Raw genomic sequence first — 115,343 nt, forward strand, 5'->3', positions numbered from 1 at the left:
AGCATCGACATAGAGACCTTCTGGCGACACCTTGCCGATCGAGCGAATGGCCTCATCGGGCATGATACCCACCATGGCACGGCGCGCGATTCTCTTGGGCTCCAGCACGGTTCCGACAAGATGCTGCGGGCACGCCAGGATGAAGTCGGCCACTCGCCGGTCGCTCCAGGGGTCGGCCAGGCCCACTCCGTGCCTGGCGGTCATTCGCTCTGCATAGCCAACCCCCCGAACCACCAGCGGCGACGCGATATGAATATAGCGGTCACGAGCCGCTTGGCGAGGCCAGGCCCGGGACGCCAGGTAGTGCGGCTCGACCGCCGGCAACCCTTTCCTGTCAAGAAAGCCCAGAGTCACGTGCCTCTCGGCATGCCGTGACGGAGATGCCTGCAGTCTCTTCAAGCTCGCTTCGCTGTCTTTCTCGCCTCGTAGAGAGTCCAGCCAGGTGGCGGGATGATGACCTTTCAGCAGGTCAAGGATCATCGGTCGCAGCAGGTAGCGTGTCACTGCCTCTTGGCGCCCAAGGGATTGGATTCTGGCCAGCCGGGCGAGATTTCGGCGTACCTCGCCGAAGTGACCGCCCAGCAGGATCCCGGGCACATCGTCGACGCTGCCGCCGCAGATCACATCGCCGCGGAACCCGTAGAACATGGTGCTCACACCGTCCCTGGCCGCCGCCGTGAGGGACCTTTCCATGAACGGCTGAAACATGGAAAAGAACGGGTCATCTTCGTGGGGTCGATTGAGATGATCATCTACCAGGGGGGAAGTCTGCTCGGCCGGGATCTCCGTGACCGGCATCCGGAAGTGGTCGGCAATGCGATAGATGGTTTCGCTTTCATCGCACTCGGCAAAGGCTTCAGGGAATACCCAGCTGTAGGCGCGCATCGACGGAAGGTCCTCGCCTTGCTGGCGAAGCCAACCGGCCAGAGACGCCACACAGGTAGAGTCGACCCCACCGCTCAGGCTGATGCCCACGGGATCACGCGCCCGCATGCGGGCGCGTACCGATGTCGTTAGAATCTCTCGCAGATGCGCCGCATAGTCGCGTTCGTCTCGATAGCGGATTCGCGACTCCGGGTCCGGCTGCCAGAAGATTCTGCTGCGTTTGACGGCCGATGCGTCGATGACCACCTCCTCGGCGGGGCGGACTTCATCGATGCCCGAATAGAACACTTCGCCCGGAGGCGTCTGCATGCAGCAGAGGTGCCAGGCGACGGCACGCTCGTTGAGGCGACGGGGCACCCCGGGCACGGCAAGGATCTGCTGGATCTCACTGGCAAAGAGGATGCGATTCTCTTCGAGGCGAAAGTAGAGTGGGCGAAGCCCCATGGCATCTCTGGCCAGGTGAAGTCGTCGGTGCCGGCCATCCCAGAGTGCGTAGGCAAAGTCACCCAGGAGCCGGGAGGGCCCCTCTTCTCCTGCCTGCGCCAGCGTGCCGAGCATCAGTTCGACGTCCGTTGCCCCCTTGCCAACTGACTGGGCAGAGGCCGCAGCGCATTCATCACGATTGTCAAGCCGGGCATCCGCCAGGAACAGCAGCCCGTGGCGGTCTTCACGCGCCAGATGACAGGCACCCGTACCATCCGGTGTGACATCAAGGGAGAGAGAGGCCAACCCCACCGGGCCATCGAGATGGAACTCGACGCTGCTGGGGCCTCGGTATGCTGCCCGCCTTGCCATCTGCTCGAGTTGGACTCTGTCGACCGGCCTTCCGTCGAGGTGGATGATTCCGCATATGCCACTCATGACAACTCGCCCCTCACACCAAACCTTCTACCGGAAAACCCACGACGCTGGTTCTGCCCAACTTGGTCGATGACCAATAGGCATCGCCCACTCCCGGGCTCCGAGGGGTGCTCTCGCCGCCCTAGCGCTACTTACGGAATGTAGCAGAAAACGAACATAGACTTACGTTGACGTGCCAAAGAGATCACTACCGACTGACAAAAACTACCTCACTGCCGACGTAACTTCTGCCACCGAGCAACCACGCCGAAACTCGACCATCGGGCACTCGGGCAGCGTGCGTTCGCCGGTCCATTCGCCCAGGAAGGCCAGCAGGTTGGGGCCCAGCGGTTCGCGGGGCAGCCCCCACTGCTCGTCATAGAGCGAGTCGACGAAGTGCAGGCCGCAGGCCGGGGCGGTGACGTCGGCGAGCCGCCGGTCCTTCAGGGCCATCAGCTCGATCAGGTAGTCATCGCCGCGCTCGCCGCGCCCCACCGTGACCAGGGCACCGACGATATTGCGGATCATGTGGTGCAGGAAGGCGTTGCCCTGGACGTCGATGACCACCAGCGGGCCATGGCGGTGCACCTCGATGAAGTGCAGGTGGCGCCAGGGGGTCTTCGACTGGCAACCGGCGGCACGGAAGCTCGAGAAGTCATGCTCGCCCACCAGCGCCTGGGCGGCCCGATGCATGGCCTCGGCATCCAGGGGGTCGCGACACCAGGTGGCGTTGGCCCGCTCCAGCACCGGGCGGCTCGGCTGGTTGAGGATCACGTATCGGTAGCGCCGAGCCAGGGCCTTGAAGCGGGAGTGGAAGCTGTCGGGGACCGGCTTCACCCAGCGCACCGCGACATCCCGGGGCAGGTTGGCATTGACGCCGAACACCCAGGCCTTCTGCGAGCGAGGCACCGGGGCATCGAAATGGATGATCTGGCGGGTGGCATGCACACCGGAGTCGGTGCGGCCGCTGGCATGCACGGTGATCGACTGGTTCGCCACCTTGGCCAGCGCCGCCTCCAGCGCCGCCTGCACCGAGGGGGCGTGCTTGAGTCGCTGCCAGCCGCAGTAGGCGCTGCCGTCGTACTCCACCCCCATGGCCAGGCGGCCAGTCAGGGGGTGGCGGTCATCGAGGGATCGGAAAAGGGTCATTCGGCCTCATTGCACGGATTGATCCAGCAATTCACGGGCCTCCTGCCTAGCCTCCGGGTCGTCGGACTCGTCGATCAGGCTCTCGAGCAGTGCACGGGCCTGCCCGGCCTCGCCGGCGTCCAGCAGGCGCCGCGCCTCGGCTAGGGTCGACGTGGAGGAAGCCGCCGCGGAAAAGTGGGCATTATCCCGCGACAGCGGCGGGAAGGCCACCTCCTCGACGTCCCACTCCTCGGGCATGTCGCGCTCGGCCCTGATGCCGGGCATGGCATTCGGTGACTCGTCGTCTCCGTCAGCGGACGAAGTGAACTCAACGCTGGGCTGCATGGGCGTCTCCTCCCGGGGCGCCGGGCGCTCCTCCAGCGTCGGGGGACGATAGTCGATGATCTCTCGCCCGTCATCCGCCTGGCGGCTGGCCAGGGGTACGCTCGGAAGCTCGTCAGCCGGTTCAGGCTCCTGCTCGCCCGACACCTCGTGGGGCTGCTCGACCTCTCCGGACGCCTCGCCGTCCAGGTCGGACGACGCCTCAGCATCCTGCCGCGGGGCGTCATCCTCCTGCGGCTCCACTTGGGGGCCCGGCTCCAGCTCCGGAGGACGATAGCGCGCCAGCGGATCGGCCTGCTCGCCGACCGGGGCTGCTTCGTCGGGCATCGCCTGGCTGGTCGAAGCCCCCTTCGGCGCCTCGGCGGAGGGGGTGTCACGAGAAGGAGTGTCGCGAGAGGGGGCCTCGCGGGACGGCACGTCGTCCGTCGCGGGCTCGTCATGGGCATCTGCGTCACCCGGCGCATCATGTTCATCGAAGCGGCGCGGGGGAAGCTCGTCGGCCTCGGGGAAGACCGCACGATCGGCCGTCGTTTCCGCCACGGGCGCTGCTGCCGGGGCGGATGGTGCACTGCGGACATGGCGCTCCATCAGCCTGGCAACCTCGGCCTGCACATCCGGGTCCCCGCCGGCGCGCAGCTGCTCGGCCTGGCGCGCCGCCGCCGCATGTTCGCCCTGCTCGAGCTGCACCCGCAGCAGCTTGAGCCTCAGGTCATCACGGCCGGGCTCCCGTGCCAGGCTGGACTCCAACAGTTCGCGCGCCTGGTCGTAGCGCCCGTAGGCGATGAAGATGTCGGCCTCGTTGATCGCCTCGGCCTCGGGCATGGAGGCGCGCACCGGCGCTTCCCTCTCCTCGCCGCGCACCTCGGCCTCACGCGCCTGAGCCTGGGGGCTGCCCGGCACCACCACGCCACTGGCCGCGGGATCCACCGCGCGTGCCTCGTTGAACACCGGCGCCGGCTCGCTCTCCTCGCGGCGGCGCCGGCGCACCAGGGCCCACAGCGCCAGCAGTGCGGCCAGCCCGGCGCCCCCCAGCATCAGGTTGCGGTCGGTACCGCCCTGGTAGAGCGCACCCCACCAGGGCGCCTGCTGGGAAGAAGCCTGCTCGCTGCCGGGGGCCACCACCCCACCGCTGCCCGGGGCATCGGCGCCCTGCCCCCCGGCAGTGATCGTGGCCAGCTGGTCTCGCATGGCCTCGAGCTCCTCGCGCAGGTCACCGAGCTGGGACTGCAGCTCGTCGCGCTCGCTGCGAACCACCTCCAGGGCCTGGCGGTTCTCGAGCCAACGCGCCTCGAGGCGCAGCAGCCGCTGGTCCTCGGTGAGCTCGCCGCCACCCTGGATCAGCGCCAGCACTTCGGGGTCGATGAACGGCCCCTCCCCTTCACTCCCCGCCGGCATGGCCAGGGAGTCGGCAGCCGCTTCCTCCTCTTCTTCTTCCTCCTGCGTTGCACCAGCAGACGATTCGCCTTCCTGCTGGTCCGAGACGCCCTCGACCGGCACCACACCCTCGGCGGCCACCTCGGCATCGCTGAGCAGCGTCAGCCGCTGCCCCTCCTCGCTGGTCGCGTCCTCGCCATCGATGGCGGCATCGCTGGAGGCCGTCTCGACCGCCTCGGGCTGCACCTCGTCGGCGGGCTCGGTCGATGTCCCCTCCTGCGACGGGGCGCTGGCCACGGCCGACGCCGGCGCATCAGAGGGACCGCCCAGTGCCACTCGCGCCGGCGCACCGCTGCCGCGATTGGCCCAGGCCTGATTCATGGCCTGGACCACACGGCCTGCCTCGGCGGAGGAGCGCGCCGCGATGGCCTCGCGAGACGGCACCACCAGCGTAAAGCCGGCCCGCATGGCATTGATGTTGCCGGAGGGAAAGACCTCCGGGTTGGCCTCCACCAGGGCGACCATCATCTGGTTCATGCTGATGCCGCTGTCCGGGCGCAGCCGGCCGGCCACGGCCCATAGCGTATCGCCATTGCGCACCCAGGCGGGATCGCCCGAGCCGGCGCCGGACGTGCGCGCCACCGGGCGGGAGGAAGACTCTGCCGCCGGGGCGGACGAGCGCGGCGTGGAAGCGGCCTCCCGCGGCGCGGTCGAGGACGCCGCGACCAGCGCCGGAAGCTGGTCATAGTCGGGGGGGTCGAGGAGCAGGGTCACTTCCCGCAGCTGCTGGCCGCCTGGCCAGTCGAAGCGCAGCAGCAGGTCGACCCAGGGTTCACGTACGGCCCGCTCGGTAGTCAGGTCGACCACCAGGCGCCCCTGCCGTTGCGTCACGTCCATCTTCACGCTGGCCGCCAGCGGAGTCCGCGGCAGACCCGCCGCCGAGAAGGCGCGAGCATCGGCCACCGAGACATTGAGCAGCTCGGCCTGCAGGCCGCTACTGTCGGTCAAGGGGATGCTCGCCCGCAGCGGCGCATTGAGCGTCGAGTTCACCTCGGCCTCCCCCAGGCCGAGGGCCAGCGCCAGCGGGCTGGCGGCGGAGAGCGAAAGCAGCATGGCGAGTGTCAGCTTGCGTTTCATCGGGTTCCCTTGCGTCGTTCCACTGCGCCCCGCCGACCCGGCGGTGCCTGGTAGTATATTCTTAGTGATTATGGTGACTATGTATCATATTCGCTGCGCCGGCGCGCTCCCGGATCACCATCGGTCATCATACTTTCAACATAAGCCATTGATCGCATGGCACGCGAATCTCCCTCGCTAACGACCAACGAAAGCGGGACGCCACCAGGGCGTCCCGCTTTCGTTCACGCGGTCATGGGCAAGTGCACGAGAGTTACTGCTCCCGCAGGATCTTCAGCATCCGCTTGAGCGGCTCGGCGGCGCCCCACAGCAGCTGGTCACCGACGCTGAAGGCGGAGAGATACTCGCCCCCCATGGCCAGCTTGCGCAGGCGGCCGACCGGGACGCTCATCGTGCCGGTGACGGCGGCGGGCGTGAGGCCGTCGATGGTGGCCTCCTTGTCGTTGGCAATTACCTTGACCCAGTCGTTGTGACGGGCCAGGCAATCCTCGATCTCGTCGATCGGGACGTCCTTCTTGAGCTTGATGGTGAAGGCCTGGCTGTGGGAACGCATGGCACCGATGCGCACGCAGAGCCCATCGATGGGAATCGGGTTGTCCTGGAGGCCGAGGATCTTGTTGCTCTCCACGGAGCCCTTCCACTCCTCCTTGCTCTGGCCATTGTCGCGCTTGACGTCGATCCAGGGCAGCAGGCTGCCGGCCAGCGGTGCACCGAAGTTGTCGGTGGGGAAGTCACCGCTGCGCATGGCCGCCGTGACCTTGCGGTCGATGTCGAGGATGGCGCTGGCCGGATCGGTGAGCTCATCGGCCACGCTGTCACGCAGGCTGCCCATCTGGTTGAGCAGCTCGCGCATGTGCTTGGCGCCGGAGCCGGAGGCCGCCTGATAGGTCATGGAGGTCATCCACTCGATCAGGTCCGCCTCGAAGAGACCGCCGAGGCCCATCAACATCAGGCTAACGGTGCAGTTGCCGCCAACGAAGGTCTTGGCGCCCTTCGCCAGCTGGGCATCGATGACGTGCCGATTGACCGGGTCCAGGACGATGGTCGCCTCGTCGGCCATGCGCAGGGTGCTGGCGGCATCGATCCAGTAGCCCTTCCAGCCACCCTGGCGCAGGTCGGCATAGACCTTCTCGGTGTACTCACCGCCCTGGCAGGTAACGACCACGTCCAGTGACTTGAGGGCTTCCAGGTCGAAAGCGTCCTTGAGCGGAGGCACATCGACGCCGACATCGGGACCGTCCTGGCCGACCTGGGAGGTCGTGAAGAAGATCGGCTCGATGCCCTTGAAATCGCCATCCTCAAGCATCCGTTGCATCAGCACGGAACCGACCATGCCACGCCAACCGACAAAACCGACTTTCAACATGTGAAGCCCTCTAGATAAGCAAGTGTGGGGAGCATTATACACCAGCCTCCTCGCTCAGACAGCCGGAGGCCGGGACTACCCCAGCCACTATCCCAGGACTGACAGTTTTCATGCTTGGCATGGCGAGCCCAGCGTTTACAATTTATTTACAAAAAAGGTGCAGCCGAGGCGCAGAACGATCATGCCACGTATCAGAATTCTCCCTGCACAGCACCTCGCGCCATCACCATCCCCGCCGGACAGGCGCCAAAGCCTTCCTGCTGCCATTTCCTACCGGTACTACACCACCTATGGACTGAAAATCGGTTCACAGCTTGATCTTCCCGAACTGGAATCATTGCCGCAGGAAACGAAACCCGACATTCGGATTCAGGTCGGCGAACTGGCAGACCGCTTGGAAGGGGCCGAGGTCAGCACGCCATGGCTCCAGTGCAGCAGCAACCGCTGCCAGTTTCTCCTTGATCACATCGCACGCTATCGCGTCGAGCAAGGCAGCAGCATCCGGGTTGATCGCCGCCTGAAACTCGCCTGCGGTTCGACTACTGAAGAGAGTGATCTGCGGGTCTACCTACTCGGAAGTGCTCTGGGCGCACTGCTCCACCAGAGACACTGGCTGCCCCTCCATATCAGCGCGGTACAAACCCCTGCCGGCGTCTGGGGCTTCACGGGAGACTCCGGTGCAGGCAAATCAACGCTGGCCGCCTGGCTGCATTATCGATACGGCTGGAAGATTGTCAGCGACGATGTCGGGGTCATCAAGCCCCAGGAGGCGCGCCCAACCCTATATCCAGGGCCACCACGTCTCAAGCTATGGAAGGACACCCTGAAATGCCTGGGTATCGATTGCCAGGGGCTGGATCGAGACCTGACCCGCACGGAAAAATTTCATCTGAATCACCATAAGGGCTTCACGCGCCAGACCGAGCCACTGAAAGCCCTCGTTATGCTGGAGAGAGTGCCCCCCGGTGAAAAGGCCTCCATCGAGGAAGCCGAGGGAGTCGAGGCATTCAGAATCGTGATGTCTGCCCTGTACCTGCCGGAATGGGGACAACGCTTCGATGGTCCCGCCAGACTGATGCGCTATGGTTCCGATCTGGCACAGCGAATTCAGGTTTATCGCTACCGGAGGCCATGGTCGCTGGAAAGGGTTGATGAGAGCCTGACGCCACTGATTCAACACATACATGATGGTGTGGGACATGCCAGCCGAACCCACCTCACCTGACGCCACTCTTCGATTACTGCTACTGCTTGCCAGGCTGGAGCTGTCCGAAGATCAGCGGAGGGATGCCATGGCCCTGTGCAATAGCATCCGGGAATGGCCTGAGGTCGCAAGACGTGCCGAACGGCTGTTTGTGCTCCCACTGGTCTATCGCCACCTTCATGAACTGGCGCCGCCAACACTGTCACTGACCGATGCATGTTTCATGCAAAAGCAAACCTTGCGTCTTGTTCAGGGTAACCTGCTCGTTGCCGGCGAACAGCAGCGTCTGGTTCGCGAGTTACTCGATCCACTGGAAATGCCCTACCTCTTCTTCAAGGGGCCGGCTCTAGCGGCGCGGTACTATGATGACCCAGGCATGAGGTCCTGTCGGGATATCGACCTGCTGGTGCCGCGCCACCGCTGTGTCGAGCTGCTGGAGTCTGCCTTACAACATGGCTATCGGCCACTCGCCCCGGAGAGCTTGACATCCGACAGGCAGAGTCTCGCGTTTGCCATCCGCACTCAGCCCGTGGTGTCAATTGCCTCCCCCTTGGGAGTGAGAATCGAAGTCCACCATGATATCGACCGAGGCGCCGGGATCTACCGAACGGACGCACTACTCGACAGTCGCATCGCCCACCGAGTCGGCGATGCCATGTTATATTCCATGCCGGCCAGCGAGCTTTTCGTCTACATCTGCCTGCATAACACGCTCCACTATTGGTCACACCTTCACTGGCTGGTCGACCTGGATGCCATCCAGCGCCATTCTGACTTCAATGAAGCATCTGCCTACGCTTGTGCCAAGCGTCGAGGCCTAGTGAGCACATTCAACTCTTGCATGGAATTCTACCGGGCACTCGCCGCCCCCGAGCCCGAACATTCAGTACATCTCAGCCAGCGAAGCCGCGACATGCTCGAGGCTTCCTTTACCACGTTGCAGGGCGGTTTCGAGGCCGAAATGGCACTACGCCGCAAGCGCCCCACACCCGAGTTCGGTTTCGCCTGGCAGACGTCACTGACCTATCGATGGTCAAGTCCGATCAGGGAATGGACCGACCGCTTCCGGCCAACCTACATCGATTACCAGTTCCTCCCCTTGCCACCCAACTGGCAATGGCTCTATTACGCCATTAGACCCTACCGAGCCCTTGCGAAACGAAGCCAATCCAAGTGGCCCGCAACATGATTCCATCTCCGCGAGCCATTCGGAGATCACTCAGCACCCTTCTTCGGGTCCTGCCGCTGCTATGGGCAAGAAGTAGAGTGTACCCTTCTCAGCACATACATCATGGCGCTTGAGGTCGGCTTCGTTCTGACGGCACTCTATCTACTCAAGCAGTTGGTCGATATAGTCACTATCCAGCTGAGCGATCACACCACCGCGGTCCAGATCCTGCGACACCTTGCCCTCAAGGGGTATCATGGTGGCTCGCGTCCCGTCGAATCTGGCCGTGGAAGCCCACGCCCTGCTGGTGGCTGAGCACATCAATGGCAGGTTACATGAGTGCGCCGCAGGTGCTGAACTGGCCTTCTATGAGAACCCTCGCTATTCGCCATGACATCAGTAACAGTAACCCAATCTACCTAGAGGTAATAAGCGAGACCCTTCACAAATGCATCCACTTCGAAAGGTGGGGTTCCAATACACGGGATCGCATGAGCCGGCCCTTGGCGACATCGAATTGAGCGTATGCACCGTCCATGTCGACGCACTCGTGAGGAACACCTAAGGGGAGAGCACACGCTGATCCAGCTGCTATGCCAATTCTAAGCCTTCACCGACGGCCGGACCACCCACAGTCTTACGGCGGGCGACACTAGATCATGACGGCAGCCATCAATGCCGGCGTTGATGATTTCAACAGCAGATTATCCTACGGCTATCGACGGTCAGGATGGCCGACCATATCTATGTGATGGATCACGTAAGGACCTGTGAAAGCGAAACGCTTGAGGATCAAATCCGAAAGAGATATCTACCTCGGGCTATCCATAATCATGCATTCCAATACAGATACAGAGATACCGATGCATAGAAAAGCGGTGACATGGCATAGCCGAAAGAATCCTGAAAACGGGCGGCACAGCTAAACACCAGGCCCCACCTCCAGAATCCTCTATCTAAAGCCTCACCACCAACTCTTCGGCTTCCAGTTCGCCGAGAAAACTGAGCACTTCATTTTCGCAGGTAGTACGATCCACTGAATACTCCTTCATAAGCTGATCGCAGATCGTCGAAATAGTGACCTGATTTTCCATCAAATCCCAGATTCTCCTTCCGACGACAGGAATTCCATAGTACATTCCTCTATTATTGCTGAAGAGAACGAGATCATCTCCAACCCTAGAGGAGAGGGGCGACGGAGATCGCTGCACGCGGCTTTCGATATCCAACAGATTCTGCATGGCATGGCTCCTTTTCATGAGTCATGACGATGATGCCCCCTGTCCATGAGTCGAAAGCCCGTGTCAGGAACCATTGAAGCCAGGAACATTGGGATGTCCCGACATCGTTTCTGCTCGTGCGTTACGATGTCCGGATAGCGTCTGATCAACGCTCATGCGTAATAGTTCAGGCGTCATCCACTCGCCTTTCCCGGTGGTCTCTTGAATCACTTCCGAAGAATCTTTCATATCTGCCACTCCATCGTTGCCCTTCAAGCCTGAACTCTCCTGGCCATTCCGCTAGCCACCCGACCACTCAAACAATCGATCACAGCCTTTCAAGGGAATGCGAAAGACTATGTTAACTATCGTAAGACAGGGACAGGCGGTCAACACCTTTCGACTAGTGCTTAGGTCATGGTAACAAAGCATGTAAAAAATGGTTATCGGCCAGATGACATATATCGCCGCCACAGGTGCCAGGACTGAACCGCCGAACAAAGCGAAATGAAATCAGTTAACTCATCGTATTTCATGCCGCCATCGGGCACCTGTACCAGGAGGTCACGAAACGCCGCCATGTCCAGCCACTCGCAGGGCATCTGAAACGCCTGGCGTTCGGTGGCCAACGACAGGAGCCCCCAGCACTCTTCACGAATCGCCATGCGCTTCCTCTCGTTGGCGCTGTCGTTCTTGGCAAGGCCGGGTGGCAGGCGCTGGCCGATGGCATCACGATAAAGCCGCCGAGGCTGGCCCTCCTCCCAGAGAAGCTCCGGGGGAAGTCCCAAGGTAAAGTCAAGCAGGCGGCGGTCAGTGAGGGGATAGCGATAAATCAAGCCATGCTCAGCCGACCAATGCGCCCAGGTCGACATGCGGCTGCCCAGGTGCCCATGATGCATCAGCAAGCACTGCATGCGTCCGGGGTCGGGATAAATTCGCCAGGCCGCCCCGCGCCGGGCCGCGGCTTCCGGAAAGCGCTCGATCAGCGCCTGGCGATACAGCGGCGGCAGCCGCTCTGGATCGGCATAGGGTGAAAAGCGATTGAAGAGGCTGTCGGGGAGGCAGGGCAAGACGCCCTGGTGCCAGAGGAAGCGTGCCATATTGCGCGGACGCTTGGTGCCCCCCGCCGCCTCACGGGTGAGCGTCAGCAATTTCCACCACCGCCCGTGTGTCAGTAGGTAGGCTGGATAGCCACGGATACCGAAGGTGGCCGACTCGTCGCCCCCCCACCCCGACAGCATTACACGCGTGCCGCGTTCCGCGGCCACGCGCATCACGTCGAGTTCCTCGAAGACATCAACGGTGCCGTCCACCGCCATGTCTCGCTCCAGATACGCAAGGAAGTCGGCACCGCTGGTGGTGCCGTAGTGGCACTCCAGCGCCTCCTGGCGACAGATTCTCGCAATGACCTCACGCTCGTCGCGTCGCCCGGCGCCTAGAAGGGGGTAACGGGAAGAAACGGGTGGGGACCAAGTATAACAATTGTCGAGGCGGCGGCCGCGGTCCTGGATCAGCCGGCTGGCCAGGACCGTAACACCACTCGAGTCTAGGCCACCGCTGAGGTGCGAGCCCACCCCTGCTGTCACGTCCAGGCGGTCGTCCACCGCCTGCAACAGCAGCTCACGAAAGTGCTCGACGTAGTCCTCGCGCCGAGTGTAGCGCACAGGGGCGGCCTCCTCGGGAGTCCAGTGAGCGTCAAGGGTCAGGCCCTGCTGATCGACGCGCAACACATGCCCGGGAGTCAGCGGAAAGGCGTCACGAAAGAAGCTGAGGACATGGCAATCCCCTGGGGAGAGCAGGAAGGCGGCCACGCTTGACTCGTCGATCTCCAGGTTGAGGCCAGGCCAGGCCCTGAAGGCACGTTGATCGGTGGCGAAGCAGAAGCGGTCGCGCTGCCTGAGGCAGTAGAGCGGACGCGCGCCGATATGGTCCCGAGCGCAGAGCAGCGAGCAGTTGCGGGCATCCCACAGCGCGAAGGCAAAGTCACCGACCAGCCGGCGGACACAGTCGCCCCCCCAGCGGCGATAGGCCAGCAGGATCAGCCGGCTGTCCGGTAGCGTGCCGCGAAAGCGCCGCTCGATGCCCAACTGGTCACACAGTGTCTCGCGGTTGTCTAGGATCGCATCGGCGACGAGAACAAGCCCGTCTTCCTCAAGCGGCTGGCTCTCGAAGGCGGCGGCAGGGGTGATATCCAGATGTTGATAGCCGAAGGCACATCCTTCTAGTAACGCCAAGGACCGCCCATGATTGCCATAGTGATCCAGCGCAGAGAACGCCGCATGGAACTCCTGCAGATTGACCGGCGCCCCATCGAAGCGCACACAACCAACAATCGCACTCACCGGGCTTGACCTCGGGCTGCGGGAGGCGCGTGGACGAAACTGGAGATCGGGAAATACTCTTCCCCAGTGTTGCCACCCAGCACGACGCCAGCTCCGTGGTTAACCCAGGCGTGTGCCTTGAGCTTGAGGCTCTGATCAGGCATCCGCTCGGCCAGCGTACCCAGCACCAGGCTGCTGGCAATATTCCTCCTGCGCAGCATCCAGTGGACCGCCATGGCAAGCATCAGGCAGGTAAGTCGCCCCCCCAGCCTGGCATTGATGGACTCAATGCAGCGACAGATAGGCACAACGCGAGGATCTTTGCTCTCCTCCGCCATGGACTCGGAGTCAGCCGACCGCTGCTCACCCAACCAAGAGGACCATAAGCGGAAGGGCAACCCCCTGACCAATCCCCAGGAAAGCAGGAGCCAGAGAGTGGCTTCCAGATACAGACGCTTTCTGGACCAGGGTAACCCAATGAAACGCTGAAGGATCTTCATGGTGAGCCTGCCGTCTCCGAGGAGTCCTCAGGCAACAGCATGGCCCAAGCCGGCGCAGCTGGCTATAGAGTCTCGAAGGCGGCCAGTACGGCGTCCCCCATCTCGGCGGTGGAGACGGTGCGCGTGCCTTCGGAGGCAATATCGGCCGTTCTCAGACCGTCGTCCAGCACCTTGCCCACGGCGTCCTCGATGCGTTGGGCCAGCGCCGCCTCATCCAAGGAGTAGCGCAGCATCATGGCCACCGAGAGGATGGTCGCCAGCGGGTTGGCGATGCCCTGGCCGGCGATGTCCGGCGCGCTGCCGTGGCAGGGCTCGTACATGCCCTGACCACTCTCGTTGAGGGAGGCCGAGGGCAGCATGCCGATGGAGCCGGTGAGCATGGCGGCGGCATCCGAGAGGATGTCGCCGAACATGTTGCCGGTGACCACGACGTCGAACTGCTTGGGCGCGCGCACCAGCTGCATGGCGGCGTTGTCGACGTACATGTGGGAGAGCTCGACGTCCGGGTACTCCAGCGAAAGGCGCTCCATCACCTCGCGCCACAGGATGGTGACCTCCAGGACGTTGGCCTTGTCGACGCTGCACAGCTTCTTGTTGCGCTTCTGCGCCATCTCGAAGGCCACGCGACCGATGCGCTCGATCTCGCTCTCGGAATAGACGTAGGTGTTGAACCCCACCCGCTCGCCGTCACGCTCCTCGATGCCGCGGGGCTGACCGAAGTAGATGCCGCCGGTGAGCTCGCGCACGATCATGATATCGAGACCGGCCACAAGGTCGGGCTTGAGGCTCGAGGCGGAGGCCAGCTGGGGATAGGTGATCGCCGGGCGCAGGTTCCCGAACAGCCCCAGGCTCTTGCGAACGCCGAGCAGGCCCTTCTCGGGGCGCATGGCGAGATCCTCGATCTTGTCCCACTTGGGGCCACCCACGGCACCCAGCAGGATGGCACGGGCCGCCTTGGCCTTCTCCAGGGTCTCGGCGGGCAGCGGCTCGCCATGCACGTCATAGGCGGCGCCGCCCAGCAGCCCCTCCTCCACCTCGACGTCGAGGCCACGGGCCTGACAGGCGGCCAGGATGCGGCTGGCCTGGGCGGTGATCTCGGGGCCGATGCCGTCACCCGGCAGTACCAGAATCTTCTGCGTCATCATTGCTTCCTTGTGGGGTCACCGCCGGAGCGGGGCTTGACCGGCGACAAGCCTGCGAGGAGGCGCTGTGAACCCATCCCTGGGCGCTACCGATGCCATCCCTGGCATAGGACCTCCTCTTCGGCTTGTCCCCGGCGCCCCGGCACCGGCAAGAGCAGCCTGATTACGCCATCAGGCCTGAGCGGTATCGCGGAACAACCAGGGGCGCGCAGCGCGTTGCTTTGCCTCGAAGGCGCGGATGGCGTCCTCATCCTTCAGCGTGAGCCCGATGTCGTCCAGGCCTTCCAGCAGGCAGTGCTTGCGGAACTCGTCCACCTCGAACTCAAGGATCTCGCCAGAGGGCGTGATCACCCGCTGGTTCTCCAGATCCACGTCGAGCCGGTACCCCTCATTCGCCTCCACCTCGGCGAACAGGCGGTCCACGGTCTCCTCAGGCAGGGTCACCAGCAGCAGGCCATTCTTGAAGGCGTTGTTGTAGAAGATGTCGGCAAAGCTCGGGGCGATCACCACGCGGAAGCCGAAGTCCTCCAGGGCCCAGGGCGCGTGCTCGCGCGAGCTGCCGCAACCGAAGTTGCGACGCGTCAGCAGCACGCTCGCCCCCTGATAGCGCGGCTGGTTGAGCACGAAATCGGGATTCTTCGGGCGCTGGGAGCAGTCCTGTCCGGGCTGACCCTCATCGAGGTAACGCAGCTCGTCGAAGAGGTTGACGCCGAAGCCGGTGCGCTTGATCGACTTGAGGAACTGCTTGGGAATGATCAGGTCGGTGTCGACGTTGGCCCGGTCGAGCGGCGCGACGAGGCCTTCGGTGCGTTCGAATTTCTTCATCGTTCAGGCCTCCTGACTCTGGACGTCGTCATTTGCGGCAAGCTGCCTCACATCCACGAAGTGGCCGGCGATGGCCGCGGCCGCCGCCATGGCCGGGCTGACCAGGTGGGTGCGCCCGCCGAACCCCTGGCGACCCTCGAAGTTGCGGTTGGAGGTGGAGGCGCAGTGCTCGCCGGCACCCAGCTTGTCGGCATTCATGGCCAGGCACATCGAACACCCCGGCTCGCGCCATTCGAAGCCCGCCTCGATGAACACCTTGTCGAGGCCCTCCGCTTCGGCCTGGCGCTTCACCAGGCCGGAGCCCGGCACCACCATGGCCAGCTTGATCGAGTCGGCCACCTTCTTGCCCCGCGCCACCTTGGCCGCCTCGCGCAAATCCTCGATGCGCGAGTTGGTGCAGGAACCGATGAACACCTTGTCGAGGCGGATATCGGTGATCTTCTGACGAGGCGAGAGCCCCATGTACTCGAGTGCCCGGGTGTAGCCACGCTGCATGGTCTCGTCGCCTGCCTCGGCCGGGTCCGGGACCTCGCCGGAGATGCCGGTGACCATCTCGGGGCTCGTGCCCCAGGAAACCTGCGGCTCGATCTCGGCGGCATCCAGGGTCACCACCTTGTCAAAGGCCGCGTCGGGATCGGAGACCAGGCTGCGCCAGTCGGCCACCGCGGCGTCCCACTGCTCGCCCGTCGGGGCGTAGTGGCGGTCGCGCAGATAGTCGATGGTGGTGTCGTCGACGGCGATCAGGCCGACCCGAGCCCCCGCCTCGATGGCCATGTTGCAGACGGTCATCCGGCCTTCCATGGAAAGCTCGCGGATGGCGCTGCCGGCGAACTCGATGGCATAGCCGGTACCGCCAGCGGTGCCGATCTTGCCGATGATGGCCAGCACGATGTCCTTGGCGGTGACGCCGGTGCCGAGCTCGCCCTCGACGCGCACCTGCATGTTCTTCATCTTCTGGGCCAGCAGGCACTGGGTGGCGAGCACGTGCTCCACCTCGGAGGTGCCGATGCCGTGAGCCAGGGCGGCAAAGGCGCCGTGGGTAGCGGTATGGGAATCACCGCAGACCACGGTCATGCCCGGCAGGGTCGCGCCCTGCTCAGGGCCCACCACGTGGACGATGCCCTGGCGGGGGTCGTTGATCTTGAACTCCTCGATGCCGAACTCGACGCAGTTGTCGTCGAGGGTCTGCACCTGGATCAATGATACCGGGTCCTTGATGCCGGCGTTACCCTCGGCGCGCTCCTTGAGCGTGGTGGGCACGTTGTGGTCCGGGGTGGCCAGGTTGGCATCGATCCGCCACGGCTTGCGTCCCGCCAGGCGCAGGCCCTCGAAGGCCTGGGGCGAGGTCACCTCGTGGAGCAGTTGACGGTCGATGTAGATCAGCGCGGTGCCGTCATCGCGCTCCTTGACGAGGTGCTGTGTCCACAGCTTGTCGTAGAGTGTCTGGCCTGCCATGTCGTTTCTCCCGGGCCCTGGGCCCTATCGTGTCCGGTCTCGGAATTGCACCACCACCGCGGCTTTACCGGGGGCAGACCTCCAAGGAGGCGCTGTAAATACTTCCCGGTACGCTACCGATGCCATCCCTGGCATAGGACCTCCTTTCCGGTCTGCCCCCGGCGCCGCTTTTATGCTCGGCGGTCGACGCTATGAGAACAGTTTCCCGCCCCTCGCCCATAAAATCAATTCATGTTATTTATGGATTGGATTCCTTGAAGGAATCCGAAAACCTCGCCACGGAGCCGCCCATGGATACGCAGAGCCTACAGGCCTTTCTCGCCGTGGCCGACAGCGGGAGCTTTTCCCGCGCCGCCGAGCAACTGCACCTGACCCAGCCGGCGGTCAGCAAGCGCATCGCCGTGCTGGAGGGCCAGATCGATGCCCGGCTGTTCGACCGTATCGGTCGGCGCGTGAGCCTCACCGAAGCCGGTCGGGTACTGCTGCCCCGGGCGCGACAGATCCTGGTGATGGTCGACGACAGCCGCCGGGCGCTGGGCAACCTCGAGGGTAGCGTGGCTGGCAGCCTGACGCTGGCCACCAGCCACCATATCGGTCTGCACCGGCTTCCGCCGTTGCTCAAGGCCTATACCCGCGAACACACGGATGTGCGGCTCGACCTGCACTTCCTGGATTCCGAGCTCGCCTATCAGGGGGTGCTGGACGGCGAGCTCGAGATGGCCGTGGTCACCCTGGCACCGCATCCCGATTCGCAACTCCAGGTGGTACCGGTGTGGATCGACCGACTGTGCTTCGTCTGTGCTTCCGACCACCCCCTCGCCGGCCGGGGACATCTGGCCCTTCAGGAGTTGTGTGCCTTCGACGCGGTACTGCCCGGCCCGATGACCTTCACCCGCGGCCTGATCGAGTCACGCTTCGCCTCCGCCGGACTGGACCTGCCGGTGGCGCTTTCCACCAACTACCTGGAGACACTGAAGATGATGACCGCCATCGGCCTGGGGTGGAGCCTGCTGCCGGAGCGATTGGTGGCCGGCGAACTGCACGAGTTGGACGTCGACCATCCCCCCATCCACCGCCCCCTGGGCTATCTCGTGCATCGCAGCCGCACCCTCTCCAACCCCGCCCGGGCCATGCTCGCCCAGCTCGATGCCGCACGCGAGCCGGCGGCCAGGGAGTGGGGCTGAACACGACTGACCTGGTTCATCGCAACGCCAGGCGGGGCATCGAACCGTTCGCTCCTGCCGCCAGCAAAGATACAACCTCCCAGTAGATTATTTAGACTGCTCATCATTTTCGTCAGGAACTCAGTTCAGTGCCCGACAACGCTGCATCGCCGATCACACCTCGCCACGCCCTGGCCGGCGGGCTGGTCCTTGCCGGGCTGGTCCTCCAGGTGGCGCAGTTCACGAACCTGCTCCCGCTGGCACATGCGGTGAGCTACTGCCTGTGGCTGGCCACGGCCCTGCTGTGGATCGATATCCCCCGGCGCACACGGCGCCAAGCGGGCATACTCGCCGCCCTTGGCCTGGGGCTGCTTATCCTGGCTCGCACCTGGCACGGTGCCAAAATCGACTGGCCAGGCATCCTCGACGGCAACACCTACGTGGTCGCCATGCTGGTCGGGGTCAGCTTCATTGGCCTGATCGGCAACCTGCGCGGGCGGTCACGCCCCCCCGGCAAGGCGCTGACCGGGGCCCGCGGCATGCTAGGCACCTGGCTGGGCGTCCACCTGCTCGGCTCGATCCTCAATCTCTCCACGGTGTTCATGGTCGGCGATCGCCTGGAACGCCGCGCACCGCTCTCCACGCCCCAGCTACTGGGCCTCAACCGCGGCCTTTCCAGTGCCGCGCTCTGGTCGCCCTTCTTCGCCTCCATGGGGGTGGTCATGACCCTGGCACCAGCGATGCACTACGCCACGATCCTCACCTTCGGCCTGCCCCTGGCCATGGTGTCGGGCATGCTGACGGTCGGGGAGCTCTCGCGCCGTTTCGAGCTCACCGAAACCGCCGGCTTCTCGCTGTCGCCGCGCAGCCTGCTGATGCCGGTGAGCATGGCGGCGCTGGTGATGCTGTTCCATTACGTCATCACGCCCAGGCTCTCCATCGTCAGCATCATCACCTTCCTGTTGCCGGGCGTGGCGCTGCTCGCCAACCTGCCCCGCGGGCCGCACTGGACACTTCACCGGGTCCATCAGCACACCCTCACTCGACTGCCGGCCATGAGAGGCGAGATCTCGCTGTTCCTCTGCGCAGGGCTGCTGACCCTGGGACTCTCGACGTTCATTACTGCCGCCACCGGCAGCACCTGGACGCTCTTCGGCCAGTTCGGCCCGCTGGAGGCCATCGCCAGCTTCCTGGCCATCGTCGTCAGTGCCGTGGCCGGGCTCCACCCCATCATCGGCGTGTCGGTACTCGCCTCGATGCTCGATCTGGACGCCGGCCGGCAGACCCTTTTCGCCTTCGTGGCCCTGGCCTCCTGGGCGGTGGGGACCAGCGTCGGCCCCCTTTCCGGCATCAACCTCTCGCTGCAGGGGCGCTACGGCGTCAGCGGGACGACGATGATGCGCCATAACCTTGGCTATGCCGCCATCATGACGCTGCTGGTGGTGGGTGCCATCCTGGTAATGGAGGCAAGCCTTTAAGGTAGTGAAGAGGCCGCCCAGTAGGAGCGAACGGTTCGACGCCTCGACTTGCGTCGCGATCCGCCGCGCAGCGGCGGTGGGGTTATCCTGGGCGCCTACCGGCGCCATCGCGATCTGAAGTTGCGATGGGATTGCCTCTGTCGGGAGAGAATCTACTTCGGTGCACGCACGAAGTAGCGATGGCCACACTGGTGACAGGGCTCGATCCGCGTCACCCCTTCCAGCTCCACGATGGCTTCACAGTGCACGCAGGCCATGCGCCCTGGGACGGCCATCTCGCCGGCGACATAGTCGGCGCGTGACGCCTCCAGGTCATCCTCGAGCTGTTCCCGCTCGATCACGCTGCGATCGGCGATGGAAAGCAGTGACTCCACCACCTTGCGTGACAGCATGGAGAGGTCGATCCCCAGCCAGGTGGCCACGCTATCGCCGCCAGCATTGAGGTAGCGACGCATCTCCTTCAGATCGCGCTCGACCCAGGCGCGCAGCAGCGACAGTTCGTCCTTGGTGAACTCCTCCAGCTCGGCCTCGAACTCCACCGCCTCGTCGAGCTCCTGCTGCAGGTTCTCCCAGGTCAGCTCGTCGGCCCCCTCGCGCAGCCGGTCGAGCATGCGCTCGTAGCCCTCGCGAAGGCGGTGTTCCTGGTGCGGGTCCTTGTGCTCGCTCATGCTGATCTCCTCGAATCGCGATTGGGGCGTCCGGCCAGGCGGCGCTGCCCCGTAGCCGCCGGCCGCCATGCTGGGGTATCCTAGCGGCCAGCCAGTAATGCCATTTAGACGACATCCCGCCGGAAATTCAATGGTTTCGCGCCGCCACGGCGCCAGATCTTGACGCCGGACAAGGGCCGCTGACATGCGCAGCGCCACGCCGCTGCGCTCGACTTTCAAGGTACCCGAAGAGAGCGATGGACGCACAGTACAAGCCCCACGAGACCGAACGCGACGCCCAGCAGTTCTGGGACAAGAACCAGTGCTTCAAGGCGGTAGAAGACGCCAGCCGCGAGAAGTTCTACTGCCTGTCGATGTTCCCCTACCCCAGCGGCAAGCTGCACATGGGGCATGTGCGCAACTACACCATCGGCGACGTGGTCTCCCGCTACCAGCGCATGCAGGGCAAGAACGTCATGCAGCCCATGGGCTGGGACGCCTTCGGCATGCCGGCGGAGAACGCCGCGATCCAGAACCGGGTACCGCCGGCCAAGTGGACCTACGACAACATCGACTACATGCGCCGCCAGCTCAAGGCGCTGGGCTTCGCCTACGACTGGAGCCGCGAGTTCGCCACCTGCGATGTCGACTACTACCGCTGGGAGCAGTGGTTCTTCACCAAGCTGGTGGAGAAGGGGCTGGTCTACAAGAAGATGTCCACCGTCAACTGGGACCCGGTCGACCAGACGGTGCTGGCCAACGAGCAGGTGATCGAGGGCCGCGGCTGGCGCTCCGGCGCCCAGGTGGAGCGCAAGGAGATCCCGCTGTGGTTCCTCAAGATCACCGACTATGCCGAGGAACTGCTGGCCGACCTGGAGCGCATCGACTGGCCCGAGCAGGTCAAGACCATGCAGCGCAACTGGATCGGCAAGTCGCGCGGCGTGGAGCTCACCTTCGATATCAAGCCCGCCGAGGGCTCCGGCCTCGAGGCCGTCGAGGGTCCGCTCGCGGTCTATACCACGCGTCCCGACACCCTGATGGGCGTCACCTACATGGCCGTGGCCGCCGACCATCCGCTGGCCAAGCAGGCCGCCGAGAGCAATGCGGCGCTGGTCGACTTCTGCGCCGAGTGCGCCCGCGGCGGCACCTCGGAAGCCGAGCTGGCCACCCGCGAGAAGAAGGGCATGCCCACCGGCCACCTGGCCGTCCATCCCCTCACCGGCCGCGAGGTCCCGGTCTACGTGGCCAACTTCGTGCTGATGGAGTTCGGCACCGGGGCCGTCATGGCCGTGCCCGGCCACGACCAGCGGGACTGGGAGTTCGCCACCAAGTACGGGCTGCCCATCGAGGCGGTGATCGCCGACGAGAACGGCCAGGCGCCGGACCTCTCCCAGGGCGCCCATGACGACTACGGCGTGCTGATCAATTCCGGCGAGTTCGACGACCTGGCCTTCGAGGCGGCCTTCGAGGCCATCGCCAAGCGCCTCGAGGAACTCGGCCGCGGTGTGGTGAAGACCAACTTCCGCCTGCGCGACTGGGGCGTGGCCCGCCAGCGCTACTGGGGGGCGCCGATCCCGGTCAAGTACGGCCCGGAGGGCCAGACCGTGCCGCTTACCGACGAGGAACTGCCGGTGGCCCTGCCCATGGAGGTCACCGTTGACGCCACCGGGTCGCCACTCAAGCGCATGCCGGAATTCTATGATCTCGGCGACGGCTGGACCCGCGAGACCGACACCTTCGACACCTTCATGGAGTCCTCCTGGTACTTCGCGCGCTTCTGCTGCGCCGACAACATGGAGGCGATGCTCGACGAGCGGGTCGACTACTGGCTGCCGGTGGACCTCTACATCGGCGGCATCGAGCACGCCATCCTGCACCTGCTCTACGCCCGCTTCTTCACCAAGCTGATGCGCGACCTGGGGCTGGTGAAGAGCGACGAGCCCTTCCAGCGCCTGCTCACCCAGGGCATGGTGATCGCTGAGACCTACTACCGCCCCACCGCCAACGGCGGCAAGGCGTGGTTCAACCCCGCCGACGTCGAGGTCAAGCGCGACGAGAAGGGACGTCCGGTCAGCGCCATGCTGGCTAGTGACGGCCAGCCGGTGGAAATGGGCGGCATCGAGAAGATGTCCAAGTCCAAGAACAATGGCGTCGACCCGCAATCCATGATCGACCGCTTCGGCGCCGACACCGTACGCCTGTTCATGATGTTCGCCGCGCCGCCGGAGCAGTCCCTGGAATGGTCCGACGCCGGCGTCGAGGGGGCCCATCGCTTCCTCAAGCGCCTGTGGCGCCTGGTCAGCGAACACCTCGCGGCCGGCGAGCCCGGCACGCTCGACCTCGATGCCCTCGACGACGCGCAGCGCGAACTGCGTCGCAAGACCCACGAGACGATCAAGAAGGCCGGCGACGACATCGGCCGGCGCACCACCTTCAATACCGCCATCGCCGCTGTGATGGAACTGACCAACGCCCTCTCGAAGTTTGGGGACACCTCGCCCCAGGGGCTGGCCGTGGCCCGCGAGGCGGTGGAAGCCTGCGTGCTGCTGCTCGCACCGATTACCCCCCACGCCTGTCACACGCTGTGGCAGGAACTGGGGCACAGTGAACCGGCGATCGATGCCCGCTGGCCGGAGGTCGACGAATCGGCCCTGAAGCGCGACAGCATCGAGCTGGTGGTGCAGGTCAACGGCAAGCTGCGTGCCCGCATCGAAGTCGAGGCCTCCGCCACCAAGGAGACCATCGAGGCCCAGGCACTGGCGGCGGAGAACGTAAAGCGCCATACCAAGGACAAGACGGTCCGCAAGGTGATCGTGGTGCCCGGCAAGCTGGTCAATATCGTGGTGGGCTGAACGCCGCACCCTGACGGGGAGAGACCCATGCAGCGCCGAACCCTACTACAACTCGGCCTCGCCGCCGGCGCCTCCCTGGCGCTGGCCGGCTGCGGCTTTCGCCTGCGCGGCCTCGACCAGCCGCTGGTGACCATCGAGTCCCTGGCCCTGGAGGGCGAGGACAGCGAGCTGGCCCGGCAGGTCACCCGCCGACTGGAGCGGGCCGGCACCCGGATCGATGGGCAGGCGGAGAGGGTGCTCAACCTGGGCGCGGAGCGCTTCCGTGAGCGGCGCCTGAGCGTGCTCGACAGCGGGCCGCGTGAACTGGAGATGAGCCTGGAGGTGCCCTTCTCGGTGCAGCGCCGCGCCGACGGCGCCTACCTGCTCGACCAGCAGCGCCTCGAGGTCAGCGAGCGCCTCACGGTCAACGATGACGCGCTGTTGGCCCAGGATGACCTGCGCGAGGCCACGCGCGAGCGGCTACGCGACCAGGCCGTACGCCAGCTGATGGACCGCCTGCGGGCGTTAACCGAACTGTAAGGCTTCATGACACCGACTCGGTGAACCTGCATGTTTCAAGGGGCGCCGGGGACAGGTCGAAGAGGAGGTCCTACGCCAGGGATGGCGTCGGTAGCGCCCAGGGAGGGGTTCACAGCGCCTCCTCGCAGACCTGTCGACGGGTAAAGCCCCGCATGGCAAGCCCATATAAAGAGGCATCGATGAAGGTCTTTCCCGACAAGCTTCAAGACGCGCTGGCCAGGAAGCTGCCTCCGGTGGTGATGGTATCCGGCGAGGAACCGCTGCAGCACATGGAGGCCTGCGACGCCGTTCGCGCCGCCGCTCGCCAGGCGGGGGTCGATGAGCGCGAGGTCCTGCACGTGGAGGCCAACTTCGCCTGGGGACGCCTCACCGAGGCCGCCGCCAGCCTCTCGCTGTTCGCCACGCGGCGGCTCATAGAGGTGCGGCTGAGCAGTGGCAAGCCCGGTCAGGAAGGCGCCAAGGCACTGCGCGACTACGCCGAGTCCCTCAAGGGCAGCGACGACGTCCTGCTGCTCTCCACCGGCAAGCTCGACTACCGCGAGCAGAAGAGCGCCTGGTTCAAGGCCCTGGACAAGGTCGGGCTCTTCGTGCCGGTCTGGCCGGTGGATCCCTCGCGGCTGGGCTTCTGGCTGCGCGACCGAGCCTCCCGCCACGGCCTCTCCCTGGACCTCGATGCCGCAAGACTGCTCGGCGAGCGCACCGAGGGCAACCTGCTCGCCGCCGACCAGGAGTTGCAGAAGCTGGCCCTGATGATGCCGGCAGGCGCTCGGGTCGGTCCCCGGGAAGTCGCCGGTGGCGTGGAGGACAGTGCCCGCTATGATGTCTTCACCCTGATGGACGCCTGTCTCAAGGGCGAGCGAGCCCGGGTCACGCGGATCATGGCCGGCCTGCGCGGCGAGGGGGTCGAGGCGCCCATCGTGCTCTGGGCGCTGTCCCGGGAGCTGCGCCTGTTGCTCTCGATCCAGCAGCACCTCGACCAGGGCCAGAGCCTGGAGCATGCCTGCAAGGCCCAGAAGCCGCCGATCTTCGAGAAGCGCCGCCCGGCCTACCAGCAGGCCATCACCCGGCTGCCCCTGAAGCGACTGCACAAGCTACTGCTCTTCGCCCAGCGCCTGGACCTGGCGATCAAGGGGGGCAGCAGCGTGCCGCTGTGGGATGGCCTCCATGACCTGGCCCTGACGCTGGCCGGCGGCCGCGGCCTTCTCGCCGAGCTGCCCTCTTCCTACCGGATCGGCTGAAGTTGGGGAAGCGCCATTGAGAGCGCCACTTTTTGTGGGAGCGATGCTTGCATCGCGATGGTGGACGCACTGATCGCGATTCAAGGCGAGTCCTCGATCCGATCGCTCCTACAAGGTCGGGACTCAATGGCAGAGCCAACTCAACTTCCACAAGGGCATGAAATTTCAGATCATTCCGTCCTATACTGGAGGAGCATCGTTGCTCCGTCGGCCTGCAAGGAGGCAGGTACGCCGAAGCCTGGAGCCGGAAGCCCAACCCAAGAAGAAGGAACACCGACATGATGAAGAAGATCTGCCGTTACCTCAGCCCGCTGCTGATCGCCGCCCTGGTACTGGGCAGCCTGCCGGTGGCCGCCGCGCCGGCCAGCCCGGGAAGTAGCCTGGTCACGACTCAGGATGCCCTGAACGTCGAACGCACTCAGGGAGATCGGGAGCGGATCCACGAGATCCTCGCCCGCGACGATGTCCAGGAGCAGCTCGTCGCTCAGGGCGTCGACCCCGCCGAAGTGGAAGCCCGCGTGGCCGCCCTCTCCGATGCGGAAGCCGCCCAGATGGCCGACCGGCTCGAGCAGCTGCCGGCCGGTGCCAGCGTGGTCGGCGCCCTGTTCGCCGTCTTCGTGATCCTGCTGGTCACCGATATCCTCGGCCTGACCAACGTCTTTCCCTTCACCCGCTGAGCACGATCCCCATGATGCACTGCCGTGATAGGCAGCCGCATACCAGGAACGCCCGCGCCGCGGGCGTTCTTGCGTTAGCGCTGCTGCTCCTGACACTGGCCGGATGCGCCAGCACCCCGCAACTGGCCGACACCACCGAACGCGAATTGCCCCGCCGCACCCTGCTCGCTGACACCCCCTTCCACGGCCAGCGCGACTACCAGTGCGGCCCCGCCTCGCTGGCCATGGTGCTCAACGCCTCCGGCGTGCCGGCGAAGGTCGATACCCTGATACCCCAGGTCTTCCTGCCCGGGCGCGAAGGCAGCGTCCAGCCCGAGATGCTGGGCACCGTGCGTCGCTACGGCCGCATCCCGTTCCGGATCGACGGCAACCTCGACGCCCTGCTGACCGAGATCGACGCCGGCCATCCGGTGGTGGTGATGCAGAACCTCTCCCTACCGGCCTGGCCGGTCTGGCACTACGCCGTAGCCATCGGCTTCGACCTGGACGAGGAAACGCTGATCCTGCATAGCGGCATGGAGCCAGAGCGCATCGAATCCTTCAAGCGCTTCGATGCCACCTGGGCCCGCAGCGACCGCTGGGCATTCGTCGCCCTGCCCCCGGGCGAGATGCCAGCCACGGGTGATGGCAAGGCAGCCTTGGACGCCATAGCCGACTTCGAGCGCGTCCAGGGGGCGAAGGCCGCCCTGCCCGCCTGGGAAGCCTTCACGGAACGGCATCCGGAAACGGCCATGGGTCATTTCGCGCTGGGCAATACCCGCCACGCCACCGGCGACAGCCAAGGGGCCATCGACGCCTTCGAGCAGGCCGTTGCGCAGGAGCCTGACCTCGCCGTGGCCTGGCTCAATCTGGCGCTGCTGCATCGCGAGTTGGGGGAGCCAGATGAGGCCCGCAAGGCCCTGCAGCGAGCGGTCGCCATCCCCGGTGCCTGGCAGGAGCAGGCCCGGCAAGTGCTTAATGACCTGAAGGCGGGAGGCTAACGATGGCCTATGAGATCGAGTTCAAGCGAATTTACCAGCCGGTGCATGCCGAGGATGGGGCCAGAGTGCTGGTCGATCGCCTCTGGCCACGCGGCAAGCGCCGCGAGAGCCTTGCTCTTACCGACTGGTACCGAGACGCGTCCCCCTCACCCGCGCTGCGCCGTCAATACCACCTTGGCGAGATCAGCGAGGAGGTGTTCTGTACTCGCTACCGAGGAGAACTGCGGGATGCGCCCGAGAACCTGATCCCGCTGATGCGACACGCCCGGCAGGGCCGGCTGACGCTGCTATCGGCGGCCCGTGACCTGGAAGGGTCACATCTTCCGATCCTCGGTGAGGCCATTCTACAAGCGCTATATCAGGAAGACGCAGCCGATAGTGAGCTGGCGTCACCGCCCTGCTTCGTCGATCAGCTCAAGCCGGAATGACGATCGACTCGCTCGAAGCAGGGCAAGCTGGCAAGCATCACGCCTGCTGGCTGGCACGCAGCGTCACCCAGCAGGCAAGGCACAGTCCCAGATAGCCGCTCAATCCCAGGGGGTCACGCAGCATCGACTGACTCAGGCCGAAACTGATATAGGCGACGCAGACCATCATGCCGGCCCCGGCCATCAGCTGGATCTCGGCACTTCCCGCCGAGCGCAAGCGTCGCCAGAACAGCCACAGCGGGACCCCGTAAAGCATCAGCAGCGCCGTCACACCCAACAAACCGCGCCGAGCAGCCGTATCGATGAGATCGCTATGCATCTGGTTGAAGCTCTCAATCCGAGGGCTGAGCTGGTCATCGGCGATGAGGGCGCGGACACGCTGCACGACACCACCCTCGCCCCAGCCCAGCAGCGGCTTCTCGCTCCAGAGCATCAAGCCACTGCGCCACATTTCCAGGCGCAGTCCGAGTGAGCCGCGCACCTCCCCGGCCCCGAGCTGCTGCGCCTCACTCACCGCCGCCACCAGGCGCGGGGTCACGTTGCTGCTGGGCAGAAGCACCGCCCCGGCGATGACAAAGGCCACCAGTCCAACCGAGATATATCGCCAGACGCCCGGCAACAGGTCCCTCGAGGAGCGGAACCACAGCACCAGAAGGAAGGGCAGCGCCAGCCAGCCACCGCGAGTTCCCGAGAGTAGCGAACCCAGGATGCCAAAGAGCGCCGCCAGCAGGGCCATGGACGCCAGCACCGGCGAACGCGCATGACCGCGGCGAAGACACCACAGAAGGGCCAGCAGCGAGAGTCCTCCGAGCAGTAAGGACAGGTTACCGAAAGGAATCGCGTTCAGGTCGTTGCTGGCCCGACCCTCGCCCAGCACCAGTCGCTCGTAAAGGGCCACCGAACCGGCGCCAAGTGCACCTCCACACACCGCCACCCAGAATACACGCACCCCGGGCGGATAACGCAGCAACCATATGAAAAGCACCACTGCCAGCAGCGGCCAGAGCGGCAGTGGAATCGCCCATCCGATGGAATCCGACGGCCAGCGCCCAGTGCGTGCAACATCCAGCAACCAGAACCCGCCAAAGGCCAGCAGTACCAGGATCCACAGCCAGTCATCGCGCTCGAGGTGGATCGGCATCGCGCCAGCAACTCGCTTTAAGCCCAACAGCCCGATGGCGACCGTGCAGGGCATCAGCAGGACCAACCCCAGCAAGGGCACCCCCCAATGCGCCCAGGGCCTCACCACCAGCAAGGTGATGAAAAGCAGCAGCAGGAGGGCACGCAGCCCTACTTGCGGCTCCTGCCAGAGCCACCTCATGCCGCCGCGCCACGGGCTTGCGGTACCGGGTCGTGCCGCGCCAGCAGCCCCTCCGCTCGCACCTTCTCAACTAATACGTTCATGTCGGCCTCAAGCCTCTCGCGAGCTACCAGGTACCGGATCAGCGGCATCTGAAATGTTCGCTGCTCTAACCATTAACCATGCCGCATCAACAGCTGCCAGAACGCTGCGCTGATACCGTCCAGGCTATGGGTCCTGGCTAGCATTGTCAGCTCATTGGGAATCATAGCCAAGATCATGCCGTCACCCCGGCAGCACATGGCAGGTTTCCTCGGCCCGATAACGGCCCCGGAAAGGGGCATATCCTGGGGCGTCACCATCGGGTTAGCTGTCCGTCACTTCCGAACCTCCAGGTCCCGCTCGATGGCCGCATGCACGTCAACCAGATGACGGAGGCCGTCGGGATACCTCAGGCGCTTGACAGGAACGGTGCGGACCACACGCACGAGGTGGGCGAAGCGGTCACGCACCATGGGGGTAACTTCGAGTATATGACCGAGGAAAGATTGCCTGGCCAGTTCCACCACCGCCCTGGCAGGCGGCAGAGTCTCGATAAGCAGGCTCTCGTCACTGCCCCTTTCTAGCAGGTAAATCGCTCCCACCGGGCAAGGCCCGGGATCGAAAGCACCCAGGTCGGCCACCGGCACGCTCAGCTTGGTAAAGCCCGGGTGAAAGCGCGGATATGACCTGCTTTCCCCCTTCGCGAAGCGTTCAAGCTGCTCGGGCGTCAGCTTGACCTGGGGAAAGGCCGAGCGACAGAGCACCGTCCCCCTGACTTCCTCCACGGCGGCGATATCGTCTGCCATCAAGGAGTACCCCGCTGCGACCATGGAGGTCACCATGGTGCTCTTGCCCGCCCCCTTGTCTCCGGCGAGCAGCACGGCCTGGTTGCCGACTGCGAGTGCGCCCGCATGCAGGGCCAGAATGCCCTGACGCTCCAGGTAGCAGGCCATGACGTGCCCCAGCAGCAGAACATCGACCATGTAAACCAGCGCCGGATCGACCAGCCGGCACTCGATTTCTCCCGGCCGAAGATAGAAGTCGGCAATCTCCGGAAAGCGCATCAACCAGGACGATCCACTCACCTCGAACAGTTGAACGGAAGGATCCCCCGATGCGTTGAGGCTTTTACTGAGGTACAGGGCATCGCCAGTAACACGTTGCGCTTCAGCCGAGTGGCAGCTGAACGACAGTTCAGCCCCCTGAGCTGACACGGCTTTCGCCATGGGCGTGGCCAGGTCCATATCGGCCAGGGTTTCGAAGCCGAACAAGCGGAAGCGTGGCATGATCTCCTCCATGCTGAGAAACGTGATGCGAGAACGGCGAAGGCATCAATTCCTGGCGACCCGAAGAACAGAAAAGGCGCGGCCTTGAGGCCGCGCCTCGGGCCTTCTCGCGGTAAAGACCCACTTTCACTCGAGAAATACTTCGACGAAGCCCTCAGCCCTGCCGTCCAGGGAGATATTGCGGGATAGCAGGCTAACCCCATGCCACCCTGGTAGAAAGAGAAGCCCTCCTCGACCAGCTGATGCCGGCACTTAAGCGCCATGGCTTCCAGCAGCGTGGGCGAGGCTGGACGCGCACCGAGACACACGATGCCACTTGGTGCGCCCGTTCACGCCTCGACCTCGCGGTAGTGGTATGCCTGCTGGCTGAACAATTTGCAGTAAATGCCGTCCTGACGTATCAGCTCGTCATGGGTGCCAGCTTCACGAATTTCCCCTTCGTCCAGTACGTAGATGTAATCCGCCATTCGCACCGTGGAAAGGCGGTGGCTGATCACCAGAGCGGCACGATGGTCGATCCGCTCTCGGAAGTTGGCGAACAGATCGAACTCGGCCCCAGGATCGAGGGCGCTGGTGGGCTCATCGAGGATGATCACTTCGGATTGGTGCATGAAGGCGCGGGCCAGGGCCACCTTCTGCCACTGGCCGATGCTGAGTTCCTGGCCATCATCGAACATGCGGGTCAGCGGCGTGTCGTAGCCGCTATGCAAGGAGGTAATGAAGGGGTCTGCCCCCGACTTCTCTCCCGCGGCCTCGACCAGCGGCGTATCCTCGGGCTGACGGATATCACCGTAGCGAATGTTGCTGCGCACGGTATCGGCATATTTGCCGTAGTCCTGGAAGATCACGCTGAATTTGCGCCGGTAGTCGTCGAGGGAGTACTCCCGGGCGTCTACCCCATCCAGAGAGATACGCCCCGAACTGGGATCGTAGAGGCGACAGAGCAGCTTGATCAGTGACGTCTTGCCGGATCCATTGGCCCCCACCAGCGCCACGACCTGCCCTGGCCGAATAGTAAGATTGATGTTGTGAAGCACCTCCCGGGAGGTGCCAGGATAGCAAAAGCTGACATTCTCGAAGCTCACCCCCTGGCTCATGCGCGAGGGTAACGGCCTGGGATCGGCGGGCTCCGATATGACCGGGCGCACGTCGAGAAATTCGAACAGCAGACCGATATACAGATGATCTTCATAAAGCCTGGAGAGTTGTCCTACGAGTTCCTGTCCCATGGACTGGGCACGCTGGAACACCAGCAGGAAAAGCACCAGGTCACCAACACTGTTGCGACCTTCGGAGGTTTCCCATGCCAGGTATCCCAGTGCCGAGAAGAAGGCCAACGTGGCTACCGCCGACACACCCACCTCGACAATGGTACGCTGGCGACTGATCGCCAGCCTTTCCCGGCGAATCAAGGCTCTCAGCTCGGCATAGCGTTCGCGAAGAAAGTCACCCAACTGATTGAGACGAAGTTCCTTGGCGTTGATATCCGAGGTCAACAGCCAGTCCAGATAGCCCGCCCGGCGCTCCATCTGGGTCCGCTTGCGCTGCCAATCGTAGAGTCGGCGCGTGAAACGCAACCTGACCAACAGCGCCGGCACGATGGCTACGATCAGCAACGGCAGCAGCATCCAGTTGATGGTGGCCAACAGCACCACGATAGCGCCCAGCATCAGCGTATTCTTTACCAGCAGCATCAGGTTGTTGACGACTTGCACAGGGCGCTGGTTGCCTGACTCCCGGGCGCGCTGCAGAGTGTCGAAATAGCGCGGGCTTTCGTAGAAGGCGAGATCTGCGCCCACGGCACGCTCGTGGATGTACTGGTCGATACGCTCCGCCACGAGCAATCCCTGGGTTTCCCTGGCAAGTGCGGAGAAGCCCCGGGCAGCCAGATACCCCAGCGAGCAGAAGCCGGTTGCCGCCACTGCCCAGAGTACGTACTGAATGCCTTGCGCAGGCGCATCGCTGCCCAGCATCGTCGTCACCACGTCGACAAGTTGCTTCAGCAGAAACAGCACCCCCAGCCCGAAGAGAATCTCCAGCACCATGAGACCGGTGGAAATCAGCGTCCATTTACGGCTGCTGGCCCAGAGGATGGGGAAGATTCGCCGCAGGGTGCTCAGCGGCTCAATCAACTTGGCAATCGAAGGCATGACTGTTCCTGGGGGCTCGTCAGTGTCGGGATTGGGGCCAACGGCGTCGGCACTCTCGCAAGGGGCGTAAGGGACGGTACAGCCACTGCCAGCGTGACGACAACGGCCACTCGAGATAGTCGGCATAGCTCGGGCGAAAGATCCGCAGCCAGCCGAGCAGCTTCCAGCGAAGCCGGTGGCCGCTATCCGTCTGCCAGTGAAAGGCAAAGTCAGGGGTCGGCTTCTGGCTGGCCAGTCGATACTCGACCTCCAGGTCACCCTGCATGGCCTCCAGTGAAAGTTTCAACAGCTCATCGAGTCGCTCGTCATGATGGCCGTCAGGGTCGAAGTCGGGCGAGCCCAAGAGCTCAGCCATTTTCAGGCAAATCTCGACCGTGGCGCTCAGCCCGTGACGATCGGCACAGGCAAGGACGCTCTGGCGATCGAAACTCGGGTGGCGTTGCATCGCGTCAAGATCGACCAACCAGTGCAGTCGTGACCAGAAGTGCTTGGTATGGTGCCAGCAGACATAGACGAAGAGCTCATCGGTCGGCAGAACCGCCACCTCAGCGTTACCAACGCGAATCGGCTCCGCCTCGTCGATCAGCGCTCGTGAATCGTATACCGTGCCGATATTGTCGATACGCGAGTGGAACTCGACCTTGACACCGCGCGGCGAAAGGAGCGTGATCACTTTCTGGTAACGCGCAACGAACGTCAGGCTGACGGGATCGGCCGCCAGCTCGTGCGGATCCAGCGGCCGATAACCCTCTGCCAGGGCATGGGCCAGCAACGCCGGCATCCGCTCCCTGGGCACCAGGATGTCGATATCGCGACAGAAGCGCATAGCCGGCTCGTCGTAATAGCGAACAGCTAGCGATGGACCCTTGAAGGTCACGTAGGGAATATCCAGCGGTGCCAGCAGCTGCTGGTGGATCTCTCCCACGCTGGTAATCCCGCTCAGGCCGTGTCGATAGTGCAACATTACCTGTTGCTTCATCAGGGCGAGCAGTTCGGCTGGCAGCGTAGGAGGCTGAAGGCGACGAAGATGGCGGTACGCCATGGGAAGGATGAAGCGATGGGTCGCCATATGGCGAAACGCCTCCCAGTCCCCTACCTCGTCGCAGAGCAACTGTGCTGCCCTGGCCTGGGCGTCGTCAAGCTCCAGTCTGGAAAACAGCAGCAACAAGCGAAACTCCTTGCTCAGCGCTGGTGCTCGAGATGAGAAAGCTGCCATGTCATATCCTTGCGTACGATGCTGCCAGCCGCTTTATGTTGCGAGAGCCTCGCCATGAAAGGATCTCTTGTCTGCCCTGCAGGTTAACATAAGAACACAAAAAGATGCATATTGTTGCTTGTCCGCCGAGCGATCTGCTAGCGTGGAAGATGGGGACGTGGACGATGGCACCGCCTTGCCCTGGTACGCCCACGGCCCAATGACCGATACGGAACGCCTCCCCCGTCGATGGGCAGCATGCCTGACCCGATGAAAGGACCTTGTAACCTCCTCATGAACGATTCTAGCCAGCTGAGCCCTGAGGCCATCTGTGATACTCGGCAGGCCTTCCAGCTCGAGGTACCTTGGACGGTACCCGCCTTTCGTGAAGCTGACCCTCACGTGCCCGAGCAGGACCGCGCCTTTCGCTTCGTGCCCGACGTTACACGCGCACTGCTGCTGGGCTTTGCTCACAATCGCAGAGTCTATCTGCACGGTCCCCATGGCAGCGGCAAGTCGTCACATATCGAACAGGTTGCCGCCAGGCTCAACTGGCCCTGCATTCGCATCAACCTGGACGGACACATCACTCGCACCGACCTGATCGGAAGAGACATGGTGATGATTCGCGAAGGCAAGCAGGTGACAGAATTCGTGCCCGGCATGCTGGTGTGGGCCATGCAGCGGCCCATGGCACTGATCTTCGATGAGTACGACGCTGGTCGCCCGGACGTCATGTTCGTCATCCAGCGCGTGCTGGAATCCACCGGAAAGCTGACACTGCTCGATCAGAACCAAGTGATCACTCCTCACCCGGACTTTCGCCTGTTCGCCACGGCCAACACGGCAGGCCAGGGGGATCCCAGCGGCCTCTACGCGGGCACCCAGGCCCTCAACCAGGCCCAGCTTGATCGCTGGCAGGTCATTACCGAACTGGGCTACCTGCCCGCCGAGCAGGAAGAGGCCATTCTCCAGTCACGCCTTCCCGACCTGGCCGCCGACAGCGTCGCCGGCATGGTGGCGTTCGCCAACCTGGCACGCCAGGCGTTCGAGCAGGGTGACCTCTCCTCGCTTATCTCGCTGCGCACACTGGTGTCCTGGGGAGAAAACGCTGCCCTTCTCGGCGATACTCATGAGGCGATGCGCCTGACCTTCTTCAATCGCTGTGACGAGACGGAGCGCCCGCTGGTCAACGAGATCTACCAGCGCTGCTTCGACGTCGACCTGTATCAGGATAGCCGTCATGCCAGCCCTCTCTTCTGACGTCCCGCGACAAGCAGAGCTTGCCGCGGCTTGGGAGCGCACCTACGCTGCCGGCCGGGAGACGCCCCGCCAGTTACCCGGTACCTCTCCCCACCTGCCCGTCACACGTGGCACCGTCGACGCCCTGGCGGCCTGGCGTCGCTGGCACGACCCATCACAACCGCAACGCTTCAGCATCGACCAGCGCACCTGGTATGACGTCCTCGAGCGCGCTCGTGTGGAAACACTGGCCAGCGCCGAGTTGCCCGGCATGGCCAGCAACCTGGCAAGACTGGTAAACACCAGCCCCGAGGATGGCGCCAAGCAGGCACTCTATCGAGTCGCGCGCCAGCTATTCGCCAGGCAAGAACCGGCCGAACCGGCTCTCCCCTCCCCGGGCGCATCCGATGGCTGCGCCTGGCCAGCCCGGGTGATGCGAAACCTGCTGCAGCGCAAGCGACAAAAAAGTGCACCTACGGCCAGCAATGGCATCGATAAAAGCCGCCTGCTGGAAGCTCTTGGAGACGCTGCCGAGCACCTCGACGACAGCCAGGCCTTCACCGACAGCCTGGCCGATCTGATTATCCAACTGGAGTTGATTTACCGATCCGAGACACCATCGTCCACCGAGGCAGAAGCCACAAGTCCAGAGGGCAGCAGTGAGCAGGAAGACCAGGAGAGCGAAGAGCCTACCAGCCCCAGCCTGGCCGAGGAGCTCGCCGAGCGCGACGATCACCGCCAAGGCTATGCGGTATACACCAGGCAATGGGATGAGGAACATTTCGCCAGCTACTGGGCAACACCGGAGGATGCCACCGCGTTGCGTGGACTCGATACCCTTGATCGCCGGCGTGTTCGTCAGTTGGCGCATCGCCTGCAGCGCAGACTGATGGCCGCTCGGCAGCGCCACTGGCAATTCGATCAGGAGGAAGGCCGACTGGACAGCCGCCGCCTGGCTCGTCTGGTCGGCGACACGCCCACACGAAGGGTCTTTCGCTTCGAACAGACCAGCCCCCTGCCGGATGCCTGTGTAACCCTGTTGGTCGACCAGTCGGGCTCCATGAGCGGTCGGCGGCGTCATATGGCGGCACTGGCCATCGACCTGGCCGTCCATACCCTGGAAACCTGCCAGATTCGCTGCGAGGTGCTGGGCTTTACTACCCGTTATACGGCGGACAATCCGCCGGCGACACGCTGGCGCCGGCATGGTACGGGCAGCTCACCCGGGCGGCTCAACGCCATTCGCCATATCATCTACAAGTCAGCCGAACAACCCTGGCGTCGCGTGCGCCCACAGCTCGGCTTCCTGCTTCGCGAGTCGCCCGGGCATGAAAACATCGATGGAGAGGCACTTCACTGGGCCGCACAGCGCCTGTCACGAAGGAGCGAGCCCCACAAGATCCTGATCGTGCTCTCGGATGGCGCGCCCTACGACAAGGCCACCGCCCAGGCCAACGGCCGCGAATTCCTGGAGCGTCACCTGCGCCGTATCATCGCCGAAGTGGAGCGCAGCCCGATCCACCTGGCCGCCATCGGCACGGGACAGGACGTGGCACGCTTCTATCGCCATGTCCTGACCGTCCGTCATCCCGACGAGGTGGCAGAAAGGCTCTTCGAGCAGTTGGGCGACCTGCTGATACCCGCCCAGGCCGCCCGGAGGGCATCATGACCGCCATTGCTGGCCTGATCCACCTGAACGGCAGCCACCTGGACCGCGACACCCTGTATCGCATGCAGATCCTGCTGGCCCCTTATGGCCAGGACGCCCAGCACAGCTGGCACCAGGGCAGCGCAGGCCTGGCTCGAACCCTGCTGCGCATCACCCCTGAGGACAGCCTCGACCGACAGCCCCTCTGGCACCAGGGCCAGCAGCTGGCGATGGTATTCGATGGCCGGCTGGATAACCGCGAAGAGCTCATCGCTCAGCTGGATATCGCGCCCAGCCGAGCTGCTCAGATGGCTGACAGCGAGATCGCCTTCCATGCCTGCGCCCGCTGGGACAGTGAGGCCCCCGGGCACCTGCTCGGTGACTACGCCCTCGCTTGCTGGCAGCCGCGTCGCCAGCGTCTCTGGCTGGCACGCGATGCGCTGGGCATGCGCCCCCTCTTCTGGTATTGGCGCGACGACCTCTTCGCCTTCGCCAGCATGCCCAAGGCGCTGTTTGCAGTACCCGGCCTGACCAAGGCGCTTTGTGAAGAGAGCCTCCACGACTATCTCTGCCTGATGCCCATGAACGGCCCCCAATCGCTTTATCGGGATATTTTCCGGGTGGAACCCGGCCAGGTGGTGGAACTCGACAAGGGAAGGCTGGGCAAGCGTTACTACTTCCGCTTCGATCCCGACCGAGAGATTCGACTGGGAAGCGATGATGAATACGAGGAAGCCCTCAAAGAGCAACTGGAACGGGCAACGTGTCGCCGCCTGCGCAGCCGCGGCCCCATTGCCTCTCACCTGAGCTCGGGGCTCGACAGTTCGACCGTGACCGCTGTAGCAGCGGGGCTTCTCGGCCAGCAAGACGAGCCTCTGCTGGCGTACACGGCTGCTCCCCGGGAGGGTTTCAGCGGGCCGGTCCCCCGCCATAGGCACGCCGATGAAACGATGGGGGCCAAGGCGCTCGCCGGGCGCTTCGACAACATCGAGCACGTGATACTGCGCCGAGATGAGACGGCTACCCCGCTGGATGATCTCCATGAAGTGATCGAACAGCTGGATCGCGCGCCTCTCAATGCCTGCAACATGGTATGGGAGAAGGCGATACGCGAAGATGCAGCGCAGCGTGGGGTCAAGGTGTTGCTCAATGGAAACCTGGGCAACATGAGCATTTCCCATGATGGCATGCCCTACCTGCCCTGGCTGCTCGCCCACGGAAAGTGGCTGACGCTGACCAAGCTATATCGCCAACTCAAGGGGCGTAATCCCAACCTGCACTGGCGCCGCATGATTCGACCCTGCCTGATGCCGCTGGTGCCCAACACGATATGGCGGGCCCGCGAGCGCTCCCAGAGAAGAATCGCCACCTTGTTCGAGTATTCCTCCATCAATCCCGCCTGGTCGCACAGGATGAACAGCGAGGAGCGTGCCCGGAGGATGGGCTTCGACCTGAGCCACCAGCCAGGCTGGCAGGGACGCAAGCAGCGCATCACCTCCCTCTACCGTATCGATACCGGGGAATACAACGCCATCACCAACTTGCACGGCATGGAGGATCGCGACCCTACTGCCGATCGCGAGCTGATGGCCTTCTGCCTGGCCGTCCCCGAATCACAATACCTGGGCGACGGGCACACCAAATGGCTGATTCGCAGAACGATGCAGGGGATCCTGCCCAGCGAGATTCTCGACACGCCCACCCGAGGGCTCCAGGCGCCGGACTGGCATGATAACGCCGAGAAGCTCCTGCCACAGATGCGTCAGGAGCTGGAGAAGTTGAAAGCCCATGAAAGCGCCGGGCGGTATCTGGACCTGGAAGGCATGGAACAAGCCATCAGCGAGTGGCCTACTGAGGGGTGGGACGACCCTTGGGTCGAAGCTCGTTTCCGGCTGTGGTTGTTGCGTGGGATGTCGGTTGGCGGCTTCATTCGCTACGCCGAAGAAGGTAATGAATAGCCCATTGAAGACGGCTGGTGCGCTTTTTCTTTAAGCGCTACAATAAAAGCGCTGTCGGAAATTGACAGACTTAAGATAAAGCTAGTCTATAAGAGGAAATAATTATGCATCATGTAGAGCGAAAGTGCTACGAAACTCCTACCCTTAACGAGCTGGGTGACCTTAAGGAAATCACTCAAAATGGTAATGCTGCGAACAGTGATTCTCAGCAATTTATCGACAACTCCGCTTGGGGAAATGGAGAACTCGCATCCTGAATGCAGGATATCCCGTTAATGCGAAGTAAGGAACATCACCAGCGCGACAAATTTCTGTCGCGCTGGTGGTTACAGTTAGAAATAAAAATATTATCGAAGGTAACCACCACATGTTGAACTCATTGCCAGACAATAACATTCTTCTGGAGCGAACCCCGGATCTCGTAGCCGCCGACCTGGACGGGGAATTGGTCATGATGAACGCCGTGGCAGGACGCTACTACGGTATTTCCGGCGTGGGCGCGCGAGCGTTCGAACTCCTGGAATCCCCGATCAGTATCGAAGGGCTGGTCGAAACCATCACACATGAATACGAAGTCGAGGCAGATAAGTGTCGTCGCGATCTACAGGCATTTGTTCAGGAGCTGATGGCCAACGGTCTGGTTCGTCAAGTGAACTAGAACCCCTGTCCTCCAGCGCACGCATCGGCATAAAAGAAAAAGCAGACAACGAATTGTCACCACGCTTCTACCAAGATACTGCAGCCGTTCATCTGGACATCATGAACTCATACATGCGTCGTACCGTCTCGCTGCTGAAAAAACCTTCGTTCACCAAGGTCTGGCTTTTACCCACCTGGCTCATGCTGGGGATCAGCCGTCTAGTCATACTTACGATCACTTTCAGAAGGCTTGCGCCCTATCTTGGTCACTCGGTTGGACTTCAGTCTTATACTCAACTGCTCACTACAGAGCAGGAAAGGCGCGCCATCCAGATTGCCCATGTGATTCGGCTGGCCTCGCGTTACACTCCCTGGGTCGCCAACTGCTTTCCCCAAGCCGTGACGGCGCGTCTGCTGCTTGGCCTTTTTCGCATCCCCTATGCGCTCTATTTCGGCCTGACCAGGAACAGAGAGAGCGGCGAATTCAAGGCTCACGCCTGGGTGGTGGCTGGACGCGTGCCAGTATCCGGTGGTCATGGTTTCGCGGAATATACCGTTGTGGGGTGTTATTTGAAAAACACTCGCAGTGAGCCCAACTAACCAGTTGATGCTCGATAATCCTTGGACTTTCCTTCCCATGATCCGATAGCCTTCAGTGCACCTTTAGTAGAGCATGCAGCCACCTCTGATTTGTAACAAAAGGTTGCTTTTTTTCTGCCATATATTACACTCGGAATGCATGCAGAACAGCGGCATGCGGAGTCTCTATAGATGGCTCAACAAGGAGATGATGTTAATGAATATGAATGAACGAAAGACCTACGAAAGTCCCACCGTCCAGGAATTGGGCGAGTTGAGGGACATCACCCATGCGGGTGATGCATTCAATAGTGATGCAGCACCCTTTCCATCCGACAGCAATCCGAGTGATGCCTTCGGAGCCCTCGCTTCCTGAAGGATATCGTCCCGAATTCAGATGATCGCAACATTGGCGAGCAGGGCTCATGACTTGCTCGCCACTTGCTTTCAGGGACGGAAATTGCGAGGAAGCCTCAGAGTCTGCCTATCATTCTGGGGGCCGCCCAGACCGGGCATCGATTTCTGCCAGTAGAGGGGCGAGGCTCTCGTCAATGCTATCCAGTGTCCAGGGCCGTCGATAGCGATATACGCGAATTTTACCGGCCAGGACAGCCGAATCCTTCATCAGCTGGCCGGCACTGTTGAACGCATCGGCCATCTCGGGTCGATAGAGCGACGCCATGATCGTGCGGAAGGCTTCCACTCCCTGCAGGCGTGTCAGTTGAGCGGGTTCATGCGCCTCTCCACGTTCCAGTTGCACCAGGGCTGCAAGAGGCTCTGCACGATGCTGAAACCCTTCCTGCAACGGCACATGGAACTTTTCTGCACGCGTCAGATCTCGAACCAGGCTATCGGTATCAATACCCAGTGCCTGCAGCGCATCGCGCCACAGCTTGGCCCTGGGAGGCCCAGGATGGAGCAGAGGGAGGGAAAGCTCGGGTTTGATGACGGCCACATCATCGGTCAGCATTGGCCAGCCATGATGGCGGTTGAGCCAACTTCCCAGCGTTGACTTGCCCGCCCCGGAGTGACCGGTGAAGGCCCAGACACCGGCCGGTGTCGACAGGGCACTGACATGCAGGGGCAGCCAGTGGCGCTGATGGAGCAATGCCCCCAGGGCGGAGCCAAGAAGGAACAGCCGCACGTCCCCCGGATCCACCTCCGAAGTGCTGTCACCGCCGCAGCGTTGATCCACCACGATGCGCTTCCCATGCTCACAGCAATATCTGGCGACGCCACTTATCGTGATCTGACAGATTCCATCACGCACTTCTACCCAGCGGTTCTTGCGCTTGCCACCCTCAAGTGTTTTAGACACCTCACCGAGGACGACCTCAACATCGGAGGTCTCACACGCCGCTATGGGAGAAAGTTCCGGGAGCGCCAATTGAGACGCCAGGGTAAGTCCATAGGTACGATAGTAATGGCTCCCGACCTGCAATGAGCCACGGCCACGCCTCTCCGTTGATATAAACACTCGATTCCTCATAGTCAGGCAACAATCATGCCCCTCTCGGGACGCCTCCTGGCGACTACAGCCTCAGGTCCGACTCTCCCATGGGGAGCATATACTTGAGGTCATAGAGGACATGAGCCGGTTTGCCCCACTGGCGGATGAGTGAAGCGCCAAGGTCCATGAATTCGCGATGGGCCACCGCTACAATGATGGCGTCATAGGCCCCAGCCTCGGGTGAGGTCACGGGCCTGATACCGTACTCGCTCTCGGCTTCCCTGGCATCCACATGCGGATCGTGAACATCCACGGTAACGCCGTAATCGCTCATCTCATCAACGATATCCACCACTCGGGTGTTGCGCAGGTCCGGGCAGTTCTCCTTGAACGTCAGGCCCATCACCAGCACTCGTGCGCCTTGAACATGAATCCGCGCCTTCAGCATGCTCTTGATGAGCTGCGCTGACACATAGGCACCCATGCCGTCATTGATGCGCCGTCCAGAGAGAATCACTTCGGGGTGATAACCCACCTGCTGCGCCTTGTGGGTGAGATAGTACGGGTCGACACCGATACAGTGCCCACCGACCAGTCCAGGCCGAAACGGCAGAAAGTTCCATTTCGTCCCGGCCGCCAGCAGCACTTCCTCGGTATCGATACCCAGGCGGTTGAAGATCATGGAGAGCTCATTGATCAGCGCGATGTTCACATCGCGCTGGGTATTCTCGATCACCTTGGCTGCCTCTGCCACGGCGATCGAGCTTGCCTTGTGGGTGCCTGCCGTGATCACCCGCCGATAAAGGGCGTCCACAAAATCAGCCACTTCCGGGGTCGAGCCCGATGTCACCTTGGTGATCGCGGTAACGCGATGCTCCTTGTCGCCAGGATTGATCCGCTCGGGGCTGTAGCCGGCGTAGAAGTCTCGGTTATAGACCAGGCCGGACACCTTCTCGATCACCGGAATGCAGTCTTCCTCGGTCGCCCCCGGGTAGACGGTGGACTCATAGATGACCACGTCACCCTGCCCCACCACCCTGCCGAGCGTTTCGCTGGCCTTGATCAGCGGGGTGAGATCCGGCCGTCGGCTGCCATCGATAGGGGTCGGCACGGTCACGATATAGACGTTGCAGTCACGCAGCGCATCCAGCCCGCTCTCGAAACTGAGCTGTGTTGCCCGGGCCAGCAGCTCCGGCTCAACCTCCAGAGTGTGATCCACCCCGTCACGCAGCTCTTTTATGCGCCGGGCGTTGATGTCGAAGCCCACGGTGGGCACGACCTTGCCGAACTCCACCGCCAGGGGCAGGCCCACATAGCCCAGACCGATCACGCCCAGGCGCACGTTATCCATGCTCAGCATATTGTTAATCCCTTCAATTGTTATGGGGTCTGCGTTGCGTACCCCTGGCGATAACCGTAGGGGTTTCGCTGCTGCCAGCGCCAGGTATCCCGCATCATGTCGTCCAGGCTGCGCCGTGCCACCCAACCAAGTTCCGCGCCGGCCTTGCCAGGATCAGCCCAGAAGGCGGGGAGATCGCCGGCACGTCGCGGAGCGAAGGCATAAGGCACTTCGACCCCGTTAACGACGCTGAAACGCTCTACCATCTGCAGCACGGAGAAGGCATTGCCGGTTCCGAGGTTGTAGCATGCGATACCGGGCGTAGTGATGTGTGCCAGTGCTGCGACATGCCCTTCTGCCAGATCCATGACGTGCAGGTAGTCACGCTCGCAGGTGCCATCTGCGGTGGAGTAGTCATTACCGAAGATGGACAAGGTATTGCGCCTGCCAGACGCCACCTGGGCAATGAAGGGCATCAAGTTATTGGGAATACCCTGAGGATCCTCACCAATTTCCCCGCTGGGATGAGCCCCAATGGGGTTGAAATAACGGAGAGCCGCCACGGACCACAAGTCATTCGAACGGCACAGGTCCTCGAGCACCTGCTCGACCATCGCCTTTGACGCACCATAGGGGCTTGTTGCCTGCCCACGCGGCATGGTTTCCTGATAAGGTACCGGCGCGTCGGCTCCGTAGACGGTGGCGGAAGAGCTGAACACCAGCCGCTGAACACCCGCTGCCTGCATCGCCTGGCAGAGCGTGATCGTACCCGCCACGTTGTTCGCGTAATAGGCAAGCGGCTGTTGCACGCTCTCACCCACCGCCTTCAGCCCAGCAAAGTGAATCACCGCGCTGATCGGCCACTCGACCAGCAGCTGATCCAACAGCGCCCGGTCGCGAATATCGCCCTCCACGAAAACCAGCTCGCGGCCGACCAACCGTTCCACACGTCGCAGTGCCTCCCGCGAAGCATTGCAAAGGTTGTCCAGCACCACCACCTCATGGCCGGCTTCCAGCAGAATGAGAACGGTATGAGATCCGATATAGCCAGCACCGCCGGTTACTAAAACTTTCATTTCAGCCTTTTCTCCTCTTCGGGCGGGCTTAAAACCTGTTAGCTCTGAAAAAAAGATTCTCTGCTAAAATTTTAGTTCTTCCTTTTAAAGAACCCCGCTTAGAAGTAGGAGTATCGAGGATACCGGGCCAAAGTTTTTCGCATACAGCCTTATGCAACTTATCTTCAAGCCTGCTTTCAAAATCAGGCAAAAGAAAGCGTTTCAAAAGAAGACGGTTGTTCATTAAAGCGGAAGCGTCATGGTAAATATCGTGATCTTGCATACCCAACGACACACAGCACGCTGTACGGTGTTCCCAAAAAAACATGTCATAATCGTCATACCCAAGAGAAGAAAATCCAAACCCCCCATCACTTTTGAATTCCTCAAAGTAGCCATCAATACGCTTCAGCAAATGCCTTGGATATAGTACTCTTTTATAGAGGTTGCTCATGGCTCGAACGTCAAGTTGAGGGAAGTTTTTTATCCCGGAGCGTTTCGAGTAGGTGGCCCTTCCGACCTCTGAAGCCTCTCCCTTTATTTCCAGGGCGCCTGCGGGAAACCAACGTTTCATCGCAACCAGTTTTTCCAACTCTGTTGACTTATGCTTTCGCATATAGGCCGTCGTTCTATCTAACGTACCAACCAAGTCTTGGCAATCGGCCGAACTCACATTTTTAGTATCAACAATATGATGTTTGACTCCGAGATCACGAGAAAATGCATGTACCCTATTTGCTTCGGCGGTTTCAGCCAGATTTCCACAGTAAGAGTATGTCTCAATTTCTCGCCGCCACTCATGAAAAGCCGACAAGTTAATACGACTGTCTTGCCCAAGAGAAAGACTGATCAGTACAGCACGACTTGAAATGTACAGAGCCGCAGTTCGTTGAAGAATATCGGCGGAGTCAAGAACAATCTCCGAAAGTGATGTAGAGGTATTGCTCAGGGGCTCACGAGGAAACACCCTGACACGCCTTTTTATCAATGAACTCAGATATACGTTGGCTCCAACCAAATCTATACCCTTGAAAGGACTTTTATACCCGGGAAGATGCCTTCTGCCTATAGAATAAAACGGAGAATCAATAATCTCTTGCAAATCTCCATCTCTTTCACTGTCAACAAGCTCGGCCAACAATTGGGAGTGCGAAGAAAAGAAGAAATTATCATCATTTTGACAAAAATATAGTGGCGCTAAGCCTGTTGCGTCGCATAATGCGCACACTGCACCATTCTTGATAAAAAAAAGTTGAAAACGCCCTGTAAGCTGATCGATATAGCCAATAAGCTCTTCTGATAGACTGCCATCTTCCTGCACACGGTATTTTTGAGAAACTAGACTGCTGACAATTTCATCCTCTATTTCACCTGAAAAAGGATTGACAGCATTCCCCACAAGAATGACACCACTATCTTGTTGATGCCCTCCGACAGAAACGCTTGAGCTTGGATGATGGCGTAAAGTATATCCCTTTACCTCTTTAATTTTCCAAGAAGAAAGATCACTCCAGACATCATCGCACAGGTTCGCATGACTAGGATACAAGGCAAAACCGCGTGCGAATAAAACTTCGTCAGCATCAATAAAGTTGCTCATGGTCACCACAGATCCCCATTCATCAATAGCCGGCCCCTTGGTCCACCAAGGTCACCATGGGTTGCCCAACTTTTAAGGCGTTATAATTATCGAGAAAGACGTTTAACGCTTTCTCCAGATAGTGCGGCATGGTGCCTGAGACATGCGGCGTGATCAGCACATCCTCCCTTCTCCACAACGGCGAGCCCGGCGGAAGCGGCTGCTGTTCGAACACATCAAGGGCCGCCCCCTTGAGAATACCGGCATCAAGTGCCTTAAGCACTGCAGCGCCCTGCACCACTCCTCCACGGGATATATCGACAAGTACCGCACCCGGCTTGAGTCTGCCCAGCAGTTCCTCGTCGACCAGCCCCCGGGTCTCCTCGGTGAGTGGCAGGCAGCACACAAGAAAATCCGTCCGAGCCAGCTCGCTTGCGATCTCAGCCATAGGGACCACACGGTCTACCTGAGCTACCGGGCGCAGGTGTCTCAAGGTACCCGCCACTTCCATATCGAAGGCCTTGGCCCGCCGCACCAGGCACTGGCCGATATGCCCCAACCCGAGCACGGTCAGCTGCTTGCCGGTGAGTTCATCCAGCCAGGCACGCTTCCATTCGCCGCGGCGGGCCTGATCGTGAAAACAACCGAACTGCTTGGTGAAGTAAAGCATGGCACCGATCGCGTATTCGCTCATCGGCGCACCGTGCACCCCAATGCTCTTGGTCATCAGCGGCCGAGTCTTGTCGAAATCCATGGCCCAGATCTTTTCCACCCCGGAAGAGAGAAAATGAATCCAGCGGTAGCCAGCCAGAAGTGCCAGTGCCTGCGGCAGCCATGGCAAGGTAGGCGTGATGACAACATCGAATTCGCCACCGCCGGGAATGTCGTCGATGCTCCCGGCAAAGGTGATGCTGGCTTCTGGTAGTTCTTTACCCAAATGCGCGATTACCTCGGCCTTTTGCTGCTCCAGCACTTCGGCCTTCTGCAGAAACAAGATGCTCCGGACGGGAAAGGGCTCGTATCGAGTATTGGTCTCGGTCATGCCAATCCTACTTACGCCCCAGGCGGAAGGCGCACTCTGCCAGTTGCTGCTGATTGACCAGCAGATCCTCGGGCGAGGCCTGCCGCCACTGAGATTCGGCTTCACGCAGCTTGGTAATTTCTGCGGGAAAGTCCAGATTTGCCATCAGTTCCTCGGAGGAGGTTGCCCCCAGGTGAAAAGCGCGGGAAAGAATCACCCATTGGGACCCCAGACGAACATGTTCGCCCAGCACTGTTTCCGCGGGTAATTCGCCCTCGCCTGTGCGGGCTATGCCCCCAACTCCCCAACGGATATCAGCTGAAGCGAGCAGTTCTGCGGCAGGATCCAGCAATCGTCCGGCCATGGGCTCGAACAGGAAATCGAGCCCCATGCCCAATGAAAGATCATTGAGCCCAATGTGAACTTCATCGCGGCGGGGTTCCAGCAGAGGAAGCCAGTCGGGCAGACGTACCAGAGCCTGCGGTGTTTCAGCAAGGAAAGTCGTCGGCACGCGGCCATCCACCAGTGACAGGAAGTCTTCCACATCGCGACGGGTAGTGAACATCGGCAGCATGAGCCTCTGCGCCCCGCAGTCGAGTGCCGCATCGATTTCCTTGCGACTCTGCGGGTTCAAGGGGTTCAGGCGCACCATGAGTTCGGCCTGTCTCAACACTCTGGCTACTGCGGCGATCTCTTCCAGGGAGTGGGCGGCATGGTGGGTATCCAGATGCCCCTGACGTTCTGCCTTGCCAAGCACTTCCTGATCGAGAAAGATACGCGCCACTCCATGCTGCTCGATGAATCCGGCCAATTCTGCGCTGGCAGTAATCATCATGAAAGAGAGATGACTCATGACTGCCCCTCCTTAACCTTATTTATCTCCGGCTCGTACTCAGCCAGAGCAGAGGTGACATCGTCATCGGCCGGCGGCTTGCCTTCGAGACTATCACGATAAGTGCGCCAGTTTAGGCCTTGCCCACCATAGATGCCGCCGCCCAGCACCACTACCTTGACTGTGGCGAGGATGATGCTCAGGTCGTAGAAGAAACTGCGCTTCTCGACATATTCAGCATCGAAGGCCAACTGCTTCAGCCACCCAAGGCTGCGCCGGCCACGCACCTGTGCAAGGCCGGTAAGCCCCGGGCGCACAGAAAAGCGCTTGATGTACCCTGGCGGCACCACCTCCTTCTGCTCCATCAATACCGGACGAGGCCCTACCACGCTCATGTCACCCTTGAGGATATTCAGCAGCTGCGGCAGCTCATCGAGGCTTGAGGCGCGAATGATGCGACCGGCACGGGTGATCCGCGGGTCATGCCCTTCACTCACGACGCGCTCGCTGTACTGGTCGATCTGGTTCGGGGTTCGATGCACCATGGTGCGGAACTTGAATATCCGGAAGGGTCGGCCACACAGGCCTGCGCGCTGCTGCATGAAGAACACCGGACCAGGGCTGTCGAGCTTGATCCAAAGGGCCACCACCAGCAGCAGGGGACCCAGTGTGATCAGCGCCGCGGCACTGGAGACAATATCGAAAAGGCGTTTGGCCAGATCCTTCATGTCAGCTCCATGGCGTCGAGAATCCCATGGTTCACCTTGCGAACATCATAGTGACGCTCCACCAGTTGCCAGGAGGCCTCACCCATGCGCGCGATCAGTTCGGGCTCTTCAAGGAAACGGCGCATGGCATCGGCCAGGGGCTGGCTCTGGCGCGGTACGACCAGAAACCCGTTGCTGCCTTCCTCTACGGTTTCCCGACACCCGGGGGCGTCGCTGGTGATAATGGCGCGCCCCATGCTCATGGCTTCCAGCACCGATCGCGGCGTCCCTTCCCGGTAGGAAGGAAGCACAAACACCGAGCACGCCTTGATCCAGGGCCGTACGTCACTGACCCCACCAACGAACTCCACCACTCCTGCGGCCTTCCATTGCTCCAAATCTTCAGCCGAACAGGCGTGCGGCAGGTCAGGATCATGGGGGCCTACAGCAATATAGCGCACTTCCGGATAATCGCTCCTGACCTGGCGGGCCGCCTCGCAGAATTCCGCCAAGCCCTTCTCGGTCAATAGCCGGCCGATGAAGAGAAAGGTAATGGCCCCCTCGGATAGTGGCGCGCGAGCGAACCGTTGCATGTCCACCCCGGAGCCATAGGTGCGCACCGCCTTGGTGCGGTCCTTAAGCATCCCGCGATCGAGAAACTCCTGCAGATCATCCGGGTTCTGAAAGAAGACCTTACGGTTAGCAGCAAGCCCACTGCGATAGAGAATGCCGATAATCTTCTGCAGCCGCTGGTTGCGCGCATTATCGGTAGTGAACACATGGCCAAGGCCAGTGATCATCGAATAGATGCGAGGGACCCCGGCCAACTTCGCCGCCAGGCTGCCATAGACCACCGGCTTGACGGTATAACAGAACACTACCCGAGGCCGCACCCGGCGCAGCAGCTTGCGCAGGACGAGCAAATACTTGAGGTCGTGCATCGGATTGATGGCCGTGCGCCCCATTGTCACCGGGTAGATGGTAATCCCCAACTCCTCGACCTCCGGCAGGTAATCCGCCGTGGGCACGGCAGCCGCCACTTCCAGGCCGGCGGCACGCATGTCGCGGATCAGATCGCCACGATTGGCGATCAGAGACCGGGCGTTGCCAGCAAGAATCATAACATCCACGATATCACTTCCCTTTGAATCGTATTCTGAAACTGTTGAATGACGAGGCGGCCAGAATAACGAACAGGCCGAGTACCTTGGTCTTGTGACGAATGGCCGTGCCGATATTGGTGACTCCAATGGCAAACACGAAGGTAATCGCGCCAAAGATGAACAGCAATGCCACACAGTCATCTCGCTCTTTCAATCGGTTCCACCCACGGTAGACTCGCCAGGCAAGGAACCAATAAAGTACCGAAGAAATTAAGCCAAAAAGGTGGATGGGACTCCTGATATCCCAGGGAAAAGGCGAAAAATGAAAATAGACTATTCGCGAAGGTATTAGCCAAGGCTGCGTATAGGGGTCACCTTTAGCCACGAAACTGGGGTACGCAGAGCCACCCGACCCCTCCTGGGAGAAACGTTCCTCGATGGACTCAACCACGCCACCTTCTGACTCTGTACCGACTTCAATGCCTTTACCCAGGCTGATACCCCCGCTCATTGTCACCATCCCTAGGGAAAAGGCCAGCATGGCAATGGATAACAGCATCTTGAAGGCGTATAGGCGGCTGACAAGGCTGGGGCGATCCTTGAAGAGATTGCGATAGAGAAAGTAAGCAAGATAAGCCGCAACCCCGACAAAGGCTGCCACCCAACCCGGGTGAAATAGAACGGCCACACCAAAGAGCAGGCCGCCCCACAATAGGCCCAGAACAGACTTACCCGACACCCAGCGAATATAGAAATAAAGGCCCATCATAAAGAACATGATGGAAACCTCTTCGCGCATGGCCAGTACTGAGTTGAACGCTCCGTAGGGATAAAGAGCCATGATCATTGCAGCCACCACAGCAGTGCGTTTCCCCCATAGCTGATAACAGATAATTCCTGTTACCGCAACAACCACATGTCCGAAGAAGAAATTTGTAGCGAGTAGAAACAGCGATGACTCTCCCACCACTTTCTGAAGAATTCCGCCTAGCCAAGGATAGAATTTCGAACTGAACCACGGCACTCGATCCAGAAGCACAATCCAGTCCAGGGAGGCGTATTCAGAAGAAATCCGTGTAAAGCGAGACGCATCGGCACTAGCTCCCGGCGGGCGAAAAACATAAGTGTAATCCAGCACGAAAAGGAAAAGCCTGAAAGAATAGGCGACCAGAAGAGGCCAGAGAAGCCACCGATGGCGAAAGCCCATCCAGAGGCAATAGACACCGCTGAGCACGAACAGAACGAAGACGAATGAGATTTCAGGCATGGTGGGCCAACTGCCTTGTCAAATGATCATAGAGTACTAGATGGCTGTTCACGGCATTATCGATCGTGTAGTGCCCCCCATTCTGCAGAGCGTTTTTATGAAAGGTAGCGCGAAGTTCGCCATCCACTATCAGTTTTTCCAGTTTCTCTGTATAGTCCTCGAGTTCCACCTTGGCGACAAGTCCATTTCCTACACGGTCCACAATCTCCGAGCAGCCCCCTACATCCGTCACCAGAACAGGCAACCCCGTGAGCGTTGCCTCGATCTGGACGATGGGAAGGCCTTCCCAAGCAGATGACATGACAAAAATATCAGCATCGTGCATCAGCTGCTTTATGTTATTACTATTACCGATGAAATCGACTTTTCTTTCGATTCCAAGTTCTTTTACCAGACACTTGAGCTGATGAGCCTGGGACCCCTCTCCCGCAACTGTAAGCAATATATCGAGGTCCGGAAGTTTCGATATCGCATGTAGAAGAAGTTGATGGTTTTTCTGAAGGGAAAGCGTGCCAACACATATTATCTTTAAGGGTAAATCAAGACTGAAAGTCTTCTTGGGATTGACCCTCGATTCATCGACCCCATTGTCAATACGTACAACCGGTTTCCTTGTGACACCTTTCAATAGCGTTTCGCATGCGTTACAGATACCGACATAAGCGGTGGTACGCAAATCAAGAATCCGATATAAATACGGAGATGCTTTCAATTTTATATTATGATGCGTATACACATGAGGAACTCCGAACTGAAACAGGGAAAAAATCGCTCCAAAATAAAGATGAGAATGAATGACATTAGGTGAGAACTTGCGACATAAGCGAGCAAGGCCAAGAGCACCCTTGACAGGATTTATTCTGCTGGAGCTGCCAAGGAAGCCATACTCAATACCATTTTTATCTAGCTCAGAAAGAAAGCTTGATTCGAAATCGGCATCCCTACCTGACTCACTTGCTCGGTCAAGAAAAACAATAAGCACATCATTACCATTTAAGACCATAGCTTTAGAGAGGTCTTTTACATATATTTCAGCACCACCAGAAGCTGCAGAAGATATGACATGAATGATTTTCATTTATTGCTCCAAAAAATAGCGCATAGACATTAAAATCGACTAGTAGCTATACAGGTGCCTTCTCATGCTATCTTCAATAAAAGCCACTTCTTTGGAAAACTCGCCACTGCTATACATTTGAATCTTCTTTGATCCTTCATGAAAATCAAAATTATTAAAATCAGATGGCCTTTTTTTCAACCCAATAAAAGACTCTACCTTATCCAGCGCTGATTCAAAATTAAAAAAAATATCTTCAAACCAAATGCTTAATACTTTGCTAGAATCGCAGCGTTCAAGCATAGTCTCCATCTGGTCGTATCTAGGTAAATATTGATCAACATAAACGCGTACTGCTTCATCAGCTGACATAATATGATAATGTTTCTTTTTCTTTAAAAGCATGTCTATGAACTGATCTCTAGGATCTCGCCTAACAACAATTATTTTCAATGTACTCATAATATCGCTAATTACAGGACCATACCTTACATCAAATAAAAGCCTTGGAGTAACCAGCTGATCAATAATTACTCTATCGCTTTCGTTACTTGCCATAAGCTTTTCAAGAGAGTACAGGTACTCATCTACCAGAGAAAAAAGTCGTAACCGGCGGACATTGGCGTCCAATGTATTAAAATTGTCTATAAGGGTCTTTAGTTTTTTCAGCATGTCTGTTGAGCACAACGTAAAGCCAGGCAAAAGCTTGTTGTACCCTCTTTTACGGAGGCGATATCCCGAGGCATAACTGCGGATACTATTCGGAATGCCAGGAACATTAACTAAAAAATAGATTGCAATCTTAGCTGGCAATGGAATGCTTTTTCCATAATCCACAAGCATTTTTTCGACACACTGATAATCTTCTAAGCTGGGAGGAATATTCCAATACAGCTTAGATAATATATTGTAAAAACCAGACTCGCCTAAACGTATTTCGCCGGGCAAGACATTAACTTCACTGTATGACGAAATAATGTCAATCCATGGCGTAGATCCCGTTGAGATAGATCCACCTACAGAAACAAGCATTGACAGCACCTTATATAGACAACGGAGAATCTAACTAGATCTTACGGATAATTGACTGTCAGAAAAAAAATAAAAAGTGTTTAGGAACAGAGTTTTTACATCTAATTCAAAAATTATCAGCCTATTTCTATGCAATACTGTTTTTTAAGATAAAATCACCTAAATACTGCCCAATGTTTATGTGGAGTCACTCACCTGCCTCCAAGGTGAAAAGTGGGTTCTTCGTCACTTCATGTGGATTTGGCCTGATCGAGCAGGTACCCTACGGGGCTGCCAATCAGGTAGATCATCGCGATGAAGTTGGCATCGTTCCGGTAGCCGCGTGCGCGTGATCGGGCCGCCTGAAAAAGACCGTTCATGCTTTCCAGACGTGCGTTTGTCAGGCTGGAGGTCCAGCGCCTTACCACCTGCTCTGCGTGGCGCTCCAGCGTCGTCAGTGCCTTCTCCATCGGCTTGAGCAGTGCCTGGCCACTGACGGCCTCCCGCATGACCTTGAGATAGTTCGTGATGCGCCACCGGGCAGCACGCGGCGTCGGCGCCTTCTGAATCCAGCGCAGCTTTTCCTTGATCACCCAGGCATCGCCAGTGGCCCGTTGGTCGGCCACCAGCTCCTGGAGGGCGGTGATCTGGTTGGCCGTCAGGTTGTCGTTATCCAGGTTCTTCAAGACCGCCCACCGGAGGGCATTGGGATGCCCCTTCTCACGACGCTCTTTCTTGCGAACCTCGTCCAACGCCTTGGTGAAGGTCTGCACGATGTGTAGCCAGTCGACCGCCACCTCGGCCTTGGGAAGATGCTCGGCCACACCGCTCAGAAAGGCTTGTGACATGTCGCAGACGACCTCGACCACGTTGTCCGGATCGCCGCCAAGGGCCGCCAGGAAGGCGCTGAAGGCCGCGATGGTGATCTTGCCATGCCCGGGCACGGCAAAGATTACCGGCTCCTGCTTGAGCTGCATGTCGAGGAACACCGTGATGTAGCGCTGCCCCCGTCTTGAGGCCGTTTCGTCCACGCCGACAGTGGCCACGTTAGACAGATCCAGCTCGCCCAGCATGCGGCCCACGTAGTGATGCACGATGCGACACAGGCGCTTGTCAGAGATCTCCAGCTGCCGAGAGACCGCCAGCACAGGCATCTCCTTGACGAGCGACATGGCTGCCTGCTCGAACAGCAGGGTGAAGTCGCTGCCCGGCCGCGCCCAAGGTACCTCGATGCGCTTGACGCCATGCTCGGGACACTTGGTGCGGGGCACGCGGGCATGCAGGTAACAGTGGTGCTGGAAGAAGTTCAGATGCCGCCACGTCTTCTCGGCAAAGTCGTGGGCCGGGCAGGCCTTGCCGCATTCCGGATAGGGATAGAAGCTGCCGCGCTCGACCTCGACATAGAGATCCAGGCTGTGGGGCGACACCGAGGTATCCAGGTGCTGGTCCTTGAGAACCCAGGGCGCTTCCAGGCCCAGGCCGAGAGTCAGAATCTGGGTGGCGTCCATGCCATACCTCCTGTCCATTGGAGGTCATATCCTGGCCCTAGCACCCTTCAATAGTGTTGCGCTTGGAACTTGCGACCGCCGACCATCACTCATCTTGACTGCACTAAGGCATCCCATTTTCCTGTTACTGCGGTAGTATTGAAGTGACAGGCACGCTGTTCGGCGGCCTTGGCCATACTTTCCCTAAGTGCATTATCTTGCAATATAGAAAGCAGAGCAGTCGCCATATACTGTTCGCTGACTGTCGGATCAACGGATCCTAAGTCACAGATGTCATCAAACGCAGGAATCAGGAATCCCGCAGGGTGCTCTTCAACGGTATTGGCCTTGTCGTGTGGATTAGCGTCTGATGCAAGGATTTCTCTTGGCCCAACATCACAATCGGCGGCAACCACGGGTGTTCCGCAAGCCAATGCCTCACCCAGAGCGTTGCCGAAGCCTTCGATAAGGGAGGGAAACGCAAAGACACGGGATGCACGTATATACTTGAATGGGTTGTCGCGATAACCGAGGAAATGTATGTCACTCGCATAGCCGGTTAGCTGGGCTAACTCTTTCATCTCAGCTTCCATTTCACCACGGCCAAGAATGACAAGTACAGCATCTGGCAACTCCTTCTTTATAAGCGAAAATGCCTTGATGAGATGCCACTGCCCTTTGTCGTAAGTAACTCTACCAGCTGTGATAATGACTGGCTTAGAGAACAAGTCTTCCCATTCAGGCTCAATTGATACTTGACTTTTAATGCGAATTTCTTCGACATCAAAATACGGATAGATAACTTCAACCTTATTCGGATCAACACCGTAATAATCAACCAGATCTTTCCTGACGCCTTCACAAATGGCGACAATCTTATCAGCACGATTATAAATTACATTAATAACTTTTTTTTGCAGGTAATGCTTTATCGGCGATGGGGAACGCCGCAGGTAGGTACGCACAGAAACTATACAAAGCTCACCCTGACGAGAAAGCACATTGGCTATATTTGGATGCCCGATGAGGCTGATACATGCAACCGGTCTTAATTTTTTTTTATATCGCCTTATTTCCCTTGTCGCTTTCAAAATCACATATAGACGGTGGAATAGACCCGGACGGCTTGGCAATTTAAGGTCAACCATTGAGCCAGCATAATCGTAATCCGTCCGTGAGCTATCAAAAGATATGACACTCACGTCATAGTTGGCTTGAAAGTGTCTTGAGAGGCGAGCTGCCACGTGCTCGGCACCGCCATTATACGTTTTTGGGGTTGATATAAGAAGAGGTAATTTATTCATTCGCACTCAGAAAGTCATCTAAACTAGAAGAACCTTAAACAACCTGTTCGCAATATTATTTATTGCAATATAGTTCAGATAAAAATGCATAGTTAAGGATTAAAAAAACCACTTAAAAAAACAAATGGAAAGATTTTACTCAATCTCGACTCGAGAGCTTCTTGTACACTTTCACTACGCCGTTGGGCATTAACAAAAAGGGCACTCTTATCCATTGCGTCAAGCTTAATTGTGAAAAAAATAAATTTGCTAATTCAGAAAACTCAAACATCCCTCCCATCTTTCGCTGCATTGACCAGGCAACCGCTTTACGGTTTGATAACAGCATTAAATTTTTTTTGGTAGCTTTTTCACTTATGTTGTATAGCAAAGATTTTACCGTAATAGTAACAGGATGCACCTTTCCGGTCGACTCTACGTTTTTTACTACGCCACTTTCATCTACATAGTAAAGACTAGTAACGATATCGGAAATGTATACATGTTCGGTAGTTATTACTGCTTTAAGGAAAAGGTCCACATCTCCGGCTCGATTCGTTTTGCCATCAGGGAACATTCCAGCCGCCAATATAACTTCCTTTTTTAATACTACGCCATTCGTATGAAAAATATCTTTACTTGCGAGAAACCTCAAGGCATCTTCGCGAGAGAACTTTCCGGAACTATTTGCCTTGAATTCTGATTTTTCGGTAAAACCTGGAGATCTTAAATCACTCACCGTTGCGTAATTATTACTGATGAAATTAATATCAGGATATTTTTCAATAGCCTCTTTGCTATTAACTAAGTGATTAGGCAGCCATTCATCGTCAGCGTCCAAAAAACATATCCAATTAGCGCAAGAGTTCATGATGCCAAGGTTTCGCGCAGCATAACCACCTGGGCCGGGGTTGTCGCGATGAAAAACCCGCAACCTATCGTCATTAAAAGAAGCAACTTTTGCAGAGCTACCATCTGTTGATGGGTCACAAACAACAATTAATTCGAAATTGGAATATTCTTGATTAAGGACTGATTCAATAGCCCGTCCCACAAATCTTTCTTTATTGTATACGGGCATCACTATGCTAAAAAATGGACATGCGTCTTTACTAGCCATAAAAACCCCTTGTACAAAATATCAACCCCGTTCATTTAAGTTAAGTTTAAGAAATACTGACCTTCTAATAGGCTGTTATTTAAACGCATTATGAGAAATAACTTAGACGGGCTTGGTGGTTAGTTAAAATTTTTCGATGCTATATATATCTTTAATAAACTGACTTACCTTTTTATTTCCGAATTAACGATTAGACAGCTGGTAAATAGCACTGGCCGTTTAGCCTACCATACTTTCATCGCTGCCACCGGTCATTGATGATGCAGCGCCTTTTGTTTGATATGGTGGTTACATGTCGGACCCCGTGTGATTGACCACCCGCTCGGCAAATAAATCAGGATGATTGGTCCGCCATTCCTTCATCACCGCAATCGGTGATTGATGGTGCAGCGCCTTCTGCGGGATGTGGTGATTGTACAGCCAAGTGTAGCGTTTGAGCGTCTGCTCCAGGTCCTCGCCTGAGATATAGCGCCGAGTCTCCAGCACGTCGCTGATGCGGCCGTTGAAGCGTTCCACCATGCCGTTCGTCTGTGGCTTTCCCGGCTTGATCAGGAGGTGTTCGATACCATGGGCTTGGCACTCCTGATCGAAGGGGTGGTGGCCGCTGGGCTTGCGCTCACCCGCCCGCGTGAAGCGATCGGTGAAGCATTTGGCATTATCCGTCAGCACTATCCGAATCTTGAACGGTGCCTTTTCTACCACTTGCCTCATGAACGCTCGTGCATCCTTCGAGGACTGACTGCACCTGACCGCCAGATAGACCCAGCGCGTGGCGCGATCGATGGCGACGTACAGGTAGCGTTCTGCTCCTCGTCGGTCATCTGAGGCAAGTGCTTGATGTCGATGTGCACGAAGCCCGGCTCATAGTCCTGGAAGGGCTTATGCCGGGGCTTCCCGTCATCGCCAGCGTCCTGCCGAGCCAGTTCCGCCAGTGTCGGCACCTCGCGCCGTTGGAGCATGCGATGCAGTCCGGAGCGTGACAAGCAGGGGTTCAGGAACTCACGCGCCACGATGAGGAGATCATCCAGGCCGAGGCGAAGGAATTCGCGAGCCGCGATCAGCACCTCCTCCTGCTCGGGCGTGAGCGTGGCCAGCAGGTTGTGACGCGTGTGCGGTCGATCATGGACATTGTCACGATACCGCCAGCGCCGGATGGTCGCGGTGGATACGCCATACTGGCGGGCCAGTTCGTTATCCGTGATGCTGGAGGGTGCTGCCTGGATCTCGGCCCGGATCTTCGGTGTCGTGGTCGCTTGTTTATGCAGCTTGATGTCCATGAACCTGCTCCCGGATGAATTGATGAAGAAGCTCCCTGGCTGCTAGCAGAGGATAACTTCTATATGCGATTTGATCATCCGGGACCCTACAGTTATACAGCCAAAACTACTGCTTCTGCGTCTGCTGCAGATCTTGCCAACACAGCTGTTGCGACCGTTGTAGCGTTTCAAAATGCCGTTAGCCTGAGCCCCCCTAGCTGGATCAAGCAACGCACGGTATCATGTGCTGGACTTATAGTTAAACGGTGCCGGCCGATGAAATTCTATGCCGAGGTACTCAAGAGATCGGTCGCCGGTCCGAACATCCTTAAACTGAACTGCGCTTGGAACTTGAGACCGTAGAGTTCAGAAAAATTCCAAACCGTTTTAACGTATGTGTGAAACGATTGCGATCATGTGCTTCACTCTTGACTCCCTCAAGAAAGACGCAGTTACTATATGATATATCCTCTGGTGCGAAAGGACGAACTGCATTATATATAATATTAACTTTTTGGACGAAAGGCCCCAACCTGTTGCAGGCTTCGGGTAACGCCGTTTGAGACTGCCACGGCGCTATGGCATGGGCCGTAAAACGCGGACCAAAATGCTTCAGGGCCCAACGTTCAAAGCTTTTATGTAATGGAGTGCTGAGCAATCGACATGCTCGCTTGCCAACAGACAGCAAGAGTGAGCATAAAGGTGCATCGCAAGCCCAGCAAATCCCTCGACTGCATCAGCACGAACTCCACATAATGTCCTGCACGAAAAAACTAATGGGCGATGTTGATATTAACCCGCTCAGCACCGCCACCACGGAGATCGGAGAGAAAGAAGGTGGTCATTTAGCGATGTACTGAACACATCAACTTGCCGCCGGACGCAAGGGGCAAACTTGCCAAAGCGCATCCAAGTTAATGTCGATGCGGTAGTCATAGAACTGTTTTTCGAGTAAATCTCTCGGTGTTGTTACATCGACAATGATCGGCGTATTTTCGGGGCGCCCAACGGAAGAAAAATAGTCGCGAAATTTGAACCCGTCTCCTTTCGGTTTATCAGAAACATGGATCCACAATGAAGGAACATTGTAGGCGTCAGCACAGATTATTCCATGAAGTGAAGATGAGATTACTCGATCGCAGGACACGATCTGCTCAATTACATCCTCAATATCGCCACAAATATCGATCATGCGCACATCTTGCCACTCGCGAGCAGCAGCAAAAAAGGGTTCGTCCCATTCATAGCAGTGTGGAATGATGCCCAGACTTCGTCGATCAAGACAGTTCTTTGGCTCATATAAGCGAGGTAGCAAAAGTGCGGGATCACCGACAATATCTGGCGTTGAAAGTCCTTTTTTTCTTAGGCGCTCATTTGAGAGCCATCCGCGCACTGCATGAATTTCCCGAGGTCTTCCGCTGATGGGGTCATCGGCTGAAATGAAGCCAGTCCCCCAGATCACTGCGTTTGGGTCTCTGCATGCCGTAGCAAGGTGGCTACCAATCCAGTAATGTACAGGACGAGACGGAAATGGGTATACATCCGCTCGGTGAATAACCGGGCGACAACTAATACGTTCGGCCATGTAAGGGTTCAGCTTGTCTCCCCAATTACGATCTATAATCCCTTTAGTGGCCCATCGAAGCACAGAAACATCTTCACCCCGCCAAAGCCGACTGGTGGTCGCCAATTTTTTTGGCATCATCCGAATACGATTAAGCATGATTTTTCCTTCCTAAGAAACCTGGATTCATAGAATAACCGAATCAAGGTCATCAAGCGGATGGCCTACAGGTACCGCGACTCGGCGTACTTCTTCCTGAAGATCCGCGCCGTGTTTACGGGCAAAGTGCGATGAACCAAAAATAAATAATGAAAGATCATTGCTAATTGGGGAGGGACGGTGCACATATTGCTGATACTCTAGGTGTGGTTACACAAGCTTTATTTGATGATTTTAAATAATAATTTAAACAAAATATATTGATTTAACATTAATCATAGCACTTATGCGGAAGCACCACTTCTTAAAATTTATAATGAATAATTTTTTATGAAATAAAAATAATTCTTAATACCGACCCACCAGGATATTATAGGGAATTTATAATCCTGGCATTTACGCATGATCTGCCATACGCTTGAAGATAGTATTTCGCTCCGATAGCTCACGATAGGTTCCTTCGTCGAGCACCTGACCAGCGTCCAGTAGGAAGATCCAGTCGCACTTTTTTACTGTGGCTAGACGATGCGCAATCATAATAATAGTTTTCTGTCCCGCGAAATTATGAATTGCATCCATCACCATTTTTTCGGTCAAGCCGTCTAGTGAACTAGTGGCCTCATCAAAAACAAGAACATTAGCATCATCATACAGCGCTCGGGCAATTCCGATCCTCTGGCGCTGCCCGCCAGAAAGCTGGATGCCCCGCTCTCCTACGCTCGTCTCCAGGCCATGAGGTAGGCTCTCCAGCAATTCATCCAAGTGAGCCATCTGAGCGGCACGTCTCACGCTTTCATCGTCGATTTCTTCCGGGGGCAAACCGAAGGCGATATTTTCCCGTATGCTGGCATCTGCTAAGAAGATGCTTTGTGAAACGAAACCCACGCTATTCTGCCAAGCACGTAACGCCCGGCCACTCAGTGGTTGTCCATCTACCTTGAGCGCACCTTCTTGTGGCATAATAAGACCAAGTAGAATATCTATAGCAGTAGATTTTCCTGAACCAGAAGCTCCCACCAGCCCGATTACTTTGTTTACCGGGACTTCCAGTGTCAAGCCGGTCAGTGCTTTCTCTTCCTTCTCAGGGTAACTAAAATGGATATTATCCAAAGTAATGCTCTGTCTGAGTGAAAGCTTTCCTGCCTCGGCAGCAAGCAGATCTTGGGTGACATGCTGACTCGACGCCAGATCTTCCTCCATCGTATCGAAAGAAGCGATGTTGCCTTTTATTTTTGCCAGACTGGCATATATCTGCTGAAAAGCAGGCAGTAGCTTGAAACCAGCCATTGCATAGATGGAGAGAACAGGCAGGATATTCCCTAAATTACCCTCATAAAGGGCCAGTAGATACAAAACCAATGAAATTATAGCACCAAAGGCCAAGAGTTCCATGGCATAACGCGGCACTTGGGAAAGTCCGCTCGTCACGCCTTTCGCCTGGCCCATCTTTCGACTAGCCACTTCGAAACGCTGGTTGAAATTATTCTGGCGTCCTAACAGCAACGTATCCTTGATGCCACCAAACCCTTCGTTCATCAGTTTGAAACGGAGCCTATTGGAAGTGGTAATAGTTTTTCCATTACGTGCCAGCCGCCTCCGCACCGTGCGGAATAGCCCCCAATACGCCGTGCCAAAGAGTAACAAGCCAACCACCGCTACCAGCGGATTGAACAGAAAGACTCCTGTTACCATAACCACCGCCAGCACCCCTTTGGCATTCATCTTCATAAGCGGTTGAATGACATTATCGGTAACTCGCGTAGCTTCCTGAGCAATCTTGCTGGTGAGCTGGCTACTGCTGCCGCTGGCATGGAAGAGCCACGGTTGCTGCATATAATGCTTGAAAAGCCGGATGGATAACTCTGCCCCGATCTGTTGGGCGTAAAGTGCCAGCCTCCACGTAACGTAGATTGAAAGCGCAGTGGCGCCTGCCAAAGCAATCATTACCGACACCCCTAGCCAGAAAAGAAACTGCCTGGGAGTTTCCAGACCACTGGTCTGGTAAAGTTGCGCAAGTGTGCCATCACCCTCCAGACGGCTGATATCGCCCACCACCGCCATAAAGGGGCCAATTGCGGCAATGCCCACCACTTCGGCGAAGGCCATTAGCACCACGAGCACTTGCAGTCCGAGGAGTTTTTTTCGCTGCTCGACCGTCAATAGCTTCCAGAGGCGACGGATACGTTTAAACATATAGATACCTTTGATGAAGACAGCCTCAAGTTTCAAGCGCAACGCTATTAAGGGTGCTCGGACCAGCGACCGATTTCTTGAGCACCTCGGCGTAAACTTCCAGCGGCGTGCGCCAGTCCAGTGTCTTGAGCGTCTGCGTGTTCAGTGAGTCGGCGATCTCGTCGAGTTCTTCCTGGCTGTAGACGAAAAGGGCCGTACCCTTCGGCAGGTACTGCCGCAACAGCCCGTTGGTGTTCTCGTTGGATCCCTGCTGCCAGTGGCTGTGCGGGTCAGCGAAGTAGATCGCTGATCCGGTTTTCTGCGTGATCTCGGCATGCTTCACCATCTCCCTGCCCTGGTCGTAGGTCATCGACAGGCGCAGGGATCGCGGCACCTCATTGAGCTTGTGCTGAAGCCGACGTCCGCCGCCGTGGCGGTGGTGCCATCCACTTTCGCCAAGATCACCAACCGTGTGGTTTGCTCTACCAGCGTACCGGCGGCGGAGCGATTGTTGGCGCTAATGATGAGGTCGCCCTCCCAGGTGGCCTGGCATCAGGCGGTCCTCGATCTCAGGTGGCCGCATATGGATGCTGACCAGATCGGGAATCTGCTGGCGTCGATCCTTGCCACGACTGCGGGGCCGACGCTTGCCGTTACCCTGCCGCAAGCAGGCGATGAGCTCCTTCTTGAGGCTGCCACTGGGCATGACGTAGAGCGCATTGTAGATGGCCTCATGCGAGACCCGCCGACGTGAATTGTTGGGAGACATGCGCTTCAGTGTGCGAGCTATCTATTCCGGTGACCAGTACTTGCGTAGCAGGTAGACCACCACCTCGAAGAGCTCCCCGTCGGGTTGCAACTTGGGGCGCTGACGAGGTCGGTGCTGTGTCAAATTGGCCCGGTAGGCCGCCAGGCTGGCATCATAGCCCTTGATAGGGTCTACCGTGTGGCGAGCGAGTTCTCGTGACACGGTGCTCGGTGCACGGCCCAGATGAGTGGCGATGGCCCGTATCGAATGAGTGGCTCGCATCATCATGATGGCGGCTCGGTCTTCAGCAGAGAGGTGGCGATAACAGTGAGTCATGGCAAAACCGTACCTGATGGGTCACGAGTTGCACTTGGTCATTGAGACCGCCATTCACGCATTACCTTCACGGTGTCCGCCAATTCGGTGCCGATGATGATTCGGTCGGGCTTATGACAGTCGGCCACAGCACGGCCTTCCTTTAGAAACTCGTGATTGGAGACCACATCGAATGTTAGCTCATCGAGGCCACGTTCCGCCAGCACCTCGGCCACGCGTCGGCTTACTCGTTCGGCAGTGGCTACCGGCACGGTAGATTTATCGATGATTATCTGCGGGCACTGCATGTATTGGACGATGGTCTCCGCCACCGCCAGCACGTGGCGCAGGTCGGCGAAGCCGTTTCATCGAAGGTGTGCCCACGGCGATGAACTGCAACTCGCCATACTCGACACCGGCGGCGGCGGCGGCGGCGTCAATGGTGAAGGCCAGCCGGCCTGCGGCGTGATTCTCGCGCACCAGCGTCTCCAATCCGAATTCGTAGATGGGTATCTGTCCTTGGTTCAACCACTCGTCCTTGGTGGCATCCACGTCCATACACATCACGTGATGGCCCACGTCGGCCAGGATTGTGCCCTGAACCAGCCCACCATAGCCGGTGCCGAAACTGTTACCTTCATCGATCCCTCGCTTACTGTCCGTAGAACTCGCGGTACCAGGCCACGAAGTTGGCCACGCCCTGTTTGACCGGCGTCGCGGGCTTGTAGTCGACTGCGTGTTCAAGCTCGCTGCTGTCGGCGTAGGTATCCGGCACATCGCCGGGCTGCAGCGGCAGCAGGTCCCTGATGGCAGTCTTGCCAAGGACCTCTTCCAGGGCCTCGATGTAGGCGCTGAGCTTCACCGGGTCATTGTTGCCGATGTTGAACAGCCGGTAGGGAACATTGCTGGTCGCCGGGTCCGGTGCGTCACTGTTCCAGTCCGGGTTGGCCGCGGCGACCTGATCGCTGGCGCGAATCACCCCTTCCACAATGTCATCCACGTAGGTGAAGTCGCGGGTATGGTGGCCGTGGTTGAACACCGGGATGGGCTCATCGGCAAGAATATGCCGGGTGAACCTGAACAGCGCCATGTCAGGACGCCCCCAGGGACCGTAGACGGTGAAAAAGCGCAGACCGGTGGTCGGCAGCCCGAACAGATGGCTATAGCTGTGGGCCATCATCTCGTTGGCTTTTTTGGTCGCAGCGTAGAACTGCAGGGGATGGTTGGCGCTGTCATGCTCGGAGAACGGCATGCGGGTGTTGGCGCCATAGACGCTGCTGGTACTGGCGTAGGTGAGGTGGGGCACCTTGGCGTAGCGGCAGGCTTCCAGCACGTTGGTGAAGGCCACCACGTTGCTCTCCACATAGCTATGCGGATTCTCGAGCGAGTAACGCACCCCGGCCTGAGCGGCCAGGTGAATCACGCGATCGAAACGGTGCTGTGCGAAACAGGCGTTCACCGCCGCCTGGTCGGCCAGGTTGTCGCGGATGAAGTGATATTCGCTGCCGCAACGGTCGGCAATGGCCTGCAGGAATTCCAGTCGTGCTTCCTTGATGGCGGGGTCGTAGTAGTCATTGACGCTGTCGTAGCCGACCACGCTGTCACCCCGTTCAAGCAGACGCTTGGCGGTGTGAAAGCCGATGAACCCGGCATTACCGGTCACGAGAATCTTCATGCGGTTGAAGGCTCCTTGGGGGGGGAGGTTGTCGGTACGCCCGGGGAAAGTTCCTCGCGGATGGCTTTCTGGGATCAGCCGTCCGCGAGGATGATGCTGTCGCGGCGCGATGCCAATCAGCGGTACTGGTACTGGTAATGGCCGTAGTAGCCGCTGGCCGTCGAGGGCTTGAGCTCCACGGCATTGAGTACGGCGCCACGTACCCGGATGCCGCTGTCTTCCAGGCGCCGCCTGGCGGCCTTGATCTCGCGAACAGGGTTCTTCTCGAAACGAGCCACCAGCAGGGTGGTGTCACAGTGCTTGCCGAGGATACTGGCGTCCGTGACCGCGAGAATCGGGGGCGTATCCACCAGCACCAGATCGAACATGTCGCTGAGTGCTTCCATGGCCGCCGCCAAGCGAGACTGCATTAGCAGCTCGGAAGGGTTGGGGGCCACCCTGCCGCGACTGATCACATGATAGTTCTCGATGCCGGTGGGCCTGATGATATCGGCAAGGTCGCACTGACCGGACAAGTAGTCGGAGAGCCCCGGGCTGGCGTCCAGCTTAAAGGCGCGATGCACGTACCCCTTGCGCAGGTCAGCATCGACCAACACGACCCGCTTGCCGGCCTGGGCGAAGACCGAGGCCAGGTTGATCCCCAGGAAACTCTTGCCCACTCCGGGACTGGAGCCCGTTATCATGATGCGGTTATTGCATCCTTCCAGCAGCGCGAAGTGCAAGCTGGTGCGCAGCCCGCGAACGGCTTCGACGCTCAGATCGGCTGGCTCGCGTTCGGCCAACACCCCGGTGACTACATTCTTGGCCGTTCCCATGGCACGGCGCCTTACGCGCTTTGTCAGTCGCGTCTGGCCACTTGAGAGCGGGATGGTGGCATAGACGGGGATCCCTGCCGCTTCGATCTGTTCGGGTGACGTGACGCCACGCCGCAGCAGCTCACGCATCAGCACCAGGCCGACGCTCAGCACGAGACCCAGTAGTGTCGCCAGGATCAGTATGCGGCCGCGCTTGGGGGCCACCAGGCCGCTGACCACCGCATCGTCGATGATGCGCACGTTACCGATGGTGCCGGCACGGGCCACCTCCAGCTCCTGCATCTTGTTGAGCACGTTGACGTAGATTGCCTGGGTGACATCCATATCGCGACGCAGGCGAATCACTTGCTGCTGCGCGGCGGGCAGTTGATCCACACGATCATTCAGTTCCTCACGGTCCTGCTGGATCTGTTCACGCTGTCGCAGCAGGGACTGATAGGTGGGGTGGCTGGGGGTATAGCGCTGTGCCAGCTCGGCCTCCTGAAACTCCAGATCATTCAACCGGGTTTCCAGTTCGATGTAGCGCTGGATGGCGGCCTGCGATTCGCTATCGAGGTCAACGCTATCCAGGTTGGAGCGATATTCATTAAGCCGCTGCTCGGCTTCTGCCAGCTGGGAACGCAACTCGGGTGCCTGATCTTCCAGGAACTCGAGGCTCTGCTGGGCCTGAGCCGACTGGCGCTCAACATTCTGGGTCAGGAAGGTCTCCGCCACGGCGTCGAGAGTTCGGGTCAGCTCGACCGGATCATCACCAACCATGAGCAGGCGCAACATGCCGGCAGTCGGTTCGGAGGTGGATTGTGTAATCTGCAACCGCGAACTGATGTTCCCTATTGCAGAGGTACGGTGCTGTTTCATGAGCCGAAAGCGCGCCCCGGGTGCCGCTTCGAAGCGCTCAATACGAAGGATCAGGTCATCGTCGAGAAAACGTTCCACCTGCCCGATCTGACCTCTGCCGATAGATACATCGTCCAGCAGCACCTGATAGCCCTCCTGCAAGCGCTCGACTAGGATTCTCTGTCCGCGACGATTGTCGGCCAGCTCGAAACGTGCCACATCGAGAGACTCATCGCCCCAGACATGTGGTTGGCCAACCATGAACTCCGGCCGGGGAATCTGGCGGCGCTCTACGAAATTGCCGATGACGGGCAGTTCGACCGGCTGAATGATGACATCTCGCTCGAGGCGATCCACCACCTGGCCCAGCACCATGCGGGACTGCAGGATCTGCACTTCAGCCGGAGTATTGAGCATGTCATCGCCGATGACGCTGCCCACGTTACCGAAGGGGCTCACGCTCGAGCGACGTTCCACCTGCACCAGGGCATTGGCCTGGTAGATCGGGGTCGCCAGCTGACCCTGAACGTACCCGAGCCCGGCGAAGAGCAGCGTGATGAACACGATCAGCCATTTATGATCCAGCAGCGCAACAAACATGCGCCCGAGATCGACGGTTGTTTCCTGCGTGTCCTGTCTTTGCGGTGTCTCGTTCATAAGCTAGCTCTACTACTGCAATAAGGAGAATGGGGCCCTTGCGAGGGCATCAGAGCCTGTCTGCCCAGAGGCGAGTGGCCTCGTGCAGCAGTCGGTGTACATGCTCGAACGCGTCCTGGCTCTTTCGGTAGGGGTCAGGGATGTCCGTCTCTTGCTGCTGGCTCAGCCACTTGCCCAGCAGCAGCGTCTTGCCACGTGCCTCCGGCCAGCGCTTGGCCAACGCCTGACGCTGGTTGTCCGTCATGACCAGCACCAGGTCGGCTTCGGCAAGCATGCCGGTATCCAACTGACGTGCCTCATGGGCATCAACGTCAAGCCCGTCGGCTTCCGCCAGCTGTCGTGCCCGAGCATCCACCGGCTGCCCGACCAGGGCACCCAGACCGGCGGAATGCACCGTCAGCCGCGGCAGCCGGCGTTGCAACATTGCCGCTGCCACCGGGCTGCGGCAGATGTTGCCGGTACACACGATCAATATGCGCTGGAACATGACTAGAGCAGTTCGTCGAGGCCTTCACCGGTGCTACCGATATCACCCGGGAGAGTCAGTGATGGCAGGAGCAGGCTTATCACCCGGTTCCAGCGAGCCAATGGCGCGGTCGTGACATACACCACATCACTGGGCTCGAGTGGAAATCTGCTGGCCATCATGTAGGCGGTGGCATCGCTCACGTCGAGCTGGTACACCGTGGCCAGCTTTTTGCTTTCCAACGAGTGCGGGCGCAGAACGAAGATTCCCGAGGCATCCCCACGCTCTTCGTCGATACCGCCGGCACGTGACAAGGCATCGGTCAGCGATAGGCGCTCACGATTCATTCGCAGGTTACCGGGCGACCCGACCTGGCCTAGCATGGCAATCCCCTGGTTGTCGGCGCTGGGCAGGTGCAGTTGGTCACCGTCCCGGAGCAGGCGATTCTGGGTCTGGTCCCCCTCGCTGAGCAGGGCAAACAGCGAAAGCCGTTCCTCCCTACCTTCACGAATCAGGGTGAGCTCATGCCAGTAGGCATCAGCGGTGGGCCCGCCAGCGGCACTGACGGCATCCACGATGGTCAATGGCACATTGGTGATGGGAAGGGTGCCTGGCGAGCCAACCGCGCCAGTGACATGGGCCTTCTTCGAATTGAACTGGGCGACGAATACATCCACCTGCGGGTCCGTCAGGTACTCTGACAAGCCACGTGTGAGTTGTATGCGGATCTCATCGGTCGTCTTGCCGGCGACACGGATGCGTCCCAGGAAGGGATAGAAGATGGTGCCCTCAGGCCTGACGATGTGGCCGGCTTCTGCCGCGCTACGCTCGGCGCCCGCAGGAATGGTGAGTTCGGGGTGATCATAGACGATGATACTCAGGACATCACCGGGACCAACCTGGTAATCATACTGGTCGATCGCGCGGCGCAGTTCATCTGTCTGTGGTTGGGCGACCGGCCGCTCTCGTTCGATCTGTTGCAGCAACTCCGGCGTGATCGCCTTGATATCCACCCTGTCGGAAAGGTCAACGCTTGCACTTTCATCGACACGACGGTCCATGTCCCCCCCAGGAGCAATGGCACAACCCGCAAGTACAAGCATGGTCAGGCCTGCAAGTGTCAGTCGAAGTGTTCTGGATATCATCATCGGAGTCTTCCTTATTGTTTGTGACTGTCGGACATGGCTGCACCAACGCTACCGCCCGAGTTGCTGGTGCATCCTCGAGACCTGTCAAGAACGTCAACTTGCTTCATGCTAACCGTGAGTCCTGACTGCTTGGCGTGGATTAGGGCTTACCACGGTTCATATTTCCCAAAACAGCACTCTGAGGAGAGATACTTGCCACACTATCTGCTGACTCTCCCACACTCACATTCCATTCATCTATGGCATTCCCTTGATGACAAGGTCGAGTCGAATTCACTGACTGAGCGCCCATAGGAAACGGCTTTTCCTGGTAAATAGAACGACGTAACCACTGGATATCAACGATGTCATCCATCGGTGAATAACCGGTGGGTGCTTTGTCCAGCACCCGCCGGATACCCTTCACGTCCTGTTCGCGGCAGGCCTGATATAATCTCTCTAGCAGGCAGTTCAAGGCCTCCCAATCCATCATCGATTCATTAGCCGTCATTATCCGGGGATGCGATGTAGGTAGCGCGCTATCGGTGACGAGCAACTCTTCATAGAGTTTTTCACCGGGGCGCAGACCCGTAAATACAATGGGAATATCACCCTTCGATGAAGACTTGACGCTTTCCTTGATTGATGTATTGTCCTCTGCACCTTCAGGCTGATTTGCGAAGTAGGGTTCCAGCCCAGTGAGTCGAACCATGCGACAAGCCAACTCAACGATCTTCACAGGCTTTCCCATATCGAGCACAAATACATCCCCACCGCGAGCCATCGCACCCGCTTGAATGACTAACTGGGCCGCTTCCGGGATGGTCATGAAATAACGGGTGATCTCGGGATGAGTCACGGTGATGGGCCCTCCCTTTTCGATCTGCTTACGAAATAGCGGTACAACCGAACCGGATGAACCCAGTACATTCCCGAAACGCACCATGGAGAAGCGAGTTACCTCCTGTTCTTGTGCCAGGGCCTGACAGACCAACTCCGCCAAGCGTTTAGAGGCGCCCATCACATTGGTAGGACGAACAGCCTTGTCGGTGGACACTAGAACAACGCTACTAACTTTTGCAGCTATCGCTGCCCTGGCCATGTTCAAGGTGCCGAAAACGTTATTGCATATTCCCTCGACCATGTTTTGCTCGACTAAGGGTACATGCTTGTAGGCAGCTGCATGATAGATGGTATCGACCTGGAAGGCATGCATGAGGCCTTCGAGCCGATGCTTCTCCTGTACCGATGCCAGAATAGGCAGGAATGTACTATCTAGGCCATCGAGAGAAGCGATCCGTTTGAGATCCTGTTCGATACGGTAGAGCGCATATTCTGACACATCTACCAAAAGTAGTTGTTTAGGATGCTGGGCGAATATTTGACGGCTTAGCTCGCTACCAATTGAACCTCCGGCCCCGGTGACCATCACGACCTTATCGTAAATACTAGCCCCCAAAAGTGACAGGTCCGGTGGAATCGGGTCGCGCCCCAGGAGGTCTTCGATGGCTACATCACGAAGCTCATTCACCTTGGCCTTGCCGGAAATAATGTCAGCCATGTCAGGGATTGTCTGCACCGGCATACCCAGTATCTCAACAGACTCAATGACTTCCTGCCGACGAGACCGGCTAGCCTCGGGAATGGCTAACAGGAACTTCTCGACACCATAGGTCTTGATGATCCTATGCGTTTCTCTGGGATGGTATACCTTGAGGCCCTGCACGTTGGTACCTTGGAGGCGCGGAGCAAAATCCACATAAGCAACCGGCTCATAATCGCGCCCATGGCGCAGCGACATGACAAGTTGTCGTCCTGCCACACCGGCACCATATATCAATACTCGCGTCTTTTTGAGTTGCTGTCCTCGGGAATAAAGTAGACACAAGACAAAACGTACCCCGCCAATAGAGATCAACGCGATCATCGCGTAGATGAATGAAACTGAGAGGGTAATGGGCAACCCTAGCACCACAGTGCTCATACCGAGCACAAAAGCCGAAGACAAGACTCCACCGAGAATAGTCTGAGCCGCCCGAAATCCAAGGAACCGAATGATGGTACGATAAAAACCGAATCGAATGAAAATAAAGATACTGGCTGGCACCAGGATCAGAAGTGCAACCCATACCTCTGGATCACCCAAAAAGTCTAGGCTATCGCGCCTCAGCAACATGGCTAGAATCAAACTGAAGGTGATGAGAATTGTATCAGCCAATACCTGAATGTAACGCTTGGTCTTTCTGGGCAAACCAAATAATGAGGGTAGGAAAGGCATCATGAAAAATTCCTTGGGACTTTCACCAGCACGTTTGCAAGCTAAGGTCACATACTTGGAATAAATATAAACAGGCTAATAAAGTGGACATGCTCAGCCAAACCTCGGACAAGAAAACAGGTATTTTTACAGAAATATTGCACAAAAAACGCTGAAATCAAGCAATAAATTCAGCACCTGAGGTGTTCAGGACTCCTGAGCCCTCAGTCAGAAACATTGTGCTGGCTCGGTAGCCAAGATGCCCTCTGAAGCAGTCATTCAGATTCATTACTACCTCGTAACCTTGGATCTTTTCTGCTTTATCAACGACATTGCTGGCTCTGGCCACGCTACCGCCCGGGAGTTATGATGGCGCTCTCCGGGACCTGATATTGCCAGTTTTGGTACTTGTATCACTTCTTGCGCAGCATCCATGATTCAAGCCTGACTAGGGCATTAACATGGAAGAAACTTATTTACACACAAGGTTACATTATGTAGCCGACTCCTGCTCGTACCAATTTTCTAACCCACTAGATTGAGAAAAGCTCATGACCGTACAGGCACTAAATACAGTTTTTCCTTGCCAACAGTCACCAAGGCCGCTCGAGATGACCCGCTCCTACTAGTCGGCACTAAGATCACCATGCCGCCTGTCATCTACAGACAAAAAAATGCGCCGATCATGAAGGATCGACGCATCATTAGATATCTAGTCCGGATAGTACTAGAACACCCGATTCATCCCGTTCTGGGCCGCGACACGGTAGGCCTCGGCCATGGTCGGGTAGTTGAAGGTGGTATTGATGAAGTACTTGAGGGTGTTGGCCTCACCCTGCTGCTGCATGACCGCCTGGCCGATATGGACGATCTCGGAGGCCTGGTCACCGAAGCAGTGGATGCCGAGGATCTCGAGGCTGTCCTGGTGGAAGAGGATCTTGAGCATGCCCACGGTGTCGCCGGTGATCTGGGCCCGGGCGGTGTCCTTGAAGAAGGCCTGGGCCACCTCGTAGGGCACCCTGGCCTCGGTGAGCTCACGCTCGGTCTTGCCCACCGAGCTGATCTCGGGGATGGTGTAGATCCCCGTGGGCACGTCATCGACGAAGCGGAAGTCCTCCTCGAGCATGTCGTCGCTGGCGTTCTTGCCCTGGTCGTAGGCGGCGCTGGCCAGGCTCGGCCATCCGATCACGTCACCCACCGCGTAGACATTCGGCACCTCGGTCCGGTAGTGGTCGTCGACCTTCAGCTGGCCGCGGCCGTTGGCCTCCAGGCCGATATTCTCCAGCCCCAGCTGGTCGGTATTGCCGGTGCGGCCGTTGGCCCACAGGAAGGCGTCGGCGCGCAGCCGCTTGCCGGACCTGAGATGCACGGTGACCCCAGTATCGTCCCCCTCGACCCTCGCATACTCCTCGTTGTGGCGGATCAGTACGCCATGCTTGCGCAGGTGGTAGGAGAGCGCATCACTGATCTCGTCGTCGAGGAAGGAGAGCAGACTGCCGCGGTTGTTGATCAAGTCGACCTTGACGCCGAGCCCCGAGAAGATCGAGGCATACTCGCAGCCGATGACCCCCGCGCCGAAGATGATCAAGGTCCGCGGGGTATGGTTGAGACTGAGGATGGTGTCGGAGCAGTAGATGCGCGGATGGCGGAAGTCGATGTCGGCCGGCCGATAGGGGCGCGAGCCGGTGGCGATGATGACCTTGGCGGCGACCAGTTCCTCCATGCCCTCGTGGTCGTCGCGCACCAGCAGCGTATGCTCGTCCTTGAAGCGCGCCACGCCGCGAAACAGGTCGATGCGGTTGCGGGCATAGAAGTTGGTGCGCATCGCCACCTGCTGGTCGATGGTGACGCGGGAGCGTGCCATCACCCTGGAGAAGGAGAACCAACGCGGCTCGCCGATGTCGCGGAACATCGGGTTGGTGTTGAACGAGAGGATCTGCTTGACCTGGTGTCGCAGCGCCTTCGATGGGATGGTGCCCCAGTGGGTGCAGTTGCCTCCGACCTGCGCCTGTTTCTCGACGACCGCGACCCGCTTGCCGTGCTTGGCGGCATTGATCGCCGCGCTCTCCCCCGCCGGTCCGGTGCCGATCACCACCACGTCATAATTGTGCACTGCCATCGTCTCTCGCTGCTCCTTCTGCCCGGGTTTCCGTCAGCGGTACGTAAAAAAGGATCAAGAGCCGTTGGCCCTTGATCCTCGTCGTTCGTTCTTCAAGATCTTCGCATGCTGGCACCGGCGCGTTTCTGTGAGAGCGGACGGTTCACCGCCGCGACCTGCTTCGCGATGGGTGCCGGATGCATTGCGACAAGACTGTCGTCCCTGCAACCGCTGAACCTGCAATGTCGGTGCGGATCAACGCTTGGTGGCGTCATACCCCAGGTCGGCACCACGGCTCTCGTCGCTGCGGCGACGCGCACTGGTCCTCTTGCGGTTCTCCTCCTCGCAGACCTCGTCCTTGCCGCCGCAGACATCGCAGCCCTCCTTGAGGCCCAGGCGGTTGAGACCGCCACAGGTACCGGCGATGGGCTTGCGACCCATGATCACGCCGACGGCCATGGCGGCCACGATCAGCAGCATGAAGGCGAATACCACCAGGTAAAGGGTCATTGTACGCTCCTCGGTTACGGAAAAGGTCGGCCATCCTGACTGTGTGACAACACCATGACGCTTGGGGTCCACGGTTCAATAGATCTGATGCCTGAGATGCCGACAGCAGGCGTTACGCTTAACGATCGGCATGTCGGGCAGCAGCAACGAAGGGGCCGGCCTCTCGGCCGGCCCGGGGGTCGCCTTGCGGCGATCGAGATCAGCCGCCGAAGTCGTCCAACAGGATGTTCTCGGGTTCCACGCCCAGGTCGATCAACAGCTTGATCACGGACGCGTTCATCATGGGCGGCCCGCACATGTAGTACTCGCAGTCCTCGGGCGCCGGGTGGTCCTTGAGGTAGTTCTCGTAGAGGACGTTATGGATGAAGCCGGTCGGCCCCTCCCAGTTGTCCTCGGGCTGCGGGTCGGAGAGCGCCAGGTGCCACTCGAAGTTGGGGAACTCCTCGGCCAGCTGGTCGTACTCCTCGTTGTAGAAGGTCTCGCGCCAGGAGCGCGCGCCGTACCAGAACGAGATCTTGCGATCGGTCTTGAGTCGCTTGAGCTGGTCGAAGATGTGGCTGCGCATCGGCGCCATGCCGGCCCCGCCGCCGACGAAGATCATCTCGGCATCGGTGTCCTTGGCGAAGAACTCGCCGAAGGGCCCCATCACGGTGACCTTGTCACCCGGCTTCAGGCTGAAGACGTAGGTGGACATCAGCCCCGGCGGATGGTCGGTGTTGGGCGGCGGAGTGGCGATACGGATGTTGAACTTGAGGATGCCCTTCTCTTCCGGATAGTTCGCCATGGAGTAGGCGCGGATGACTTCCTCGTTGTTCTTGTGGGAGATGTCGAACAGCCCGAACTTCTCCCAGTCGCCCCGATACTCCTCCTCGATGTCGAAGTCCTTGAAGGAGATGTCATAGGGCGGAGCCACCAGCTGCACGTAGCCGCCGGCCCGGAAGGCCACTTCCTCGCCCTCGGGCAGCTTCAGGTTGAGCTCCTTGATGAAGGTGGCGACGTTGGGGTTATCGATGACTTCGCATTCCCACTGCTTGACGCCGAAGACCTCCTCGGGCACCTCGATCTTCATATCCTGCTTCACCGGCACCTGGCAGGAGAGGCGCCAGCCTTCCTTCTTCTCGCGCAGGGTGAAGTGGGACTCCTCGGTGGGCAGGATGGCACCGCCGCCCTCCTCCACGCGGCACTTGCACTGGGCGCAGGAGCCACCGCCGCCACAGGCGGAGGAGAGGAAGATGCCGTTGGCTGCCAGGGTGTTGAGCAGCTTGCCACCGGCCTGGGTGGTCAGGGTGTGTTCGGGGTCACCGTTGACCTCGATGGTCACATCCCCGGTGCTGACGAGCTTGCTGCGGGCAGCCAGGATCACCAGAACCAGGCCGATGACGACCACGGTGAACATGACCACACCGAGCAAGATGACTGTTGTATCAACCATGTCGGTTTCCTATTGCTTGACGTTGCCTGAACCCCGGCGGCGCACACGGCCGCCGGGAGAGCACGACCTGCCTCAGAGCTGGATGCCGGAGAAGGACATGAAACCCAGCGACATCAGGCCCACGGTGATGAAGGTGATGCCCAGCCCCTGCAGGGAGTCGGGAACGTCGCTGTACTTGAGCTTCTCGCGAATGCCGGCCAGCGCGGTGATGGCCAGCGCCCAGCCGGTACCGGCGCCGAAACCATAGACCACGGACTCGCCGAAGTTGTAGTTACGCTCGACCATGAACAGCACGCCACCCAGGATGGCGCAGTTCACGGTGATCAGCGGCAGGAACACGCCCAGCGCGTTGTAGAGCGCGGGCACGTACTTGTCGAGGAACATCTCCATGATCTGCACCAGGGCGGCGATGACGCCGATGTAGGAAAGCAGACCCAGGAAGGAGAGGTCGATGTTCTCGGCCCCGCTGATGCCGGTCCAGGTCAGGGCACCCTCCTGCAGCAGGAAGGTGTAGACCAGGTTGTTGACCGGCACGGTCACGGTCAGCACCACGATCACGGCGATCCCCAGGCCAAAGGCCGAGGAGACCTTCTTGGAGACCGCCAGGAAGGTACACATGCCCAGGAAGAAGGCCAGCGCCATGTTCTCGACGAAGACCGAGGCGACGAATAGGCTCAGATAATGTTCCATGTTACACGGCCTCCTTCGGCTCGGTGTTGGGCTTCATCTTGAACTCGTTCTCCTCGACCTGTTCCGGGTTGACGCTACGCAGTACCCAGATGATCAGTCCGATGATGAAGAACGCCGACGGCGGCAGCAGCAGCAGGCCGTTGGGCACGTACCAGCCGCCGTCCTGCACGGGCTGCAGCACGGTGAAGCCGAACACGCTGCCGGCACCGAGCAGCTCGCGGAAAAAACCCACGGTCATCAGGATGAAGCCGTAGCCGATGCCATTGCCGATGCCGTCCAGGAAGGACATTCCCGGCGTGTTGGTCATAGCGAAGCCTTCGGCACGCCCCATCACGATGCAGTTGGTGATGATCAGGCCGACGAACACCGAGAGCTGCTTGGACATCTCGTAGGCGTAGGCCTTGAGGATCTGGTCTACCACGATGACCAGGGAGGCGATGATGGTCATCTGCACGATGATGCGGATGGAGGACGGGATGTGGTGGCGGATCAGCGACACGAACAGGTTCGAGAAGGCCGTCACGAAGATCACCGCCAGCGTCATCACCAGCGAGACGCTCATGCTGGTGGTCACCGCCAGGGCCGAGCAGATACCCAGTATCTGCAGGGCAATGGGGTTGTTCTTGAAGATCGGCGTCGTCAGGACGCTTTTTGCATTGGCAGCAGACATGATCAGGCTCCTTCACTTTCGAGTTCGACGTCGGCGCCCTCGGCCTCGGTCTGGTCGATCCCCTCGCGGAACCGCGCCAGGTACTCACCGAAGCCCTCGGGGCTGAGCCAGAACTGCAGCATGTTGGTCACGCCCTTGCTGGTCAGGGTGGCACCGGAGAGGGCATCGACCTCGTTCTCGCCACTGGCACCGCCCTTGACCAGGCTGATCGCGGGCACGAGTTCCCCTTCCTCGTCGAAGATCTCCTTGCCTTCCCACTGGGCCTGCCAGCGCGGGTTGTTGACCTCGCCACCCAGTCCGGGCGTCTCGGCGTGCTCGTAGTAGGTGATGCCGACGATGGTGTTGCCGTCGCCTTCCACGGAGAGAAAGCCGCGCATCAGCCCCCACAGGCCCTGGCCACGGATCGGCAGGATGATCTGCTCGGGATCTTCCGCATCGCCGACCAGGTAGACGGTGCTGTAGTTCTCCTGACGGGTCAGCCCGGCGATGTCCTTCTCCCCCGAGAGGGTACGGGACGCTGCCGGGTCACGACGGGCCTGGAAGCCTTCATAGGTGGAGGGATCGAACTCGTCGGTGTACTCGCCGCTACGCAGATCCACCACCCGGGGCGTGATGACCGACTCGAAGGTCTCGTTCACGTCCATGCCGGATTCGTAGAGCTGGGCCACCTCGAGAATGTTAGTCTTGCGGTCCAGCTCCTGGTTGAACTCTTGCTTCGAACGCAGGGCCACCGCTGCGGTGGAGACGATGATCGAACACACGATACAAAGTGCGAACGCCACCGTCAGGATCTTCTTGATGGAGTTGTTGCTCTGTGCCATCAGGCAGTCTCCTCGGCCGGCACACCGGTGCGCTGCATGCGGCGCTTGATGTTGGCCTGTACAAAGAAGTTGTCGATCAGCGGGGCGAACAGGTTGGCGAACAGGATCGCCAGCATGATGCCTTCAGGGAACGCCGGGTTGACGACACGGATCAGCACCGTCATGACGCCGATGAGCGCGCCGAAGATCAGGCGGCCCTGGTTGGTCATGGAGGCGGATACCGGGTCGGTCGCCATGAACACCATGCCGAAGGCGAAACCGCCCACCACCAGGTGCCAGTACCAGGGCATGGCGAACATCGGGTTGCTGTCGGAGCCGATCAGGTTGAAGAGCGCGCTGGTCGCTACCATGCCCAGGAAGACGCCGAGCACTATCCGCCAGGAGGCGATCTTGGTCCACAGCAGCACTACCGCCCCGATCAGTATCGCCAGGGTCGAGGTCTCGCCCACCGAGCCGGGAACGAAGCCGAGGAAGGCGTCCCACCAGCTGAACTGGCTGGAGAGGGCTGTCATGCCGTCCTGGAAGGCGATGGAGAGCGCGGTCGCCCCGGTGTAACCGTCGGCCGCCACCCAGATCGCGTCGCCGGAGATCTGTGCCGGATAGGCGAAGTAGAGGAAGGCACGGCCGGTCAGCGCCGGGTTGAGGAAGTTCTTGCCGGTACCGCCGAAGATCTCCTTGCCGATCACCACGCCGAAGGTGATGCCCAGCGCCACCTGCCACAGCGGGATGGTGGCGGGCAGGATCAGGGCATAGAGCACGGAGGTGACGAAGAAGCCCTCGTTGACCTCGTGGCCACGCTTGATGGCGAAGAGCACCTCCCAGAAGCCGCCCACCACGAAGGTCACCAGGTAGATCGGCAGGAAGTAGGTGGCGCCGAGCACGAAGTTGGCCCACAGGCTGCCCGGATCATGGCCGCCGGCGAGGGTCATCATGATCGCCTCGCGCCAGCCGCCCATGGAGCTGAAGCCCTCGGAGATGGCCAGGTTGGCCTGCCAGCCGGCGTTCCACATGCCGAAGAACATCGCCGGGAAGGTACACAACCAGACGGTGATCATGATGCGCTTGAGGTCGACGCCGTCACGCACGTGAGCCGTGGTCTTGGCCACATCGGGCGGGGCATAGAAAATGGTGTCCACCGCCTCGTAGAGGGGATAGAACTTCTCGTACTTGCCCCCCTTGTGGAAGTGGGGCTCGAGATTATCGAGTGTCTGTCGGATACCCATCATCAGGCCTCTTTCTCGATCATGGTGAGATTGTCGCGCAGGATGGGACCGTACTCGTACTTGCCGGGGCACACATAGGTGCACAGCGCCAGGTCCTCTTCATCCAGCTCCAGGCAGCCGAGCTGCATCGCCGTCTCGATGTCGCCGACGATCAGCGAGCGCAGCAGCTGAGTGGGCAGGATATCCAGCGGCATCACCTGCTCGTAGGCTCCCACCGGCACCATGGCCCGCTCGGAGCCGTTGGTCGAGGTGGTCGGCGCATAGTCGTGCAGGCCGGTGATCTTGGACAGGTAGATGCCCATCACGGAGTGGCGGTTCTTGCCGGGCGACATCCAGCCCATGAAGACGCGCTTGTTGCCCTCCTCGAGGAGGCTGACCTGGTTATGGAAGCGACCCAGGTAGCGCAGGCTTCCCTCACAGGTGGCACCGGCGAAAACCGAGCCGGAGATGACGCGCGTGCCCTCCGGGTCGACAACTTCGCCGGCCAGCAGTTCATCGGTGCTGGCCCCGACGCGGGTACGCAGCAGGCGCGGATTCTCGGCACGCGGGCCGCCCACGGCGATCACGCGCTGGACGTCCAGCTTGCCTTCGGCGAAGAGCTTCCCGAAGGCGATGACGTCCTGATAGCCGATATGCCAGACACGCTTGTGCAGGGCCACGGGCGAGAGATGGTGGATATGGGTACCGACCAGGCCGGCGGGGTGTGGGCCAGCGAAGGTCTCGTGCTGCACGCCCTTGACGTCGGTTCCCGGGATGCGAGCCTCAGGCGCCGTGCAGAGGTAGACCTTGCCCTCGGTGAGGTGGGCCAGCACCTTGAGCCCGTCCTCGAAGGCCTCGGGCTGCTCGTTGATGATACCGGCAGGATCCGCGGCCAGCGGGTGGGTATCGATGGCCGTGACGAAGATATCGGTCGGCGCACTGTCGACGGCCGGTGTGCGCGAATAGGGACGGGTGCGCAGTGCGGTCCACAGGCCCGACTCAACCAGCTGGTCGACGACGGCCTGGCGCTCGAGGCTCTCGAGCTTGTCGCGACCGTGCGCCTTGAACTCTACCGCCTCTTCGGTCTCGTCGACCTTGATGACCACCGAGAGCAGCTTGCGCTTCTCGCCGCGGTTGATGGCGATGACCTCGCCGGCCGCCGGCGCCGTGAACCGCACCCCGTCGATCTTCTTGTCGGTGAAGAGCAGCTGGCCCAGCTTGACCCTGTCCCCCTCACTGACCTCCATGGTCGGCTTCATGCCGACATAGTCGGTGCCCAGGACAGCCACATGGTGCACCGGCCGCGCGTCCTCGATTCGCGCCTCCGGCGTCCCCGCGATGGGGAGATCCAGGCCTTTCTTGACTTCGATCATAGTCTCGCCCAGTTGATGGATCGGATAGATGAAGAAAGGGGTTCGAATGGATTCGAATTCTTCTGTTTTCAGTACGTTACCAGTCAGGCCCGAGGCTCGCTCGAACCACCCCGAAAAATCCACCGTATTATAAAGAGAAGCGTAAAGGATGACCACCTGCCCTATGGTCGCAAGGGCAGTTCCGGGACAAGGGTAAAATTGTCGCACCGCCGAGCGCCGAGCGCCGAGCTGCCAAGCTGCCAAGCTGCCAAGCTGCCAAGCTGCCAAGCGAGGTTGTGCCGCCTGCATCAGCAAAAGCAAGAACCCCCATCGGAGTCGCTCCGTGGGGGTTCCTGATCTATCTCTTCAACGCCCCCGCCCGTCACGGGTCAGCTTGCCGGCTCGGCGCTTGGCCGCTTGGCGCTGCCCTTCAGTCCTTGGCACGCGGCAGCTTGAGGAAGTGCACGTTGGAGACGTGCTGCAGGATGCGGATCACCTGGCAGCTGTAGCCGAACTCGTTGTCGTACCAGACGTAGACCACGGCATTCTTGCCGTTGGCGATGGTCGCCTTGGCGTCGACGATGCCAGCGTGGCGGTTGCCGACGAAGTCGGTGGAGACCACCTCGGGCGAGTCGACGAAGTCGATCTGCTTCTGGTAGGGCGAGTCGAGCGACATCCGGCGCAGGAAGTCGTTGAGCGCCTCGGCGTCGGTCTCCCTCTCCAGGCGCAGGTTGAGGATCGCCATGGAAACGTTGGGCGTCGGCACCCGGATGGCATTGCCGGTCAGCTTGCCGGCAAACTCCGGCAGGGCCTTGGCCACCGCCTTGGCGGCGCCGGTCTCGGTCAGCACCATGTTGAGCGGAGCGCTGCGGCCGCGACGATCGCCCTTGTGGTAGTTGTCGATCAGGTTCTGGTCGTTGGTGTAGGAGTGCACGGTCTCCACGTGGCCGTGCTCGACGCCGAACTCGTCGTTGAGCACCTTGAGCACCGGCACGATGGCGTTGGTGGTGCACGAGGCCGCGGAGAGGATGCGATCCTGCTCGCCGATGTCCTGGTGATTGATGCCGTAGACGATGTTGGCGACGTCGCCCTTGCCCGGGGCGGTCAGGATCGCCTTGGCCACGCCCTTGCACTGGATATGCTGGCCAAGGCCCGCCTCGTCGCGCCAGATGCCGGTGTTGTCGACCACCACGGCGTTGTCGATGCCGTACTCGGTATAGTCGATCTCGGCGGGCGAATCGGCGTAGATCACCCGGATGACATTGCCGTTGGCGGTGATGGTACGCGCTTCGGCATCCACGCTGATGGTGCCGTTGAAGGGGCCATGCACCGAATCGCGGCGCAGCAGGCTGGCCCGCTTCTCCAGGTCCTTGGCGATGTCACCGCGGCCGCGCACCACGATGGCACGCAGGCGAAGCAGATTGCCGCCACCGGCCTTCTCGACCAGCACGCGCGCCAGTATCCGCCCGATGCGGCCGAAACCGTAGAGCACGACGTCCTTGGGCTGCCCGTTGTTGCCGGCGGGATCGTGGCCATCGACGATCTCGGCCAGCTCGTCACGCAGGAAGGCCACCGGGTCGCCGCCGTGCGCCTTGTAGGCCACGCCGAGCTTGCCCACGTCGACATGGGCCGGCCCCAGGTTGAGCTCGGTCAATGCCTTGACCAGCGGGAAGGTGTCCTGCACGGAGAGCTCGGTCCCCTCGATCTTGCGCACATAGCGGTGATCCTTGAGGATGCGGATCACGCTGCGGTTGAACAGCGACCGCCCGAACATGGTCACCACCACGTTGTTGTGGCGGTAGAGGCTGCCGATCATCGGGATCATCTGCTCGGCGATCGCCTGGTTGTCGTGCCATTCCTGGAAGACGGTATCGAGGGATTGCTGACTCACGGGTAACCTCTCCTTGGTGAGAACAGTGGGGTAAAGATACCGGTGCATTATCCGGGGCGGCACCTGTCGGGGCAATCGCAGGATGGTCGCACCCGCTGTAGGCGTTTTACAGAAATCCCCTGCTGACTACAGGCCGGGCGTGAGGCTGGTATCATGCCCCCACCTCTGCACGCCGCTCACGACCACGGTTGGGTAACCGATAGCATGCCGAACTTCTCGCCGCTTGACCCGCCTCGCCCCCAGGGGCTGCGCGACATTCTCTACTGGCAGACGCCGCCGGGCAGCGCCACCGCCCTGGCCCTGGCCCACCTGGCCGAGGATGCCCCGTTGCTGGTGATCACCCCGGATACCGCCACGGCGCAGCGCCTGGAGAGTGACCTGGGCTTCTATGGCCACCTGCCGGTGCTGCCCTTCCCCGACTGGGAGACGCTGCCCTACGACAGCTTCTCGCCACACCAGGATATCGTCTCGGAGCGGCTGCGCACCCTGCGCCGCCTGCAGGACGGCGAGCACGGCATCGTGCTGGCGGCCATGAATACGCTGATGCAACGCTTGCCGCCGGTGGAGTACATCGCCGGGCGCGTGATGACGCTGGAAACCGGCCAGACCCTGGACCGCGAGGGATTCCGCGACGCCCTGTCACGGGCCGGGTACCGGGCCGTGGAGACGGTCTATGAGCCCGGCGAGTACGCCCTGCGCGGGGCCCTGATCGACCTCTTTCCCATGGGCGCCGAGGCACCGCTGCGCATCGACCTGTTCGACGACGAGATCGACACCCTGCGCCACTTCGACCCGGACACCCAGCGCAGCCGGGACAGGATCGAGCGGGTCGAGCTGCTGCCCGCCCACGAATACTCGCTGTCACGCAGCGCCATCGCCTGCTTCCGCGAGGGCTTCGAGACGCTGTTCGACGTCGACCCGCGCCAGTGCCCGCTCTATGTGGATGCCCTCAAGGGCATCCCCTCCCCCGGGCTCGAGCAGTACCTGCCGCTGTTCTTCGAGGAGACCGCCACGCTCTTCGAGCACCTGGCCGAGGGCACGCGAGTGGCCATGCTGCCCGGGGTGTTCGAGGCCGCAGAGCATCACTGGGCGGCCATCGAGAGCCGCTTCGAGAACCTCGGGGTCGACCCCACACGCCCGCTGCTGCCGCCCCACCGCGCCTTCGTGCCCGTACCCGAGGCGTTCGGTGCCATCAAGCGCCACCCCCGGGTGGCCCTGACCGGCGAGGCCGACCACCGGCATGCCCTGGCGCCTGCCACGCGGACCCCGCCGATGGTGACGGTGAATGCCCGGGCGAAGCAGCCGCTGGCCGACCTGGAGGGCTTCCTCGCCGACCACCCGGCCACCCGGGTGCTGTTCGTCGCCGAGTCGCGAGGCCGCCGCGAGGCCCTGGAGGAGACCCTGGGGCCACTCCGTCTCGCGCTGCGTCACGTCGAGGACTTCCCCGCCTTCCTGGCCTGCGACACACGCCTGGCGATTACCGAGGGCGAGATCGATGCCGGCCTGTGGCTGACCGATCCGGATCTGGCCGTGATCAGCGAGACCGAGCTGTTCGGCGAGGTGGTCCGCCAGAGCCGCCGCCGCGAGCGGGCCACCGATGACAACGAGATGGCGATCCGCCACCTCTCGGAGCTGCGACCCGGCGCGCCGGTGGTCCACCAGGCCCATGGCGTGGGCCGTTACAAGGGGCTCGAGACGATCGAGGCCGGCGGGCAGGCCGCCGAGTTCGTGACCCTGGAGTATGCCGACGGGGCGCGCCTCTATGTGCCGGTGGACAGCCTGCACCTGATATCGCGCTACGCCGGCGCCGACGACGAGTTGGCGCCGCTGCATCGGCTGGGCTCCGACCAGTGGGAGAAGGCAAGACGGCGCGCCGCCGAGAAGATCCGCGACACCGCCGCCGAGTTGCTCGATATCTACGCCCGTCGCGAGGCCCGGGAGGGCTTCGCCTGCGCACCGCCCGACGCGGAGTACGCCCGCTTCGCGGCCAGTTTCCCGTTCGAGGAGACCCCCGACCAGCGCGCGGCCATCCAGGCCGTGATCGGAGACATGACCGCGCCGCGCCCCATGGACCGGGTCGTCTGCGGCGACGTCGGCTTCGGCAAGACGGAAGTCGCCATGCGGGCGGCCTTCCTGGCCGTCCACTCCGGCCGCCAGGTGGTGGTGCTGGTGCCCACCACCCTGCTCGCCCGACAGCACTACGAGAACTTCCGCGACCGCTTCGCCGACACCGCCGTGAACATCGAGCTGATCTCGCGCTTCACCGCGGGCAAGGGGCAGGCCGCGTCCCTCAAGCGTATCGAAGCGGGCCAGGCGGACATCGTCATCGGTACCCACAAGCTGCTGTCGAAGAGCACCAAGCTTCCCCATATGGGGCTACTGATCATCGACGAGGAGCATCGCTTCGGGGTGGCCCAGAAGGAGCGTCTCAAGAGCCTGCGGGCCGAGGTGGACATCCTGACCATGACCGCCACCCCGATCCCGCGCACGCTGAACATGGCGATGAGCGGGATTCGCGACCTGTCGATCATCGCCACCCCCCCGGCCCGGCGCCTGTCGGTGAAGACCTTCGTCCAGCAGCGTGACGAGGCGGTGATCAAGGAAGCGATCCTTCGCGAGATCCTGCGCGGCGGCCAGGTCTACTTCCTCCACAACGAGGTCAAGACCATCGAGACCGCCGCCGAGAAGGTGCGCGAGCTGGTGCCCGATGCCCGGGTCGGCGTCGCCCACGGCCAGTTGCCGGAGCGCTCGCTGGAGCGGGTAATGTCCGACTTCTACCACAAGCGCTTCAACGTGCTGGTCTGCTCGACCATCATCGAGACCGGCATCGATGTACCCAGCGCCAACACCATCGTCATCGAGCGCGCCGACAAGTTCGGCCTCGCCCAGCTCCACCAGCTGCGCGGCCGCGTCGGGCGCAGCCACCACCAGGCCTACGCCTATCTGCTCGCCCCGCCGCCCCGGGTGATGAGCAAGGATGCCGTCAAGCGCCTGGAGGCCATCGCCGGCGCCGAGGACCTGGGCGCCGGCTTCACCCTGGCCAGCCACGACATGGAGATCCGCGGCGCGGGCGAGCTGCTTGGCGAGGAGCAGAGCGGCCAGATGGAGGCCATCGGTTACGGCCTCTACATGCAGATGCTCGACCGCGCCGTGACGGCGATCCGCGAGGGCCGAACGCCGAATATCGAAGCCCCGCTGGATCAGGGTGTCGAGGTCAGCCTCAACCTGCCGGCATTGATCCCCGATGACTACCTCCACGACGTCCAGCAGCGCCTGGTGATGTACAAGCGCATCGCCAGCGCCGCCGACGAGGCCGAGCTCGATGAGCTCAGGGTGGAGATGATCGACCGCTTCGGCCTGCTGCCGGACCCGGTCAAGACCCTGTTGCGCCAGACCCGGCTGCGCCAGCGTGCCGAGCGCCTGGGCATCACCCGCCTGGAGGCCGGCCCCGAGAAGGGCCGGGTGATCTTCGGCAGCCAGACCCCCGTCGACCCCCTGGTGCTGGTGGAGCTGATCCAGCGGGCGCCGGACCGCTATCGCCTGGACGGTGCCGACACGCTGCGGTTCGAGGCGGCGATGGAGAAGGCGGATGCCCGCTTCCAGGCGACTGAACAGCTCCTCGACACGCTCAACCGAAAGGCCGAGGCGGCGTGACGGGCATCAGGACCGAGGGCCGAGGCGAGCAGATCACCTCTTCCTTGCCTCTTTCTCCTTGGCCCTTGCGCCTCGCCCGGCTGGCGGATTACCGCCCGTCCGGGCGATACTATTAGGTCAAGACGCCCAGGACGGGCCCCTCGCAGCCCCTGACCAACGGCAACCACGAGAACATGACGTCGATGAAGCACTCTTCCCCGCTCGGGCGCGCCGCCCGATTCGCCACGGCGCTGGGCCTCTGCGCTGTGCTGACCACGCCACTCCAGGCCAGCACCGAGGCGTGGCCCCGCGGCTACTACCCCCTGCCCGAGGAGGGGGACCTGGTCGGCGAGGTCTATACCGTCATCGCCGAGAGCGGCGACACCCTGATCGATATCGGCCACGAGCATGGCATCGGCTACGAGGAGATGGTGCGCGCCAACCCGGAGGTCAGCATCTGGGCCCCCTTCGAGGGCACCGAGGTGGTGATTCCCGGCCGCTTCATCCTTCCCGACGGGCCCCGCGAGGGTCTGGTGGTCAACGTGGCGGAGATGCGTCTCTATTATTACCCCCCGGCCGATGAGACCGAGGCGCCACGCGTCGAGACCTACCCCATCGCCGTCGGGCGCATGGACTGGAAGACGCCGCTGGGCACCACGCGCATCACCGAGAAGGTCAAGGACCCCGCCTGGTACCCGCCGGCGTCGATCCGCCGCGAGCATGCCGAGGCCGGCGACCCACTCCCCAGCGTGGTGCCACCGGGCCCCGACAACCCGATGGGCACGCGCAAGATGCGCCTGGGCATCCCCGGCTACCTGATCCATGGCACCAACCGCCCCGAGGGCGTCGGCATGCGCGTGACCCACGGCTGCATCCGCATGCTGCCCGAGGACATCGAGGCCCTCTTCCCGCGCCTGCCCATCGGCACCCAGGTCAAGCTGATCAACGAGACGCTCAAGCTCGGCTGGGCCGACGGCACCTTGCACGTCCAGGCCTATCCCTACCTGGACGAAAAGGACGGCACCACCATCCAGCGCATCACCGATGCCCTCGACCAGGTGGACACGGCGACCGACGGGCTCGACTACCCGGTGAACTACGCCCGTCTTCGCGAGGTCGTGGAAGTACCGCGGGGGATGCCCGTGGCCCTGGAGGTCCCTCCCGCCCCCGAAACGCTCTGGGACCGCCTGGAGCTGATCGCCGCCGACAGCGGCTCGCGAGAGCGCCAGGCCGAGGAAGGCTAAGCCTCTGCTGGCCTGATCGCGCAGCAAGCGTCCACCAAACGACAGGGGCCTCGCCGATTACGGCGAGGCCCCTGTCTTGAAAGTTCCACTACCGCCCTGTCGGGCGGTCGAGAACCATCACTTCTGCATGGAACGCTCGAACATGCGGTTCATCTCTTCGCGGTTCTGCTCGGACATCTGCAGGGCCGCTTGAGCGTCGCGCTGAGCCTGGTTGGCAGTGTTCTGCGCCTGGGTCGCAATGCTACGTGCTTCGGCAGCGTCGGCCTGGGCAGACTCGGCGGTCTGACGGACTTCTTCCAGGGCGCTGTTGGAGGCACAACCGGCCAGGATGGCCAGAGATGCAGCAGCGGCGGTCAGCTTCAGGGTAGTCTTCAGAGTCATGGTGTTCTCCTTGAGTCTTCCTTGGGTACTGCGTTGGTGTTGCCTGAAAATCAGGCTTCCTGCGGAAGCAGGCCTTCTTGCAGCGACTTCTGCTGCGAAGCACAGGAGTCAAACGCTGTTTTATAATATGCAACGGCGCTTGTCCATAGCTTAGAACGTCCCTTGCGCATGTAAAGCCTAGCGGATCACGACGCGTGTGCCAATGTCGATCAATGACGACAGACGCTCGACCTGCGGGTCGGTCACGGCCACACAGCCATCGGTCCAGTGGAACCGCTGGTGGATGTCGGGATCCCCCTCACCGACGCCATGGATGCCGATGAAGCCACCGAGCACCGTATCCTGGGGAGGGTAGCCGTGTCGACGGTAGTAGGAGAAGTAGTGGTCATAGTCCTGCTGGCTGTATACCCCGGCCTCCAGCGCCATGCGGGCGTGGGTGGGCGTGGGGTAATCGAGTCCGATGAAGATATGAAACTTGCTGCGGCGGTTGAAGCGGTTGACCCGGAACTCGCCGAGCGGCGTGGCCCGATCGCCCCGCTGGCGTTGCGGCCTGGCCCCCCCGCGTCCCAGCGAGATTGGCTCGAAGCGCTCGAGAAGCCGATTGCCGCGGTAGACGTTAAGCGCCGCCTCGCGGTCCTCGACCAGCACCCACAGCTCGCTGTCATGGCGGGGGACGATGGCCCGGGACAGCAGGCTGTCCATCAGGTTGGCAGAGGCGTGAGGCGCCAGCAGCAGCAGGGGCGAACTCAGCGCCAGCAGGCCGAAGCGGCGACGGGAGAGGTGCTTCATCGATGACGCCTCTGGAGCAAGCAGGAAATGAAAGGCATAGCACTGACCGCCGTTATACCGCATTGCCTCCCGACTGTCAGGAGGGGTGGAGAGAACAACATGCAAGGTCCCGCCGGGCTCGTCAGGCGGGCAGGATGGCGCCCATCCGGAAGACCTCGCGCAGGGTGGTGATGCCGGCGGCGGCCTTGGCCAGGCCGTCGGCAAACATCAGGGTCTCGCCCCGTTCCAGCAGGCTGCGTCGCAAAACGGCGTCATCGGCATGGCGTAGCAACAGGGCATGATCCTCGGGGGTAGGCTGCCAGATCTCGAATACCCCGGTACGCTCCCGGTAGCCCAGGCCGTCACAGTGCTCACAGCCCACCGGCGCCCACGCATGCTCTGGCACCTCGAGCCCCACCGCCTCGAGCCACTGGACATCCTGGGACGGCGTTGGTCGCTGTTCACGACACTGCTCGCAGAGCCGACGCACCAGACGCTGAGCGATCACCAGGCCAAGGCTGGCGCTGATCTCGGCATCTTCCAACCCGAGATGTCGCAACGTGGAGACAGCCCCCACGGCATCGCGACTGTGCAGTGTCCCCATCAGTGACCTGCCGCTTCCGGCCACGCTGACGGCCGCCGCGGCGGAGCCCGGGTCACGTATCTCGCCGATCAGCACGTAGTCCGGGTCCAGGCGCAGCATGGAGCGAGTGCCGGTGGCGAAGTCGAGCCCGTTCTCGGCGTCCACCTGGATCTGGTTGATGCCGGGGATGGCGTACTCCACCGGATCCTCGAGCGTCACCACGTGACTGTCGGTGAGGCGCAGCTGGTTCAGCAGGGTATAGAGAGTAGTGGTCTTGCCGGCGCCGGTGGGGCCCGCCACCAGCAGCATGCCACCGGTCGCGTCCATCCAGCGACGAATCCCTCGCGCCCCCTGCTCGCCGATCCCCAGCGAGAGGGTATCGTGGAAGGTCCGGGGAGGTGCGAGAAAGCGGATGGCCAGCTTCTCCCCGCCGACACAGTTCACGGCGGTGACCCGCAGGAAGGTCTCTTCCACGCCCTCTTCGCCGGGGGGCCAACTGAAGCTGCCTTCGCTGGCGACCCGCGAGGGCATGGGGTCGAGCCGGGCGAGCACCTTGAACTGGTTGGCCAGTTGGAGTCCATCGCCGACCTCGAGGTCCAGGGCGTCGATGACCCGACCGTCGATGCGCAGGCGAATGCGCCATCGCTCACGGGAAGGATCGAGGTGGATGTCGCTGGCCCGCGCGCGAATGGCATCCTCGAGCAGCACGTGGGCCATCAGGGTGTCATCGTCAGGCCCCGGGGGGTCGGCAAACAGGGCCTCGAGGCGCGGCAGGAGCCGACGCCCCGCCGGCTGGCGTTCTTCCGCCATCAGTCTTGACGCTCGACGATGAACTGGGACATCAGCTTGTCGGTTCGACCGCGCAGGTGCATCTCGGTCCTGTCGAAGGGAAAGCGCTCGATGTAGTCACGGTTGACCGGCGGCTTGTGGACATGCACCAGGGCTGCCTCGAGCCGCTCGCGATAGACATAGGTCGCCGCCGCCACGCTGTAACAGAGGACCTCGCCGGGTTCCAGTCGGCTGGCCCACTCATCACGCAACTCGTGATGGCGAATGCGTTGGCGCACGTCACCGGATTCACCGATATAGAGCAACCGCTCGATGCCGGGCTCGCCATCGTCTGCGGCCGTGCCGGCATAGACACAGAAGATCCCCGATACGTCAGGAATCTCGCCAAGCTGCTTGTCCGTCCAGTAGCCCAGCAGCTTGAGTGACAGGATCTGATCCGACATCGCTTTCTCCTCAGTAGTCCTCGAGTCGTTGCATGTCGCGGGCAAGGCGGCGAACCTCGGCCTCGTGACCGCTGGAGAGCGACGCGAAGAACTCGCGTTCGGCCTCCACGGATGCCCGCTCGACACGATGAGCATACAGGTCCTGAAGCGTCCTGTGCATGGTCAGCGCCGTGGACAGCACGTCTTGCACGCTGTCGCACGACATGCACTCGGTGAGGCGATCGAGCGTGGGGGCATGGGGAAAGTCGGCGGGGTCGTCGAACCAGGTCTCGAGCACCTTGCGATGGTCGCTCTCTTCCTCGAGGTAGTTGGCCAGCTCGATCTGCATCTTCCGCTCGTGTTCGGCCAGGTACTCCAGCGCCATGCGTACCCGATCGTTCACGTCACCGGCGGCCAGCTGGTCATACTGCTCGGCGAGTCCCCGGTGGTAGTCGGCCGCCCAGGCGACCAGTTCCTTGACCTGATGAAAGCGCATTGCGACTCCTCCTACTGATGCCCTGACACGGGCGGATAGTCCATGCCTTCATCCTAGCCAAGCCGCATCCATCACGCTTGATGCATATCAATGCCGGAGCAGACCCCAGCGGTCGCCCGACTCGCCTCATCACGGGCACCGCGGCTTCTATCGGCCTGTCCCTGGCGCGACGAGCAGCCTGGCACTGTTGCCGACCACGCTGAGCGAGCTCAATGCCATGGCCACGACCGCCACTTGGGGGGGAACCGCCATCCACACCACCAGGGGTAACGCCGCGCCGTTGTAGAGCGCCGAAAGCCAGAGGTTCTGGCCCATCACCCGCCGGGTCCTGCGGGCGACCTCGATGGCGTCGCGCACCCCGCCCGGCCCCGGTCGCAGCAACTGGATGGCCGCCGCATCCCGGGCCGCCGTACTGGCCCCGAGCGCCGCTACCCCCAGGCTGGCGGCGGCCAGGGCCGGGGCATCGTTGATGCCGTCTCCCACATAGAGCGAGGGTCGCGGCAATGCATTCACCAGGGCAAGCTTCTGCTCGGGGGGTCGCCCGGCAAAGCAGGCCGAGCGAGCCAGTCCCAGCGCGTCGCCCAGCCGCTGCACCGGCGAGGTACGATCCCCGCTGATCAAGGCCACGGCGAGCCCCTCGCGTGTCAGGAAGGCGAGCAGCGGCGCGGCCGCCGGGTCCGGGGCATCGGCCAGCCAGAGGCTGCCGAGCCAGCACCGGCCACGCGCCAGGTCGACCCGGGTGTCGGCCGGCTCCTCCGCGGCCTCCCTGGGGAGTATTACGCCCTCCGAGGCCAGCCATGCCGGTGAACCGATACGCAGAGTATCGCCCTCCCCGCCCCGCATCGGGGGCTCCAGCCAGGCGATGCGCCCACCGCCGGGGTGCTCCTCGACCCGCCAGGGCGCCTCTCCCTCCAGCAGCCCTGCGGCCAGGGCATGGCGACGAATGGCCTGCCCCAGCGGATGCTCACTGCCCCACTCCACCCGCGCGGCCAGGCGCAGCAGCTCCTGACGTGTCACGCCCGCCGCGGGCTGCAGGGAAGTCACCGAGAGCTCGCCCAGGGTCAGGGTGCCGGTCTTGTCGAAGGCGACCGCGCGCACCTTGCCGGCCTGCTCCATCGCGCCTGGGTCGCGGAACACCACACCCTGATCCAGGGCCCGGGCGCTGCCGGCCAGGCTGGCCAGGGGCACGGCCAGCCCCACGGCACAGGGACAGGCCACCACCAGCACCGACAACGCCCGTACCAGGCTCTCCTCCAGCGTTACACCCAGCAGCAGCAATCCCGCCAGGGTAAGCAGCGAGAGCCCCAGGGCGAGCGGCGAGAGCCAGGCGGCAAACCGCTCGGCGACGAGACGCAGGCGCCCCTTGGTGGCCTGCAGGCGCTGCATCTCGCGATAGAGGCGATCCATGCGACACTCCCCGGCCCGGGCAGTGACCACCAGGGTCAGGTCTTCGTCGCGATTGCGACTGCCGGCGACCACCGGATCCCCGCGGGTCAGCCGACGCGGCCGGCTCTCGCCGGTGAGCGGCGAGAGGTCGAGCCAGGCACCGCAATCGAGCAGCGCGCCATCCAGGGGTACCGTCTCGCCTGCGGCCACGCGGACTCGCTCGCCCAGGGCCACCTCGGTCAGGGGGACGCGCACCTCGCCCTCCTCGCGCTGCACCGCGACCTCGTCCGACGCCGTCACCAGCCCTTCCAGCGCGCGCAGTCCACGATAGCGTGCCAGGGTCTCGACCCAGCGCCCCACCAGCAGCAGCATGATCAGCATCACGGCGGTATCGAAGTAGACCTCCACGCGACCTCGCCACAGCAGCCACAACGAGATCGCCATGGCAGCGGCTACCCCCAGCGACACCAGCGCATCCATGCCGGGGCGCCCGGCCCACAGGGTCCGCCAGGCGGCCCGATAGAAAGGCATCCCGGCGTAGAGCACTACCGGGAGGGCCATGGCGCCCGATACCCAGGCCAGCACCCGCGCGAGGTGTGGCTCCGGCATGGCGCCGGCATAGATCAACAGCGATGCCAGCAGGGTCCACATGCCGAACAGCGCCGCCACTGCCAGCCGCCCGACCAGGTGCCGACTCTCGGCGTCGAGTCGCGCCTCGGCGTCGGGTGCCGACTCCAGGCTCCTCAGGCGATAGCCCAGCCGCGCGACCTCGGGGTCCAGCGCCTCACGGCGGATGATGTCGGGCCGCCCCCTCACCAACAGGGTAGCGGTGGCATAGTCGATCCCGACCCGGGCCATGCCAGACAGGCGACCCAGGCGATGCTCGATGGCCAGGGCGCAGCCGGTACACCACATGCCTTCCAGGGAGAAGAGCGCCTCCGCCTCGCTCGGGACATCGGTCTGCGGGTGACCCATATCCGCGTCGCTAGAGAAATCGGTGGAGAGCACCATGCCGTCCCCCAGGCCGTCAGAGGCAGGGAGGCAGCGCGACCAGCGGCAGCCCCACGAAGGCCACCCCGCCGGCCGCAAAGAGATGCAAGCCGGCCGCCACGGCAGCGATGAAACGCGCGGCCCTGACCGGCTCTCGGCGCACCGCCGACAGGCAGCAACGGGCCAGCCACAGCAGCGCCCCCAGTGTCGCCAGGGTGAAAAGGCCCAGCCACAGATTGAGCGCTGTCAGCGCGCCCTGCCCAGGAGCAGGAGGCGCCACGGCGCAGGCTATCGAGAGCCCCCCATAGAGCGCCACGAACCACAGGCTCCAGATCGGCAGCCCCAACAGCAACTGCACGGGGTGGCCAGGGTTACGCCAGGCAGTGTGAGCGGTCATGGGCCCCCTCCGATCACGCGTGGCAGCAGGCCGGTGGCGGCCGCCAGGATCCAGTAGCTGCCCAGCTGGTAGCGCCAAAGCAGTGCCACCACCCGCGGCTCGAGGGGCAGCCGGGCGCTGACATAGCCCAGCGTGGCGCGACGTGCCTGGAGGACGGTGAGCAGGGAGACCAGCCCGCCGTGAAGCAGCACATAGAGCAGGCCCACCAGCAGCACCGCATCATGGGCACTGGCGGTGGGGGCGAGCCCTGCCTGCCACAGCATCACCACCGCCAGCAGCAGGTGCAGGCCGCCCAGGGCGGCGATGCCGTAGAGGGCGGCCGCGAGTCCCGCGTCCTCACCGGCGTCCAGGGCTCGCAGCCGGCGCTCCAGCCAGCCCACCGCCACGAGCAACAAAGTGCCGGCGCCCAGCAACAGGGCCAGGGAGAGCGGAGACGACGCCGGCATCTGCCAACGGGGCGAGACGGCCCAGAGATAGAACCAGCCGAACAGCAGCGAGAGGAAGAAGGCGCCATCGGCGAGCAGCGCCACCCCCATGGTCCAGCGGCCCGGCCCATCCTGGGTGCGCGAATGCAGCGGCGGGTCCACGGGCTCGTCGTGTCCCAGGGGCGCCGCCAGCGGGTGGCCTCCGTTCTCCCAGGACCAGCGCAGCAGCAGCACGCCGGCCGCCATAAAGGCGGCGAGGGCCAGCGGATAGAGCCGCATCAACAGGCTGATGCAGACCACCGCCAGCATCAGGGCGGCGGCCAGCGGCCACCAGCTGCTGGTGGGCAGGTGGATGATGTCGCGCACCCGCCCGGTCAGCGCCTCGCTGCCGATCAGCTCGCGGCGACCGTGGGTGCTACCCGCCAGGGCATGCTCGCCGCGGGCGATCTCCGCGCCGAGCCGGGGGTTGTCCCACAGCGGATGGCGGGTCTCGACGCGCGGCAGGCTGGCGAAGTTATAGGAGGCCGGCGGCATCGCCAGGCTCCATTCCAGGGTGTCGGCGCCCCAGGGGTTGCGCGGCGACGGTCGTCCGAAGCGGGCGTGCAGGGCCAGGTCGAGCAGCACCGTGGCGATGCCCGCTGCCATCATGAAGCCGCCCACCGAGGAGACCAGGTTGTAGGGCTCCCAGCCCAGACCGGCGTCATAGGTGTAGACCCGGCGTGGCATGCCGAGCAGTCCCGTGACGTGCATGATCAGGAAGGTCAGGTTGAAGCCGAGAAAGGTCAACCAGAAGCCGAGGCGCCCCAGCCGCTCGGAAGGCAGGCGGCCGGAGACCAGCGGCAGCCAGTAGTAGAGCCCCGCCAGCAGCGGGAAGAGCATGCCCCCCACCAGCACGTAATGCAGATGGGCCACCACGAAGTGGGTGTCATGGACCTGCCAGTTGAAGGGGACCAGCGCCAGCATGACCCCGGTGAGGCCGCCGCAGACGAAGATGACCAGAAAGCCCAGGATCCACAGCATCGGCAGGGTCATGCGCGGCCGCCCCAGCCACAGCGTGGCCATCCATACGAACACCTGGATGGCGGTGGGCACCGCCACCAGCATGCTGGCCGCCGAGAAGAAGGCCTGGGCCAGCTGAGGAATGCCCACGGTGAACATGTGGTGGACCCAGAGCCCGAAGCTGATGAAGCCGGTGATGAGGATCGCCGCCACCACCCAGCCGTAGCCGACGATGGGACGTCCGGCGAACACCGGGATCAGGGTCGAGACGATACCCGCCGCGGGCAGGAAGATGATGTAGACCTCGGGGTGACCGAACAGCCAGAACAGGTGCTGCCAGAGGACCGGGTCACCGCCGCCCTCCACCGCGAAGAACGGCATGCCCGCGGCGCGCTCCAGTTCCAGCAGGACACTGCCGAGGATCAGCGGCGGGAAGCCCACCACGATCATCAGGGCCATGGCCAGGATGTACCAGGCGAACAGCGGCATCCGGTGCAGCGCCATGCCGGGCGACCGGGTACGCAGGATCGACACCGTGAGCTCGACGCCCGCCGACAGCGCCGAGATCTCGACGAAGGTGATGCCCAGCAGCCAGAAGTCCGACCCCAGGCCCGGCGAGAACTCACCGCTGCTCAAGGGGGTGTACATGAACCAGCCGCTGTCCGGCGCCATCTCCAGCAGCAGGCTGGCGAACAGGATGATGCCCCCGAACAGGTAGCACCAGTAGCCGAAGGCGGTGAGCCGCGGGCAGACCAGGTCCCGGGCGCCGATCATCTTGGGAATCAGGTAGATCGCCAGCCCCTCCAGCATGGGAATGGCGAACAGGAACATCATCACCGTGCCGTGCATGGTGGTGACCTGGCTGTAGATCTCGGGTGACATGAAGTCGTGGTCGGGCAGCGCCAGCTGGGCGCGCACCAGCATCGCCAGCACCCCGCCGAGCAGGAAGAAGACCAGGCCCGTGGCCATGAAGCGCAGCCCCAGGGTGCTGTGGTTGACCACCGTCAGGGCACGCCAGCCGGTGGGATTGCCCCATACCGCCTCGAGCTCGCGGTGCAGCCGCTGGGCCTCGGGGGAGGTGTCGGGAAGCGTCTCGCTCATGGGCGCAGGGTCTCCAGCCAGGCACCGATCGCCTCGAGGGCCTCGGTGTCGAGTTGGTCATGGGCGGGCATGTGGTTGCCGGGCTTGAGTCGCTGGTGCTCGGCAAGCCAACGGGCGATGGCGCCCTCCTCCATGGCCATGACCCCGGCTCCCAGGGTGGCGCGGCTGCCGATATCGGAAAGATCCGGCCCTTCGCGACCGTCGGAGAGCCCCTCGACCCGGTGACAGCGGGCACAGTGCTCGACGAAGGTCTCCCGGGCGGCGTCATGGCCCTCGGCCTGGGCGGGCGGCGAGCGACGCGCGGCCAGCCAGGCCTCGAATTCCTCCGGCGCCATGGCCTCCACGTGGAGATGCATGCGGGCATGCTGAGCCCCGCAGAACTCGGCGCACTGGGCGCCGAACACGCCGGGGTCGTCGGCCTCCAGCCGAATGCGGTTGACCCGCCCCGGCAGCATGTCGATCTTGCCGCCCAGGCGCGGCACCCAGAAGGCGTGGATCACGTCGCCACCGGTGACGTGGAAGTCCACCGGCTCGCCGGCGGGCATCGCCAGCTGGTTGGCCGTCACCACCTCGCCGGCCTCGTCGGGGTAGCGAACCTCCCACCACCACTGATGGCCGACCACCTCGATCGTTCGGGGGGATTCACCGCCGGGCAGCGGCAGGGGCAGCAGGCGCTGCCCGGCCGGTACGCCGAAGGCGAGCAGCAGCAGGATCGTCACCCCGGGCAGCAGGATGCCCCCACCGAGGATCCAGCGCAGCGCCAGCCGGCGCTCCTCCGACGGCGACCGCTCGGGGTGCTCGCGACGGCGGAAGGCGGCGAGCCACGTCCCCACCACGGCCAGGAACACCAGGGAGAAGGCCGACAGCATGCCCCACCACAGCCAGGCCACGTCGCGCGCCGCCGGCCCCGCGGGGTCGAGGATGGAATGCTCCCCCGTGCACCCGGCCAGCAGCAAAGAGAGCAGCACCGCCGGCTTGACCCCCATGCGGCGGCGGCCTTCAATGCCAGGCAGGGTTCCACGACCAACGAGGAAGGTACCATGCCCAGAGCGAAGCTCGGATTGACCCGCGCCTCGATCCACAGCCGCGCGGCCCTGGCCGGCCACCCGCTGCACCCGGTGATGATCCATTTCCCCGTGGCGGCCCTGATGGCGCTGGTGGCCAGCGATCTCGGCTACCTCTACAGTGGCGATCCCTTCTGGGCACGGGCCTCGCTGTGGCTGGCCGGTGTGGGCGCCTTCGGCGGCTGGGTGGCGAGTCTCGCCGGGATCATCGATCTGGTCACGGTCAAGCAGATCCGTCGGCTGGTCACCGCCTGGAGCCACGCCATCGTCGCCGTGGTGATGCTCTCCATGGCGTCGCTCAACTGGCTGTGGCGCTTCCTCGACCAGGCCCTGCTGCCCTGGGGCCTCACGCTCTCGCTGACCACGGCGGCCCTGATCGTCCTGGCTGGCTGGCTGGGTGGACAGCTCGTCTACGAACACGCGGTGGGCGTGGACCTCGACGACTGAGTGCTGGCGGTTCGGCATCCGCTTCCTCCCCGTGCGCATTCGGCTAGAACACAGGCTTGGCCAGCACCAGGGCGACCACCGCCAGCATGCTGACCGCGGCCAGCCCCAGGGCCGCCATGGCCCCGGGGGCAACGCCATGCGAGGTGCCCTGCTCGAGGCGCATGACCAGCCAGCCGGTGGCGCCATGCGCCATCACCATGCCGGCGACCGCCAGCAGCTTGAGCACCAGCCAGCCGGCGGCCAGGCCATTCACCAGGAACAGCAGCGTGCCGCTAGCGATGGCCAGCAGGGCCGCGGGGGTGGCCAGGCTGTTGTAGACGAAGCGCGGCATCGGGGGAGCACCGGATGCGAAGGGCGTCGCGGCGGCCGGACCGCGCGCCGACAGGGCGAGCAGCAGCGGCAGATAGAGCAGTGCGCCGCACCAGCTGGCGAGTGCCATGATATGCACGAACTTGATCCAGGGCATGGGCGTCCTTGCAGCCAGGCCGACCCGCCCCATTGCCGGCCAGCCTCCTTTACCCTAGCCGGGCCTTTCGTTAGCGGCCAGGGACCGCGTCCCTGCCCCGGTGTCAGCCGTAGAGCCCCTGGCTGCGCAGGTAGTCGTCGTAGCTGCCGCTGAAGTCGGTGATCCCCTGCTCGCTCATGTCCAGGATGCGGGTCGCCAGGGAGGAGACGAACTCGCGGTCGTGGCTGACGAAAATCAGGGTGCCGGGGTAGTTCTCCAGGGCCAGGTTGAGCGCCTCGATGGCCTCCATGTCCAGGTGGTTGGTGGGCTCGTCCATCAGCAGCACGTTGGGCCGGGTCAGGGCCAGCTTGCCGAACAGCATACGGCCCTGCTCGCCGCCGGAGATCACCTTGACCGACTTGCCGATGTCGTCGCTGGAGAAGAGCATCCTGCCCAGCGCACCACGAACCTCCTGCTCGCCGCCCGTTGTCCATTGGGCCATCCACTCGAACAGTGTCGCCTCATTGGCGAAGTCGTCGGCGTGGTCCTGGGCGAAGACCCCGAGCTCGGCACTGTCGGTCCAGCGCACGGCACCGGCGTCGGGATGCAGTTCGCCGCCCAGGGTCCGCAGCAGGGTCGTCTTGCCGATGCCGTTGGGGCCGATGATGGCGATGCGTTCGCCGGCTTCCACGGTCATCGAGAGGCGCTCGAAGAGCGGCGCCTCCTCGCCGAACCCCTTGGTGATGGCCTCGACGTTGACCGCGTTGCGGTGGATCTTCCTGGCCTGCTCGAAGCGGATGAAGGGGCTGACCCGGCTGGAGGGCTTGATGTCCTCGAGCTTGATCTTGTCAATCTGCCGCGCCCGGGAAGTTGCCTGCTTGGCCTTCGAGGCATTGGCCGAGAAGCGGCTGACGAAGGCCTGCAGCTCGGCGATCTGCGCCTTCTTCTTGGCGTTGTCGGCGTGCTGGCGTTCGCGGACCGCGGTGGCGGCGGTCATGTAGTCGTCGTAGTTGCCGGGGAACAGCGTGATCTCGCCGTAGTCCAGGTCCGCCATGTGGGTGCAGACGCTGTTGAGGAAGTGGCGGTCGTGGGAAATGATGATCATGGTGCTGTTGCGCGCCGTGAGCATTCCCTCCAGCCAGCGGATGGTGTTGATGTCCAGGTGGTTGGTGGGCTCGTCGAGCAGCAGCACGTCGGGGTCGGCGAACAGCGCCTGGGCGAGCAGCACGCGCAGCTTCCAGCCCGGCGCGATCTCGCTCATGGGCCCCGTGTGCTGGTGCAGCGGGATGCCGAGCCCCAGCAGCAGCTCCCCGGCCCGGGCCTCGGCGGTATAGCCGTCGAGTTCGGCGAAGCGCACCTCGAGGTCGGCCACGGCCATGCCGTCCGCCTCGCTCATCTCGGGCAGCGAGTAGATCCTCTCGCGTTCGGCCGCCACCTGCCACAGCTCGGCATTGCCCATGATCACGGTGTCGATGACGCGCTCGTCCTCGAAGGCGAACTGGTCCTGGCGAAGCTTGCCGAGCCTCGCCCCGGACTCGACCATCACCTGCCCCGAGGAGGGCTCCAGGTCACCGCCGAGGATCTTCATGAAGGTGGACTTGCCGCAGCCGTTGGCGCCGATCAGGCCGTAGCGGTGACCATTGCCGAACTTGATGGAGACATTCTCGAACAGCGGCTTGGCGCCGAACTGCATGGTGATATTGGCGGTGGAGATCAATGAAGGGTCCAGGTCAGTGCGTGAGAAAGGGTCGCGATTGTACCGGTTATCGTCGCCGCTCACACCCGACGCAGCTTAGTGAAACGCCCTATCACAGCTGTCCGAAACGAGGAGCGCCGGGGGCAGGCCGCAGAGGAGGTCCTACGCCAGGGATGGCGTCGGTAGCGTACAAGGATGTATTCATAGCGCCTCCTCGCAGGCCTGCCGCCGGATCAGCTCCGCGCAGAACTGCTACCTGCGCAGCCCTGACCTAGAGCAGAAGCTCCCCCTCGATGGGCACGAATCGGCTGGCCGCGCGGATCAGCGAGTCGGCGCTGAGCCGCTCCACGCCGACCACCTCCACCACCACCCCGTGGCGCTCGCGCATCCGCTCCACCAGCAGGTCGAAGTCACCGTCACCCGAGACCAGCACCACGCGGTCGACCAGCGGTGCGGCCTCGATGGCATCCAGGGCAATGCCCACGTCCCAGTCGCCCTTGGCCGAGCCATCACGGCGCTGGATGAAGGGCTTGAGCTTCACGGTGAAGCCGATGCCGCGCAGGATGGCCTGGAACTGGCGCTGCCGGGCATCGCCGCGGTCCACCGCGTAGGCGTTGGCCACCACCACCTCGCGGCCGGCCGCGAAGCGCGCCCAGAAGGCGTTGTAGTCGAAGTGCCGGCCGAAGGCCTCACGGGTGGTGTAGTAGACGTTCTGGACGTCGACGAAGATGGCGACGCGCTCCCTGGCGGCCTCGCTCATCGTCGCTACCACTCCTCGCTGGTCTCGCGCAGGGCGGCTATTTCGGCCTTGGCCTCGGCGAGACAGTCGCGCAGCTCCTCACCCAGCGCCGCACCGCCGCCCACGGCGATCACTCCCCGTGCTGCACCGGTGCCCCGCCGGGCCACGCCGTCACTGCCATGCAGGGCCTCGAGCTTGACGATCAGCCAGGCCAGCCAACTGTCGGGACGCATGGCCTGTTCGCGCAGGCGATGCAGCTCGGCAATGCCGGCGCCCTCTGGGCCGAGCAGCTCGCGCCAGTCATGGTGCTCCAGGTGGGCGTGCTCGGTGACCTCGCGCAGCAGCGACTGCAACGCCAGCTCGGCCAGCGCCAGGCTGCCCTCCTCCGCGGCCATCCGCCTGGCCTCGGCATGCTCGTCGTCGCCGGCCGGCAACGCGAGCAGCAGCTCCGCCTGGTAGAGCAGCTGGTTGGTGCGCGATCTCGGGGTCACTTGCGCTTGTCCTCCACCTGCCACTTGTTGCCGTCGAAGGTCGCGCGCCAGCCGGTGGCCTTGCCGCCCTCGTCGGTCATCACGAACTGCTCCTTGGCCTTGCGCGAGAAGCGGATCTGTGCGGGACGGCCGTCCGGATCCTCGCTGGGGGCGTCGAGCAGGTAGCGGTACTTCTCGGGCAGCTCCTCGGCATGGGCCTTGAGCTCCTTGACCAGCGGCGGGCGAGTCTCGCGGTTCTTGGGGAACTTGCTGGCCGCCAGGAACAGGCCGCTGGCGCCATCGCGCAACACATAATGGTCCTCGACCTTCTGGCAGGCGAGCTCCGGCATGGGGATGGGGTCCATCTTGGGCGGCGCCACCTCGCCGCTGCGCAGCAGCTTGCGGGTGTTCTTGCACTCGCTGTTGGTGCAGCCGAAGTACTTGCCGAAACGCCCGGTCTTGAGCTGCATCTCGCTGCCGCACTTGTCGCACTCGATGGTCGGACCGTCATAGCCCTTGATGCGGAACTTGCCCTTCTCGATCTCGTAGCCATCGCAATCCGGGCTGTTGCCGCAGATGTGCAGCTTGCGGGTCTCGTCGATCAGGTAGCTGTCCATGGCGGTGCCGCACTTGGGACAGCGATGCTTGGCCCGCAGCGCATCGGTCTCGGCGTCCTCGCCGGCATCGGCGGCCACCGCCTCGTCGCCGGGCAGCAGGTCGATGGTGGTCTTGCAGCGCTCCTTGGGCGGCAGGTTATAGCCGGAGCAGCCCAGGAAGACCCCGGTGGAGGCGGTGCGGATCTGCATCTTGCGCCCGCAGGTCGGGCAGTCGATGTCGGTGGGCACCGGCTGGTTGGGCCGCATGCCCTCCTCGCTCTCGGCGACGGCGAGCTCCTTCTTGAATTCGGCATAGAAGGCATCGAGCAGCGCCTGCCAGTTGCGCTCCCCCTCGGCCACCTCGTCGAGGCCATCCTCCATGCGCGCGGTGAAGGAGTAGTCCATCAGGTCGGGGAAGGACTCCTTGAGGCGCTCGGTGACGATGTCGCCGAGCTTCTCGGCGTAGAAGCGCCGGTTCTCCAGCTTGACGTAGCCGCGATCCTGGATGGTGGAGATGATCGAGGCATAGGTGGAGGGACGGCCGATGCCCCGCTTCTCCAGTTCCTTGACCAGGCTCGCCTCGGTGTAGCGGGCCGGCGGCTTGGTGAAGTGCTGCTGGGGATCGAGCCGCTCCAGGGTCATGGGCGTGCCCTCGGCGAGGTCCGGCAGTGACTGGTCCTCCTCCTTGCGTCCCATCGGTTTCATCACCCGGGTGTAACCGTCGAACTTCAGCACCCGCCCCTTGGCACGCAGCTCGAAGCCGTCGACCTCGACGGTCAGGGTGCTGGAGAGGTACTCGGCGGGCGTCATCTGGCAGGCCACGAACTGGCGCCAGATCAGCTCGTAGAGACGTTCGGTGTCGCGCTCCATGCCGGCCAGGTCGGTGGCCCGGCGAGCGACATCGGAGGGACGGATCGCCTCGTGGGCTTCCTGGGCCCCCTCCTTGCTGGAGTAGCGATTGGGCGCCTCGGGCAGGTAGCGGGCGCCGAACTCGTCCGTGATGAACTCGCGTACGTTCTCCACCGCATCCTTCGATAGGTTGGTGGAATCGGTACGCATGTAGGTGATGTAGCCGGCCTCGTAGAGGCGCTGGGCCAGGGTCATGGTCTTCTTCACCGAGAATCCCAGCCGGCCACTGGCCGCCTGCTGAAGCGTCGAGGTGATGAAGGGGGCGTTGGGCTTGGAACGCGTGGGCTTGTCTTCCCGCGCGGTGATCGCCAGGTTTGCCTTGCGCAGGGCAGCGATGCGCTCCAGCGTCTCGGCCTCGGAGGTGGGCCGGAACGCCTTGCCGTCCTGGCGCACCAGCTCGAATCGTACCGTCGTCGGGTCGTCGCCGGCCGGTCGCAGGTCGGCATGGACGTCCCAGAACTCCTCGGGGATGAAGGCGTGGATCTCGCGCTCGCGCTCGACGATCAGGCGGGTGGCCACCGACTGTACCCGGCCGGCGGAGAGGCCACGGGCGACCTTTGCCCACAGCAGCGGCGAGAGCATGAAACCCACCACCCGGTCGAGGAAGCGGCGCGCCTGCTGTGCCTCGACGCGCGGAATGTTCAGGCTACCGGGATCCTGGAAGGCCTCCTGGATGGCGTTCTTGGTGATCTCGTTGAACACCACCCGCCGATAGCGGGTCTCGTCGCCACCGATCGTCTCGCGCAGGTGCCAGGCGATGGCCTCCCCCTCGCGGTCAAGGTCGGTGGCCAGGTAGACCGCGTCGGCCTTCTCGGCGAGCTTCTTGAGCTCGGCCACCACCTTCTCCTTGCCCGGCAGGATCTCGTAATGGGCCTTCCAGCCATGCTCGGGATCGATGCCCATGCGCCGGATCAACTGGTCCTGGGCCTTGCGCTTGCGATGCTCGGCCTTCTCCTCCGCGGACATCTTGCGGGTCTCCGCGGCCTGCCGCGCACGTTCCTTGGGATCCGTGGCTGCCTTGCCCGAGCCGCTGGTCGGCAGGTCACGGATGTGCCCCACGCTCGACTTCACGATGAAGTCGTTGCCGAGATACTTGTTGATCGTCTTGGCCTTGGCGGGCGACTCGACGATGACCAGTGACTTGCCCATAGTGCTCCACTGTGCTGATGGCGCCAGCTCCAACGCTAGCGCCAGACGGTTTCGGCCCGCCCTCTCTGGCGGGTGAAAAATGCGCTTACCCTACCCCAGCGGTCGGCTTCACGCCAGTCGCCGCCGGAACCCCCGTCAGGCAGCCACGACCGCCACGGGGTGGGCGGCCTCTTGAACCTAGCTCCCCGGGCACCATCACGCCAAGCCGGAAGAGACGCCCTCCTCAACGACAGCGCCCCCGCCGGATGTGGGCGGGGGCGCTGGTGCCGCAAGGCGGGAGATCAGCTCTTGCGGGTCTTGCGCGGCGTCCGACGACGCGGCGTAGCGCGGCTTGCAGGCTTGCGCTTGACCGGCCCCTTGGTGCCAGTAGACGTGTCCTGGTTCGCCGGCGAGGTGCTGCTGGCCCCATCCTCGATGCTACTAGAGGAATTCTCGCTGACCTGGGTGGACGACTTGCCGGGGACGTTTTCCACGGGCGCCTCGGAGATGACCGTACTGTCCGGCTCCTGCGCCGGAGCGTCGGCAGCGGACTCACGGGCCGTCTCTTGCGCCAGAGCCTCGGCAGAGGCGTCACTAGCCGGCTCTTGCGCCGGGGCCTCGGCGACAGACTCACCGGCCGGCTGGTGCGCCGGGGCCGCCGTGCTGGCTGCCTCGGCCGTCGAGGGCTCGGCGTCCAGCGTGACGCTCGACTCATCCGATGCGGCCTGGTCGGAGGTTTCAACCGGGCCCTGCTCGGCGACGGGGAGCGACTCCATCAGGCGCTCGACCTCACGACGCGCCGCCTCTCCGGCCCGCGCCTCGCTGACCACACTGGCCTGGGCATCCCGAAGAGCCTCCTGCTCGACCTGGGGTGCATGCTCGATGGCCTGATGAAACAGCCCCTTGATGCGCTCGAAGCGATCTGCCGCGTGCTCGCTCAGTTCACCACTGGCCGCCAGGACATGCTCGATATGTGCCAGGTGGGCATCGATCTGGCTGGCCGTCTGACCCTTCAGCAGGGTCGGGATCGCCTCCAGTGCCGCCTCATGGTCCTGCTGGAGGGTGAAGAACTGCTCACGCACCAGGTGCTTGAAGTCGGCCAGTTGGATGCCCGGCTCGAGCTCGGCCCGCGAGGCCCGCAGCCGCTTGAAGTTGCGCTCGTCGGTCGCCGGGGCGCCCCCCAGCACATGGATCACCGAGCGCATGACCGCCTCGTGGCTGCCTCCCTCGGTGATCGCGTGGTGGACCTCGTCGCGGCGACGCTCGATGAAGCGGCGATGCTCGGGTTCGGCCCCCGGGCGACGACGGTGCACATGGGCGTCGCCGCCCAGGCCCACCATCGCCTGCAGCATCGGCTGGCCGTAGACGTCGAGGAAGAAACGCTCGCTGCTGCTGTCGCGCAGGTCCCGCCAGGCGTTCAGGCTGCGGGTGACCTGGTCGGACAGGATGCCTTCCACCGCGCGGAAGACATTGTCCTCGTGCACCGGGTGGCGGTCGGCGCGCACCTTGTCGGCCAGCACCGGCACCGCGGTCATCAACGGATTGCGATCGGACAGCAGACGGTAACCCATGCGGTTGGGGTGCATCCGCCGCATCCACTTGGCCGACTCGGGCGTGGCCAGGGCCTGGACCCAGGGCTGCATGAACAGACGGTAGAACCCCAGGTTGATCTCGGAGATCCGTGCCACGGTAGCGAAGCGGGTATCGTCCTCGGGGCGGTGCTGGACCTCCTGGTCGAGTTCCTCGATGGTCCGCGGGGTGAACTCCAGCAGGTAGTCACGCTCGATCAGCTCGGCATCCTCACGCTCGGCGGCACTCGAGACCGTGGTCTCGTAGAGCCCGGGCGGCAGGACGTCGATGTAGTCCATGTTGGCGGTGAACTCGGCATGCTCCTTGCGCGACACGCTGCCGGACACGAAGATGCCGAGGTGACCGGTGGTGTCATGGACGCAGTAGACGATGGTCTGCTCGTTGGCGATGACGTCCTCGACCCCTTCGTAGAGGTCGCGCACCCAGCCCAGGGCCTGCGGCGGCGGCGTGATGTCGTCGCCCTTGGAACAGAACACCACCACCGGTGAACGCACGTTGCGCAGGTCGATGCGACGCCCGTCGGAAGTCACCAGCTGGGCCGTCGAGAGGCGGTTGCCGACGAAGAGGTTGTCGACGATGTACTGGATCTCGTCGCCGCCCAGCACCACGTGACCGCCCCACCAGCGTTCGAACTCCAAATAGCGTTCCGCCTCGGTGTCGACCTGAGCGTAGAGCCGGTACTGCTTGCTCCACCAGGTGTTGGCCGGGTTCAGGCGCTCGAAGTTCTGCACCAGCCAGGCGCCATCGAAGAGCCCCGCGCCCAGGTCGCTGAACAGCGCCGTCATCCAGCTGCCGCCGGTCAGGCCCCCGGTATAGCGCATCGGGGCCTTGCCACGCTCACCGGCCCAGTAGGAGAGCGGCGAACCGGCGATGAGAATCGGCCCGAAGAGCTCGGGCTCGAGGGCCGCGGCCATCATGATCTGCCAGCCCGCCTGGCAGTTGCCGACCACCATGGGCTTCTCGGAGGTCTCCGGATGACGCTCGATGACATGGCGCAGGAAGGCGACCTCGGCCTCCACCACGTCCTCGACGGTCTGTCCCTGCACCGGGTAAGGCAGGAACCCGATGAAGTAGCAGGGATGCCCCGCCCGCAGGGCCACGCCGATCTCGCTGTCGGGCTTGAAGCCGCCGATGCCAGGTCCATGGCCGGCGCGTGGATCCACCACCACGAAGGGGCGCATCTGCAGGTCGGTCTCCACCCCCTCGGGAGGCTGGATGCGCAGCAGCTCGTAGTTGACCGGACGAGAGAGCTTGCGCCCGTCCACCAGCACCTCGGCATCGAAGCCCAGCACGTTGGGTTTGGTCTTCTCGATATGCTCGAGGTACTGGTTGCCGCGCTGGCGCATGACGTCCATGAAGAGCACGCTGCGCTCCAGGGTGTCCCGCCAATAATCGCAGGCGGCGCGTCCGAAACCGAACGGATCCACGAAGGGCAGCACGCTGGCTGCAGGAGTCGGTATCAGGGGATTCATCTTGAGCTCCAGGGTTGCTCGATGCCAGGGTGTCCCCGGCGACGATGCATGAAATCGGGCTTTGTTGCAGTGCAATATAGCGCATGAACGTTGGCGCTGCGAGCGCCGGATGCCGGAGTCCTAAGCAGCATTCAGGGCAGCCGCGCCTTCGCCGGGACCTCGCCCAGCAGTTCGACCAGGGCACGCCGACCACGTCGCCACGCCACCTCGGGACGCCGACCCCAGGCGATCAGGCGGGCCTCGCCGCCCTCGATGGTTCGATCCAGCCGCAGCCCGGGACCGCCGCCGAAGGGCACCGCCGAGTCGAGGGACAACTGCCACAGCAGGGCATGCCCTCTCGCATCGAGCCGCGTCTGGCGAAGGCGCAGTGGATCGCCCGCAGCGATTCTCAGCTGCTCGACCACCGGATCGATCCCGATCAGCACCTCGTCGAGGGCCTCGTCGCCGGCGAGGCCCGGCGAGAGGGTCTCGAAGCCGATGCAATTGCCGGCCACCCGGAAACTGGCGACGACCAGCCCGACCGGCCCCAGGCTGGCCACACCCTGTACCGCGAGCTGCCCCAGGTAGCAGCGCTGCTCCGGCGTCAGCCAGGGTACGGGCGCCAGCGCCAACCCGGCGCTGGGCGAATGACGCACCCCCAGGTGCACCACCCGACCCTGCCCGTCGGCCAGCACCGGCACCCTCACCCGGCGACCCTTCCCGCCCTCGGGCGCCAGCGGCAGGCCGGCCTCGCGCATCAGTCGCCGCATGGCGATCCGGTCGGCCATGGCCTCGAGCATGGCCTGGCCCGGGGCGATCAGGCGCAGTCCCTCGCGCCGGCAGGCGCCGACGAGAGACAGCTGATGTTCGCTGCTCGCCTCGCCGGGGTGCAGGGCATGGCATCCCAGGGCGCGGGCCCTGAGCACCAGGACCTCGGGCTCCCCCTCGGCCAGACAGGTGACAAGCCCCAGCTCGTCGCCGGCCTGCTGCACGCGCAGCGAGGCCAGCCCCTGGGCCGCGACCAGCAGACGCGACGAGGCGCGGTCAGTCCGCCACGACAAGCGGGGTCTCCAGGGCCTTGGCAGGCGATGGAAGGCAGAACGTCTGCGGTGCTAGCATGCGTGTGAGTCCCTCAGGAGGCGGAAGGCGTGCCGCCGACGAACGAACGATCCATGACCTCACCCAAGTTGCTCAACCGACTGACCTTTCGCCAGCTGCAGGTATTTCGAGCGGTCTATGACCAGCACTCCTATTCGCGGGCGGCCGAAACGCTGGGCCTGACCCAGCCTGCGGTCAGCGCCCAGATTCGCCAGCTCGAGCAGGCCCTGGGACAGCCGCTGTTCAAGTACGCCGGGCGCACCCTCCACCTGCTGCCCGCCGCCGATGCCCTGGCGGCCTCGACCCGGGCCATCTTCGGCCAGGTCTCGCGCCTGCAGATGACCCTCTCCGACATGGCCGGAACCATCCGTGGCGAACTCAACCTGGCCGCGGTCTCCACGGCCCAGTATGTGGTGCCCTACCTGCTGGCCCGTTTCCGCGCCCACTATCCCAATGTCCAGGTGCGACTGCGCGTCTGCAACCGCCGTCAGGCACTGGAACGGCTGGCCGAGCGGTGCGACGACCTGGTGATCATGGCGCGGGTGCCCGAGGATGAGGCACTGGTCTTCATGCCGATCCTCGACAACGAGATGATTCCCGTGGTCTGGCCCGGACACCCGCTGCTCGAGGCAAAGGCCCCCACCCTGGAGGACTTCGCCCGTCACTATGTGCTGATGCGCGAGCCCGGTTCCGGGGTGCGCAGCGCCTTCGAGGAGTTAGCCGCCGACCAGGACGTGCAGTTGCAGCATGCCATCGAACTGGGAACCAACGAGGCCGTCAAGCAGGGCGTGATGGCACAGCTCGGGGTCTCGGTACTGCCACGACTCGCCGTTCGCCTCGAGGTGGAGGCGGGCCTGCTGGCGCCGCTCGCCCTGCCGGGCTTCCCGCTGCGTCACTCCTGGTGCACCGTGCATCCCAGGGAGCGCTTCCCGACTCCGGTCACCGAGCTGTTCCTGCGCTTCGTGCGCGAACACCTGTCCGAGCTCCACGCCCACTTCAGTGCCCCGCCGAGTCCCCTACCGAGTCACGGCGTCGACTGTCTGCCGGTGACGGCCTACTGACCGGCGCCAGGAGGACCACGGGCCCGGCTGTCCAGAACAACGGATCCTGTGGTATTTTACCAGCTTGCGAACCACGTATCATTCGACGTGCCAGGCTGCCTGGAACCGCCGACTGGCGCGCACCCGGAGACCCCGCGGTAGCGCCCTCATGGCGTCGACAGCCGGCGAGCAGAGAGGCTCAATGCTATGAGCGACACCCCCTCCCCACGCGTCTCCAGCGGCGAGAAGTACCGCAACGATCATGGCACGGCCGCCATCAAGGATGGCATGAAGGCGCGTCGCCAGACCGAGGACGGCGGTGCCGACGGCCGCAAGCCGAAGTGGCTGCGTGCCCAGATTCCCGGCGGCGAACGCTTCGAGGCGGTCAAGAAGAACGTGGCCACCCATCGACTCAGCACCGTCTGTGCCGAATCGCACTGTCCCAACCAGGGCGAGTGCTGGAGCAACGGCACCGCGACCATCATGCTGATGGGCTCGGTATGCACCCGCGCCTGCCGCTTCTGCGCGGTGGATACCGGCAACCCCAGGGGCTGGCTGGACACGGAAGAGCCGGACAATACCGCCCGCTCGGTCGAGCTGATGGGCCTGCGCTACATCGTGCTGACCTCCGTGGACCGTGACGACCTTCCCGATGGCGGCGCCACCCACTACGCCGACTGCATCCGTGCCATCAAGGCCCGCACGCCCGAGGTGGTCGTCGAGGCGCTGACCCCGGACTTCGATGCCGAGCCCTCGGCGATCGAGCGGGTCGTCGACTCAGGGCTCGAGGTCTTCGCCCAGAACGTCGAGACCGTCGAACGGCTCACCGGAAGGGTACGCGATCCCCGAGCCGGCTACCGCAAGACCCTGGACGTGCTGGCCCACGCCAAGCGTCACAGACCCGATGTGATCACCAAGACCAGCCTGATGCTCGGTCTCGGCGAGACCGAGGAGGAGATCCTGGCGACCTTCGACGACCTGCGGGCCATCGGCGTCGACATCGTGACCCTGGGCCAATACCTGCGCCCCACGCGCAACCACCTCCCGGTGGAGCGCTGGGTCACCCCGGAGGAGTTCGAGCGCTATCGCGTGCTGGGCCTGGAGAAGGGCTTCATGGAGGTACCGTCCGGCCCCCTGGTGCGCTCCAGCTATCGGGCCGACCGGGTGTTCGAAAAGAACAACCTGGGCCTGGCGGCACCCGCCGAGGTGCCCGGCCAGCAGGCCGACCCGAAGCGCATCGACGCCATCAACGTCGGATAGGGGCAAGGGCCGAGCGCCGAGCAAACAGCATGATGTCTCTGCCATCTCTGGCGTCAACGCAAGGCCCCCACTGGATGCTTGTACCGCGGGGGCTTGCTCTACTACATCACCTGCAGCCCATCACAGGTCAGCTTGGCGGCGCGGCGCATGGCTGCTTGGCGCTTCTAACTCCCGCCCCAGTTCCCGCGCCAGGCACTCGGCCAGGCGCTCCCCCACCGCCTCGACGCCCGGGCAGCCATCGCTCAGGTCGGCCAGCCGTGTCATGGCCATGCCGGCATAGCCGCAGGGGTTGATCCGCAAGAACGGCGAGAGGTCGCCGTTCACATTGAGGGCCACGCCATGGAAGCTGGCACCGCGACGGATCCTCAGCCCCAGAGAGGCGATCTTGGCCTCCCCCACATAGACGCCGGGCGCATCGGGGCGGGCATGGGCCACCACGCCATGCTCGGCCAGCACGGCAATCACCGCCTGCTCCAGGGCAGTGACCAGGTCGCGCACGCCCAGCCGTCCGCGCCGCACGTCGAGCAGCGGGTAGAGCACGACCTGGCCGGGCCCATGGTAGGTCACCTGCCCGCCGCGATCGGTGGCCACGACCGGGATGTCGCCGGGCATCAGCAGGTGCTCGGGCTTGCCGGCCTGCCCCTGGGTGAACACCGGGTCATGCTCGACCAGCCAGAACTGGTCGGGGGTTTGCGCATCGCGGCCATCGGTGAGGTCGCGCATGGCCTGCCAGACGGGCGTATAGGGCCGACGGCCGAGGCGATACAACTGGATGGGTGGCAACACGCTATCGTCTGCCATCAGACGACCATGTGCACGCGGCCGGTGGCCTTGAGTTCGTCGAAGAGCGCCTTGAGCTGCACCTCGCCGGTGGCGCGGATCGTCAGGCGCACCGACTGGAAACGGCCCTGGCGACTGGGGACCACCTGGATGGCACTCGCGTCAAAGGCCGGATCATGCCGGATGACGATCTGGCAGACCGTGGCGGCGAAATCCTCTGCGGCATCGCCGACCACCTTGATCGGGTAGTCGCAGGGAAAGGTGATCTTCGGCGGCTTGCCACCCGCCTGACGACGGGGCTTGCGAAGGTCGCGCAGGGAGTTGTCGTTCATGAAGCCTTCCGGCGGGTCGTGGATATCCGAGTATGTTACTCAACCTGGGGCGGTGAGACCAACGCCAGGCGGCCAGGGAAGAAGGCGCAGCACGGGGGATTTCACTGTCGCCTGCACCCTTTGCCTGGCCGTAGGGCCTAGTCGAACCAGCCACCGACCAGGTTAGTGAAGAAGCGCCGCACCTGGTCAAAGAGGCGCTTGAAGAGCCCCCCCTCCTCGATGCTCTCGAGGGCGACCAGGGGACGCTCGCCGACCACCTCCTCGCCCTGGCGCACCTCCATGGTCCCCACCCGATCCCCGGCGGCGATGGGGGCGGTGAGGTCGGCCTGGATGTCGAGCTTGGCGGTGAGCTCCTCGCTTCGGGCGCGCGGTACGGTCATGACCACGTTGCGGTCGACGCCGACGCGCAGCTCGTTCTTGTCGCCGCCCCAGACCCGAGGCGTGTTGAGCACGGCGCCGGCGTCATAGAGCTTGAGGGTCTCGTAGTAGCGGAAGCCATAGCTGAGCAGCTTCTGGGTCTCCTGGGCGCGGGCCTCCTCGGACGCGGTGCCCATGACCACCGAGATCAGGCGCATGTCGTCGCGCTTGGCCGAGGCCACCAGGCAGTAACCCGCGGCCTCGGTCCAGCCGGTCTTCAGGCCGTCGACGCTGCTGTCGCGCCACAGCAGCCGGTTGCGGTTGGGCTGCTCGATGCCGCCATAGGTGAACTGCTTGCTGGCGTAGTTGGCGTAGTGCTCCGGGTAGTCGTTGATGATGTGCTGGGAGAGCAGCGCCAGGTCGCGGGCCGAGGAGTAGTGGTTGTCGTCGGGCAGGCCGGTGGCATTGACGAAGTTGGTGTTGTGCATGCCCAGTCGGGTGGCGTGCTGGTTCATCAGGTCGGCGAAGGGACGCTCGCCGCCGGCCAGGTGCTCGGCCATGGCCACGCTGGCATCGTTGCCCGAGACGATGATGATGCCCTTGAGCAGCTCGTCGATCGCCACCAGGGTGTCGACCTCGATGAACATCTTGGAGCCCCCGGTGCGCCAGGCCTTCTCGCTGACGGGCACCAGATCCTCCGGCGCGATGTTGCCCCGGTCGAGCTCGCGCTCCACGAGGTAGGCCGTCATCAGCTTGGTCAGGCTGGCCGGCGGCAGACGCTCGTCGGCATTGTGCTCGACCAGCACCCGCCCGCTGTCGGCATCCATCAGGATCCAGGAACTGGCCGCCAGCTGCGGCGGCGAGGGGATCATGGTCTGCGGCGCGGGGATCACCTGGGCCGTGGCCTGTGACATGACCAGCAGCAGGCTGACCAGCAGCAGCGGCAACAACCGGCAGCGGCGGAAGAAAAGCGTGAATCTCATGGCAAGGGTTCTCATCAAGGGCATCGCGGGGTGGTTCGAAATAAGGGGGGCCGACTCAGTCGGCATCGTCGACGACGAAGGCCTGGGCAAAGCCCGCCCGGCGCAGCTGCTCGCGGACGGGGTCCACCTGGCCGGCATCCTCCAGGGGGCCGACCTGGACCCGATGGAGACCGGTGGCACTGGCGACGCGCACGGGCCGGTCGATCTCGCCCTCCAGGCGCGACTTAAGCTGCCGGGCACCGTCGGCGGAACCCAGGGCCGCCACCTGCAGGAAGACACCGCCGCCGGCCACGGGCCGGTCGCGTGGCGCCTCGGACGCGACGCTGGCCGATGCCTCCCGGGGCGACGAGGTCTCCCCCGCCCGGGAGGCATCGCCGTTGTCGGCGATCCAGCGCTCCACGTCGATGGCCTCGACCTTCACCCGGCCGGTGCCCTGCTCGAGGATGCCCAGGCGTGCCGCCGCCGCATAGGAGAGGTCGATCTCGCGATCGCTGTGGAAGGGGCCGCGGTCGTTGACCCGCACGATCGCCGAGCGGCCGTTGTCCAGGCTGGTGACACGCACGAAGCTGGGCAGGGGCAAGGAACGGTGGGCAGCGCTCATCTTGTACATGTCATAGATCTCGCCGTTGGAGGTCGCATACCCATGGAACTTCTCGCCATACCAGGAGGCCCTGCCCTGGCGGCTGTAACCACGCGCCTCCGCCATCACCTCATAGCGCTTGCCCCACACCTCGTAAGGGGACTTGTTGCCTCCCCTGGAGCGCGCCTCGCGACGCGGCACCGCGTCGGGCACCTCGGCGACATCGGGTGGATCCTCGGGATAGGCGTCGCCGGCCAGGGCATAGCGCTCGCCGCTTCCCGACGTGGCCGGCGCCTTGCTGGACGCCTCACCGCTGGAAGGACGGGGGCCGCCACCGCCCCCGGCACAGCCGGCCAGCAGCAGCAGCACGCTCAGGGCGACACAGGTGCGTCTCATGAGGCCTCCTCCGGGGTGGTGTCGGTGGCGTCGAGCCAGTGGGCCTCCAGGCCCCGTGCCTCGGCAATCGCCTCGGCGAGCTCGCTTACCGCCATGGCATAGAGATGGCTGTGGTTATAGCGGGTGATCACGTAGAAATTGTGCTCGCCAAGCACGTAGCGCCAGGTGTCCTCGCCATCCTCCAGTGCCACCGGCAGCAGGCGATGATCGTCGGCCAGCGAGTCCGGCACCTCGAGGCCCGCCGCGGCGACGTCCGCCGCCGGCACCGCGGGCGGTCGCGCCGCACGGTTGAACTCGATACCGTCGGGAGGCGAGGCAGGCCCCTCGGCCTCGTGATAGAGGGGCTCGCCGGGCCGCCAGCCGTGCTCGGCGAAGTAGTTGGCCACGCTGCCGATGGCATCCACCGGATTGGTCCAGAGATCGCGCAGGTCGTCGCCATCGAAGTCCACCGCATAGGCCCGGTAGCTGGTGGGAATGAACTGCGGATAGCCCATGGCCCCCGCGTAGGAGCCGGTCAGGCTGCCGGGAGCGCGCTCCTCCTCGTAGGCGATCTCCAGGAAGGCGGCCAGTTCGCCGCGGAAGAAGCTACCCCGGCTGGGATGATGGAAGGCCAGGGTCGCCAGGGAGTCGAGGACGCGATGATCGCCGGTGACACCACCGTAGCGGGTCTCGACCCCGATGATCGCGGCGATCACCTCCGGTGGCACGCCGTACTCGGCTTCGGCCCTCGCGAAGGCCGCCGGGTGGGCCTCGATGAAGGCCACTCCGTTAGCGATGCGCGGGGCATCCAGGAAGATGTCCCGATACTCGTCCCAGCGCAGGCGCCGTTCGGCGGCGCCGGCCATGGCATCCAGGACCGGCTGGCGAAACTCGGCGTCTGCCAGGGCGGCCTGGAGCCAGTCGCGGTCGACGCCCTTGTCGACCAGTTCCTCCACCAGGCGCCGCGCCTCGGCGTGGCGCTGCGGATCGAAGTCCGCCGCCCACCCCGTCGTCGCCCCCCATGCCAGCAGGCCACCCGCGAGCCAGGCCATCCAGCGTTTTCCCTGTGGTGACGACACCGTCATGTCAGCTCTCCCTGAGTCGTATCGACTGCCTAGCGCGGCAGCAGGCGGCGGTGGGCATGAATGGCCATGAGAATACCGAAACCCGCCATCAAGGTCACGCTGGAGGTCCCGCCGTAGCTGACCAGCGGGAGCGGTACGCCGACCACCGGCAGGATACCGCTGACCATGCCCACGTTGACGAAGACGTAGATGAAGAAGGTGAGGATGATGCTGCCCGCCACCAGGCGTCCGAAGGTCTCCTGGGCGGCGCCGGCGAGCCAGAGTCCGCGCCCCACGATCAGCAGGTAGAGCAGCAGGAAGGCCAGCATCCCCACCAGGCCGAACTCCTCGCCGAGCACCGCGACGATGAAGTCGGTATGACGCTCGGGAAGGAACTCCAGCTGCGACTGGGTGCCCTGCAGCCATCCCTTGCCCCAGAAGCCGCCACTGCCGATGGCGGTGGTCGACTGGATGATGTTCCAGCCCGCCCCCAACGGGTCGCTCTCGGGGTCGAGGAAGGTCAGGACCCGCTGGCGCTGGTAGTTGTGCAGGTTCATCCACAGCAGCGGCAGTGCGGATGCCGCCAGCACGCCGCAGAACAGGATGAAGCGCCAGGAGAGGCCCGCCAGCAGGATCACGAACACCCCCGCCGCGGTGACCAGCAGCGAGGTCCCCAGGTCAGGCTGCTTGGCGATCAGCACCACCGGCAGGCCGATGATCACCGCACAGACCAGAAGGTCGCGCCAGCGCGGTGGAAGGGGCTGACGACTCAGCCAGGCGGCGACCATCATCGGCATGGCCAGCTTCATCATCTCCGAGGGCTGGAAACGGATCACCCCGGGGATCACCAGCCAGCGCTGGGCGCCCATGCCCATGTCGCCGATCAGTTCAACGGCCACCAGCATCAGCACCCCGGCCACATAGACCGGTGGCGTCCAGCGCAGCAGGGTGGTCGGCGAGAGCTGGGCGAGGCCCGCCATCACCACGAGGGCCACGCCGAAGCGGATGGCCTGGGCGGTCACCACCGGCAGGCGCTGGCCACTGGCGCTGTAGAGCACCACCAGCCCGGCCAGCATCAGCACCAGCAGCATGCCGAGCAGCCAGGGATCCAGGTGGATCCGCTCCCACAGGCTGCGACGCCGGGCGATGCCGCTCAGGGAGGGCTTCACGGGATGGGCCCGCATGCCACGGGTCAGTTCGCTCCAGATCATGGTCAATTTCCTGCCACCCGGCCATCTTCGCGCTCGAGCACCTCACGCACCTCCTCGGTATCCGGGGCCTCGTCCTCGAGCAGCCAGGCATCGGTCATTGCCTTGGCCAGGTGAGCGGCATGGGTACTGCCCCCCCCGGCGTTCTCGACGATCACCGCCACGGCGATCTGCGGGTCCTCCACCGGCGCGAAGGCCATGAACAAGGCATGGTCGCGCAGCCGCTCCTTGAGCTCGTCGGCGTTGTACTTCTGGTCCTGGCCCAGGGAGAACACCTGGGCGGTACCGGACTTGCCCGCCATCCGATAGTCCAGGTCCTTGCCGATGCGCCGCGCGGTCCCCTCATTGCCCGAGACCACCTTTTCCATGCCGGAGAAGACTCGGTCCCACCACCCCTCATTGCCGAGCGTGATGTCGGCCGGGGTGTCCGGCAGGTCGACGGGCACTTCTTCCTCGCCGATCCGCTGAGCCAGGCGGGGCTTGACCCACTGGCCGCGGTTGGCCAGCACCGCCGTGGCGGTGGCCAGCTGCAGCGGGGTGAGCTGCCAGTAGCCCTGGCCGATGCCCACCGAGAGGGTCTCGCCGGGGTACCAGGGCTGGTTGAAGCGCCCACGCTTCCAGTCACGTGAGGGCATCAGGGCATCACTCTCGCCCTGGACGTCATGGGCGACTCGCTGACCGAAGCCGAAGGCCGACATGTTCTCATGGATGCGATCGATGCCCAGGTCATGGGCCAGGGAGTAGAAATAGGTGTTGTTGGAGACGGCGATGGCCCGCTCCAGGTCGACGCGACCATGCCCCCAGCGCAGCCAGTTGCGGTAGCGCCGGGAGTCGTTGGGCAGTTGGAAGTAGCCGGGGTCGCGGATGGTGGTGTCGGGGGTGATCTTGCCCTCGGCCAGTCCCGCCAGGGCCAGGAAGGGCTTGATGGTGGAACCCGGCGGGTAATGGCCGCGAATCGCCCGGTTGTAGAGCGGCAGGTCCAGGTCCTCCTGGAGCGCCCGGTAGGAGGCGACGTCGATGCCGGTGACGAACTGGTTGCTGTCGAACCCCGGCACCGAGGCCAGGGCGAGGATCTCGCCACTCCCCGGGGCGATGGCCACGATGGACCCGCGTCGGCCGTCGAGCAGCTCCACGGCGAGCTTCTGCAGCTCGCTGTCCAGCGTCAGGGTCAGGTCCTGGCCCGGTACCGGGTCGGTGTGACCGAGCTCACGCAGCACTCGGCCGCGGGCATTGGTCTCCACCTTGCGCAACCCCGCCTGACCGTGCAGCGCGTCCTCGTAGAAGCGCTCCACTCCCGTCTTGCCGATGAAGTGGGTACCGGCATAGTTGCCTGAATCCAGACCCGCGAGCTCCTCGGCGTTGATCCGCCCCACATAGCCCAGCGCGTGCACCATGGTCTCGGCGTCGGGATAGTAGCGCAACAACTGGGCCTGGACCTCGACGCCGGGCAGGCGATGACGATTGACCGCCAGTCGGGCGATCTGTTCCTCATCGAGGTCGCTCATCAGCAACGCCGGCTGGAAGGGACGCTGGCGCTGGCGGGACCGCACCCGGAAGGCCTCGACCTCCTCCTCGGGGATCTCCAGCAGGTTGACCAGCAGCGACAGTGTGGCATCGAGGTCTTCGACCCGTTCTCGCACCAGGGTGAGATTGTAGGTGGGGCGGTTCTCGGCCAGCAGCACGCCGTTGCGGTCGTAGATCAGCCCACGAGTGGGTGGCAGCGGCTCCACCCGCACGCGGTTCTTCTCGGAGCGCGTGCTGTAGACCTCATGCTGCACCACCTGAAGGTAGAACAGCCGTCCGCCCAGCAGCCCGGTCAGGCACACCACCACCAGCACGGCCAGCAGTGAGCGCATGCGGAAGACACGCAGCTCCTGTTCCGGGTTCTTCAGGGTTTCGCGGCGCCGACGCATGCTCGGTGATGACCTCGGAATGGTTGAGCAGAAGAGCCTTCAGCGGTCATGGGTACAAACAGCCTTCAGCGGTGACAGAGCGGAAACGGGCTTCAGCGGTGATAGGGATGGCCGACCAGCAGGGTCCAGGCGCGATACAACTGCTCGGCGAGAAGGATGCGCACCAGCGGATGGGGCAGCGTCAATGGCGACAACGACCAGTGCTGGTCGGCACTCGCCGAGAGCGACGGCTCCAGGCCATCCGGGCCACC

95 protein-coding genes and 2 pseudogenes (2 of these 97 cut by a window edge) are annotated in these 115,343 nt (G+C 62.2%); 22 read left to right on the forward strand and 75 right to left on the reverse strand.

Annotation, left to right across the window (positions count from 1 at the left end; translation table 11 throughout):
- The 4 genes from QLQ86_RS13550 to asd form a co-directional block, all read right to left on the reverse strand.
- Nucleotides 1-1,746, reverse strand: partial view of an asparagine synthetase B family protein gene (locus tag QLQ86_RS13550; RefSeq protein ID WP_282817294.1) — the 5' portion only. It extends 186 nt beyond the left edge of the window; 1,746 of the gene's 1,932 nt are visible here — the first part of the coding sequence; the start codon lies at nucleotides 1,744-1,746; the stop codon falls past the left edge of the window.
- A 204-nt stretch (nucleotides 1,747-1,950) separates the two neighbouring features.
- The gene (truA, locus tag QLQ86_RS13555; RefSeq protein ID WP_282817295.1) at nucleotides 1,951-2,874 is read right to left on the reverse strand and encodes a tRNA pseudouridine(38-40) synthase TruA; all 924 of its coding nucleotides are present in this window, start codon (nucleotides 2,872-2,874) and stop codon (nucleotides 1,951-1,953) included.
- A 6-nt stretch (nucleotides 2,875-2,880) separates the two neighbouring features.
- On the reverse strand, nucleotides 2,881-5,706 hold the full coding sequence (locus QLQ86_RS13560; RefSeq protein ID WP_282817296.1) for a FimV/HubP family polar landmark protein: 2,826 nt from the start codon (nucleotides 5,704-5,706) through the stop codon (nucleotides 2,881-2,883).
- Between the two features lie 253 nt (nucleotides 5,707-5,959).
- Nucleotides 5,960-7,072, reverse strand: a complete 1,113-nt coding sequence (gene asd / locus QLQ86_RS13565; RefSeq protein ID WP_282817297.1) for an aspartate-semialdehyde dehydrogenase — start codon at nucleotides 7,070-7,072, stop codon at nucleotides 5,960-5,962.
- A 181-nt stretch (nucleotides 7,073-7,253) separates the two neighbouring features.
- On the opposite strand from asd, the gene QLQ86_RS13570 reads away from it, so the two are divergent.
- Together QLQ86_RS13570 and QLQ86_RS13575 are read left to right on the forward strand one after the other, a co-directional pair.
- The gene (locus QLQ86_RS13570) at nucleotides 7,254-8,297 is read left to right on the forward strand and encodes a hypothetical protein (protein ID WP_282817298.1); all 1,044 of its coding nucleotides are present in this window, start codon (nucleotides 7,254-7,256) and stop codon (nucleotides 8,295-8,297) included.
- Nucleotides 8,298-8,364: 67 nt separating this feature from the next.
- Complete coding sequence (locus tag QLQ86_RS13575; protein ID WP_282817299.1) at nucleotides 8,365-9,465, forward strand: nucleotidyltransferase family protein; 1,101 nt, start codon at nucleotides 8,365-8,367, stop codon at nucleotides 9,463-9,465.
- 935 nt (nucleotides 9,466-10,400) lie between these two features.
- Here QLQ86_RS13575 and QLQ86_RS13580 read toward each other — a convergent pair.
- From QLQ86_RS13580 to leuC, 7 genes are all read right to left on the reverse strand, one after another.
- Nucleotides 10,401-10,685, reverse strand: a complete 285-nt coding sequence (locus QLQ86_RS13580) for a PqqD family peptide modification chaperone (protein ID WP_282817300.1) — start codon at nucleotides 10,683-10,685, stop codon at nucleotides 10,401-10,403.
- A 63-nt stretch (nucleotides 10,686-10,748) separates the two neighbouring features.
- Nucleotides 10,749-10,940 carry a hypothetical protein gene (locus tag QLQ86_RS13585; RefSeq protein ID WP_282817301.1) on the reverse strand — a complete coding sequence of 64 codons (192 nt, stop codon included), beginning with the start codon at nucleotides 10,938-10,940 and terminating at the stop codon, nucleotides 10,749-10,751.
- Between the two features lie 167 nt (nucleotides 10,941-11,107).
- Nucleotides 11,108-12,898, reverse strand: coding sequence for an asparagine synthetase B family protein (locus tag QLQ86_RS13590; protein ID WP_282817302.1), 1,791 nt, complete (start codon nucleotides 12,896-12,898; stop codon nucleotides 11,108-11,110).
- 104 nt (nucleotides 12,899-13,002) lie between these two features.
- Complete coding sequence (locus QLQ86_RS13595) at nucleotides 13,003-13,485, reverse strand: lasso peptide biosynthesis B2 protein (protein ID WP_282817303.1); 483 nt, start codon at nucleotides 13,483-13,485, stop codon at nucleotides 13,003-13,005.
- 62 nt (nucleotides 13,486-13,547) lie between these two features.
- Nucleotides 13,548-14,627 (reverse strand): 3-isopropylmalate dehydrogenase, encoded by a 1,080-nt coding sequence (gene leuB / locus QLQ86_RS13600; RefSeq protein WP_282817304.1) that lies wholly within the window; start codon nucleotides 14,625-14,627, stop codon nucleotides 13,548-13,550.
- 171 nt (nucleotides 14,628-14,798) lie between these two features.
- Nucleotides 14,799-15,452 (reverse strand): 3-isopropylmalate dehydratase small subunit, encoded by a 654-nt coding sequence (gene leuD / locus QLQ86_RS13605; protein ID WP_282817305.1) that lies wholly within the window; start codon nucleotides 15,450-15,452, stop codon nucleotides 14,799-14,801.
- A 3-nt stretch (nucleotides 15,453-15,455) separates the two neighbouring features.
- Nucleotides 15,456-16,907 (reverse strand): 3-isopropylmalate dehydratase large subunit, encoded by a 1,452-nt coding sequence (gene leuC, locus QLQ86_RS13610; protein ID WP_282817306.1) that lies wholly within the window; start codon nucleotides 16,905-16,907, stop codon nucleotides 15,456-15,458.
- A gap of 290 nt (nucleotides 16,908-17,197) precedes the next feature.
- Between leuC and QLQ86_RS13615 the strand changes: the two genes are divergently transcribed.
- Together QLQ86_RS13615 and QLQ86_RS13620 are read left to right on the forward strand one after the other, a co-directional pair.
- The gene (locus QLQ86_RS13615; protein ID WP_282817307.1) at nucleotides 17,198-18,091 is read left to right on the forward strand and encodes a LysR family transcriptional regulator; all 894 of its coding nucleotides are present in this window, start codon (nucleotides 17,198-17,200) and stop codon (nucleotides 18,089-18,091) included.
- A 128-nt stretch (nucleotides 18,092-18,219) separates the two neighbouring features.
- The gene (locus QLQ86_RS13620; RefSeq protein WP_282817308.1) at nucleotides 18,220-19,548 is read left to right on the forward strand and encodes a hypothetical protein; all 1,329 of its coding nucleotides are present in this window, start codon (nucleotides 18,220-18,222) and stop codon (nucleotides 19,546-19,548) included.
- Between the two features lie 152 nt (nucleotides 19,549-19,700).
- Here the strand turns inward: QLQ86_RS13620 and QLQ86_RS13625 are convergent, their stop codons facing one another.
- Nucleotides 19,701-20,216 carry a zinc ribbon-containing protein gene (locus QLQ86_RS13625; protein ID WP_282736571.1) on the reverse strand — a complete coding sequence of 172 codons (516 nt, stop codon included), beginning with the start codon at nucleotides 20,214-20,216 and terminating at the stop codon, nucleotides 19,701-19,703.
- 236 nt (nucleotides 20,217-20,452) lie between these two features.
- Between QLQ86_RS13625 and leuS the strand changes: the two genes are divergently transcribed.
- The 6 genes from leuS to QLQ86_RS13655 all read left to right on the forward strand — a co-directional run bounded on the left by leuS (nucleotide 20,453) and on the right by QLQ86_RS13655 (nucleotide 26,889).
- On the forward strand, nucleotides 20,453-23,047 hold the full coding sequence (leuS, locus tag QLQ86_RS13630; protein ID WP_282817309.1) for a leucine--tRNA ligase: 2,595 nt from the start codon (nucleotides 20,453-20,455) through the stop codon (nucleotides 23,045-23,047).
- 27 nt (nucleotides 23,048-23,074) lie between these two features.
- Nucleotides 23,075-23,566, forward strand: a complete 492-nt coding sequence (locus QLQ86_RS13635; protein WP_282817310.1) for an LPS-assembly lipoprotein LptE — start codon at nucleotides 23,075-23,077, stop codon at nucleotides 23,564-23,566.
- A gap of 179 nt (nucleotides 23,567-23,745) precedes the next feature.
- On the forward strand, nucleotides 23,746-24,804 hold the full coding sequence (gene holA / locus QLQ86_RS13640; protein ID WP_282817311.1) for a DNA polymerase III subunit delta: 1,059 nt from the start codon (nucleotides 23,746-23,748) through the stop codon (nucleotides 24,802-24,804).
- 281 nt (nucleotides 24,805-25,085) lie between these two features.
- Nucleotides 25,086-25,481 (forward strand): PA2779 family protein, encoded by a 396-nt coding sequence (locus tag QLQ86_RS13645; protein WP_282817410.1) that lies wholly within the window; start codon nucleotides 25,086-25,088, stop codon nucleotides 25,479-25,481.
- Nucleotides 25,482-25,495: 14 nt separating this feature from the next.
- Nucleotides 25,496-26,461 (forward strand): PA2778 family cysteine peptidase, encoded by a 966-nt coding sequence (locus QLQ86_RS13650; RefSeq protein ID WP_282817312.1) that lies wholly within the window; start codon nucleotides 25,496-25,498, stop codon nucleotides 26,459-26,461.
- A gap of 2 nt (nucleotides 26,462-26,463) precedes the next feature.
- On the forward strand, nucleotides 26,464-26,889 hold the full coding sequence (locus QLQ86_RS13655; RefSeq protein ID WP_282817313.1) for a DUF488 domain-containing protein: 426 nt from the start codon (nucleotides 26,464-26,466) through the stop codon (nucleotides 26,887-26,889).
- Nucleotides 26,890-26,926: 37 nt separating this feature from the next.
- On the opposite strand, the gene QLQ86_RS13660 is transcribed toward QLQ86_RS13655, so the two are convergent.
- The 4 genes from QLQ86_RS13660 to QLQ86_RS13675 all read right to left on the reverse strand — a co-directional run bounded on the left by QLQ86_RS13660 (nucleotide 26,927) and on the right by QLQ86_RS13675 (nucleotide 32,883).
- Nucleotides 26,927-28,210, reverse strand: coding sequence for an O-antigen ligase family protein (locus QLQ86_RS13660; protein WP_282817314.1), 1,284 nt, complete (start codon nucleotides 28,208-28,210; stop codon nucleotides 26,927-26,929).
- A gap of 356 nt (nucleotides 28,211-28,566) precedes the next feature.
- Nucleotides 28,567-29,517 carry a hypothetical protein gene (locus tag QLQ86_RS13665; protein ID WP_282817315.1) on the reverse strand — a complete coding sequence of 317 codons (951 nt, stop codon included), beginning with the start codon at nucleotides 29,515-29,517 and terminating at the stop codon, nucleotides 28,567-28,569.
- A 329-nt stretch (nucleotides 29,518-29,846) separates the two neighbouring features.
- Nucleotides 29,847-31,667, reverse strand: coding sequence for an ABC transporter ATP-binding protein (locus QLQ86_RS13670; RefSeq protein WP_282817316.1), 1,821 nt, complete (start codon nucleotides 31,665-31,667; stop codon nucleotides 29,847-29,849).
- A 19-nt stretch (nucleotides 31,668-31,686) separates the two neighbouring features.
- Nucleotides 31,687-32,883, reverse strand: a complete 1,197-nt coding sequence (locus QLQ86_RS13675; RefSeq protein ID WP_282817317.1) for a nucleotidyltransferase domain-containing protein — start codon at nucleotides 32,881-32,883, stop codon at nucleotides 31,687-31,689.
- A gap of 273 nt (nucleotides 32,884-33,156) precedes the next feature.
- Between QLQ86_RS13675 and QLQ86_RS13680 the strand changes: the two genes are divergently transcribed.
- The 7 genes from QLQ86_RS13680 (at nucleotide 33,157) to QLQ86_RS13705 (ending at nucleotide 39,304) form a co-directional block, all read left to right on the forward strand.
- Nucleotides 33,157-34,125: an AAA family ATPase gene (locus QLQ86_RS13680; protein ID WP_282817318.1), complete on the forward strand. Its 969-nt coding sequence runs from the start codon at nucleotides 33,157-33,159 to the stop codon at nucleotides 34,123-34,125.
- Nucleotides 34,106-35,773, forward strand: a complete 1,668-nt coding sequence (locus tag QLQ86_RS13685; protein WP_282817319.1) for a cobaltochelatase CobT-related protein — start codon at nucleotides 34,106-34,108, stop codon at nucleotides 35,771-35,773. The genes QLQ86_RS13680 and QLQ86_RS13685 overlap by 20 nt, the downstream gene beginning before the upstream one ends.
- A gap of 62 nt (nucleotides 35,774-35,835) precedes the next feature.
- Complete coding sequence (locus QLQ86_RS13690; RefSeq protein WP_282817320.1) at nucleotides 35,836-37,710, forward strand: asparagine synthetase B family protein; 1,875 nt, start codon at nucleotides 35,836-35,838, stop codon at nucleotides 37,708-37,710.
- A gap of 104 nt (nucleotides 37,711-37,814) precedes the next feature.
- Nucleotides 37,815-37,967: a lasso RiPP family leader peptide-containing protein gene (locus tag QLQ86_RS20160; RefSeq protein ID WP_407650097.1), complete on the forward strand. Its 153-nt coding sequence runs from the start codon at nucleotides 37,815-37,817 to the stop codon at nucleotides 37,965-37,967.
- A 110-nt stretch (nucleotides 37,968-38,077) separates the two neighbouring features.
- Nucleotides 38,078-38,368: a PqqD family peptide modification chaperone gene (locus QLQ86_RS13695; protein ID WP_282817321.1), complete on the forward strand. Its 291-nt coding sequence runs from the start codon at nucleotides 38,078-38,080 to the stop codon at nucleotides 38,366-38,368.
- Nucleotides 38,369-38,481: 113 nt separating this feature from the next.
- Entirely contained in the window at nucleotides 38,482-38,949 is a 468-nt protein-coding gene (locus tag QLQ86_RS13700) for a lasso peptide biosynthesis B2 protein (RefSeq protein ID WP_282817322.1), read from the forward strand.
- Between the two features lie 196 nt (nucleotides 38,950-39,145).
- Complete coding sequence (locus QLQ86_RS13705; protein WP_282817323.1) at nucleotides 39,146-39,304, forward strand: lasso RiPP family leader peptide-containing protein; 159 nt, start codon at nucleotides 39,146-39,148, stop codon at nucleotides 39,302-39,304.
- Nucleotides 39,305-39,415: 111 nt separating this feature from the next.
- Here QLQ86_RS13705 and QLQ86_RS13710 read toward each other — a convergent pair whose 3' ends face one another.
- The 35 genes and pseudogenes from QLQ86_RS13710 to QLQ86_RS13875 form a co-directional block, all read right to left on the reverse strand.
- Nucleotides 39,416-40,126, reverse strand: a complete 711-nt coding sequence (locus QLQ86_RS13710) for a hypothetical protein (protein WP_282817324.1) — start codon at nucleotides 40,124-40,126, stop codon at nucleotides 39,416-39,418.
- 334 nt (nucleotides 40,127-40,460) lie between these two features.
- The gene (gene tviB, locus QLQ86_RS13715; protein ID WP_282817325.1) at nucleotides 40,461-41,738 is read right to left on the reverse strand and encodes a Vi polysaccharide biosynthesis UDP-N-acetylglucosamine C-6 dehydrogenase TviB; all 1,278 of its coding nucleotides are present in this window, start codon (nucleotides 41,736-41,738) and stop codon (nucleotides 40,461-40,463) included.
- 20 nt (nucleotides 41,739-41,758) lie between these two features.
- Complete coding sequence (gene galE, locus QLQ86_RS13720) at nucleotides 41,759-42,793, reverse strand: UDP-glucose 4-epimerase GalE (protein ID WP_282817326.1); 1,035 nt, start codon at nucleotides 42,791-42,793, stop codon at nucleotides 41,759-41,761.
- Nucleotides 42,794-42,821: 28 nt separating this feature from the next.
- On the reverse strand, nucleotides 42,822-44,372 hold the full coding sequence (locus QLQ86_RS13725; RefSeq protein WP_282817327.1) for a hypothetical protein: 1,551 nt from the start codon (nucleotides 44,370-44,372) through the stop codon (nucleotides 42,822-42,824).
- Nucleotides 44,373-44,394: 22 nt separating this feature from the next.
- Complete coding sequence (locus tag QLQ86_RS13730; RefSeq protein ID WP_282817328.1) at nucleotides 44,395-45,393, reverse strand: D-2-hydroxyacid dehydrogenase; 999 nt, start codon at nucleotides 45,391-45,393, stop codon at nucleotides 44,395-44,397.
- Between the two features lie 7 nt (nucleotides 45,394-45,400).
- The gene (locus QLQ86_RS13735; RefSeq protein ID WP_282817329.1) at nucleotides 45,401-46,225 is read right to left on the reverse strand and encodes an aldolase/citrate lyase family protein; all 825 of its coding nucleotides are present in this window, start codon (nucleotides 46,223-46,225) and stop codon (nucleotides 45,401-45,403) included.
- Complete coding sequence (locus tag QLQ86_RS13740) at nucleotides 46,222-46,932, reverse strand: sugar transferase (protein WP_282817330.1); 711 nt, start codon at nucleotides 46,930-46,932, stop codon at nucleotides 46,222-46,224. Before QLQ86_RS13740 ends, QLQ86_RS13735 begins: the two co-directional genes overlap by 4 nt.
- Nucleotides 46,929-48,032 carry a glycosyltransferase family 4 protein gene (locus QLQ86_RS13745; protein ID WP_282817411.1) on the reverse strand — a complete coding sequence of 368 codons (1,104 nt, stop codon included), beginning with the start codon at nucleotides 48,030-48,032 and terminating at the stop codon, nucleotides 46,929-46,931. The genes QLQ86_RS13740 and QLQ86_RS13745 overlap by 4 nt, the downstream gene beginning before the upstream one ends.
- A gap of 13 nt (nucleotides 48,033-48,045) precedes the next feature.
- Nucleotides 48,046-49,281, reverse strand: a complete 1,236-nt coding sequence (locus QLQ86_RS13750; protein ID WP_282817331.1) for an ArnT family glycosyltransferase — start codon at nucleotides 49,279-49,281, stop codon at nucleotides 48,046-48,048.
- Nucleotides 49,274-50,359, reverse strand: a complete 1,086-nt coding sequence (locus tag QLQ86_RS13755; protein WP_282817332.1) for a glycosyltransferase — start codon at nucleotides 50,357-50,359, stop codon at nucleotides 49,274-49,276. The genes QLQ86_RS13750 and QLQ86_RS13755 overlap by 8 nt, the downstream gene beginning before the upstream one ends.
- A gap of 39 nt (nucleotides 50,360-50,398) precedes the next feature.
- Complete coding sequence (locus tag QLQ86_RS13760) at nucleotides 50,399-51,370, reverse strand: sulfotransferase domain-containing protein (protein WP_282817333.1); 972 nt, start codon at nucleotides 51,368-51,370, stop codon at nucleotides 50,399-50,401.
- A 230-nt stretch (nucleotides 51,371-51,600) separates the two neighbouring features.
- Nucleotides 51,601-52,857 carry an ISL3 family transposase gene (locus QLQ86_RS13765; protein ID WP_282817334.1) on the reverse strand — a complete coding sequence of 419 codons (1,257 nt, stop codon included), beginning with the start codon at nucleotides 52,855-52,857 and terminating at the stop codon, nucleotides 51,601-51,603.
- Nucleotides 52,858-52,946: 89 nt separating this feature from the next.
- Nucleotides 52,947-54,140 carry a glycosyltransferase gene (locus QLQ86_RS13770; RefSeq protein ID WP_282817335.1) on the reverse strand — a complete coding sequence of 398 codons (1,194 nt, stop codon included), beginning with the start codon at nucleotides 54,138-54,140 and terminating at the stop codon, nucleotides 52,947-52,949.
- 139 nt (nucleotides 54,141-54,279) lie between these two features.
- A complete protein-coding gene (locus QLQ86_RS13775; RefSeq protein ID WP_282817336.1) occupies nucleotides 54,280-55,239 on the reverse strand; it encodes a glycosyltransferase family A protein in 960 nt (319 codons plus the stop codon).
- A 288-nt stretch (nucleotides 55,240-55,527) separates the two neighbouring features.
- A pseudogene (locus tag QLQ86_RS13780) lies at nucleotides 55,528-56,516 on the reverse strand (DDE-type integrase/transposase/recombinase).
- An 844-nt stretch (nucleotides 56,517-57,360) separates the two neighbouring features.
- Nucleotides 57,361-58,218, reverse strand: coding sequence for a polysaccharide pyruvyl transferase family protein (locus QLQ86_RS13785; protein ID WP_282817337.1), 858 nt, complete (start codon nucleotides 58,216-58,218; stop codon nucleotides 57,361-57,363).
- A 396-nt stretch (nucleotides 58,219-58,614) separates the two neighbouring features.
- The gene (locus QLQ86_RS13790; protein ID WP_282817338.1) at nucleotides 58,615-60,411 is read right to left on the reverse strand and encodes an ABC transporter ATP-binding protein; all 1,797 of its coding nucleotides are present in this window, start codon (nucleotides 60,409-60,411) and stop codon (nucleotides 58,615-58,617) included.
- 25 nt (nucleotides 60,412-60,436) lie between these two features.
- Nucleotides 60,437-60,796 (reverse strand): annotated as a pseudogene (locus QLQ86_RS13795) (IS30 family transposase); the annotation flags it as partial.
- Between the two features lie 384 nt (nucleotides 60,797-61,180).
- On the reverse strand, nucleotides 61,181-61,474 hold the full coding sequence (locus tag QLQ86_RS13800) for a helix-turn-helix domain-containing protein (protein WP_282817339.1): 294 nt from the start codon (nucleotides 61,472-61,474) through the stop codon (nucleotides 61,181-61,183).
- A 38-nt stretch (nucleotides 61,475-61,512) separates the two neighbouring features.
- Nucleotides 61,513-61,761 carry a hypothetical protein gene (locus QLQ86_RS20115; protein ID WP_326521283.1) on the reverse strand — a complete coding sequence of 83 codons (249 nt, stop codon included), beginning with the start codon at nucleotides 61,759-61,761 and terminating at the stop codon, nucleotides 61,513-61,515.
- The gene (locus tag QLQ86_RS20120) at nucleotides 61,733-62,032 is read right to left on the reverse strand and encodes a hypothetical protein (RefSeq protein WP_326521284.1); all 300 of its coding nucleotides are present in this window, start codon (nucleotides 62,030-62,032) and stop codon (nucleotides 61,733-61,735) included. Before QLQ86_RS20120 ends, QLQ86_RS20115 begins: the two co-directional genes overlap by 29 nt.
- A 73-nt stretch (nucleotides 62,033-62,105) precedes the next feature.
- Complete coding sequence (locus tag QLQ86_RS13810) at nucleotides 62,106-63,128, reverse strand: NAD-dependent epimerase (protein WP_282817340.1); 1,023 nt, start codon at nucleotides 63,126-63,128, stop codon at nucleotides 62,106-62,108.
- Nucleotides 63,129-63,244: 116 nt separating this feature from the next.
- Nucleotides 63,245-65,437 carry a polysaccharide biosynthesis tyrosine autokinase gene (locus QLQ86_RS13815; RefSeq protein WP_282817341.1) on the reverse strand — a complete coding sequence of 731 codons (2,193 nt, stop codon included), beginning with the start codon at nucleotides 65,435-65,437 and terminating at the stop codon, nucleotides 63,245-63,247.
- A gap of 49 nt (nucleotides 65,438-65,486) precedes the next feature.
- A complete protein-coding gene (locus tag QLQ86_RS13820; protein WP_282817342.1) occupies nucleotides 65,487-65,924 on the reverse strand; it encodes a low molecular weight protein-tyrosine-phosphatase in 438 nt (145 codons plus the stop codon).
- A 2-nt stretch (nucleotides 65,925-65,926) separates the two neighbouring features.
- A complete protein-coding gene (locus tag QLQ86_RS13825) occupies nucleotides 65,927-67,051 on the reverse strand; it encodes a polysaccharide export protein (RefSeq protein ID WP_326521285.1) in 1,125 nt (374 codons plus the stop codon).
- Nucleotides 67,052-67,190: 139 nt separating this feature from the next.
- Nucleotides 67,191-69,311 carry a polysaccharide biosynthesis protein gene (locus tag QLQ86_RS13830; RefSeq protein WP_282817343.1) on the reverse strand — a complete coding sequence of 707 codons (2,121 nt, stop codon included), beginning with the start codon at nucleotides 69,309-69,311 and terminating at the stop codon, nucleotides 67,191-67,193.
- Nucleotides 69,312-70,014: 703 nt separating this feature from the next.
- Nucleotides 70,015-71,406: a Si-specific NAD(P)(+) transhydrogenase gene (gene sthA / locus QLQ86_RS13835; protein WP_282817344.1), complete on the reverse strand. Its 1,392-nt coding sequence runs from the start codon at nucleotides 71,404-71,406 to the stop codon at nucleotides 70,015-70,017.
- Between the two features lie 234 nt (nucleotides 71,407-71,640).
- Nucleotides 71,641-71,895 (reverse strand): (Na+)-NQR maturation NqrM, encoded by a 255-nt coding sequence (nqrM, locus tag QLQ86_RS13840; protein WP_282817345.1) that lies wholly within the window; start codon nucleotides 71,893-71,895, stop codon nucleotides 71,641-71,643.
- 199 nt (nucleotides 71,896-72,094) lie between these two features.
- Entirely contained in the window at nucleotides 72,095-73,327 is a 1,233-nt protein-coding gene (gene nqrF, locus QLQ86_RS13845) for an NADH:ubiquinone reductase (Na(+)-transporting) subunit F (protein ID WP_282736564.1), read from the reverse strand.
- A gap of 72 nt (nucleotides 73,328-73,399) precedes the next feature.
- Entirely contained in the window at nucleotides 73,400-74,017 is a 618-nt protein-coding gene (gene nqrE / locus QLQ86_RS13850; protein WP_133635501.1) for an NADH:ubiquinone reductase (Na(+)-transporting) subunit E, read from the reverse strand.
- Between the two features lies 1 nt (nucleotide 74,018).
- The gene (locus QLQ86_RS13855; protein WP_282736563.1) at nucleotides 74,019-74,687 is read right to left on the reverse strand and encodes an NADH:ubiquinone reductase (Na(+)-transporting) subunit D; all 669 of its coding nucleotides are present in this window, start codon (nucleotides 74,685-74,687) and stop codon (nucleotides 74,019-74,021) included.
- Nucleotides 74,688-74,689: 2 nt separating this feature from the next.
- Complete coding sequence (locus tag QLQ86_RS13860) at nucleotides 74,690-75,508, reverse strand: Na(+)-translocating NADH-quinone reductase subunit C (RefSeq protein WP_282736562.1); 819 nt, start codon at nucleotides 75,506-75,508, stop codon at nucleotides 74,690-74,692.
- Entirely contained in the window at nucleotides 75,508-76,734 is a 1,227-nt protein-coding gene (locus tag QLQ86_RS13865) for an NADH:ubiquinone reductase (Na(+)-transporting) subunit B (protein ID WP_282817346.1), read from the reverse strand. Before QLQ86_RS13865 ends, QLQ86_RS13860 begins: the two co-directional genes overlap by 1 nt.
- Nucleotides 76,734-78,083, reverse strand: a complete 1,350-nt coding sequence (locus QLQ86_RS13870) for a Na(+)-translocating NADH-quinone reductase subunit A (protein ID WP_282817347.1) — start codon at nucleotides 78,081-78,083, stop codon at nucleotides 76,734-76,736. The genes QLQ86_RS13865 and QLQ86_RS13870 overlap by 1 nt, the downstream gene beginning before the upstream one ends.
- A 409-nt stretch (nucleotides 78,084-78,492) precedes the next feature.
- Nucleotides 78,493-79,953, reverse strand: a complete 1,461-nt coding sequence (locus QLQ86_RS13875; RefSeq protein WP_282817348.1) for a glyceraldehyde-3-phosphate dehydrogenase — start codon at nucleotides 79,951-79,953, stop codon at nucleotides 78,493-78,495.
- A gap of 204 nt (nucleotides 79,954-80,157) precedes the next feature.
- Between QLQ86_RS13875 and mfd the strand changes: the two genes are divergently transcribed.
- A complete protein-coding gene (gene mfd / locus QLQ86_RS13880; protein WP_282817349.1) occupies nucleotides 80,158-83,607 on the forward strand; it encodes a transcription-repair coupling factor in 3,450 nt (1,149 codons plus the stop codon).
- A gap of 182 nt (nucleotides 83,608-83,789) precedes the next feature.
- On the forward strand, nucleotides 83,790-84,830 hold the full coding sequence (locus QLQ86_RS13885; protein ID WP_282817350.1) for a L,D-transpeptidase family protein: 1,041 nt from the start codon (nucleotides 83,790-83,792) through the stop codon (nucleotides 84,828-84,830).
- A 117-nt stretch (nucleotides 84,831-84,947) separates the two neighbouring features.
- Here QLQ86_RS13885 and QLQ86_RS13890 read toward each other — a convergent pair whose 3' ends face one another.
- The 9 genes from QLQ86_RS13890 to coxB form a co-directional block, all read right to left on the reverse strand.
- Nucleotides 84,948-85,211, reverse strand: coding sequence for an Lpp/OprI family alanine-zipper lipoprotein (locus tag QLQ86_RS13890; RefSeq protein ID WP_282736556.1), 264 nt, complete (start codon nucleotides 85,209-85,211; stop codon nucleotides 84,948-84,950).
- Nucleotides 85,212-85,388: 177 nt separating this feature from the next.
- Nucleotides 85,389-86,000, reverse strand: coding sequence for a L,D-transpeptidase family protein (locus QLQ86_RS13895; RefSeq protein ID WP_282817351.1), 612 nt, complete (start codon nucleotides 85,998-86,000; stop codon nucleotides 85,389-85,391).
- 121 nt (nucleotides 86,001-86,121) lie between these two features.
- A complete protein-coding gene (locus tag QLQ86_RS13900; RefSeq protein ID WP_282817352.1) occupies nucleotides 86,122-87,372 on the reverse strand; it encodes a GspE/PulE family protein in 1,251 nt (416 codons plus the stop codon).
- Nucleotides 87,372-87,794, reverse strand: coding sequence for a GIY-YIG nuclease family protein (locus QLQ86_RS13905; protein ID WP_282736553.1), 423 nt, complete (start codon nucleotides 87,792-87,794; stop codon nucleotides 87,372-87,374). Before QLQ86_RS13905 ends, QLQ86_RS13900 begins: the two co-directional genes overlap by 1 nt.
- Nucleotides 87,795-87,804: 10 nt before the next feature.
- On the reverse strand, nucleotides 87,805-88,269 hold the full coding sequence (locus QLQ86_RS13910; RefSeq protein ID WP_282817353.1) for a 2-hydroxyacyl-CoA dehydratase: 465 nt from the start codon (nucleotides 88,267-88,269) through the stop codon (nucleotides 87,805-87,807).
- Between the two features lie 147 nt (nucleotides 88,270-88,416).
- Nucleotides 88,417-90,666 (reverse strand): heavy metal translocating P-type ATPase, encoded by a 2,250-nt coding sequence (locus QLQ86_RS13915; RefSeq protein ID WP_282817354.1) that lies wholly within the window; start codon nucleotides 90,664-90,666, stop codon nucleotides 88,417-88,419.
- 16 nt (nucleotides 90,667-90,682) lie between these two features.
- Nucleotides 90,683-91,042 (reverse strand): hypothetical protein, encoded by a 360-nt coding sequence (locus QLQ86_RS13920; RefSeq protein WP_282817355.1) that lies wholly within the window; start codon nucleotides 91,040-91,042, stop codon nucleotides 90,683-90,685.
- The gene (gene ctaD, locus QLQ86_RS13925; RefSeq protein WP_282817356.1) at nucleotides 91,039-93,567 is read right to left on the reverse strand and encodes a cytochrome c oxidase subunit I; all 2,529 of its coding nucleotides are present in this window, start codon (nucleotides 93,565-93,567) and stop codon (nucleotides 91,039-91,041) included. Before ctaD ends, QLQ86_RS13920 begins: the two co-directional genes overlap by 4 nt.
- Entirely contained in the window at nucleotides 93,564-94,553 is a 990-nt protein-coding gene (gene coxB / locus QLQ86_RS13930) for a cytochrome c oxidase subunit II (RefSeq protein WP_282817357.1), read from the reverse strand. Before coxB ends, ctaD begins: the two co-directional genes overlap by 4 nt.
- Before the next feature lie 54 nt (nucleotides 94,554-94,607).
- Between coxB and QLQ86_RS13935 the strand changes: the two genes are divergently transcribed.
- On the forward strand, nucleotides 94,608-95,078 hold the full coding sequence (locus tag QLQ86_RS13935; RefSeq protein ID WP_282736547.1) for a DUF2231 domain-containing protein: 471 nt from the start codon (nucleotides 94,608-94,610) through the stop codon (nucleotides 95,076-95,078).
- A gap of 43 nt (nucleotides 95,079-95,121) precedes the next feature.
- Here the strand turns inward: QLQ86_RS13935 and QLQ86_RS13940 are convergent, their stop codons facing one another.
- The 7 genes from QLQ86_RS13940 to QLQ86_RS13970 all read right to left on the reverse strand — a co-directional run bounded on the left by QLQ86_RS13940 (nucleotide 95,122) and on the right by QLQ86_RS13970 (nucleotide 105,163).
- Nucleotides 95,122-95,544: a CopD family protein gene (locus QLQ86_RS13940; RefSeq protein WP_282736546.1), complete on the reverse strand. Its 423-nt coding sequence runs from the start codon at nucleotides 95,542-95,544 to the stop codon at nucleotides 95,122-95,124.
- Between the two features lie 103 nt (nucleotides 95,545-95,647).
- Complete coding sequence (locus tag QLQ86_RS13945; RefSeq protein ID WP_282817358.1) at nucleotides 95,648-97,240, reverse strand: ABC-F family ATPase; 1,593 nt, start codon at nucleotides 97,238-97,240, stop codon at nucleotides 95,648-95,650.
- A 250-nt stretch (nucleotides 97,241-97,490) separates the two neighbouring features.
- Nucleotides 97,491-97,979, reverse strand: coding sequence for a LabA-like NYN domain-containing protein (locus QLQ86_RS13950; RefSeq protein ID WP_282817359.1), 489 nt, complete (start codon nucleotides 97,977-97,979; stop codon nucleotides 97,491-97,493).
- A 5-nt stretch (nucleotides 97,980-97,984) separates the two neighbouring features.
- Nucleotides 97,985-98,449: a DUF6586 family protein gene (locus QLQ86_RS13955; RefSeq protein WP_282817360.1), complete on the reverse strand. Its 465-nt coding sequence runs from the start codon at nucleotides 98,447-98,449 to the stop codon at nucleotides 97,985-97,987.
- On the reverse strand, nucleotides 98,446-101,082 hold the full coding sequence (topA, locus tag QLQ86_RS13960) for a type I DNA topoisomerase (protein ID WP_282817361.1): 2,637 nt from the start codon (nucleotides 101,080-101,082) through the stop codon (nucleotides 98,446-98,448). The genes QLQ86_RS13955 and topA overlap by 4 nt, the downstream gene beginning before the upstream one ends.
- A 281-nt stretch (nucleotides 101,083-101,363) precedes the next feature.
- Nucleotides 101,364-104,123, reverse strand: a complete 2,760-nt coding sequence (locus QLQ86_RS13965) for a DUF3141 domain-containing protein (protein WP_282817362.1) — start codon at nucleotides 104,121-104,123, stop codon at nucleotides 101,364-101,366.
- Between the two features lie 131 nt (nucleotides 104,124-104,254).
- Entirely contained in the window at nucleotides 104,255-105,163 is a 909-nt protein-coding gene (locus QLQ86_RS13970) for an ATP-binding protein (RefSeq protein ID WP_282817363.1), read from the reverse strand.
- 111 nt (nucleotides 105,164-105,274) lie between these two features.
- On the opposite strand from QLQ86_RS13970, the gene QLQ86_RS13975 reads away from it, so the two are divergent.
- Nucleotides 105,275-106,261: a LysR family transcriptional regulator gene (locus QLQ86_RS13975; protein ID WP_282817364.1), complete on the forward strand. Its 987-nt coding sequence runs from the start codon at nucleotides 105,275-105,277 to the stop codon at nucleotides 106,259-106,261.
- 186 nt (nucleotides 106,262-106,447) lie between these two features.
- The gene (gene lipA / locus QLQ86_RS13980) at nucleotides 106,448-107,500 is read left to right on the forward strand and encodes a lipoyl synthase (protein WP_282817365.1); all 1,053 of its coding nucleotides are present in this window, start codon (nucleotides 106,448-106,450) and stop codon (nucleotides 107,498-107,500) included.
- A 120-nt stretch (nucleotides 107,501-107,620) separates the two neighbouring features.
- Here the strand turns inward: lipA and lipB are convergent, their stop codons facing one another.
- The 8 genes from lipB to rlmH form a co-directional block, all read right to left on the reverse strand.
- Nucleotides 107,621-108,301 (reverse strand): lipoyl(octanoyl) transferase LipB, encoded by a 681-nt coding sequence (lipB, locus tag QLQ86_RS13985; protein WP_282817366.1) that lies wholly within the window; start codon nucleotides 108,299-108,301, stop codon nucleotides 107,621-107,623.
- A complete protein-coding gene (locus QLQ86_RS13990; protein ID WP_282736536.1) occupies nucleotides 108,301-108,612 on the reverse strand; it encodes an HP0495 family protein in 312 nt (103 codons plus the stop codon). The genes lipB and QLQ86_RS13990 overlap by 1 nt, the downstream gene beginning before the upstream one ends.
- Before the next feature lie 137 nt (nucleotides 108,613-108,749).
- Nucleotides 108,750-109,952 (reverse strand): D-alanyl-D-alanine carboxypeptidase family protein, encoded by a 1,203-nt coding sequence (locus QLQ86_RS13995; RefSeq protein WP_407650098.1) that lies wholly within the window; start codon nucleotides 109,950-109,952, stop codon nucleotides 108,750-108,752.
- A gap of 55 nt (nucleotides 109,953-110,007) precedes the next feature.
- A complete protein-coding gene (locus QLQ86_RS14000) occupies nucleotides 110,008-110,928 on the reverse strand; it encodes a septal ring lytic transglycosylase RlpA family protein (protein ID WP_282817367.1) in 921 nt (306 codons plus the stop codon).
- Entirely contained in the window at nucleotides 110,925-111,959 is a 1,035-nt protein-coding gene (gene mltB / locus QLQ86_RS14005) for a lytic murein transglycosylase B (protein ID WP_282817368.1), read from the reverse strand. Before mltB ends, QLQ86_RS14000 begins: the two co-directional genes overlap by 4 nt.
- A gap of 62 nt (nucleotides 111,960-112,021) precedes the next feature.
- Nucleotides 112,022-113,182, reverse strand: coding sequence for a rod shape-determining protein RodA (gene rodA / locus QLQ86_RS14010; protein WP_282736533.1), 1,161 nt, complete (start codon nucleotides 113,180-113,182; stop codon nucleotides 112,022-112,024).
- A 2-nt stretch (nucleotides 113,183-113,184) separates the two neighbouring features.
- Nucleotides 113,185-115,092, reverse strand: coding sequence for a penicillin-binding protein 2 (gene mrdA, locus QLQ86_RS14015; RefSeq protein WP_282736532.1), 1,908 nt, complete (start codon nucleotides 115,090-115,092; stop codon nucleotides 113,185-113,187).
- Between the two features lie 92 nt (nucleotides 115,093-115,184).
- On the reverse strand, nucleotides 115,185-115,343 hold the 3' portion of the coding sequence (gene rlmH, locus QLQ86_RS14020) for a 23S rRNA (pseudouridine(1915)-N(3))-methyltransferase RlmH (protein WP_282817369.1). Its footprint extends 309 nt past the window's final position; only the last 159 of its 468 coding nucleotides appear in the window; the start codon falls outside the window, past its right edge; the stop codon is at nucleotides 115,185-115,187.

The organism is Halomonas rhizosphaerae (genome assembly GCF_030012485.1).
Taxonomy (GTDB): Bacteria; Pseudomonadota; Gammaproteobacteria; order Pseudomonadales; family Halomonadaceae; genus Halomonas; species Halomonas rhizosphaerae.

Bases quoted from the DNA above. Each gene is read 5' to 3' on its own strand.
- mrdA (WP_282736532.1), bottom strand. From the start codon at position 115,092: ATGCGTCGGCGCCGCGAAACCCTGAAGAACCCGGAACAGGAGCTGCGT.
- nqrM (WP_282817345.1), bottom strand. From the start codon at position 71,895: ATGACCCTTTACCTGGTGGTATTCGCCTTCATGCTGCTGATCGTGGCC.
- sthA (WP_282817344.1), bottom strand. From the start codon at position 71,406: ATGGCAGTGCACAATTATGACGTGGTGGTGATCGGCACCGGACCGGCG.
- QLQ86_RS14000 (WP_282817367.1), bottom strand. From the start codon at position 110,928: ATGAGACGCACCTGTGTCGCCCTGAGCGTGCTGCTGCTGCTGGCCGGC.
- holA (WP_282817311.1), top strand. From the start codon at position 23,746: ATGAAGGTCTTTCCCGACAAGCTTCAAGACGCGCTGGCCAGGAAGCTG.
- QLQ86_RS13790 (WP_282817338.1), bottom strand. From the start codon at position 60,411: ATGTTTAAACGTATCCGTCGCCTCTGGAAGCTATTGACGGTCGAGCAG.
- QLQ86_RS13680 (WP_282817318.1), top strand. From the start codon at position 33,157: ATGAACGATTCTAGCCAGCTGAGCCCTGAGGCCATCTGTGATACTCGG.
- QLQ86_RS13965 (WP_282817362.1), bottom strand. From the start codon at position 104,123: ATGAATCCCCTGATACCGACTCCTGCAGCCAGCGTGCTGCCCTTCGTG.
- QLQ86_RS13725 (WP_282817327.1), bottom strand. From the start codon at position 44,372: ATGAGCAACTTTATTGATGCTGACGAAGTTTTATTCGCACGCGGTTTT.
- QLQ86_RS13785 (WP_282817337.1), bottom strand. From the start codon at position 58,218: ATGCTTAATCGTATTCGGATGATGCCAAAAAAATTGGCGACCACCAGT.
- QLQ86_RS13730 (WP_282817328.1), bottom strand. From the start codon at position 45,393: ATGACCGAGACCAATACTCGATACGAGCCCTTTCCCGTCCGGAGCATC.
- QLQ86_RS13820 (WP_282817342.1), bottom strand. From the start codon at position 65,924: ATGTTCCAGCGCATATTGATCGTGTGTACCGGCAACATCTGCCGCAGC.
- lipB (WP_282817366.1), bottom strand. From the start codon at position 108,301: ATGGCAGACGATAGCGTGTTGCCACCCATCCAGTTGTATCGCCTCGGC.
- QLQ86_RS13865 (WP_282817346.1), bottom strand. From the start codon at position 76,734: ATGATGGGTATCCGACAGACACTCGATAATCTCGAGCCCCACTTCCAC.
- leuD (WP_282817305.1), bottom strand. From the start codon at position 15,452: ATGAAGAAATTCGAACGCACCGAAGGCCTCGTCGCGCCGCTCGACCGG.
- QLQ86_RS13775 (WP_282817336.1), bottom strand. From the start codon at position 55,239: ATGGCTAGTAAAGACGCATGTCCATTTTTTAGCATAGTGATGCCCGTA.
- QLQ86_RS13745 (WP_282817411.1), bottom strand. From the start codon at position 48,032: ATGATTCTTGCTGGCAACGCCCGGTCTCTGATCGCCAATCGTGGCGAT.
- QLQ86_RS13635 (WP_282817310.1), top strand. From the start codon at position 23,075: ATGCAGCGCCGAACCCTACTACAACTCGGCCTCGCCGCCGGCGCCTCC.
- lipA (WP_282817365.1), top strand. From the start codon at position 106,448: ATGAGCGACACCCCCTCCCCACGCGTCTCCAGCGGCGAGAAGTACCGC.
- QLQ86_RS13560 (WP_282817296.1), bottom strand. From the start codon at position 5,706: ATGAAACGCAAGCTGACACTCGCCATGCTGCTTTCGCTCTCCGCCGCC.
- QLQ86_RS13915 (WP_282817354.1), bottom strand. From the start codon at position 90,666: ATGGTGCTCTCCACCGATTTCTCTAGCGACGCGGATATGGGTCACCCG.
- rodA (WP_282736533.1), bottom strand. From the start codon at position 113,182: ATGATCTGGAGCGAACTGACCCGTGGCATGCGGGCCCATCCCGTGAAG.
- QLQ86_RS13695 (WP_282817321.1), top strand. From the start codon at position 38,078: ATGTTGAACTCATTGCCAGACAATAACATTCTTCTGGAGCGAACCCCG.
- QLQ86_RS13910 (WP_282817353.1), bottom strand. From the start codon at position 88,269: ATGCGCTTTCATCAGGTCAAGGAACTGGTCGCCTGGGCGGCCGACTAC.
- QLQ86_RS13625 (WP_282736571.1), bottom strand. From the start codon at position 20,216: ATGAGCGAGCACAAGGACCCGCACCAGGAACACCGCCTTCGCGAGGGC.
- leuB (WP_282817304.1), bottom strand. From the start codon at position 14,627: ATGACGCAGAAGATTCTGGTACTGCCGGGTGACGGCATCGGCCCCGAG.
- QLQ86_RS20160 (WP_407650097.1), top strand. From the start codon at position 37,815: ATGCATCATGTAGAGCGAAAGTGCTACGAAACTCCTACCCTTAACGAG.
- QLQ86_RS13580 (WP_282817300.1), bottom strand. From the start codon at position 10,685: ATGCAGAATCTGTTGGATATCGAAAGCCGCGTGCAGCGATCTCCGTCG.
- QLQ86_RS13760 (WP_282817333.1), bottom strand. From the start codon at position 51,370: ATGCTTGTTTCTGTAGGTGGATCTATCTCAACGGGATCTACGCCATGG.
- QLQ86_RS13650 (WP_282817312.1), top strand. From the start codon at position 25,496: ATGCACTGCCGTGATAGGCAGCCGCATACCAGGAACGCCCGCGCCGCG.
- QLQ86_RS13810 (WP_282817340.1), bottom strand. From the start codon at position 63,128: ATGAAGATTCTCGTGACCGGTAATGCCGGGTTCATCGGCTTTCACACC.
- QLQ86_RS13885 (WP_282817350.1), top strand. From the start codon at position 83,790: ATGAAGCACTCTTCCCCGCTCGGGCGCGCCGCCCGATTCGCCACGGCG.
- nqrE (WP_133635501.1), bottom strand. From the start codon at position 74,017: ATGGAACATTATCTGAGCCTATTCGTCGCCTCGGTCTTCGTCGAGAAC.
- QLQ86_RS13670 (WP_282817316.1), bottom strand. From the start codon at position 31,667: ATGCCTTCGATTGCCAAGTTGATTGAGCCGCTGAGCACCCTGCGGCGA.
- mltB (WP_282817368.1), bottom strand. From the start codon at position 111,959: ATGGCCTGGCTCGCGGGTGGCCTGCTGGCATGGGGGGCGACGACGGGG.
- coxB (WP_282817357.1), bottom strand. From the start codon at position 94,553: ATGGGGGTCAAGCCGGCGGTGCTGCTCTCTTTGCTGCTGGCCGGGTGC.
- galE (WP_282817326.1), bottom strand. From the start codon at position 42,793: ATGAAAGTTTTAGTAACCGGCGGTGCTGGCTATATCGGATCTCATACC.
- QLQ86_RS13615 (WP_282817307.1), top strand. From the start codon at position 17,198: ATGGATACGCAGAGCCTACAGGCCTTTCTCGCCGTGGCCGACAGCGGG.
- QLQ86_RS13570 (WP_282817298.1), top strand. From the start codon at position 7,254: ATGCCACGTATCAGAATTCTCCCTGCACAGCACCTCGCGCCATCACCA.
- QLQ86_RS13660 (WP_282817314.1), bottom strand. From the start codon at position 28,210: ATGAGGTGGCTCTGGCAGGAGCCGCAAGTAGGGCTGCGTGCCCTCCTG.
- QLQ86_RS13800 (WP_282817339.1), bottom strand. From the start codon at position 61,474: ATGACTCACTGTTATCGCCACCTCTCTGCTGAAGACCGAGCCGCCATC.
- QLQ86_RS13575 (WP_282817299.1), top strand. From the start codon at position 8,365: ATGGCCCTGTGCAATAGCATCCGGGAATGGCCTGAGGTCGCAAGACGT.
- leuS (WP_282817309.1), top strand. From the start codon at position 20,453: ATGGACGCACAGTACAAGCCCCACGAGACCGAACGCGACGCCCAGCAG.
- QLQ86_RS13940 (WP_282736546.1), bottom strand. From the start codon at position 95,544: ATGCCCTGGATCAAGTTCGTGCATATCATGGCACTCGCCAGCTGGTGC.
- QLQ86_RS13675 (WP_282817317.1), bottom strand. From the start codon at position 32,883: ATGGCAGCTTTCTCATCTCGAGCACCAGCGCTGAGCAAGGAGTTTCGC.
- QLQ86_RS13595 (WP_282817303.1), bottom strand. From the start codon at position 13,485: ATGAAGATCCTTCAGCGTTTCATTGGGTTACCCTGGTCCAGAAAGCGT.
- QLQ86_RS13870 (WP_282817347.1), bottom strand. From the start codon at position 78,083: ATGATCGAAGTCAAGAAAGGCCTGGATCTCCCCATCGCGGGGACGCCG.
- QLQ86_RS13860 (WP_282736562.1), bottom strand. From the start codon at position 75,508: ATGGCACAGAGCAACAACTCCATCAAGAAGATCCTGACGGTGGCGTTC.
- truA (WP_282817295.1), bottom strand. From the start codon at position 2,874: ATGACCCTTTTCCGATCCCTCGATGACCGCCACCCCCTGACTGGCCGC.
- QLQ86_RS13905 (WP_282736553.1), bottom strand. From the start codon at position 87,794: ATGTCGGATCAGATCCTGTCACTCAAGCTGCTGGGCTACTGGACGGAC.
- QLQ86_RS13770 (WP_282817335.1), bottom strand. From the start codon at position 54,140: ATGAATAAATTACCTCTTCTTATATCAACCCCAAAAACGTATAATGGC.
- QLQ86_RS13950 (WP_282817359.1), bottom strand. From the start codon at position 97,979: ATGAGCGAGGCCGCCAGGGAGCGCGTCGCCATCTTCGTCGACGTCCAG.
- QLQ86_RS13685 (WP_282817319.1), top strand. From the start codon at position 34,106: ATGCCAGCCCTCTCTTCTGACGTCCCGCGACAAGCAGAGCTTGCCGCG.
- QLQ86_RS13890 (WP_282736556.1), bottom strand. From the start codon at position 85,211: ATGACTCTGAAGACTACCCTGAAGCTGACCGCCGCTGCTGCATCTCTG.
- QLQ86_RS13735 (WP_282817329.1), bottom strand. From the start codon at position 46,225: ATGAGTCATCTCTCTTTCATGATGATTACTGCCAGCGCAGAATTGGCC.
- ctaD (WP_282817356.1), bottom strand. From the start codon at position 93,567: ATGAGCGAGACGCTTCCCGACACCTCCCCCGAGGCCCAGCGGCTGCAC.
- QLQ86_RS13815 (WP_282817341.1), bottom strand. From the start codon at position 65,437: ATGAACGAGACACCGCAAAGACAGGACACGCAGGAAACAACCGTCGAT.
- QLQ86_RS13990 (WP_282736536.1), bottom strand. From the start codon at position 108,612: ATGAACGACAACTCCCTGCGCGACCTTCGCAAGCCCCGTCGTCAGGCG.
- tviB (WP_282817325.1), bottom strand. From the start codon at position 41,738: ATGCTGAGCATGGATAACGTGCGCCTGGGCGTGATCGGTCTGGGCTAT.
- QLQ86_RS13665 (WP_282817315.1), bottom strand. From the start codon at position 29,517: ATGCCACGCTTCCGCTTGTTCGGCTTCGAAACCCTGGCCGATATGGAC.
- QLQ86_RS13750 (WP_282817331.1), bottom strand. From the start codon at position 49,281: ATGCCTGAAATCTCATTCGTCTTCGTTCTGTTCGTGCTCAGCGGTGTC.
- QLQ86_RS13825 (WP_326521285.1), bottom strand. From the start codon at position 67,051: ATGATGATATCCAGAACACTTCGACTGACACTTGCAGGCCTGACCATG.
- QLQ86_RS13645 (WP_282817410.1), top strand. From the start codon at position 25,086: ATGAAGAAGATCTGCCGTTACCTCAGCCCGCTGCTGATCGCCGCCCTG.
- nqrF (WP_282736564.1), bottom strand. From the start codon at position 73,327: ATGGTTGATACAACAGTCATCTTGCTCGGTGTGGTCATGTTCACCGTG.
- QLQ86_RS13830 (WP_282817343.1), bottom strand. From the start codon at position 69,311: ATGATGCCTTTCCTACCCTCATTATTTGGTTTGCCCAGAAAGACCAAG.
- QLQ86_RS13765 (WP_282817334.1), bottom strand. From the start codon at position 52,857: ATGGACGCCACCCAGATTCTGACTCTCGGCCTGGGCCTGGAAGCGCCC.
- QLQ86_RS13900 (WP_282817352.1), bottom strand. From the start codon at position 87,372: ATGGCGGAAGAACGCCAGCCGGCGGGGCGTCGGCTCCTGCCGCGCCTC.
- QLQ86_RS13895 (WP_282817351.1), bottom strand. From the start codon at position 86,000: ATGAAGCACCTCTCCCGTCGCCGCTTCGGCCTGCTGGCGCTGAGTTCG.
- QLQ86_RS20115 (WP_326521283.1), bottom strand. From the start codon at position 61,761: ATGCAGTGCCCGCAGATAATCATCGATAAATCTACCGTGCCGGTAGCC.
- QLQ86_RS13995 (WP_407650098.1), bottom strand. From the start codon at position 109,952: ATGAGATTCACGCTTTTCTTCCGCCGCTGCCGGTTGTTGCCGCTGCTG.
- QLQ86_RS13740 (WP_282817330.1), bottom strand. From the start codon at position 46,932: ATGAAGGATCTGGCCAAACGCCTTTTCGATATTGTCTCCAGTGCCGCG.
- QLQ86_RS13935 (WP_282736547.1), top strand. From the start codon at position 94,608: ATGCCCAGAGCGAAGCTCGGATTGACCCGCGCCTCGATCCACAGCCGC.
- QLQ86_RS13755 (WP_282817332.1), bottom strand. From the start codon at position 50,359: ATGAAAATCATTCATGTCATATCTTCTGCAGCTTCTGGTGGTGCTGAA.
- asd (WP_282817297.1), bottom strand. From the start codon at position 7,072: ATGTTGAAAGTCGGTTTTGTCGGTTGGCGTGGCATGGTCGGTTCCGTG.
- topA (WP_282817361.1), bottom strand. From the start codon at position 101,082: ATGGGCAAGTCACTGGTCATCGTCGAGTCGCCCGCCAAGGCCAAGACG.
- QLQ86_RS13975 (WP_282817364.1), top strand. From the start codon at position 105,275: ATGACCTCACCCAAGTTGCTCAACCGACTGACCTTTCGCCAGCTGCAG.
- QLQ86_RS13705 (WP_282817323.1), top strand. From the start codon at position 39,146: ATGAATATGAATGAACGAAAGACCTACGAAAGTCCCACCGTCCAGGAA.
- QLQ86_RS13655 (WP_282817313.1), top strand. From the start codon at position 26,464: ATGGCCTATGAGATCGAGTTCAAGCGAATTTACCAGCCGGTGCATGCC.
- QLQ86_RS13690 (WP_282817320.1), top strand. From the start codon at position 35,836: ATGCAGATCCTGCTGGCCCCTTATGGCCAGGACGCCCAGCACAGCTGG.
- QLQ86_RS13855 (WP_282736563.1), bottom strand. From the start codon at position 74,687: ATGTCTGCTGCCAATGCAAAAAGCGTCCTGACGACGCCGATCTTCAAG.
- leuC (WP_282817306.1), bottom strand. From the start codon at position 16,907: ATGGCAGGCCAGACACTCTACGACAAGCTGTGGACACAGCACCTCGTC.
- QLQ86_RS13700 (WP_282817322.1), top strand. From the start codon at position 38,482: ATGCGTCGTACCGTCTCGCTGCTGAAAAAACCTTCGTTCACCAAGGTC.
- QLQ86_RS13920 (WP_282817355.1), bottom strand. From the start codon at position 91,042: ATGACCGCTCACACTGCCTGGCGTAACCCTGGCCACCCCGTGCAGTTG.
- mfd (WP_282817349.1), top strand. From the start codon at position 80,158: ATGCCGAACTTCTCGCCGCTTGACCCGCCTCGCCCCCAGGGGCTGCGC.